The sequence below is a fragment of the Azoarcus sp. CIB genome (genome assembly GCF_001190925.1).
In the GTDB taxonomy this organism is placed as follows: domain Bacteria; phylum Pseudomonadota; class Gammaproteobacteria; order Burkholderiales; family Rhodocyclaceae; genus Aromatoleum.
Genome location: NZ_CP011072.1, coordinates 171,403 through 286,745 on the forward strand (window position 1 = coordinate 171,403; position 115,343 = coordinate 286,745).

The window sequence follows — 115,343 nt, forward strand, 5'->3', positions numbered from 1 at the left end:
TGCGGGGTGTCCTGGCCCCGGTGGGGTCAGCGGCTCGCCGGTTCCGCAGGCTTGTGCGGCTCTTCCGCCACGTCCAGCCCCCAGTCGCCGTATTCGTACCAGTCGTCGCCGAGCATCTCGGCCGGGTGCAGCGTGCGGCCGGAACCGTTGCCGCAGGCGAGGGAATCGGCCGGGCAGTACTTGTCGCAACCCCAGCAGATGCGTTCGGGGTGCTTGGGATGCAGGGGAAACTTCTTGGCCATGTCGGGGAGCCTCGTGACCGCTTGGGATGCGGGTTCTGGAAATATCCGACAAGTTTACTCGGTCATCATTGGCGGGCTTTGATGACCGTCAAGACTGTCTGCTGCCGCGGCGGCTGCATCGCAGGCGCGGGCGGCGTATAGTCGCGTCTCCGCAGATTGCCCCCGTTCGCCGCTTCCGATCCACGCGCGACGCGGGCGCCACCGCCGCCGACCCAAGATGTCACTGCCCCGCTTCGATCCCGCCGAATATTCCAGCCAGCTCGCCGACAAGGCCGCCCGTTTTGCGGGTGATTTCGCGCCGCTGGGCGTGCCCGCGCCGGAGGTGTTCGCCTCCGAGCCGCTGCACTACCGCCTGCGCGCCGAGTTCCGCATGTGGCATCACGGCGACGGTCTCGTCGACTACGCGATGTTCGCCGCCGACGACCCCAAGACGCCGGTGCTGCTCGACGACTTCCCCGTCGCCGCGGCGCCGATCTGCGCGCTGATGCCACGCCTGCGCGACGCCCTGCGGGCAAATGATGCGCTACGGAAGAAGATCTTCCAGGTCGATTTCCTCGCGACGCTGAGCGGCGAGCTGATGGTGAGCCTGGTCTACCACCGCGCGCTCGATACGGACTGGGAAGCGGCGGCGCGCGCGCTCGCGCACCAGCTCGGCGTGCAGGTCATCGGCCGCAGCCGCAAGCAGAAGATCGTGCTCGACCGCGACTGGCTGCTGGAAGAGTTCGACGTGGATGGCCGGCGCCTGCGCTACCAGCAGATCGAAGGCAGCTTCACGCAGCCCAACGGCGGCGTGAATCGCCAGATGCTGGGCTGGGCGCGGCGCCAGGTTGCGGGCGTGGGCGGCGACCTGCTGGAGCTCTACTGCGGCAACGGCAACTTCACGATGGCGCTGGCGCCGCTGTTCGAGCGCGTGCTCGCGACCGAGGTCAGCAAGTCCTCGGTGCGCGCCGCGCACTACAACATCGAGGCGAACGGCGTCGACAACATCACCATGGTGCGCATGTCGAGCGACGAGATCAGCGACGCCTTCGCCGGCGGGCGCGAATACCGCCGCATGAAGGACGTCGAGCTCGCCGGCTACCGCTTCTCGACGCTGTTCGTCGACCCGCCGCGCAGCGGCCTCGACGACGCGACCGTCAAGCTCGCGCGCGGCTTCGACCGCATCCTCTACATCTCCTGCAACCCGAACACCCTGCGCGACAACGTCGCCGCGCTCGCCGACACGCACGAAATTTCCGCTGCGGCGGTGTTTGACCAGTTCCCCTACACCCACCACCTCGAGGCCGGCCTGCTGCTGACGCGGCGCGGCCAGCACGGCTGAGGGTTCAGCGGCCTCGCGTGGTCGCCCGCGCATGCGACGGTGGATCGGGGCGATCGGCGTCCTGCAGCGGATAGGAGTCGGCAAAGTACGCCGGTCCCTTCATGATCAACACGATCACCGCCCCGATCGCGAGCACCGCGACGCTGCTGAAGGTCAGGCCCAGTATGCTGATGCCGATGATGTCGGCAGTGGTGATGCTCGCCGTGGGATCCGGGCCGATGCCGGCCCACGCCATCAGGCGCGCGAGTGCCGGTGCCAGCGCGGCGACCAGCATGCCGCCCGCCAGCACGAAGGGAAGCCGTACGAGCAGGCTGCGTTCGAACGCCGTCGACACGGCGTTCCTGTCGGGGGAAATGGGGGAGTTCATGGCGACTCCTTTCGTTCTGGTGGGGGTTTGACGCTGGGGGGCGCGGATGATTCCGCAGGGCCTTTGCGGGCCTTTGCGGGCCGTCCCGGGACGACCAGAGGCATCCACAGGGTAAGGTTAACAGCTGCTCCGGCGATCATTCATGAGCGGCGCGGATCAATTGTTTTCACAACGTTATGCTGCATCCTGCAAGGCGTCAGATGTCAGCGTCTGCAGTGCGGCGGGATTTCCTTGCTGTCCTCGGCCGATGGCTTCCTTGCGAAGCTGTAATAGCAATTACGCGTCCCATCGTCCACGTCAGGCCACTTTGTGTGAATCATGACATTGGTTATTCGCCAGCCGACTTCGGATTTTCTCAGAAAGTAGAGACTACGGCCAAGTGAAATTTCTTCGCCCTCAGTCAATACCGATACCTTGGCCAAAGAGCCGTTCACCTCCGGGCTATTTATTATCGGTTTGGGAATCGAAATATAGCGGGTCGCTGATGAAAGATTTTCTGCATCCAAGTTCGGATATCTGTAGTCCGCGCTGCACTCGGTCGTGCCAGATCGATTATTGTTTTTACTTATCGCCCCTTCTTCGAAGAAGTTACGGAGAAAAGCACAGTGTCGAGTTGGATCGAACTTCCCCCTGGATTCTGAAGTACGATTTAATAGGAAAGGACTCCCGTCTTTCTCGGAAAATCTTCCGAGGCTGAACGTGTCTGGATCATATGAATAGACTTTCTCAACAAACTTCTTGACCTCATTCTGTTCGATGGTGGTGTCGTTGCCGAGAGAAATGCTTGGTGCGATGAGCGATATGGAAAAATAAAGTAGAAATTTCGCTGCGAGTCTCATGCCTTTTCTTTTTCCATGCTCAGATATTTATCGAATTGGCGGGAAAAGTAGTTAATATTCATTTGGGTTTTTTCTGCGGTAAGACGGTGCGCGTTTTCCTTGCCTCCTGGAAGACTAGTCCACTCCGAGGTCAATCCGGAAACCGCTTCTTCGATCCTCCCGGTACGCACGAGATGTAGGACTCCGCGATCCTCAAGCTTCATTACAGCAATTCGATCTTGAATTTCTGGACTGAATTGATCTCCCTGTGATTGGATCAATCCATTGTCGAATACTTCTTTCCAAGTGCCATGAATAGTTTGATAGGCGCCAGCGGCAGTGGAGCCTTTGGCCGGCTTTGATATCCCTTCCCATGGATGGGTAGTGTAGTTGGCGAAGCGCCTGCTCCCGTTCGGAAGCGCCGCATTAAGCATTTGATAGCGCTTTTTGTCATCGGGCTCTGCTTGGCATTCGAAATCACGGATGCAGTGCAGAAAGGCCCGGATGCGCTGTGTCGGGAGTGGGTCGAATATTTTTCTGTAGACTCGAATGTTTTGATAGCTTACCCAAGCAGGATGATGGCCCGGATGTTTTGGTGGCGCGGGAATGAAATCGCTAATGTAGAATTCGTAGTCCCGAATATCGATATGCCCATAGTTCGGCGTGCTTGGATTTTTCTTCTTGCGTTTCGTCCAGGCTGAGTCCGTCCATTCGTAGACGATTACGTCACCGGCTGCTGCCCATCTCGCGTCGGGTACCTCATCGGTCACATCCTTGAAACCCTTTCCCAACAAGGCCGGTCCGGCACTACTGGCCGACTCGCCGGCGAGCATGCCATCCACAATTTTGCAGCGAGCCAGCGCAATCTTCACATAGGTGTAACAAAGTCCGGTGGCATCGTTCGTTAGCTTTTCGCCGTTGTTGTGCTTGAATGTTCCGTTATTCATCGAGGCCAAGACGGTTGCCGTTCGTTCTCCGCTCGCCTTATAGTCATATTCGGTCTGTTCCCGTGCGAACTCCAGCAGAGCTTCGACCTTCTTGGTCATTTCTGCATTGAACGCAACATTGGCGGTAGGTGTCGTGCCGCCTGCGCTTTGCGATTGCGGCCGGGAGTCGCTTGGCACGCCTGCACCCCAAAGATTGGATGTAGGCAATCGCCAACTGTTCCACCAATCCAGCACCTTTTCGGAAATGAACGCAAGAGGGTTGCCATTCCGGTCGCGCCGTGTCTCCAGGGTTGGCTTTCGTGCCTTCCTCCCGGCGATGTGCTGTGGTGGTCTATCGGTTTCCTGTCTGGGTTTTGGGCTTGAAATTGACAATTCCCGGTCGTGGTTGCGTTCACGCCCATGACTTACTTTCGGCGAGGGCTCTTGTGCGATGATGACTTTGTTTGAGGTCGTGTCCGAACTTCCGGGTGACTGTGCCCCACGGACTGGATCCTGCGGTGGTTCAGCTTCCACGGTTGCTGCGTCGGTGCCAACGGGACTCGGTGCGAGCGGTTCTTGGGCTGGGATCAAGTCTCCCAGGTCGGTTTCCGCTGGTTTGGGGATATGATCTTCCGCGCTGCCGGGGTCGCCTTCATGCTTTTCCGAGATTGTGTCGAAGAAAATGTTCGGGCTGACTGTTGTCAATACGCCGTCGCTCGATGGCATTCGGCACTCGCCTATTTTCTTGTAGGTCCCGTCGAGGCGCTGGACGGAGATGCTCAGCGTCTCCCCCGGTGGTGCTTCGACAGGCGGAATGTTGCCACCGCCATCGGTTCTGGCAATCAATTCGCCGTCGGACCAGCGGATGGCTACCCCCATCTTCGCGATCGGGTCGCCGTCCAGTGCCAGAAAGCCGATTTCGAGTCGAGGCTGGCCTGCGGGTTCGTGCTCGGTGGCGTTTGCGGCGATTAACGCGGCTTCCTCGAGAAGGTCGCCGTCGGCTTGTTGCGTGTTGCCATCGACGAGGGCATCGGTCAGTGCGTTCATGGGATGGATTTAGTCAAAGGTGGTTCACATCCAGGAAGAACTGCCAATCGCCTTGGCTAATCACGACTTTGAGTTTTTTCGGCTGCTGCGTGTAGATGATCTCGGTCGTGCCGTCCGCGTCCAGTTTGCCGGTGGCGATCAGCGCGCCTTCCTCGTCGTAGGCTTCATAAGGGAGGCAGGAATAAAGCGACCTGGTTTGCGGGTCGCTACCGATCAGTCCTGCAACGTTGACGCGTTGGCTGAAGGCTGTCGCTTCCAATGGTGGAAGATCGGATTTCGCCCGGCGCGGTAGCTCGACCGCCGCTGCCTTCGGCCCGGTCAAATTCTTCCTGCTCGCCTTCAGCGCGACCTTCCCGGGCGCATGCAGCTGGATGTTCCCGCCCTCGATCCTGAGATACGCCCCTTGTGCGGTGGCGAGGATGTGCTTGCGGGCGCTGGCGGACAGCGCGGCGGTGGTGCTGGCGACGGTCACCCGCTTGTCGGCGGCGGCGTTGAGTTTGCCGCTCTGGCTTTGCACGCTGACCTGGCCGCTGGCAGCATGCAGGTGGATGCCGGTTTCGGTGATCGGCTGCGATCCCGTGCCTGCCTTGCCGGCCGTGAACAGCGCGAGGCCGCGGGCGACGGCCATGCTGTGGTTGCCCTGGCTGACGAGCTGGGTGTCGCGGCTTGCGCTGACGAGGTTCGTGCCGGCCGCGAGGATCACGTCTTTCGGGGTGAGCTGGGCGATGCCGGCCGGGGCGCTGTACTGGATGCGGGGGGCGGACCAGGCGGCGACGGTGCCTGTGCCGCCGCCGGCTGCGAGGAAGCTGCCGGGGGCGGTGGGATGGTGGGCGGAGTCCTGGTGGTCCGCGGTGTTGCGCAGGACTTCTAGGGCGCGATCGAGCGAGGCGCTGGCGGGCAGTTTGTCGGGCGTGTCGTCCGCGCCCAGGCCGGCGTGGTGTTTGTGCGCGATTGAGGCGAGGCTGCTGACGAGGTCGTGGGCCTCCGCGCTGCGTTCGATCGCTTCGCGGCTGTCGAGGTGGTGTCCGCCGGCGTCGGGGCGGGCGTCGGCGCTGACGAGGAGGCCGCTGCCGGCGCGGGTGGCGATGGCGGCGCGGGTGGCGAGTTCGGCGCCGTGGCCGCGGCTCGCTTCGCGGGCGTTGCCGGTTTGTTGCTTGAGGTGGCCCAGTTGCAGGCGGGTGTCGTGGGCGGTGGTCGACAGTTCGATGCGCGATTCATTCGCGGTGTCGTCGAACACGAGCTGGTTGTAGCCGCCCTGGCCGCTGCGGCTGGCGGCGAGTTCCTGCGTCTTGATGCCGGAGAGGCTGGCGCGGTGGGTGTGGGTGCGGGCGGGGTCGGAGCGGCCGGCGAACCACGCGGGCGCGTTGGCGGTGGCGTGCTGGGTGCCGCCGGCGAGGCGGTTGCCGGCGCCGTCGGGGTGGCCCTCGCCGTTGTAGAGGCTGCCGATGACGACGGGGCGGTCGATGTTGCCGTGCTGGAAGGCGACGAGCACTTCCTGGCCGGGCCGCGGGACGAAGTGGCCGCCCCAGTCGGTGCCGGCCATTGGCGAGAGTACGCGCAGCCATACGCCGCGCGTGGCATTGGCGGGGGCGTTGTCGCTGCCGCTGGGGTGGGGCAGGCGGCCGGCCGAGCGTTCGCCGCGCTGCCAGTGGAATTGCACGCGGATGCGCTGGTCGCGGTCGGTGTGGGTGGGGGCGGGCTCGCCGGCGCCGGCGCAGGTGCCGACGACGATTGCGGTGGTGGGGCCGATGGCGGTGGGACGCGGGTGGATGGCGCGGCCGTGGTCGTCGCGCAGCAGCGGGCGCCACGGCGCGGCGGCAGGGACGCAGTGGATGCGGTTGCGGTAGAAGTCGGCGTTGCCGATTTCCGTCGCGGCTGCGCCTGCGGTCGTGGGCAGCAGCGTCGCGAGGTTGTTGCGGGCGCGGTGCGTGACGGTGGTGATCAGGAAGCGGTGCTGATCGGTGTCCGTGCCGGCATGCCGCGCGTGGTCGGCGAGTTCGAAGGTGGTGGCGGGCGCGGCGCTGCGCACGCTGCCTTCGCCGAGCATCTGCCGCAGGCGGGCGTCGATGGCTTCGCGCTGGCGGCGGATCATGCGTTCGCCGTCCGCCGCGGTCTGCCAGGCGTAGGGGCCAGGGTCGTCGGTGGCGACGGTGGCGGCGCCCGGTGCAGGAGTGATGGCGCTGTCGGCGGTCTGGGGGCGCGTCGCCAGGCTGCGGTAGTCCCAGCTCGCGGCGCGGGTGGTGGTGGTGTCGATGCGGGCGCAGGCGGTCCAGCGGTCGAGGCTGTCTTCGGCGAGCGTCGCGCCGGCCTGGGTGAAGCGGATGCGCGGCTGCGGGTTGTCGCGGAAGGCGGCGTTGTGGTCGCCGATAGCGAGGGTGTGGGCGCCGAGCGTGGGGCCGCTGTCGGCCTGGTGCTCGAACCAGCAGAACAGCCCCTCCTCGGCGAGCAGGCGCCTGAGGAAGGCGAGGTCGCTTTCGCGGTACTGGGTGGTCATGCCGCGCCGCGGGTAGGCGGCGGGGTCGGCGAGCTGCCAGCGCCATGCGGGGGCGAGCCGCCCCTGTGCCTGCCAGTCGCCGAGCAGTTCATCGACGATCTCGACGACGCTCATGTCCTGGAACAGGTAGCTGTCGCGCGTCCGGCCGAGGAAGCTTAGCCACGGCTCGATGGTCAGCCGGTAGCGCGCGAAGCCGCCGTCGGCGCCGAGGCGGGCGGCGTGGGTGATGTGGCCGTGGAAGGGGCGGAGGGCGGTGCGCGAGGCCGCGGTGAGCAGATCGACGCGTGCGGGCTGGCCGAGCAGGGGGGCGAGCGGCAGGTGGGCGTCGGCGCTCAGGGCGGTGAGCTCGATGCGGAAGCCGGCATGTTCGGCGAGCGGGCCGAGCGCCTCGTCGATGGTGGCCGTTTCGGCGAGCAGGACGTCGGGGCCGAGCGGCGTCGTCAGGGTGAGCAGGCGCGCGGTCTGACGCCATCCGGCGCCGCCGGCGATGAGGTCGGGAATGCTTTGCATGAGGGGTCCGGGACGCGCGCCGCGGCGAACAGGGGCTGCAGCGTCACTTGCGCTTGGTTGCCGGAAAGCCCGTTAGCATATCCTAAAAACATGTCAACGGGATTCTCTTCGAGCCGGTCGCAGGGCGAGAGTTCGTACGATTGCCTTGCGCCATGTGACGGGAATTTCACCGGCGGGCGTGCCAATTGTTACACTTCAAAGTCCTGACATCCGGAGGTGAGAGGATTGCGCGTTCCCGAGACCGTCGCGACCGACGAGCAGGAAGACGAGAAGGCGGCCCATGCAGCCGTCGTCGCCGATGAGCAGGTCGACCATGAGCGCCCGGCCAGCCTGCCGGCGATGTACCGCGCGCTGTGGCAGCACGCGGAGGGCGTGCGCCACCTGATCTTCGGCGCCTTCGCCCTGCTGCTCGCCTCCCAGCTTTTCAAGCTCGCCGTGCCGTGGTTCGCCGGCAACGCGATCAACGCGATCCAGAAGGGGGGGGTTGAGGCACTGTCCGACGCCGGGCGCTGGCTGATCCTCGTGTTCACGGCCATCGTCGCGACCTGGCTGCTGCACGGTCCCGGCCGCATCCTCGAACGCAACGTCGCGCTGCGCGTGCGCGAACGCCTGTCGGCGCTGCTCGTCGGGCGCCTGATGCGCGCGCCGCTGGCGTGGCACGAGCGCCACCACTCCGGCGAGATCACGCACCGCGTGCAGCAGAGCACCAGCGCGCTGTACGACTTCGCGCAGAGCCAGTTCATCTACCTGCAGAACACGGTTCAGCTCATCGGCCCGATCGTCGCGCTGTGGCTGATCTCCACGCTCGTCGGCAGCGTGGCCGTGATCGGTTACGGCCTTATCGCGCTGATGATCACGCGCTTCGACCGCGTGATGATGAAGATCGCCGTCGATACCAACCGCGCCGAGCGCGCGTGGTCTGCGACCATGGTCGACGTGCTCGGCAACGTGCTGTCGGTGCTCGCGCTGCGCCGTGCCGAAGGTGTCGCGCGCCTGATCGCGGCGCGGCTGGAGGCGATGGCGGGGCCGCTCAAGCGCAGCATCGTCATCAACGAGGCGAAGTGGGCCGCGGTCGACCTGCTCGCGAGCCTGCTGTGGTGCATCCTCGTCGCCGTGTATGCCGCGCAGGCGGCCGGTTTGATCGGTGCGGAGGCTGCCGCCGGGGTCGCGACCGGCATCGCGCTGGGCAAGGTGTTCATGGTGTACGAATACTCGCAGCAGGCCGGCGGCGTGATCACCGCGATCGCCTCGCACTTCCAGTCGCTGTCGCGCCAGCGCGCCGACTTCGCCTCGGCGCAGCCGGTGTTCGTGGCGCGCGAGTCCGCCGAGCCCGCGCGTTGCACCGCCGACGGCGAACCCTGGCACCGCATGACCGTCGCGGACCTGCGCTTCGCCCATGTCGGCGCCGACCGCGCCGGTGCGACGATAGCCATCCCGCATCTGGAACTCGAACGCGGCCGCCGCTACGCGCTGATCGGCCCCAGCGGCGCGGGCAAGAGCACGCTGCTGCGCCTGCTGGCCGGGCTCGACACCCCCGCCGAAGCGGTCGTGAGCTTCGACGCGATCCCCGCGCCCGAGACCGCGTCCATCCTGCGCGGCATCGCGACGCTGATCCCGCAGCAGGCCGAGATGTTCGACGGCACCGTCGCCGAGAACCTGCTGCTGGGCGGCACCGCCCACCCCGAGGCCATCATCGCCGCGCTGCGCGCCACCTGCGCGGACGCCTTCGTCGAGGGCCTGCACGGCGGCTTGGCTGCGCGCGTCGTTGAAGGCGGCGCGAACTGGTCTGGCGGTCAGCGCCAGCGCCTCGCGCTCGCCCGCGGCGTGCTCGCGGCCGAGGGCAGCTCGCTGGTGCTGCTCGACGAACCGAGCAGCGCGCTCGACCCGGAAACCGAGGCGCGCGTGTATCAGGGCCTGTTCGAGCATTTCGCCGATGCGGTCGTCGTGTCTTCGGTGCACCGCCTGCACCTGCTCGACCGCTTCGACCAGGTGATCCTGATGCAGGACGGGCGCATCGAGGCAATGGGCACGGCGTGGGAGCTCGCGCAGGCGTCGCCGCTCTTCCGCGAGATGCTTGCGGTGCAGGCGCGGCCGGAGAGGCGCAAGCAGCCGGAAGCGCCGCACCATTAACCCGGCTGCGAATGCCGTTCGTCCTGAGCCTGTCGAAGCCCGCGATTGCCCCTTCGACAGGCTCAGGACGAACGGAGGTAATTGATTGCCTTCTTAACGATTACCCACCACCCAGCGCCGCCCCTCGGCAGCGACCTTGTACAGGCGCCAGCCGTCCGCCCCGGGCGTGCCGCACAGGCCGTAGATGAAGGGCAGGTCGACGCGGCCGGGGATTTCGAAGCGCAGGTCGCGGAAGGCGGCGCACAGGCTGCCGGAGGCATCCTGCTGCGCGTGGTCCAGCACCGGGAACATCGCGAACCAGCGGTAGAAGGCGAAGTCCTCCTTGCTCCACACTTCGCGCGCGAAGCCTTGCAGGTCGCCGTTGCCGAAGCGCGGGCGCGACTCCCATTGCGCGAGCGCGACGGGGCGATAGGGGGCGGAGAAGCGGCGGATGAAGTTGTCGTCGGGACCGGCGGCGAGGAGTTCGCTGCGGCGCGTGTTGAGGTGGGCGTAGTGGTATTGCTCGCCGTCGAACACGATCGCGGTCCAGTTGAAGGGCGAGGCGGGGCGGGGCGCCGCATCGACTTCGACGACGGGCACCTTGTTCGCGGCCGCCCAGGTGCGCGCGGCGGCGATCGCCTCGCCGCGGCCGAGCGCGCCGACGCCTATCCATGCGATGACGAGAGCGAGCGCGGTGGCCGCGGGGATGCGGCTCGTGCGCCACAGGGCGCTTGCGACGAGGCCGGCGACGAGCAGGCCGGTGATCACGAGGTCGATGATGAAGGTGGTGCCCCAGCCGAAGCGCCGGTCGGAGAAGGGGGCGAGGATCATCGTGCCGAACTGGGTGATGAGGTCGCCGCCGATATGGATCAGGATGCCGGCGCAGGCGACGGCGTAGAAGCCGCGCCAGTCCGTTTCCGGGCGACTGCGCCGCGCGAGGCGGCCGAACAGCCAGGCGAGCAGCAGGCCCCACAGCGGCAGCAGGACGAGCGAGTGGGTGACGCCGCGGTGGCCGCGCAGGTAGGCGAGTTCGGAGACGTAGCCGAGGACGAAGTCGAGGTCGGGAAAGGCCGCGGCCGCCGCGCCGGCGGCGACGGTCTGCCAGACTGGCAGGGACGTCGCCGATGCGGAGGGGGTTGCGGCCGCGGTGGGGCTGGCGGCGGGACGCCGTGCGGCGAGCAGGCGGCCGACGATCGCGCCGGAGAGGGCGTGGGTGAGCGTATCCATGCGGCGTTTGAGGCGATCGGGAGGGCTTCGTTCCCCGCGGGGCGGGAGCGGCTTTGGCGACGTCCGCGCGAAAGCTACCGAAACCCATCCCCATCCTGTCCTTCCCCTTGAAGGGGAAGGTACCTGCTAAATGGCACCGCGACACATGATGTAAGGAGCCGGCCGGGACCTAAGCTGCTGCACGCAAGTTAAGTCCCTCCGAGAACGAACCACTACACTAACGCTCGCGGAAGGCGCGCATCATCGTGTCGGTGACCGGTTCGAGCAGGTACTCGAGCGCGGTGCGCGGCTTGGTGCGGATGAACACCTCCGCGGCCATGCCCGGTTGCAAGTCAGCGAGCGGCGAGCGGGCCTCTGCGCTGTCGGGGACGAGCTGGACGAGGTAGAAGGTTGCCCCGTCCTCGACCGTGAGCGCGTCGGGCGAGATGTAGCTGACCTTGCCGGCGAGCAGCGGGGTCGTGCGCTGCGGCAGCGCGGTGAGGCGGATGTCGGCGGCCTGGCCGACGTGCAGTTCCTTGATCGAGTCGACATGCACGCGGCCTTCGAGGACGAGCGGGCCGGTGTCGGGCACGATCTCCATCAGCGTCGCGCGCGGCGCGATCGTGCCGTTTGCAGTATGCACGGCGAGGTTCAGCACGCGGCCGGCGACCGGGGCGCGAATGGTCAGGCGCTGCAGGAGGTCGGAGGCGGGGCGCAGGCGGTCCTGCAGTTCCATGATGCGCGTGGTGCTGGCCTTCGCCTCCTCGGCGGCCTGGCGCACGAGATCGCTGCGCAGCGTCACCGCGCGCAGGCGCAGTTCCTCGCGCTGGCTCTGCGCATGGGCGATCTCGGAGCGGCGCTCTTCCTCGCGCGAGCGGTAGTCGGAGATCACGCGCTTCTGCGTCAGCAGGCGGGTGTTGGCGACGAACTTCTGGTCCTTCAGCGACGCGAGGCTGGCCATCTCCTCCTCGGCCGCGGCGGCACCCATGCGCTCGGCGGCCATCTGCGCCTTGAGCGCCTCGACCTCGTCGCCGACGCTCTTCGCCTGGTTCTCCAGCAGCGCGATCTGCGCGCCGAGCGCGCGCCGGCGCTCTTCGAAGAGGGCCTGCTCGCGGCGCATCATCTCGGCGGCGACGGGCTCGTCCTTGCGCTGCAGCAGCGCCTGCGGGAATTTCGGCGTGCTGCCGGTCATTTCCGCTTCGAGGCGGGCATGGCGGGCGAGTTCGGCGTCGAGCGCGGTGTGCGTGACCGAGTACAGCGCCTCGGCCTGCGCGTCGCGCAGCACGATCAGCGGCTGACCTTCGGTGACGATGTCGCCGTCGCGCACGAAAATCTCGTTCACGATGCCGCCTTCGTTGTGCTGCACGGCCTTGCGGTTGGCGTCGACCTTGGCCTGCGCCGTCATGATGACGGCGCCCTGCAGCGGCGCGAGTGCGAGCCAGATGCCCAGGCCCACGAACGCGATCGCGATGATCAGCTGGCCGACGCGGATGAGGCGTTTCGTCTGGTCGATCATCATGCCTCCTGCACGCGGCTGGGGCCCACCGGGGCCACGGGTGCGACAGGGGCCACGCGCTGCGGCGCGATGCGCGCGAGCAGTTCCTCGCGCGGCCCGTAGCCTTCGACGCGGCCTTCGCGCAGCACCAGCACGCGGTCGATGCAGTCGAGCAGGCTGGGCTTGTGCGTGACCATCACGACCGTCACGCCGTCGTGCGTGATCTGGCGGATGCAGCGCACGAGGCTGGCCTCGCCTTCGGCGTCGAGGTTGGCGTTGGGTTCGTCGAGGATCACGAGCGCGGGATCGTCGTACAGCGCGCGTGCGAGCCCGATGCGCTGCATCTGGCCGCCGGACAGGATGTAGTCGAGCTGGCCGATGCGCGTGTCGTAGCCCTCGGGCAGGCGCAGGATCAGCTCGTGCACCTGCGCGCGCTGGGCCGCGGCGATGACGCGCTCGGCGTCGACCGCGCCGAGGCGCGCGATGTTCTCGGCGATGGTGCCGGGGAAGAGCTCGACGTCCTGCGGCAGGTAGCCGATATGGCGGCCGTGGCCGCTGGCGATGAGCTGGCGCACGTCGGCGCCGTCGACGCGCACGGTGCCGTGGGTCGGCGCCCACACGCCGGCGAGCAGGCGCGCGAGGCTGGACTTGCCCGAGGCGCTGGGGCCGACGATCGCGAGCGACTGGCCGGCGGGGAGCTGGAAGCTCACCTGGCGCAGGATGGTCTGCATCGCCGTGCGCCCGGCCAGGGTGACGGCCTCGACCGACAGCTCGCCGCGCGGTTCGGGCAGGCTGGTCGGCGCCGCGGCGTCGTCCTCTTCGAGGAAGGGCTTCATGCGCGCCCACGCGGCGCGCGCGAGCACGAAGTTGTTCCAGTTGCCGATGACGCTCTCGACCGGGGCGAGCGCGCGGCCGAGCAGGATGGTCGCGGCGATCATGATGCCCGGCGTGACGTGCTGGTCGATCACGAGCCATGCGCCGGTGCCCATCACGGCGACCTGGATGAGCTGGCGCACGAAGCGCGACAGGCTGGTGACGCCGCTCATGGCGCCACTGGTGGCGAGCGAGCTGGCGATCACTTCGTCGTTGAGCGCGTGCCAGCGTTCGACGAAGGGCACGGTCATGCCCATCGAGTTGAGCACGTCGGCGTTGGCCATGCCCTTGTCGATGTACTGGCCGGCGCGGCGCGCGCGGTCCTGCACCGCTTCGACCTTCTTGCGGTTCATGCGCTCGTTGATCAGCGCGAGCACGAGCAGCGCGAGCATGCCGCCGACGGCGACGATGCCCATCAGCGGGTGGAACAGGAAGATCAGGACGACGAAGATCACGCCCCACGGCGCGTCGAACAGCGAGATGATGCCGCTGCCGGTGAGGAAGCCGCGTAGCGTCGCGACGTCGCGCAGGCCGTGGAGGTTTTCGCGGCGCTGGATGTTCGAGGCGTTGCGGATCAGCGCGACGAGCACGCGGCGGCCGAGGGTTCGGTCGAGCAGCGCGCCGGCGCGCTGCAGCAGCAGGCCGCGCAGGTAGTCGAGGGCAAGCGCCAGCAGCAGTGCGCCGGCGGTCGCGATGCTGAGCATCAGCAGGGTTTCGTCGCTGCGGCTGGCGAGCACGCGGTCGAACACCTGCAGCATGTAAAGCGAAGGGGCGAGCAGCGCGATGTTGATCGCGAGGCTGAATACGCCCGCGTTTACGAAGATCGAGCGGAAGGTGGAGATGAACTGCCGGGTTTCTGACATCACGGGACTGGCGGCTTGAAGCCGGTGCGGCGAATTAAGCATATTGGCATGAAAAAGGCTGCCCGGGGGGCAGCCTTACGCGATTGCCGGGAACTTACCGGATCAGACGAACAGCACGGCGTCGTCGATGAAGTTGTCGGCGTCCAGGCCGGTGAGCGAGCCTTTCACGACCGCGATCTGCACCGCGGCCCCGCCATTGCTGCCGTCCGCATCGTAATACAGCTTGCCGCCCTGGGTGTCGAAGATGAGGTAATCGTCTGTTTCCGTTGCGCTTGCCTGCGCGCCGACGACCACGTTCTCCGCGGTGATGCCGCCGGCGAGCGACGTGAACACGCTGGTGTCGAAGGCGAAGAAGTCCTCGGCGGCATTGAAGTCGTTGATGAGGTCCTTGCCGCCGACGGCGGGGTTGTCGAACACGAAGACGTCGCTGCCTGCGCCGCCGTTGATCTTGTCGGCACCCTCGCCGCCGTAGATCACATCGGCGCCCGCGCCGGTGCCTAGCACGTCGTTGCCCGCGCCGCCTTCCACCCAGTTGTCGCCCTCGCCCGCGACGACCTTGTCGTTGCCGCTGCCCGCGAAGATGAAGTCCGAGTTCACGCCTGACGTGATGCTGTCGTTGCCGGCGCCGGATTCGATCCAGTTCAGGCCGTCGCCGGCGACGATCTTGTCGTTGCCTGAACCGGTGTACACCTCGTCACTGCCGGCGCCCAGGGTGATCTGGGCATTACCTTCCTCGTCGACGACAATGTTGTTGCCGGCGTTGTCGCTGATCTTGTCGTTGCCGGCGCCGCCGTCGATGTAGTCGTCGCCGGCTCCGCCCGTGAGCTGGTCGTTGCCGCCGCCACCGTAGATTACGTCGTGGCCGTCGCCGCCGTTGACCTTGTCGTTGCCGGTGAAGGCATCCAGATAGTCGTTGCCCGCGGTGCCGGTGATGGTGTCGTTGCCGGAGTACAGCCCGGCGGACAGGCCTTCGAAGCCGCTGCCCGCGAGCGCGGCGCTCGTGCTGGAAGCGTCGAGTTTCAGGCCGCTGGCGCTGCCTGCAGGTATCCAGGTGAGCGCACCGTTCGCGACCACCGTTCCCCACTCGACGCCGGTGATCTTGCCCGTCAGCGACGGCGTGCCGCCAAGGACGTCGCCGCCGATGCTGACGCTGCCCTTGAGCGTGACGTAGCTCCACTCGACCCCGACCGTGTTCGGATCGTCGTCCTGCCAGCCCATCGTGAGGGCGCTCAGCTTGCCGGACACCGCACCGCTGTCGGTATTGAATTTCAGCGACCCGGTGAGGATGGTGGAGACCGCATCGTTACCCATCGACAGCGACGTGAGCGAGACGCCGGTGAGGTCGGTGATCTCGCCGAAGGTGTCGTACTGGACCTTGGCGCTGCCCGAGCCGCTCAGCCACGCCCCGTCCGGGGCGTACAGATCGAAGTCGGTGACGGTGGCCGACGTGGCGTTCCACGAGGACAGGGTGGCGTACAGCTCGGTGCCGTCCCACCACGTTCCCCACGCATTGGTGGCCGGAAACGACCAGTCGTCGGGGGAGTAGTAGTAGACGGTGTCGATCGCATAACTGACCGACCAGGCGGCGTCGAGCAGTTCGGCGGTGTAGCTCGCATAGTTGAAGCCGGCAGTGATCGTTGCCGAGGTGTCGCTGACGCTGCTGAAAGTTGCCATGGTTTCCTGTCCTGTCGGGGAATGCTGAGCGGCAATAATTTTATACAAATGAAATGGCGATAAACGATCCGGATACTGCAATTTTTCGTCCCGCCAGCGAACGGTGCTCAGGCCTGCGGGTAAACGGGAAGGGCTGCCCGCAGGCAGCCCTTCCGCAATGGCCGGGATGAGGCCGGATCAGACGAACAAGGTCGCCTCGTCGATGAAGTTGCCGGCGTCCAGGTTGGTGAGCGAGCCTTTGACGACTGCTATCTGCACCGCCGCCCCGGGGTTGCTGCCGTCCGCGTCGTAATACAGCTTGCCGCCTTGGGCATCGAATATCAGGTAGTCGTCGGCGGCGACCGCGGTCTTGCCCGCGATGAAATTGGCATCGGTGATGCCGCCCGCGAGCGACGTGAACACGGTGGTGTCGAGGGCGAAGAAGTCCTCGGCCGCATTGAAGTCGTTGATGAGGTCCTTGCCGCCGACGGCGAGGTTGTCGAACACGAAGACGTCGATGCCGCCGCCGCCGTTGATCTTGTCGGCGCCTTCGCCGCCGTAGATCACGTCGGCACCGGCGCCGGTGCGCAGCACGTCGTTGCCTGCGCCGCCTTCGACCCAGTTGGCGCCGTCGCCCGCGACAACCTTGTCGTTGCCGCTGCCGGCGAAAATGAAGTCCGCGCCGCCGCCGGTCGCGATGTTGTCGTTGCCGGCGCCGGATTCGACGTCGTTGTCGCCGTCGCCGGCGACGATCTTGTCATTGCCCGCGCCGGTGGTGATGTCGTCGTGGCCGGCGCCGGTGGTGACGTGCGCGTTGCCTTCGGTGTCGATCACGGTGTTGTTGCCGGACTCGTCGACGATCTTGTCGTTGCCGGCGCCGCCGATGATGTGGTCGTCGCCGTCGCCGCCGAAGAGCTGGTCGTTGCCCGCGCCGCCGTCGATGTGGTCGTTGCCCCCTTCGCCGAAGACCTTGTCGTTGCCGGTCGAGGCTTCGAGGAAGTCGTCACCCGCGGTGCCGTCGATCACGTCGCTGCCGGCGTACAGGCCGGCCATCAGCGAATCGAAGCCGCCGGATTCGAGGCCGTTGAGTGCCCCGGCGGCGGCCATCTTCAGGCCGCTGATCGCCTGGGTCGGGGTGAAGGCGAGCGGATTGCCGTCGGCGTCGGCGGTCATCGTGCCCCATTCGAAGCCGGTGACCCGGCCGGTCAGCGTGCCGAGGTCGGACGAGAAGGCGTCACCCGTGAGCCTGACGCTGCCCCTGAGCGTGACGTACTGCCATTCGAGCGCCGGTGTGCCGGGATTGTCGGCGAACCAGCTGAAGGTCATCGAGCTGAGCTTGCCCGACACGGCGCCGGTGTCGAGATTCATGCGTCCGGAGCCGTTCAGGATCTGGCCGACCTGGTCGTTGCCGAACATCATGCGCGTCACGCGCAGGCTGGAACTGGTGAGGTCGCCCGAGGCATTGACGGCGACGCGGCCTCCGCCCTGGAGCGAGAAGAAGGAGCCGTCCCCCGCGCCGAGATGCATGCCGTCCATCGTGAACGAACTGGTGCCGATCGCGCTGATGCCGACCTGCAGGTGCGTGCCGTCAGCCCACTGGACCTGCATCGTTCCGATGCCGGGCGGGGTTATCGAGATCGGATCGGCGAACTGCATCGTGGCGGCCGCCTGGTCGATCGACGTCATCGCCGACTGCAGCTCCCCGGCGTAGGCGGAAAACGTGAAGCCGGGATCGAGAACAGCCGCGGTGCTGTTCACATCAACAAATTTTGTCATTTTCGTTCCCCTTGCGTCTTGGAATGCCGGAAGCCCGCTATTGACCACGTCACTGCCCTTCGACAGGCTCAGGGCGAACGGATGTGTCTGATGATCGAGTCAATAATCTATTCGAGTATAGGCTGCGTAAGGCAATGCTAATTTGCAATTCGGGTAAGTTTGATCTGGCGCAAACTACCCGGCGCGGATGGGGAAAGGGCCCCGTTTACTCGGGGCGGAAGGCGTAGAAGAGGTCGGGTTCGCTGACGACGTACAGGTTGCCGCGCTCGTCGAGCGTGAGCCCTTCGGCCTGCGGGATGCTGGCGGCGAGGTCGGCGAATCCGGCGGCGAAGCCCTGGTAGCCGACGTAGCGGCCGTTGGCGTCGAGTTCGAGCGCGAGCTTCGAGGCGTCGCTGAGCAGGATCAGGTGGCCGGTGCGCGGGTCGAACTCGACCGACGAGAAATCGCGCGCGACGAGCTTGTCGCGGATCCAGTCTTCGCGGTCGATGACCTCGACGTCGAGGCGGCCGGCAAGGCTCGTGCGCAGGCCGCGGATCTCGTAGAGCTTGCGCGGCGAGTGTTCCTTGACGACGAACAGGCGGTCGCCGGTTTCGTCGTAGGCGATGCCCTCGAAGCCGGCGTTGTCGCCCGCACCGAGCGCGAGCGTGAGCGCGGGCAGGCCGGCGCGCGACAGGACGGCGTCCGGCGCGGCCGGGATGGGCGCGACGACGAGGGTCTGGCGGCGCTCCTCGGCGAGCAGCAGCCGGCCGTCGCCCAGCACCGCGATGCCTTCGACGTCGTGGAAGCCGTCGAGGGGATGGCGCGCGAGCACGTCGCCGTCGGTGTCCAGCGCGAGCAGTTGCGGCGGTTCATTGACGACGGCCCACAGGTGGCCGCGGCGGGCGTCCCACGCGAGACCCGAGAGGTTGCGTCCGACGCCGGCGACGGGGCGGGCTTCGACGTTCACGTGGTAGCCGGACAGCGTGGCGGGCGCGCCTTCGGTGCGGGCCGGCTGCAACGCGGAGACGGTTGCGGCGAAGGCGCGGTCGAGCAGTCCGCCGTCCGCCTGCAGGGCGAGCCCCAGCGCCGTGGCCGCGAGAATGGCGCCCCACCAGGCGGTCGGCCGCGTCAGCGGGAAGGGGCTGAGGAAGGGGCGGGAGAGAAGTCTTGTAGCGGAGATCATCGTGCTGCCTCGTGTGGTCACGCATGCAGCACGGAGTCTCGCAGGGCAATGTTTCAGGCGCTTGTCGACGGGCGTGGGGCGCATGCTACTGTTGCCGGCTGCGCGCGGGCGCGGCAAAGGGATGCGACGCGTCCTGTCGTACGCATGCGCTACAGTCGCGGCGCATGCGATCGGCGCGGCAAGGGTGAGGGGAGACTGGAACAGGCATGGAGCATGAGGTCGTAGGGGCGAGCGATCTGGCGGGCGGGCTGATGGTGATCCACGGCAACCACCCGGAGGCGCTGCGCGACGTGCTGGTCGCGTGGATGAAGCGCCATCCGCTGGCGCCGCTGGAAAACGAGCTGATCCTCGTGCAGAGCAACGGCATTGCGCAGTGGCTGAAGATGGCGCTGGCGGCGGACGAGGCGGCGGGCGGCTGCGGCATCGCCGCGGCGCTGGACGCCTTCCTGCCCTCGCGCTTCGTGTGGCAGGCCTACCGCGCGGTGCTGGGCGGCGAGGCGGTGCCGGAGGTGTCGCCCTTCGACAAACCCTTGCTGGTCTGGCGGTTGATGCGCCTCTTGCCGTCCTTGCTCGCGCGCGAGGCGTTCGCGCCGCTCGCGCGCTTCCTCTCGGACGACGAGGATCTGAGGAAGCGCCACCAGCTCGCCGAGCGCCTCGCCGATCTCTTCGACCAGTACCAGATGTACCGCGCCGACTGGCTCGCGGCCTGGGCGGCGGGCGAGGACGTGCTGCTCACGGCGCGCGGCGGGCGCGAAGCCTTGCCGGCCGCACAAGCCTGGCAGCCGGCGCTGTGGCGCGCGCTGCTGGCGGACGTCGGCCCGGCGCTCGCGGGCAGCGGCCGCGCGGCGGTGCATACGCGCTTCCTCGCGGCGGTTGCCGCGCTGGGGGACGCGCCGCGCCCGCCCGCGCTGCCGCGCCGCGTGATGGTGTTCGGCATCTCGTCGCTGCCGGCGCAGACGCTGGAAGTGCTGGCGGCGATCGCGCGGTGGAGCCAGGTGCTGCTGTGCGTGCATAACCCGTGCGAGCACTACTGGGCCGACATCGTCGCGGACAAGGATCTGCTGCGCGCGACCGGCTCGCGCCATGCGCGCCGAGCCGGCATGCCGGCGGTGCTGGCGGACGAGGAGCTGCACCTGCACGCCCATCCGCTGCTCGCGGCGTGGGGCAAGCAGGGACGCGACTTCATCGGCCTGCTCGACGAGCACGATGCGGGCGAGGCGCGCGACCGCTGCGCGCGCCGTTTCGCCGAGGTCGGCACGCGCATCGACCTCTTCGAGTCCCATGGCGAGGGCTGCCTGCTGCACCAACTGCAGGACGACATCCGCGACCTGCGCCCGCTCGCCGAGACGCGCGCGCGCTGGCCGGCGGTGGATCCCGCGACGGATGCGTCGATCCGCTTCCACGTCGCGCACGGTCCGCAGCGCGAGGTCGAGATCCTGCACGACCAGCTGCTCGCGGCCTTCAATGCCGACGCCAGCCTGCGCCCGCGCGATGTGATCGTGATGGTGCCGGATATCGACGCCTACGCGCCGCACATCCAGGCGGTGTTCGGGCTGCTCGACGCCGACGACCCGCGCTTCATCCCCTTCACGGTCGCCGACCAGGGGCTGCGCCACCACGATCCGCTGTTGAACGCGGTCGAGAAGCTGCTGGGCCTGCCGCAGTCGCGCGTGGCGGTGTCCGACGTGCTCGATCTCCTTGACGTGCCGGCGCTGCGCGCGCGCTTCAGTATTGCGGAGGATGACCTGCCGCTGCTGCACCGCTGGGTGCGCGGCGCGAACATCCGCTGGGGCCTGCACGCGGAGCAGCGCGCGAGTCTCGGCCTGCCCGCAGGGGCGGAGCGGAACTCGTGGCTGTTCGGGCTGCGCCGCATGCTGCTCGGCTATGCGGTGGGCGGTGCGGGCGATGCGGATGAGGCCTGGCAAGGCATCGAGCCCTACGATGAGATCGGCGGCCTCGATGCGGGCTTGGTCGGGCCGCTCGCGACGCTGCTGGAGCGCCTCGACGCGGCCTGGCGGGACCTGCGCGAGACGGCGACGGTGGAGGACTGGTGCCGGCGTCTGCGCGGCCTGCTCGCGGACTTCTTCGATCCCGCCGACGCGAGCGGGGCCTACACGCTGCAGCGGCTCGAATCGGCGCTGCAGCGGTGGCAGGACGCCTGCGCCGCGGCGGGGCTCGTCGAGGTGCTGCCGCTGTCGGTGGTACGCGAACACTGGCTCGCGCAGATGGACGACTCGGGCCTGTCGCAGCGCTTCTTCGCCGGCGCGGTGACCTTCGCGACGCTGATGCCGATGCGCGCGATCCCCTTCCGCCACGTGTGCCTTTTGGGCATGAACGACGGCGACTACCCGCGCACGCGCGTGCCGATGGATTTCGACCTGATGGGGCGCGACTACCGCCCCGGCGACCGTTCGCGCCGCGAGGACGACCGCTACCTGTTCCTGGAAGCGCTGCTGTCGGCGCGCGAGCGGCTGCACGTGAGCTGGGTCGGGCGCAGCATCCACGACAACACCGCGCGTCCGCCCTCGGTGCTGGTCGGGCAGCTGCGCGACCACCTCGCGGCCGGCTGGCGGCTCGTGGGGCACGACGGCGAGGATGCGGAGGAGGGGCTCCTCGCCGCGCTCACCGTCGAGCACCGCCTGCAGCCCTTCAGCCCGGATTACTTCCCGGTCGACGGCACCGGCTCGCCGCTGTTTACGTATGCGCGCGAGTGGCACGATGGGCCTCATCGAGGCGAGGGTCTCGCGGCCGATGCCGCGCCGCTGGCGCCGCTCGACGAGAGCGAGCCGCTGACGCTGCGCGAGCTCGCCGACTTCCTCAAGGAGCCCGCGAAGGTCTTCCTGCGCCGGCGCCTGGGGGTGTATTTCGAGCTGCCCGACCCGTCCAGCGAGGACCATGAACCCTTTGCGCTCGACGCGCTGCAGAACTGGCAGCTGCAGGACGAGCTGATCGCTGCCCAGCTGGATGCGCTGGGCCGCGGCGAGGAGCGCGAGGCGGCGCTGGAGCGGGCGCTCGCGCGCATCGAACGGCGCGGCGAGCTCGCGCCGGGGCACTTTGCGGCGCTGATGCAGGCCGAGCTCGCCGAGCCGATGGAGAGCCTCTTCGAACGCTATGCGAAGGCGCTCGCGGACTGGCCCGAGGCGGTCGAGCCGGACGAGGACGTCGCGTTCGAACACTCGGTCGGCGGCGCGCGGCTCGTCGTCGCGGACCGTCTCGGCGGCCTGCGCCGCGGCGCGGACGGCCGGCGTGGCCGCGTCGTGCTGGAACGCAGCGGGCTGGTCACGAAGGACAAGAGATACCGGCGCGACAAGCTGCTGCGCCACTGGATCGCGCACGTCGCGGGCCACCTCGCGGGGGCGCCGATGACCAGCCTCGTCGTCGGCAAGGTCGGCGATGCGCCGATCGATGCGCTCGACGTCGACGCCGCGCGCGGCTGGTTCGGCAGCCTGCTCGACGCCTGGCACGCGGGCCTCGCGCGGCCGCTGCCGCTGGCCGCGAAGACGGCCTTCGCGTGGCTCGACAAGGGCGGCCGGGCCGATACGCCGCGCGACGGCGATGCCGGTCGTGCCGCGCGGCTCGCGTACGAAGGGGATGGCTTCAAGCTGCGCGGCGAGATCGAGGACAGCCCGTACCTCGCGCGCGCCTGGCCGGACTTCGACGCGCTGTGGGCCGACGGCGAATTCGCGCGTCTCGCCGACACGCTGCTGCGGCCGGTCTATCAGGGGATCGGCACGCCCAAGGACTACAAGCTGGGCCTCGCGAAAGGGGCCGAGGCATGAACGCCGCGATGACGACCCCCCTCCCGACCGCCCCCCGCAAGCTCGACCCGCTCGCCTTCCCGCTGCACGGCAGCCGTCTCATCGAGGCGAGCGCCGGCACCGGCAAGACCTTCACGATCGCTGCGCTGTACGTGCGCCTCGTACTCGGCCACGGCGGCGAGGCTGCTTTCGCGCGCGCGCTGACGCCGCCGGAGATCCTCGTCGTGACCTTCACCGATGCCGCGACCAAGGAGCTGCGCGACCGCATCCGCGCGCGCCTCGCCGAGGCGGCCGGGTATTTCCGTGTCGACCCGGCGGATGTTGACGCAATGGCGCGCGGCAAGGACTTCCTGCACGACCTGCGCGCCGACTATCTGCCGGAAGCCTGGCCCGGCTGCGCGCGCAAGCTGCAGCTCGCCGCCGAGTGGATGGACGAGGCCGCGGTGTCGACGATCCACGGCTGGTGCAAGCGCATGCTCAACGAGCACGCCTTCGACAGCGACAGCCTGTTCACGCAGCAACTCGAAACCGACCAGCGCGAACTGCTCGCCGAGGTCGTGCGCGACTTCTGGCGCAGCTTCTTCGTGCCGCTCGACGAGGACGCAGTCGCCGCGATCGCCGGCTGGTGGGCGACGCCGGACGCGCTGCAGGGCGAGCTCGGCAAGCTCGTCGAGCATGCCGACGCGCTGGAGGATGCGCCGGAGCCGGCCGGCGCGGTCGCCGCCGCACGCGACGAGACGGCGCAGGCGCTCGCCACGCTGAAGGCGCCGTGGGCGCAGTGGGCCGACGAACTGGAGGAACTGCTCGATGCCGGCATTGCGACGAAACAGGTCGTCGGCAGCAAGATCCAGCGGCGCTATTACGAACCGTGGCTCGCTGCGCTGCGCAGCTGGGCCTGCGATCCCGCGGCCGCGTCGCCCGATCTGAAGAAGGGCTGGGAGCGCTTCACGCCCGAGGGTATGGCCGAGGCGTGGAAGGACGGCAATCCGCCCGCCCACCCCGCCTTCGCCGAGATCCCCCGCCTGAAGGCGGCGCTCGCCGACCTGCCGGACGCGCGGGCCGAGCTGCTGCGCTTCGCCGCACGCTGGGTCGCCCGGCACTTCGCCGCCGAGCAGCAGCGGCGTGCACAGATGGGATTCAACGATCTCCTCACGCGCCTCGACGCCGCGCTGCGCCAGCCCAACGGCGAACGTCTGGCGGAAGTGATCCGCCGGCAGTTTCCGGTCGCGCTGATCGACGAATTCCAGGACACCGACCCGGTTCAGTACGACATCTTCGACCGCGTCTATCGCATCGCCGCGAATCCCGCCGACAGCGGCGTGGTGCTGATCGGCGACCCCAAGCAGGCGATCTACGCCTTCCGCGGCGCGGATATCTTCACCTATCTGCGCGCGCGCCGCGACGCGGGCGGGCGGCTGTTCACGCTCGGCACGAACTACCGCTCGACCGAGGCGATGGTCGCCGCGGTGAACCGCTGCTTCGCGCAGGCCGAGGGCTGCGAGGGGGGTGAGGGCGCCTTCCTGTTCCGCAGGCAGGACGACAACCCCGTGCCCTTCCAGGTGGTCGAGGCCAATGGGCGGCGCGAGCGCCTCGTCGTGGACGGGGCGCCGGTCACCGCGCTGACATGCTGGGCGCTCGATCCCCGCGAGGCGGGCAAGGCGGTCGGCGTCATGGACTATCGCGCGCGCATGGCCGCGAGCTGCGCCGCAGAGATCATCCACCTCTTGAACCTCGGCCAGCACGGGCGGGCGGGTTTCGCACGTGAAGGAGACGCACTCGCCGCGCTGCGCCCGGCCGACGTCGCGATCCTCGTCAACAGCCGCAAGGAGGCCAATGCCGTGCGCGCCGCGCTGGCTGCGGGCGGGGTGCGCAGCGTCTATCTCTCCGACCAGGAGTCGGTGTTCGCCAGCCCGCAGGCGCAGGAGCTGCAGCGCTGGCTCGCCGCCTGCGCTGAACCGGACGACGATGGCCTGCTGCGCGCCGCGCTCGCGACCCCCTGCCTCGGCCTCGACTGGGCCGCGCTCGACCGGCTGCGCCGCGACGAGCTCGAATGGGAAGACCGCGTGCTGCAGTTCCGCGACTACCGCCAGGTGTGGCGCCGCCAGGGCGTGCTGCCGATGCTGCGCCGCCTGCTGGGGGACTTCGGCGCGCCGCGGCGGCTCCTCGGCGCGGCAGGGGACGCAACTGCGGGCGCGCCGCCCGATGGCGAGCGTGCGCTCACCGACCTGCTGCACCTCGCCGAACTGCTACAGCACGCGAGCGTCGCGCTCGACGGCGAACACGCGTTGATCCGTCACCTTGCCGAGCAGCGTGTCGACGCCGAGAACGGCGATGATGCGAGGAAACTGCGCCTCGAGAGCGATGCCGACCTCGTGCAGGTCGTCACCGTGCACAAGTCCAAGGGCCTCGAATACCCGCTCGTGTTCCTGCCCTTTGCGTGTGCCTATCGCCCCGTCGATCCCGAAGACCTGCCGATCAAGCGGCACGACGACACGGGCCGGCTCAGGCTCGTGCTGGAACCCGAGGGCGACGATGTCGCGCAAGCCGACCACGAACGCCTCGGCGAGGACCTGCGCAAGCTCTACGTCGCGCTGACGCGCGCGCGCCACGCGACCTGGATCGGCGTCGCACCGGTGGACAAGCTCGAGCGCAGCGCGCTGGGCTATCTCCTCGCCGGCGGCGCGGCGATCGCGACCGACGCCTTGCCCGACGCGCTGAATGCCCTGCGCGGCGACTGCGCCCATATCGCCGTCGAACCCGCCCCGGCGCCCGCGGGCGAGCGTTTCGTGCCGCGCGTCGCCCGTACCGAGCTCGGCGCCGCGCGCGAACCGCGCCGGCCGGTGCGCGAGTTCTGGTGGATCGCGAGCTATTCGGCGCTGCGTACCGCCGAGGCGGGCGCTGCGGAAGGGGGCGCGGGCGAGTCCGCACGCCCTGCCGGCGCCGAATCCGTGCCGCCCGCGGCACAAACGCCGGCCGAAGAGACCTTCGCCGAGACCCTGGCCGAGCCCCCCGGCGCGCCGGCCGCGCCCGGCGGCGACCAGCGCCTGCACCGCTTCGCGTGCGGCCCCGGCCCCGGCACCTTCCTGCACGAGATCCTCGAATGGGCCGCGCGCGAAGGCTTCGGCCGCGTGCTCGCGGCGCCCGAGCGCGCCCGCGACATGATCGCGCGCCGCTGCGCCGTGCGCGGCTGGAGCCACTGGACGGAGACGCTTACGCGCTGGCTGCTCGACTTCATCGCGACGCCGCTGCCGCTGCCCGACGGCGACGCGCCGCGGCTGGCCGATCTCGCGGGCGCCCGCCCGGAGATGGAGTTCTGGTTCGAGACTCACCGCGCCGACCTCGTGCGCCTCGACGCCCTCGTGCGCGCCCACACGCTTGCTGCTGCGCCGCGCCCGGAACTCGCCCCGGGCCAGCTCAACGGCATGCTGAAGGGCTTCATCGACCTCGTCTTCGAACACCGCGGGCGTTACTACGTGGCCGACTACAAATCCAACTGGCTGGGGCCCGACGACGCAGCCTACACGCCCGCCGCGATGCGCGACGCGGTGCTGGCGAAGCGCTACGAGCTGCAATACGTGCTCTACCTCTTCGCGCTGCACCGCCTGCTGAAGTCGCGCCTGCCCGACTACGACTACGACCGCCACGTCGGCGGCGCGGTGTACCTCTTCCTGCGCGGCAGCCGCGCGCCGACCCGCGGCGTGCATGCCGAGCGCCCGCCACGTGCGCTGATCGAGGCGCTGGATGCGGAGTTCGGTGGCGGGTGCGCGACCGGTGGGGCTATTTGATATCGTGATACCATTGGATCGTCTGTTGTGATCCGGAGGCATGCCATGGCACAAGTCGTTGTTCGCAATCTCGAGGAAGAGGTCAAGGCCGGTCTGAAGGCGCGCGCCGGCCGCCACGGCTGGAGCATGGAGGAAGAGGTGCGGCAGATCCTGCGGCGTGCGGTGATCGAGGAGGACGCGGCGCGCCCGCGGCTGGGCTCGCGCATTGCCGCGCGCTTTGCCGGCGCCGGACTGACGGAACCCTTGCCCGAACTGCACGGCGAAGGGATCGCGCCGATGGAGTTCGGTGAATGATCCTGCTCGACACCAATGTCCTGTCGGCGCTGATGCAGCAACAGCCGGACGAGCGCGTCGTCGTGTGGCTCGACGAGCAACCGGCCGAATCGGTGTGGATCAGCAGCGTGACGCTGTTCGAGGCGCGCTACGGCCTGGCGCTGCTCGCACCGGGGCGCCGCCGCGCAGCGCTGCAGGAGCGCTTCGACCTGCTCGTGCGCGAGGACCTCGAAAACCGCGTGCTGCTCTTCGACGCCAGTGCCGCCGCCTACGCCGCCGAGCTCGCGGCCGAGCGCCGCAATGCCGGCCGCCCGGTCGACATGCGCGACACCTTCATTGCCGGTATCGCGCTGTCGCGGCGTGCGACGATTGCGACCCGCAACACCCGGCACTTCGACGACCTGTCGGTGCCGGTCGTGAATCCCTGGGGCGAGCATGCGTGATCTGTGTGACCTGACGTCGGGCGAGGGTGCGCGATGATGCGCACGACCCGAGGCCGCCGTCCCGGCGCCGACCGCATGGATGACCTGTTCGCGGGCGCGGACGATGGTGGTGCCGCTGCGTGCGGCGACATCCCCGCGCTGCTGCGCCGTTGGGCGGAGCGCGGCTGGCTGCGTCCGCTCGACCGCGTGTTCGCGGACTTCCTGCGCGACGAGGCGCCCGACGCCGAGCCCCTGCTGCTGCTCGCCGCGGCGCTCGCGAGCCACCAGCTGGGCCGCGGTCACGTGTGCCTGGACCTCGCCGCGACGCTCGACGATCCGCGTTTCGCGCTGTCGCTGCCGCCGGAAGGCGACGACGACACGGATCTGCCGCCGCTGCCGGACGAGGTGCTGGCCGGCGTGACGCTGGCGGACTGGATTGCAGCGCTGGCGCACCCGCTGCTCGTCGCGCACCCTGACCGTAGGGCGGATGAGGCGAAGCCGTTATCCGCCGTCATGGCGGAGGGGCACGAAGCCGCGGTGCCACAGGATGCGACATCCGGCGGAAGGCGCTGCGCTTTTCCGCCCTACGAAGCGTCGTCGAACACCCCGCTCGTCCTCGTCGGCACCCGCCTCTATCTGCGGCGCTACTGGCAATACGAATGCGACGTGCGCACGGGCATCGATGCGCGCCTCGCCGCGCGGCCCGCGGCGCTCGACCCCGCGGCCTTCCGCCAGGCGCTCGATGCGCTTTTCCCGCCGCGCGCGGACGGTGCCGTCGACTGGCAGAAGCTCGCCTGCGCGCTGGTCGCACGCAGCGCCTTCGGCATCGTCACCGGCGGCCCCGGCACCGGCAAGACCACCACTGTCGTGCACCTGCTCGCGCTGCTGCAGAGCCTCGCGCTCACCGGGCCGCAGCAGCGCCCGCTGCGCATCCGCCTCGCCGCGCCCACGGGCAAGGCCGCGGCGCGGCTCAACGAATCAATCGCCGGCGCGGTCGCGAAGCTCGAACTCGACCGCCTGCCCGGCGGCGAAGCCGTGCGTGGGGCGATTCCGGTCGCCGTCGGCACGCTGCACCGCCTGCTCGGCAGTCGCCCGGACACGCGCCACTTCCGCCACGACGCGCGCAACCCGCTGGCGCTCGACGTGCTGGTCGTCGACGAGGCCTCGATGGTGGACCTCGAGATGATGGCCGCGGTGCTCGCGGCGCTGCCGGCGCACGCGCGCCTGGTGCTGCTCGGCGACAAGGACCAGCTCGCCTCGGTCGAGGCCGGCGCGGTGCTGGGCGAGCTGTGCGCCCGTGCGCATGAAGGCCGCTACACGCCCGCGACGCGCGACTGGCTCGCGGGCGTGACCGGCACGCGCATCGACGACGCGCTGGTCGACGCGCAGGGCGCGCCGCTCGACCAGGCCGTGGCGATGCTGCGCGTGAGCCACCGCTTCACCGCCGACAGCGGCATCGGCCGCCTCGCCGAAGCCGTCAATGCCGGCGAACGCGCGCCGATGCACGCGGTGCTGAACGGATCCGGATCGCAGCGCTGCGCCGATCTCGCGCGCCTGCGCCTTACCGGCGACGCGGACCTGCGCGACCTCGTGATCGCCGGCGGCGCGGAGAACTTCCCCGGCGGCGGGAAGCTCGCCGGCAGCGACGCGCCCCCGCCGCCCGCGGGCTTCGGCCATTACCTGCAGGTGATGCGCGACGGGCGACCGCCGCTGGATGCAGCGCAGGCCGATTTCGACCGCTGGGCGCGCGCGGTGCTCGCGGCGCAGGGGCGCTTCCAGCTGCTGTGCGCGCTGCGCCGCGGCCCGTGGGGCGTCGCAGGGCTCAACGAGCGCGTCGCGCGAATGCTGCACGCGGCCGGCCTGATCCAGTCTGACCACGGCTGGTATCCCGGCCGGCCCGTGCTCGTCACGCGCAACGACTACGGCCTGGGGCTCATGAACGGCGACGTCGGCGTGACGCTGGAGCTGCCGCGCCCCGCGCCGGAGGGCGGACTGGGGTGGGGTCTGCGCGTGGCCTTCCCCGCCGGCGACGGCAGCGATGGGGTGCGCTGGGTGCTGCCGAGCCGCCTGCAGGCGGTCGACACGGTGTTCGCGATGACCGTGCACAAGTCGCAGGGCTCGGAATTCACGCATGCCGCGCTGGTGCTGCCCGACACGCTGAACCCCGTGCTCACGCGCGAGCTCGTGTATACCGGCATCACCCGCGCGCGCCAGTGGCTGACGCTGGCAACGGCGGGCTCGGACCGGGTGCTGGACGAGGCGGTCGGCCGGCGCGTGCTGCGCGCGAGCGGCCTGATGGCCGCCCGTCACGCCCCCTGAGCCGGCCGGCGGTCGGGCTTGCCGGACGACTCACTGGACAATATTCACGACTCCTTCGTCGCGCCCGCCGCCGCTCGAGATCACGCGCACGATATCGCCCGCGACCGCGCGCACCGGCGAATTGCGCACGTCGATCTGCCATGCCCCGGTCGCATCCGAGGTCACCGTCGCGATCGTCTCGTTCGTGCGCACCAGCGTCGCGGTGATCTGCGCGCCGGCCTGGTTCGTCGCGCCGCGCACCTCCCAGCGACCCGAGTCTGCGCGGAAGTTGCCGCGCGTCAGATCGACCGTATCCATCGCCACCGGCTGGGCGGTGATCGTCACGGGCGTGGGCGCCGACACCAGGCCGCCGACGTCCGCGACCGTGTAGCTGAAGGTGTAGGTACCCGCCGCGGCCGCAGTGACGATCACGTCGCCGGTCTGCGGATTCTGCACGTCCAGCCCCGGCGGCAGCGGGAACTGCAGCTGCACCGTGGTGCTGTCCATGTTGCCGTTGGCGTCCGTGTCGTTGGCGAGCAGATGCACCTCCGTCGCCAGGCCGACGAACACGTTCGCGGCGTCCGCGACCGCCACGGGGGCGACGTTCGTCGGCACGGTGCCGGCCGGCGGCGGGGGCGGCGGTGCGGTCACCCCGGCGACGGTCGCGATGGCCTGGCTCAGGTTGGTCAGGTTCACCGCCTTCACCTGCGACGGGCAGGCGCCGTCGGAGTCGACCTCGCCCTCGTTGACGATCACGCTGTAGCGATAGGTGCCGAATTCGGGCGCCTCGATGTCCACCGTCGTGCTCATCGAGCCGTACAGGTAGTTGGTCTTCGGGTTGCGGAATTCGATCGTCGAGGCTGCGGGCAGGTAGGCCGAGCCCTGCACCTGCAGGCGTGAACCGGGTACGCAGCTGGTCTTCGTGATGCTGGTCTTGGGTACGGCCGGATCGATCAGGGCGCCGCCCGCCGCTTCCATCGAGAAGTGGTAGAAGTTGCCGTCGTCGCCGTAATAGCCTTCCAGCGCCGCGAAGGTGCCGACCGGGATCGACGCGGGATCCACTGCGAAGCCGAACTCGTTCTTGTAGCCCTTGGAGAGCAGGCGCGGATCGGTGCTTTCGCGCATCGGGATGTCGAGCAGGCTCATCGCGCCCGTATCGTTTTTCGTCAGCGAGCCGAGCAGCACCGTCTCGGCGGGTTCGATCGCCACGCTGGTGATCAGCGGCGTCGCGGTACCGTCGGCCGCGATCTTCACCTCGCCCAGCAGGATCGCCGTGGAGCCGACGAAACCGTCGCGCAACAGGCCGGGGAAGCGCGCGGGGTCGATCAGCTCGGCGGCGCTCAGGGTCTTGGTGGGCGTATGGATCGTCGCGCCCGGCGGCACGAGGAAAGTGCGGCCGAACACGCCGAGTTCGACGCCCGTGCCGTCGGGGCGATTGTAGATGCTCTTGACGATGCCCTCGCTTTCGAACGGGATGGGCACGACCTGGGCCGAGACCAGCGCCGGGGCGCCCAGCGCACACAGGAGCGCGAGCGTGCGGGCCAGCGGTTTGAGCGAAAGGGAGGGTGTCGGGCTGCGTCTGGACTGGAGGCTCATGACTGTTTTCCTTAAAAACTTGGGTGGGTTCGGACTACGCGCGCCCCCCGTTTTTGCAAGCCATGTGCCATACCTCGAACGTAATAAATTTGTATCGGGAAATGTGTATCAGGAGGAAAATTCCGGGGGAAAACCGGGGAAAATCGGGTGGGGCATTCCACCCATTCTGGGGAATTCGGCGCGTGCAGAATGGCATTCGAATGCCACGGTCCGGCGCACATCCAGTAACGTTAAGCCGGTCACGGTGACGTCCGCGATTTGGCGTCACACTGGTGCAACGTGTGTTTGGGGTATTTCACCCGGCACCCATTCCCTCCGGAGTTTCACGGACATGGACGGCAACCGGAAACCTTTCAACCTGCGCAGATGGTTCTCCATCGTCAGCCTGCTGGTGACGGGCGGCGCGGCTATCGTCTCCGGCGCGATTCTGTCCAACTTCTTCGTGTCGGAAGCGATCAAGCGCGACGCGATGCTCACCACCCAGTTCATCCAGTCGATCGCGGATATCGAATTGCGCCACGGCCGCTTCGGCGTCGCGCAGATCACCCTCGGCGCCATCCTCGATTCGCGCATCACGGCCGATGAACTGGGCGTCGAGGAAGTGAACCTCGCGCGTGCGCGCCAGGAGTTCTTCGACCACCTGCGCCTGATGCCCGAGGCCCTGCTCGCGACCGTGTTCGCGCCCGACGGCTTCGTCATCTGGTCAGCCAATCCGACCCTGATCGGCAAGAGCTTTCCGAACAGCCGCGATCTGGCGGAAGTCATCAAGCGCAAGGAAGGGATCGCGGGCGGCCACCTGAAAGGTTCTGCCGGGGGCAAGATCGAGCAGCAGTTCGTGCGCTACCCCGAAGACTTCTACATCGAAAACTACGTGCCGCTGCTCGACCGCGACGGCAAGGTCGCCTCCATCGTCGAGATCTACAAGGAGCCGCAGGATCTCATCTACTCGCTCAAGCGCGGCTACTTCCTGATCTGGCTCGCGGCGCTGCTCTCGGGTGCGGCGATCTACCTGTGCCTGCACTGGATCATCATCCGCGCCGCGCGCCAGATCGATGCCCAGCAGCGCGAGATCGTCGAGAACAAGACGCTCGTCGCGCTCGGCGAAATGTCCTCCGCCGTCGCGCACGGCCTGCGCAACCCGCTCGCGTCGATCCGCTCCAGTGCTGAAGTCGCGCTCGAAGTCGGCGATCCGTCGACCGCGAAGAACCTCAGCGATATCGTCACCCAGGTCGATCGGCTCTCAAAATGGGTACGGGAATTGCTTCAATTTTCACGGCCGCTCAGCGACGAACGCGAGGCGGTGAAGATCGATATGGCCCTGGACAATGCGCTGTCCACCTACGAGGTGCAGATCCGCCGCGCCGGCATCGAGGTCGACTGGACGCCCGACGTGGCGCCGGCCGTCGAGGTGCATGCGAACGGATCGCTGCTGGAGCAGGTGCTCAACAGCGTGCTGTCCAACGCCATCGAAGCCATGCCGCGTGGCGGGCGCCTCGGCGTATCCGTGGAGCCCCCCGAGCGCAAGCGCGTCACCGTCAAGATCTCCGACACAGGCTGCGGGATGTCGGAGAAGCAGCTGGAAATGGCCTTCAAGCCCTTCCACACGACGAAACGCGGCGGGTTGGGTGTCGGTCTGGTGCTGGTGAGGCGGATAATGGAGCGGTTTGGCGGGGCCGTCGCGCTGCACAGCGAGGAGCAGGCGGGAACCACCGTAAGTCTGACATTCAAGGTAGCCGAGCAGGAGTAAGGAAATGCCAAACACGATCCTGGTCGTCGAAGACGACGAGATCCTGGGCGATAACATCTGTACCAGCCTCAAGCGCAATGGCTGGGACGCGCAGCTGGCGGGCTCCTCGGAAGAGGCCCTCCAGTTGCTTGCGGTGCTGCACCCCGACGTCGTGCTCACCGACCTCAACCTGCCGGGCATCACCGGCATCGAGCTGATCGGCAAGGTGCGCGAAGCCGAGCCCGAGGCCAAGGTCATTCTCATGACCGGGGACGGCAACGTGCAGCGCGCGGTCGAAGCGATGAAGGCCGGCGCCTACGACTACCTCGCCAAGCCCCTCGTGCTGGCCGAGCTCAAGCTCCTGATCGAGCGCGCGCTCAACGCGCGGCGCATGGAAAAGACCCTGTCCTTCTACCAGGAGCGCGACACGCGCGACGCCGGCGTGACTGCGCTGATCGGCGCCTCCGCCCCGCTGCAGGCGATGAAGAACATGATCCGCCAGCTGCTCGAGGCCGAGCAGCACATGCCCGCGAACGAGCTGCCCGTCGTCCTGATCAACGGCGAAACCGGTACCGGCAAGGAACTCGTCGCGCGCGCCCTGCACGTCGACGGCACGCGCAGCAGCGGCCCCTTCGTCGAAGTGAACTGCGCCTCGATCCCGTCCCATCTTCTGGAAGCCGAGCTGTTCGGCCACGAGAAAGGCGCCTTCACCGACGCGCGCGACCGCCGCGTCGGCCTCGTCGAAGCGGCCGACGGCGGCACGCTGTTCCTCGACGAGATCGGCGAGATCGACCTCGCGCTGCAGGCCAAGCTGCTGAAGCTGCTCGAAGAGCGCACCATCCGGCGCCTCGGTTCGGTCAAGGAGATCAAGGTCAACCTGCGCATCATCAGCGCCACCAACCGCGACCTCGAACAGATGGTGCGCGAAGGCAAGTTCCGCAGCGACCTGTACTTCCGCCTGCGCATCATCACGATCAAGGTGCCGCCGCTGCGCGAGCGCGGCGAAGACATCGTCACGCTGGCGAAGCACTACCTCGAACAGCACGCCCGCCGCTACGGCAAGCCCGGCCTGTACTTCAACGACGACGCGCTCGCCGTGCTGAAGAGCTACGCGTGGCCGGGCAACGTGCGCGAGCTGCGCAACATGCTCGAACAGACGGTGCTGCTCGCCGCCGGCAAGGCCATCACGCCCAACCAGCTGGCGATCTGCCCCGGCCTGTACGGCACCTGCGACCGCGACTTCCACTCGCTCGACTCGTACTGCATGTCGGTGCCGCCCACGGGCGTCAGCGTCCCCGAAGTCGAACGCGACCTCGTCATCAAGATGCTCGACAAGACCGACTGGAACGTCACCAAGTCCGCGCGCCTGCTGGGCCTCACGCGCGACATGCTGCGCTACCGCATCGAGAAGCTCGGCCTGGAGCGTCCCGAGCGCTGACGCGACAAGGATGTAGGGAGGGAGAGGAGGGCGCGGTGAAAGCCGCGCCCTTTTTTCGCCAGGACCGGGTTACATCCGAACCGGATTAGCAGGTCCCTTCCCCTTGAAGGGGAAGGAACCTTCTAACGACGCGGCGGGCCATCTCATGGTGTCGCGCCGAGGGCCGCGTGCTCGCCCCCATTCAAAGCCCCGCCTCCGCCCCCTTGAAGGGGGTGCAGCAGGGGTTTCGCGGAGCACCGCTCCGCGCCTGCGGAACGGCGCAGCGAAGCGGAGACTCCCGGGAGCTACCGTGCAGCACTCAACCTGGTGAAGGAAACTGTGCGCGCGGGCTTATTAGCAGGTCCCTTCCCCTTCAAGGGGAAGGACAGGATGGGGATGGGTCAAACAGCCGTTACATACCCGTCGATCACTGAATACTGCTCGCCAGCTCGAAGATCGGGATGTACATCAGGATCACGATGACGCCGATCACCAGGCCGATGAAGGTCATCAGCAGGGGCTCGAACAGGCGCACGAACCACTCGATGAAGCGGCTCATCTCCTCGTCGTAGAAGTCCGCCGTGCGTTCCATCATCTCGCCGAGGTTGCCGGCGTGCTCGCCTGCGCGCAGCATGCGCAGCGATACCGGCGTCGCCATGCGGTTCTCCTCCAGCGCCCATGACAGCGCGTGGCCCTCGCGGATGCGGGCGGCGACTTCGTCGAGGCGGGTGCGCGTCGCCACGCCGAGCAGGCCGCGCACCATGCCGATCGCCGTCAGGATGGGGATGCCGCCCTGCAGCAGGATGCCCAGCGAGCGGTAGAAGCGCGCCATCTCGTAGATGAACAGGCGCTTGCGGATCGCCGGCACCGACTCCAGCAGCGTCGACAGCGCGCGTCGCACCGGCGGCTGGCGCAGCAGCAGGGCCGCGCCGGCGAGGGCCGCGAGCGCGCCGATACCCAGTTCCAGCTGGTGCGCGTGCAGGAACTGGCCGGATGCCAGCAGCACGCGCGACAGCCACGGCAGATTGGTGCCGACGTCCTCGAACACCGCCGCGAAGCGCGGCACCACGTAGCCGATCAGGAACAACAGCACGCCGCAACCGACCACGAACAGCAGCGCCGGATACACCGCCGCGCTGACGATCTTCTGCCGCACCTCGTCGACGCGGCCGCGGTAGGCCACATAGCGGCCGAGCGCGGCGCCGACGTCGCCGGTCTTCTCGCTCGACTGGATCAGCGCCACGTACAGCTCGGGGAATACCTCAGGCGCGTGCGCCAGCGCCTGCGACAGCGACTTGCCTTCGTACAGCGCGCGCACCAGGTCGTCCAGCACCTTGCGCGCGTGGCCGTCGCTCTCCTTCTCGGCGAGGCTCTCCAGCGCGTCGATCAGCGCCAGGCCGGCCTTCAGCAGCGTCGCCAGCTCCTGGCTGAACAACACCAGCGGGAAGACCTCCTTGCGCTGCCAGCGCAGCGCGGGCAGCCGCTGCGCCGTGCGCAGCGACATCACGCGCAGGCCCTGGTCCTCGGCCTGGCGGCGCGCGTCGGCGAGGCTGGTCGCATCAAGCGTCAGCGCGACGACGCCCGCATTCCGACCGACTCCCTTGATGTGGTAGCGCATGGCGGCTCCCGGCGCGGCGCGGCTGGCGCGTCACTCCCAGCTCGTGATGTCGGCGTTCTCGCCGTCGCCGCCGGGCTGGCCGTCCTTGCCCAGCGAGAACACGTCGTACTCGCCGTGCTCGCCGGGCGCCACGTAGGCATATTGGCGGCCCCACGGATCCGCCGGCACCGCCTTCTGCAGATAGGGGCCGCCCCACTTCGTCTCGTTGCCGGGGCGCGTCACCAGCGCCGCGAGGCCCTGCTCGGTCGACGGGTAGTGGCCGGTGTCGAGGCGGTACAGGTCCAGCGCCTTCACCAGGCCCTCGACCTGCGCACGCGCGGCCTTCACTTCCGACTTGCCGAGCTGGCTGAAGTACTTCGGCGCCACCAGGCCCGCGAGCAGGCCCAGCACCACCAGCACGACCAGCAGTTCCAGCAGCGTGAAACCGCGCGAGGTGACACGAGTGAGGCCAGATGTGGGGCCGCGGCGGAACATTCGACGATCATCCATGGGCTTTGTCGCTCAGTTGATTAGGTGTCCGCCAGTGTAGGAACAGGCTTCGGGCGGCGTCAATTTGGGCGAGCAGGAAACATGCCCGTGGCGTGACGTGCGTCGCGGCGCGGGAATGCAAGGCATGGCGCTTGCGTAAGCCCCGAGGTGGTGGGGAATTTTCCCCAATTGTTAACCCGGCACCCAAACATATGAGAGCTGTTCGGGCACCGTGTTCCTCCCCTTCAAGGGGGAGGTTAGGAGGGGGATGGGTTTCGGCGGCGCCGTTTAACCCATCCCCACCCCAACCCTCCCCTTGAAGGGGAGGGAGTGAACGTGCAGCACTCAATCTGACCAAGACACGATAACCGGAGACGCCACATGCCTTCGCCCGCGCCGCTGCTGCTTGCAGCCTGGCTCGCGCTGCCCTTGGCCGCGCACGCCGACGTCTATATGAAGGTCGAGCCCGACGGCTCGGTCACGCTCACCGACGAGCCGCGCCGCGGCTTCGAGCGCATCGTCGCCTCGCCCGGCCCCGCAAGCGGGGGCAAGGCCCCCATAGGCGGGACCGGTTTGCCGCTCGCCGCCGCGGCCGCCGACACCGGCAGCCTGCCGTATGCGCCGCTGGTCGCCGCGGCCGCGGTCGAGCACGACCTGCCCGAGGCGCTCATCCACGCCGTGATCCGCACCGAATCGAATTACGACCCGGGGGCCGTGTCGCCGAAGGGGGCGGTCGGGCTGATGCAGTTGATGCCCGACACGGCGCGCGAGATGGGCGTCGCGGACGCGCGCGACCCGGCCGACAATATCCGCGGCGGCGCGCGCTACCTCAAGCGCCTGCTGGGCATGTTCGGCAACGACGTGGGGCTCGCCGTCGCGGCCTACAACGCCGGTCCGGGGGCCGTGGCGCGCAGCGGCGGAACCCCGCCTTACGCCGAGACGCGCCGCTACGTGCCGCGCGTGATCGAGCATTTCGAGCGCCTCGGCGGCCGCCGCGGCGGGCGCATGTCCTGAGAAGTGGGGAATCCTGCCCGTGTTTGGGGAAATGTACCCACCGTCCCTGGGGGGCACGAAAAACCCTTTGACGACGCGGGATGTGTCGACCCCGGCGGGGTGCATAAGCCGTTCGATATATGCGGGTTACGTGATGGCGTACCCCCGAAACTGGGGGGGCGGATTGGGCGGGCTAGCCCACTGCGGAGCTGAAAGCCGCGAAATAACTGAGGAGTGGCAGGTTTGGACGGGCTGGCACGCCGGTTGCTGTATGTCCTGCGGGACTTTCCCGCAACGCATCCGCCGGGCCGAACTGCCAGCGTTTCATCGGTCGACGTGGTGTCAGGCGCGGGGTCTGCGGACCCCGAGCCAAAAATCTAACCCTTCGGAGATATTGAAATGGCCAAGAACATTCGTACCCTCGTCGCGATCGCTTCGCTTCCCCTCATGGTCGGTGTCGCCAGCGCGAGCGGACCGTATGCAGGGTCGTGCGGCGCCAGCCTGGATGCGGTCGAAACGGCGATTGTCGCAGCGACTTTCTACGATCCGAAGGCTGCGTCGAACGAGAGCAACATGATCCTCAAGCTCGATTCCGCAGCAGCGAAGCTGGGCCAGAGCAAGCCGCTCGATGCGATTGCCAACCTCGAGTCGATCTCGGACAGGGCCACCGAATTGGCTACCGCGCCGAAGCCCAAGCTCGATGATGCAGCGGGCATCAACGCCGCGGCGGCGAGTGCGATCACCTGCGTAGGGGCGAACTACTGAGCCTGGGGAAGGCTCGCACAAGCGACTTGCCTGCGGGCTCGACTGTGGCAGGCGGCATTTCATGGCCGAAAGGCGCGATTTTCCAGTCGCGCGTTTCGGCCGAGATACCTCGGAGAATTCAAATGGCCAACAAGATCCGTACCCTCGTCGCCGCTCTCGTTGTTCCCGTGGCGTTCAGCGCCGGTATTGCCACCGCGGCGCGCCCGAATCCGGTCGACTACCAATACGTCAGTGTCTGTGCGGCGGAACTGCAGGGCGTTGCAGGGGTGATCAGCGCGTCGACCTTCTCCGGAAAGAACGCAGCCGGGAACAAGGACGGGCTGCTCTCGAAAGTTTATGGCGCGGACCAGAAGGTGTCGCAGAGCAAACCGCTCGAGGCGGAAGGTCTGCTGTATCAGATCGCGGACAAGGCGAACGACCTCGCCAACCAGGGCAAGCTCTCCGGCGCCGACGCGTCGAGCATCGTCGCCGCATCGACGCTGCCGGGTGAGGCCATGACCTGCGTGATGGGTCAGCAGTAACGCGAGACTGCCGTGACGGCGCCTGGGCGCACCCGATCCTGCTTGCCGCGCCAGCGAAGCGAACGCGTCGTCGTCGCCGTGCTGGCCTTCGTGCTGTGGCTGGCGCCCATCCTCGCGCTGGGCAACACCGCGCCGCGCGCTGCGGTGCCCGGTTCGGACATCTGCCGGGCGGGCGCCAAGAACGACAAGGCGCAGGAGCAGCACCCCGCCGGCCATCGCTGCCAGGAGTGCTGCTGCTCGGCCGTGCGCCTCGCCTCCGGCCCGCCGCCCACGGCGGAGTGGTTCTTCATCCCCGCTGCCGCGCCCGTCCTCGCGGGCGCGGAGCGTGCACTGCCGCGTGCGCTGGCATGGCGCGATCTTGCGCCGCCGCCGCGTGCGCCCCCTGCTGCTGACGGAATCCCCGCGACCGCACCCGGCATCGGCTGAACGGCCGCTGCCTGTCGATTTCGTTTTCAGCTCTCCGGCCGCCCCTTGCCCGCGGCGCCCGGGGCGAGGGAGCTTTACATGTCCTGCATTCTCCGCCCGCTCGCAGCGAGCGCTCTTGCGCTATCGCTGTCCGCTCCGCTCGCCGCCGTGGCGTCCTGCGGCGCCACCTTCTGTTCCGTGAATACCAGTTCGGCCTTCATGAACGCCGGTCTGGCGGGCGATACCCGCCTCGACCTGCGCTTCGAGTTCATCGACCAGCGCCACGCCATGCATGGCGATGACAATGTCTCGGTGGGCGAGATTCGGCGCCACCACGACGAGAAGCGCACCGTTAATCGAAACCTGTTGCTCACCGTGGAGCGCGATCTCGCGCCGGACTGGACGCTGGGCCTGACCGCGCCGCTGATCGACCGCGACCACAAGCACATCCACCACCACCGGCACGACGGCGAGGTGCACCACATCCCGGAGACCTGGGATTTCCGCGAGCTCGGCGACCTGCGCATCAAGGCGCGGCACGAGCTCCTGGCGGGGCGCGAGCAGGGGGTCGGGGTGAGCTTCGGCGTGAAGCTGCCGACCGGCCGCAGCGACGTGAAGAACGGCGACGGCGAAGAGGCGGAGCGCAGCCTGCAGCCGGGCAGCGGCACCACCGACGTGCTGCTGGGGGCGCACTGGCGCATGGAACTGGCGGGCGGGTCGACCGCCTTCGCGAGCCTGGGGGCGGAGTTCGCCACCGGCGAGCATGACGACTATCGCCCCGGGCACCGCACGCACCTGGACTTCGGCTGGGTGAAGCCGGTTAGCGAGCGCCTGAGCATTCCGGTGCAGCTCAACGTCGCCTTCAAGGCGCGCGACCGCGGCGCGGAGGCCGAGCCGGAGGATACGGGCTCGACGATGGTGGCGCTGAGTCCGGGGGTGAACTGGCAGATGTCGCCGCACTGGCAGCTTTACGCGTATTACCAGCGGCCGATCTACCAGCATGTGAACGGCGTGCAGATTACGCCGCGCTGGAGTGCGGTGGTGGGGACGACGGTCGCGTTTTGAGGCGGCGGGTAGTTGGTAGCTCCCTCCCCTTCAAGGGGGAGGGTTGGGGTGGGGATGGGTGGACTCCGCAGCGCCCACAGGAAACCCATCCCCATCCTGTCCTTCCCCTTGAAGGGGAAGGGACCTGCTAATGAGCACCGCGACACACGAAACACACCGCTCCGCGCCCCCTCCGCGCCCGTCTACCGGGGACTATTCCCCAATTCCGGGGCGCTGTCCCCGCTTTTACGCGATTCCGTCTAGTCCGCGCGCCCAACATGGGCAATTGGCCGCCAAGCCCCAAGTTGTCACAAGTTGTCGCATACCGGCAGGGATGACTTTGGCGTAACCGGTAAGACTTTCGACGCAACCTGATCAGGGTAAGCGGCGTGGTTGCAGGGATTGCGTGGGGAAACCCCACCCGCGGTGCGGGGAAAAATTGGGGAATCTTCCCCGTTTTTCGCCCCGGCAAAAATCAAGTCATTGAAAAAACGTGATTTTTTGTAATGGCACGACCGTTGCAAGGACACCCACGGGATTTTCCCATTTTGGCCCGCGCCCGGTGCAGTCCGCCGACCGCGGGTCCGGGGTCTGCAGTGCACCGCGGACCGAAGCGTTGTAACCGTGGGGGGAACGACGATGAAGTACCTTTATCCGAAAGGGCGGGCGCCAGCCGCAGCCGGCTATCAAGGCCGGCTGACGCAGCTGGCCGGCCTGCTGATGCTGACCGGGGCGACACTGTTCGCGGCCGGCCAGGCTCAGGCAGCTCCGCCGAGTGGTGGTGGCGGTGGTGGTGGCGGAACGACGACGACCGCCGCCATCGCGTGTACGAAAACGCTGGTGGCCAACGTGGTCGCACTCGACCAGCCGCTGATGTACAACCGGCTCGGCGCGCAGAACATCAACGGCATGATGTATGCGCTCGAGGAAGACGTGGTGGATTCGAGCGGCAAGACGCTCGCGGCAGGCGGCACGAAGTCCGCCGGCAACGTCAAGCTGCGCGCCGACAAGCGGCCGCGTCCGCTGGTGCTGCGCATCGGGGCGGGCGAATGCCTGACCGTTAACCTGACCAACCTGTTGAGCCCGACGGCGAACCCGCGCGACGCGGTGCCGCCCGAGATGCACATCGACGACCAGGTCGCCGACCGCAACGTGGGCTTCTTCGCGCAGGGCATGCAGGCGGTGAACAGCATCGCCGACATGGGCGACAACACCGGCAAGAACCTGAGTGCGCTGGCCGCACCGGGCCAGACGAAGACCTACACGCTCTACGGCGAGCGTGAAGGCACCTTCGCAGTAACGAGTTATGGCGCGACCTTCGGCGCGGACGGCACCGCGGGCAACGTCTCCAGCGGCCTGTTCGGCCAGCTGACGGTGCTGCCCAAGGGTGGACGCGCGTACCGCAACGTCCTGTCCGAAGAGGAAATGCGCATCGCCGCGGACAAGAACGGCGACGGCGTGCTGACGGCCGCAGCGGGGGAACTGACCGCGGCAGGCCATCCGGTCATCAACTACGAGGCACGTTATCCGAACGCGCAGCCGTGGATTGCCGAGGGCAAGGCCGGCAAGCCGGTCGTGAACACGGTCGACGGCACGCGCATCGTTCATACCGAGATCGACGCGGTGGTCCTCGGACCCAACCCCGACGGCACTTTCCCCGCAACGACCTACCCGCTCGAGAGCATGGGCAAGCGCAACCCCGCCTACCCGAACCGCCTCGAGCCGTTCCGCGACTTCAGCACGGTCTTCCACGACGAAGTGGCGACCGCACAGGCCTTCCCGGGCTTCTACAACGACCCGGTGTTCGGCTACGTGCTGCAGGCGACGCGCGACGCGTTCATGATCAACTACGGTTCCGGCGGCATCGGTTCCGAGATCATTGCGAACCGCCTCGGCGTCGGCCCGATGCACGACTGCACGTCCTGCGCGTACGAGGAGTTCTTCCTCACCGCGTATGTGGTCGGCGATCCGGCGCAACTGGTCGACATTCCCGCGAACGTCGGCCTGGAAGCGCTGAAGCCGGGACAGGTGCCGCCCGCCGGAACGACCGGCATCAAGGCAACGAAGGCGCTGTATCCGCAGGATCCGGCGAACGTCCATCACAGCTACATCGGCGACTTCGTGAAGTACCGCAACATCCACGTGGGGCAGGAGCAGCATGTGTTCCACCTGCACAACCACCAGTGGCTGTTCAACCCCAACGACGACAATTCCAACTATCTTGACGCGCAGGGCGTCGGGCCGGGTTCCGGCTACACCTACGAGATGGTCAACGGGGGCTCCGGCAACCGCAACCGCTCGCCGGGCGACGCGATCTACCACTGCCACTTCTACCCGCACTTCGCGCAGGGCATGTGGTACATGTGGCGGGTCCACGACACCTTCGAGGCCGGCACGAAGCTCGCGGTGTCGAGCGGCACCAAGGGCTTCCACAGCGCGCCCTATGCGCTGAAGGACGGCACGCCCGCAGCAGGTGCGCGCGCTTATCCCGACGGCGAACTGGTGGTCGGCGCGCCGATCCCCGCGGTGGTGCCGCTGCCGGGCAAGGCGATGCCGCCGATGCCGGGCAAGGTGGAGGTCGTCACGAAGTACGTGACCAACCCTGCCACGGGTACGTCGGTCATCGCCGGTTCCAAGGCGCAGGTCGACCGCAGCGTTGCCAACAAGAACACCGACGGCACGCTGAAGAACCCCGGCTATCCGTTCTGGGTGGCAGGCATCGAGAGCACGATGGGCCAGCGTCCGCCGACCCCGCCGCTCGACATGCTGACCCAGGCCAAGGCCCAGGAGCTGAAGGCCAAGGGCGGTCTGTGGGACGGCATCGTGCCGGCGCAGGCAGGTGGCTGGGACGGCGGTCTGGCACGGCACACGCTCGAAGGTACGCTGTCCGGCACCGAGGCGATCGTGACGACCAGCCCGGTCGACTTCCTGAAGAAGATCACGTCTGCGAAGGCGGTGTTCTTCCCCGAGGAAGGGACGGACGCGGAGCAGGCGGCGATGGCCTTCCACTCGCAGAAGGAGCACGCGAGCTACAAGGTCGACCCGAGCGGCACCACGGTGGCAGCGGCAGCGTTCAAGACCAACGGCGCCAAGCCCTCGGTCGCGGCGCCGTTCGCCGAGCCTTGCATCGACGACACGCAGAAGCAGCTGACCAGCACCGCGGGAGCGGGCACCTGGCATAGCGGCTCGACGCTGACGTCGTGGTACACCGGCCAGGCCTCGCAGTTCAACGCGAGCACCCCGCGCGTGTACAAGGGCGCCAACATCCAGTTCGACGCGGTGATCAACAAGGCCGGTTACCACTTCCCGCAACAGCGCATCATCGCGCTGTGGGAGGACGTGATGCCGGTGATCAACAAGCAGCAGCCGCCCGAGCCGTTGGTCATGCGCCTGAACACGTACGACTGCGCGATGTACGACCACACCAACCTGGTACCGGAGTTCTACGAGCTGGACGACTACCAGGTGCGCACGCCGACCGACATCATCGGCCAGCACATTCACCTGCCCAAGTGGGACCTTTCCACCACGGACGGCGCGGCGAACGGCTGGAACTATGAAGACGGCACGCTGGCGCCGGGAGCAGTGGTGGAACGCATCCACGCAGTGCGCCACTTCAACCATTGCACCGAACCGACCGACCCGCGCGACGGCACCAACGTCTGCCCCGTGCCGAAGGCTCACCCCTACTTCGGACAGTTCAATCGTCCGGACTGGATGGGCGCACGCACGACCCAGCAACGCTGGTACTCCGACCCGCTGTTGAACCAGTACAACATCGACCGCGGCCTCGGCAACATCTTCACGCATGACCATTACGGTCCCTCGACCCACCAGCAGATCGGCCTGTACGGAACCGTGCTGACCGAACCGGCGGGCTCGAAGTGGTACCAGGCCGAGACCGGCGCTCCGCTGTACTCCCGTGCAGACGGCGGCCCGACCTCGTGGCAGGCGGTGATCAGCAGTGGCGACATCGATGGCGACAAGATCGATGACAGCTTCCGCGAGTTCTACCTGGAGTTCACCGACTTCCAGCATGCGTATGAAGCCGGCGTGTATGTCGGTGCAGGTCCGGACGGCATCCCCGACCCGGTCAAGTACCCGACCGGCCCGGACAGCTTCCGTTTCGCGATCAACCCGCCGGCGAAGAAGACCACGCTGCCCATCTTCCCCGACATGCAGCGCATCGTCGCTGGTGGCGAGAAGGCAGGCTGCCCGGTCCGTCCGTGCCCGCAGGCGATCTCGGCGGATGACCCCGGAATGTTCGTGGTGAACTACCGCAACGAACCGGTGGCGCTGCGCATCTACGACCCGGCCAAGATCGGCCCCGACGGCAAGCCGGGGATGCAGGCGGACGGACTCGCGGGTGACCTGGCGTATGCACTGCAGAGCCGTACCGACCGCAAGATCGCAGTGTTCAACGAAGCACCGAGCTCGATCAGGCAGGCGACCGGCCCGACCGGAGGCATCACGACCTTCCCGCCGCACATCAACAAGGCGGGCGACAAGGCCGGCGACCCCTTCACCCCGATGCTGCGCACCTACGCGGGTGACATCGTCCGCGTCCGCGTGCAGGCCGGCGGTCAGGAAGAGGCGCACAGCGTCAGCATCCACGGCATCAAGTGGCTGCAGGCGGGTTCGGCCTTCGGTGCAGCAGGCAACTCGGGCTGGCGTAACGGCCAGATGGTCGGCATCTCCGAGCAGTTCAGCCTCGGCATGCCGGTGGCGATGTATGCGGATCCCACCCGCGTCGAGGCGGACTACATGTACTCGATCAATCCGTCGATCGAGGGCTACTGGAACGGCTCGTGGGGTGTGATGCGCAACTACGCGGAGAAGCAGGCGGACCTGTTTGCCGTGCCGAACAACCCGCTGCCGGTGAGCATCACCAACGCCGCGGACTTCAACGGCATCTGCCCGAAGAACTATGTCGATCCGAAGCTCGGCGTGCTGCCGGTCAAGCAGCGCGACTTCAACGTGGTGGTGGCGCTCGCCAACGACATCCTGCCCAACCCGCTCGGCCTGACCATCGGCATGGCGGCGAGCGACGGGAAGCACGTCGGCGGCCCGCTCAAGGCCAATGGCGGCACGCTGGTGTACAACTCGCGTCCGACCAGCATCCCGGCTGCGACCATCATCGACGACGTCACGGGCCAGGCGATCACGATCGGCGGCAAGTCCGGCCCGCTGCACGACCCGACCGCAATCATGTACGTGCGCAAGGACGACCTCGATCCGACCACCGGCAAGCTGAAAGCCGGCGTCCCGGTCGAGCCCCTGGTGATGCGTGCCGCGTCCGGCGAGTGCGTGAATCTGGTGCTGGAGAACCGCCTGCCGACGGTCATGCCCGACCTGCCGTCGCCCAACCTGATGTCGCCGGTCGTGGTTCGTGACCGTTACGGCGCAGTGGGCACCACCAGCTTCAACAACAACCTGATGCGTCCGTCCGCACACGCTGGCCTCCACACCCAGCTGGTGATGTACGACGTGACCAAGTCCGACGGTACCAACGTGGGTATCAACCCGGTGCAGACGGTTGCACCGCGGGCGAGCGCCACCGACCCGTACCCGACGACGGCCTATCAATACTACGTAGGAGACCTGGGCCGCGCGTTCTCTGCGCAAACATCCACCATCAAGAAGGCAACCGACACCGTGACTGCGGTGGGCATCGAGTTCGGCGGCGTCAATATCATGCCGGCGGACAAGGTCAAGCAGACGCAGAAGGGTCTCAACGGAGCGTTCGTCGCCATGCCGCCTGAATCGACCTGGGTCGAGGACAGCAACATGCGCGCCGCCGCCACGGTGACCAAGACCACGAAGCCGGAGCTTGCGACCTACCGTGACTTCGCGCTGCAGTGGGCGAAGGGGGTCAACATGCGTTGGGCAAATGGCGAACCGGTCGAAAGCATCGCCGCGGAAGGTCCGATGGTCCACGAGGATCCGGAGGACAACTCGGCAATGACGGTGAACTACAAGTCCGAGCCGCTGTGGTACCGCTTCGCCAAGGCGCCGGATGCGCCCTTCGGCTGGGCCGGTGGTGCAGGCTTCGCTGCAGTGCCGAACGCAAGCATGGCCTACAGCAACGCGCTGACCGCCGGTGCAGACCCGGAGACCCCGGTGCTGACGGTGAATCGCGGGATGCCCTTCCGGATCCACGTGGTTCAGGCTTCGGGCGGCAGCCGCATGGGTACCTTCGGCCTCCACGGCCACGTGTGGCAGCGCGATCCGTACCGTGCGAACAACACGGATACCAACGGCTATCCGTCGCGCAAGTTCGGTGTGGGTTCGACGCGGATCCTGTTCAACCCGCTGGGGATGTTCCTGGGCGGTCAGGAGAGCATCCTGCCGGCCGCGCACTTCACCTTCAACCTGGCCAGTGCAGGCGGCGCCAACGCAATCCCGGGCGACTACCTGTATCGCGACTTCGAGTCGCTGGGCAACCTCGCCGGCCGCTGGGGGATCGTGCGGGTGCAGTAAGCAAAAGAGTAGAGCAGCACGGTTGCTCCCTCCCCTTCAAGGGGAGGGCTGGGGTGGGGATGGGTTGAACAGAGGTCGCAGAAACCCATCCCCCTCCTGACCTCCCCCTTGAAAGGGGAGGAACAAGGAACCTCAGGTATCACGCAGCAAACACGGGGCGCGGTTCTGCCTGCCGCGTCCCGGCCGGAGCAAACGGTCCGGAACGCGCCTTCGGGTGCGTTTTTTAGGGGAGTCTTCATGGCAGTGGGACTCCCCGGCTTTTATTACGGATGAGCGGGCGCTGCGAGGGCGGCGCCCCCATCCCACGGATTTCGCAGCAAGGGACGGCCTGGGGCCGGCTCTGAAAATGAGGGAGACCACCGTGAGCAAACTTCGCTTCGCAACACTTTCGCTGCTCGTTTCGTGCGCATTGTCGGGAACGACCGTCGCTGCCCCCGCCCCCGTGTCCGCTGCGGCGGACGCCAAGCCTGCAGCCAGCGGACGCCTGGTGCGCGACGGCGTGGCGATCGACTTCGAAGCGCGCCCGGCCGGCGATGCCACCGAGCTGGTCGAAGGCGGGCTCGCCGACATCCGCTTCCGCATCACCGACGCCAACACGGGCAAAGGGGTGCCGGGACTCGCACCGGGCGCGTGGCTGGACCTCGCGCACGTGATCTCGAACCCGAAGGCCAACGAGCAGAAGGAATGCAAGGACAAGATCGCGCTCTACCTGAAGGGCGTGGTCGGCGTGCGGCCGATGGTGGACCTCAACAGCTATTACCTGATGGTGCTCAACAAGGACCCGAGCATCAGCGTGATCGATCCGCTGACGTCGGTGGGCGGCGTGACCAGCACGCTGACGCGCATCATGCTCAAGCGGCCGCCGGTGGACTGGACGAAGAGCCCGGACGGCAAGTACATCTTCGTGTCGATGCCGATCGCCGACCAGGTGGCGGTGGTCGATGCGGCGAGTTTCAAGGTCGTCGGCAACGTCGATGCGGGCGACGAACCGGTGCGCGTCACCGTGCAGCCGGACGGCCGCTACGTGTGGGTCGGCAACAACTCCCGCGACCCCGGCAAGAGCGGTGTCACGGTGATCGACGCCCACAGCTTCAAGCCGGTGAAGACCTTCGCGACCGGCAAGGGGCACCACGAGATCGCCTTCAGCGACGATTCGCGCCATGCCTTCGTGACCAACCGCGACGCCGGCACCGTGAGCGTGTTCGACGTGGCGACGATGCAGAAGGTGAAGGACCTGCAGACCGGACCGCGCCCGATCTCGGTGGCGCAGTCGGGGCTGTCGAAGGCGCTGTACGTCGCCGACGGCCAGGCGGGCACGATCACCGTGATCGACGCCAAGACGCTGGCGACGCGCAAGGTCATCCAGGCCAAGCCCGGCCTCGGGCCGGTGCGCTTCACGTCCGACGGCCGTTATGGCTTCGCGCTGAACACGCTGGAGAGCGTCGCGACGGTGGTGGATGCGGGCAGCGACGAGGCTGTGCATGACATCAAGGTCGCCTCCGAGCCCTACCAGGTGACCTTCACCGCCGGCTACGCCTATGTGCGCGGCCTCGCCACCGAGCGCGTGACGATGGTGAAGCTCGACACGCTGGGCAAGGGCCGCGAGCCGGTGCTGCAGAGTTTCGCCGCGGGCGGCGAAGCGCCCAAGCTCGCGGGCGACCTGCCGCTGGCAGCGAGCCTCGCGGCGCGCAACGACGAGGGCTCGGTGTTCGTCGTGAATCCCGCCAACAACACGACGTACTTCTACATGGAAGGCATGAACGCGCCGATGACCGGCTACCTCAACCGCGGCCACACGGCGCGGGCGGTCACGGTGGTCGACCGCTCGATGAAGCAGGGCGAGCCGGGCGTGTTCTCGACCCAGGTCACGCTGCCGGCCTCGGGCAAGTTCGACGTCGCCTTCATGCTCGACCGCCCGCAGGTGCTGCATTGCTTCAGCGCCGAGGTGAAGCCGGGCGCGGTGAGCGACGCGAAACTCGCCGTGCCGCGCCTCGAGTTCCTGCCCGCGCCGGCGACGGTGCAGGCGCCGGGCAAGGCGGCGGTGCGCTTCCGCCTCGTCTCCGGCCGCAAGGACACGCCGCGCACCGGCCTCAAGGACCTGAAGGTGAGCTACTTCGTCGCCCCGGCCGGCACGCGCCAGAGCGCGGCGGCGCGCGAGGTAGGCGACGGGGTGTACGAAGCGCAGGTGCAGCTCGGCGAGACCGGCGCGTACTACGTGCATGTCGTCTCGGACGCGCTGAAGGACACCCAGAACAAGCCCTACCTGACGCTGCGCGCGGTGTCGGCGGTGGCGGGCAAGTGAGGAATTCCGCTCCCTCCCCTTCAAGGGGGCGGAGGCGGGGTTTCGCGGAGCACTGCTCCGCGCCGCCGGAGCGGCGGAGCGAAGCGGAGACTCCCGGGTTGGGGTGGGGATGGGTTTCGGCATTCGCGGCACGACCGCCGGAAACCCATCCCCCTCCTGACCTCCCCCTTGAAGGGGGAGGAACCCAGTGCCCGAACGGTGTCAGGTTGCAGAGGCAATCAGGATCAAGTGTGGAGGTTGCGATGAAGAAGGGAGCAAGGAACACGAAGCGCGATCGCAGGACCCGAATCATGCGGGCCAGCCTGATCGCGCTGGCGGTGTCGGTGGCCGCGAGCATCATCGTGCCGGGCCTGGCGCGGGCGCATTCGGAGCATGCGATGAAGCCGCAGCCCACGCAGGTCGCCGCGGCGGATGCCCACGCGGGTCATGGGGGCCACGCGAATCACGCCAACCACGCCAACTCCGACATCAAGCTGCCCGAGGACGTGACGGTGCGTTTCCCCGACGTGAAGCTGCTCGACCAGAACAGCCGCGAACGCAGCCTCAAGTCCGACGTGATCGGCGACCGCATCGTCGTGATGGACTTCGTCTACACGAGCTGCACGACGGTGTGCCCGGTGGTCTCCGCGATCATGGGCGAAGTGCAGCAGAAGCTCGGCGGGCGGGTGGGGCGCGAGGTCGCGCTGGTCTCGCTCACCGTCGATCCGGTCCGCGACACCCCCGCCCGCCTGCGCGACTACGCGCGTTCCCGCGGGGCGGGTGCGGGGTGGTCGTGGCTCACCGGCAGCACCACGGCGGTCAACGACACGCTCAAGGGCATGGGCACGTGGACGCCGAACTTCGAGGACCACCCCGTTGTGATGATGGTCGGCGACGGCCGCAGCGGCAAATGGACGCGCTTCTACGGCTTCGCGGACCCCGCGATGCTGGTCGCACAGGTCGAATCGCTCATCGCGGCGCGTGCCGCAACCCGGGAGTAAGAGCATGAACGCAGCACGCCGCACCGTCCTCCTTGCATCCCTCTCGGCCCTCGCGCAGGTCCTCACCCTCGCCGTCGCGCCGGGTGCCTTCGCGCATGGCGACAAGCACGCCGGGCATGACGCCGCCCCGGCGGTCGCCACCGCGCAACCGGCCGCACAGGTCGTGACGCCCCCGGCCACCGGCGGCGGCACCCACGACGCGCGCGCCTACTTCACCGACACCGAGCTCCTCGACCAGAACGGGCGCAAGGTGCAGTTCTACAGCGACGTGCTGAAGGACCGTGTCGTGATGCTCAACGTGGTCTACACCAACTGCAAGGACGCCTGCCCGCTGATCACGCGCAAGCTCAAGGAGGTGCGCGACGCGCTGGGCGAGGAGGCCGCGCGCAAGGTGCATTTCATCTCGATCAGCAGCGATCCGCTGAACGACACGCCGGCTTCCCTGAAGGCCTTCGCGGCGAAGAACGAGGCCGACAACCCAAACTGGACCTTCCTCACCGGCGACAAGGCCAAGGTCGACTTCGTGCTGAGCCGCCTCGGCCAGCTCGGGCAGAGCGCCGAGGAGCATTCCACGCTGCTGATCGCGGGCGACGTCGCGACCAAGCGCTGGAACAAGATCCGTCCCGACGCGCCGCCGCCGGCAATCGCCGAACGGCTGAAGGCGCTCACCGAGCCGGTCACCAAGGTGAGCGCGGGACGGTGATGATCATGGCAAGCCGCCGCCTCTCAAGGTGGTCGGGTGTGATGGCCGCGCTGATGTGCGTCGCGGGGCCTGTGGCCGCAATCGAGCTGACTGCTTCCGAACAGGCCGGAAAGCAGATCTTCCTCGAGGGCCGCAGCGCCTCCGGCAGCAGCATAGCGGCCCGCGTCGGTGGCGCGGACACGGCAATACCGGCAACGGTGGTGCCGTGTGCCAACTGCCACGGCGCTGATGGCCGCGGGCGGCGCGAGGGGGGCGTGCGCCCGCCCGACATCACCTGGCGGCGGCTTGCCCTCTCTTACGGCCAGCGTCTGGAAAGCGGACGCGAACGGCCGGCCTACGACGCCGCGAGCTTCGCGCGCGCCATCACCACCGGGGTCGATGCGGGCGGCAACCGGCTCGACCCCGCGATGCCGCGTTTCACGATGTCGGCGCGCGACGTCGAGGATCTGACGTCCTACCTGAAGCGCCTCGAGGACGACGCCGATCCGGGGCTGCAGGCGGACACCGTGCGCGTCGGTACGCTGCAGCCGGCGACGGGGCCGCTGGCGGAGCTCGGCAAGACCGTCACGGCGATCCTGCGCGGCACCTTCGATGCCGTGAATGCCGGCGGCGGCGTGCATGGCCGGCGCGTCGAGCTGGTGGTCACCGATCCCGGCGCCGACGCAGCGGGTGCCGAGGCGGCGCTGCGCCGCCTGGTGGAAGAGGAGAAAGTGTTTGCCGTCGTCGCGCCGCTGGTGCCGGCGCTCGACGGGCGGCTCGGCGAGCTCGCCGACGCCGCGCGCATGCCCGTGGTCGGTCCGCTCGCCCATCTCACGGGCAGCGGCGGCCGTTTCGTGTTCGACCCCCTGCCCGGTCTTGGCGAGCAGCTCGGCGCGCTCGGCGAATACGCCGCCACGGCGCTCAAGCTGACGAATCCGCCCGCCGCGATCGTGCATCCGGACGAAGCCCGCAGTGGCGCCATCGCCAGCGCACTCGCCGAGCGCCTCGCGCGCCGCGGCTGGTCGCAGGTGCGCGCCTATGCCTACGTGCCCGGCGCGTTCGACGCGGCCGGTGTGGGCACGGCAGTGGCCGGGCAGGGGGCGAAGGCTGTGTTTTTCATCGGCCGCGATGCGGACTTCGGCGCGCTCGCCGCGCAGGCGCCGCTGCAGAAGTCGCCGCCGTGGATGTTCGCGGCCGCCAACCAGGTCGGCGCATCCGCGCTGCAGCTTGCGCCGCCGCAGGCCGAGCGCGTGTTCATCGCCTATCCGACGCTGCCGCAGGACTGGAGCCCGCAGGGGGCGGGCGCGATGCGCGCGGTGCGCGAACGCAGCGGCGCGGGCGAGCGCCACCCCGCCTTCCAGGTCGGCGCCTATGCGGCGGCGATGGTGATGGTGGAAGGCTTCAAGCGCGCGGGGCGCGACGCCAGCCGCGACAAATTCGTCGCCGCGCTGGAGAACATGCACGGCTTCCAGACGGGCGTGACGCCCGCCATCGGTTTCGGCCCGGGGCAGCGCATCGGCGCACCCGGCGCCCACATTGTCGGCGTGGATGCGCAAAAGCGCGTCTTCCGCCCCACCGGCCGCTACGTGCGGCTGGATACGGTGCAGGAGTGAGGATGTCGGGCAGGCAATGACGCTGAGAGCAGCACCATTACCCCCTCCCCTTCAAGGGGAGGGTTGGGGTGGGGATGGGTAGATTCCAGAGCGCCCGCAAGAAACCCATCCCCATCCTGTCCTTCCCCTTGAAGGGGAAGGGACCTTCTCATCGGCACCTGCGGCACACCAGAAACTCCTGCAACAACGAACCCGTACACCAATATTCGAGGAGAGGACGAGTGAGGACAGACCAGGCACAAGGCAGGCGCGCCGCCACGGCGCAGGAGAGGAGAGGAGGGACCGCGCGCCACGCGCTGCGCGGTCTGCGGCTCGGGGCGGCGGCCCTGTGCCTGGTCTGCACCCTCGCGTTGCCGACGCCGGCCGCCGCGCAAGAGGTCGGCGTCGCCGCGCGCGTGAACGGCGCGGAGATCTCCGCATTTCGCCTCGAACGCCATTTCGAGGACTACCTCAAGCTGCAGGCGCGCAACGTCGCCACGATCCGCAATCCCGAAGTGTTCAAGCGCCTGAAGCGCGAGGCGCTCGATCAGCTGATCGACAAGGAGCTGCTGTGGCAGGAGTCGCTGCGGCGCGGTGTGAAGGTCGATGACGCCGCCGTGGAGCAGGCGCGCAAGGGCATCGAGGCGGGCTTCGCGACGCGCGAGGCCTACGAGCGCCGCGTGCGCGACGCCGGCTTCAACGACGCGACCTACGGCGAATACCTGCGCCACGAGCTGGCGGCCAGCCGCGCCCTGCAGGAGCTCGCGGGCATGCCCGAGGTGAGCGACGACGACGTCAAGCGCACGCTGGCACAGGAACCGGCACCCGAGGGCATGCCCGAGGCCGAGGCGAAGCGGCAGGTGCGCGAGTACCTCGTCGTGAGCCGGCGGGCGGAGGCCGGGCAGGGCGCGCTGCAGAAACTGCGCAGCGCGGCGAAGGTGGACGTGCTGCAGAAGTTTTGAATGGGGCGCTGGCCCCACGCTGGGGGGAGTGACCCAGGTGGCGGGTGGCTTTTCCCCACTTTCGGGGGCGGAACAGGGCGCCCGGGCGCGCCGGATTCACCGGAAACCCGCCTGTTCCGCGGGATGTGGAAGTTGGCACAAAGCATGCTGATGTACCGTCAAAGCCGCAACCGGCATTCTCGACCGGAACGGTGCGAAAGCGGAGACGGCCATGTCAGCCAGCCGAAGAGTGTTGATAGTCGAAGACGAGGACATCCTCGCCGAAAACCTGCAGGCCTACCTGCAACGCGCCCGCTGCGACGCCCGCGTGGCGTCCGACGGCGCGAGCGCGATCAGGACGCTGGATGGCTTCGTGCCCGACGTGCTGGTGCTCGACTATCGCCTCCCGGACATGTCCGGCTTCCAGGTGCTGGACGCGATCCGGATGCGCGGGGCGACCGCCAACGCCATCCTGATGACGGGGCAGCCGCGCAACGAGGTGTATGACGAGGCGGCGCGGCGGGGCATCGAACACATCCTGTTCAAGCCCTTCCCGCTCGCCGAGCTGTCGAAGGTGGTGTGCAGCTTCGGTACCGGCGTGGCGACACGCGTCGCGGGCGGGGCCGAGCCGTACGGGGATCACGGGCTGACGCACCCGGACAGGCGTCAGCACCCGAGCCATCGCTTCCCGATGCGGCTGTACGACGGGACGTGGCTGTTCGCCGACCGGCGGCATGCGGGCCTGCACCGGCCGCTGCGCGAGGGAGAGGGCGAAGGCGAACAATGACGACAGAGAGGCGCGGCAGGGTGCGACGGCAGCAGGAAGGGCGCACCGTGCGGCGATAAGAAATGAAGAAACGGCGGGCCAGGTTGCACGCGACCCGCAGGAGATCGATGCGATGGACATGCATGTCACCCCTGAAATGGTCGTGCCGGACGACGGCAACGGCGTGGTGGCGCGGCTCGATGCCGCCCTGATGCGAACGGCACGCGAGCGTGCCGCGACGCAGGGCCGCCGCGCGATCGACGAACTGGAGGAGCTGGCCGGACTCGAACCGCGCGAATTCGTGCGCCGCCTGGCCATCACGCTGCATTACCCGGTGCTGGGCAGCGAGCAGCTGTTCGCCAGCGCGCCGGACTTCTCGAAAGTGCCGCTGGCCGAGGCGATCAAGCACGAGTTCGTGCTCGTGAAGCGTCCGCCGGAAGCGGGCGGCGGCCTCGTCGGCGTGATCTCCGACCCCTTCGACGGCTCGCGGCTCGCCTGGATCGACGAGCGCCTGGCCGGCGCGGATCTGTGTCTCGCGCATCCGGCGGACCTGTCGGCCTACCTTGCGCGCCACGAGGAGGACTTCCACGCCATCGACTCCCTCGCCGGGGCGCACGAGGAGGCGGAGATCGTCGAGGACGTCGAGACGCTGTCGCTCACGCGCATCAGCGAGGACTCCAGCGTCGTTGTGAAGCTGGTCAATTCCACGCTCTACGACGCCCTCAAGGCCAAGGCCAGCGACATCCACCTGAGCGTCACCGGCGGCGGCATGGTGATCAAGTACCGCGTCGACGGCGTGCTCAACACCGCCAGCCGCGTGCAGGGCGCCGAGGTCGCGGAGCAGATGATCTCGCGCGTGAAAGTGATGGCCGAGCTCGACATCGCCGAGAAGCGCGTGCCGCAGGACGGCCGCTTCAAGGTGTCGATCAAGGGCCGCCAGATCGACTTCCGCGTCTCCATCATCCCCAGCATCTTCGGCGAGGACGCGGTGCTGCGCGTGCTCGACAAGCAGGATCTCGGCGACCAGGCGCACGGCGTGCGCCTCGACTCGCTCGGCTTCGAGGCGGACGTCATGAAGACGCTGCGCCGCCTCGCCGGCGAGCCCTACGGCATGGTGCTGGTGACCGGGCCAACCGGCAGCGGCAAGACGACGACGCTGTACGCGATGCTCACCGAGATCAACCGCGGCGTCGACAAGATCATCACCATCGAGGACCCGGTCGAGTACCAGCTCCCCGGCGTGCTGCAGATCCCGGTGAACGAGAAGAAGGGCCTCACCTTCTCGCGCGGGCTGCGCTCCATCCTGCGCCACGACCCGGACAAGATCATGGTCGGCGAGATCCGCGACCCCGACACCGCGCAGATCGCCGTGCAGTCCGCGCTCACCGGCCATCTCGTGTTCACCACCATCCACGCCAACAACGTGTTCGACGTGATCGGCCGCTTCACGCAGATGGAGGTCGATCCCTACAGCTTCGTGTCGGCGCTCAACGGCGTGCTCGCGCAGCGCCTGATCCGCCTCGCCTGTCCGCACTGTGCGGTCGATCTGCGCCCGCGCGACGACGAGCTCGTCGCCTCCGGCATCGACCCCGCGGACACCCACGGCTGGCGATTCGTGCACAGCCCCGGCTGCGGGCGCTGCCGCGGCAGCGGCTACCGCGGCCGCACCGCGATCGCCGAAGTGCTGCTGCTCGACGACGAGCTGCGCCAGACCATCATCGACCGCAAGCCCATCGCCGAACTCAAGGAACTCGCGAAGAAGCGCGGCCTGCGCCTGCTGCGCGAATCCGCACTCGATCTCGTGCGTACCGGCCAGACCACGCTCGAGGAGATCAACCGTGTCACTTTTGTCGCGTGACAACTTCATCGCCGTTCTCGCCCCGACGCGGGTGACGCTGCTGCGCGCGGGGCGGGGGGGCCCCGCGCCCTGCGGCGCCTGCAACTCCGAAGGCGGCTGGAGCGGCGCCGTCGATGCGCTGCAGGGCCTGCTGCGCGAGGCCGCCCCGCGCCGCGGCGGCCTGACGGCGGTGCTCTCCAGCCACTTCGCGCATTTCCGACTGGTGCCGTGGAGCGACGCGATCGGCTCGCCCGCCGAGCTGGAGAGCTTTGCCCGCATCGGCTTCGAGGACATCTACGGCCCCATCGCGGCCGGCTGGGCGCTGCGCATCTCGCCCGAGGCGGCGGGCCGCCCGCGCGTGGCGGCGGCGATCGAGCAGGCGCTGCTCGACCGCCTGCACACCGTCGCGCAGGGCGCCGGGCTGCGCCTCGAGTCCGTGCAGCCGCACCTGATGGCGGCCTACAACCGCCTGCAGCCGCGCCTCGCCCGCGACAACTTCGTGTTCGCCGTCGCCGAGCCGGGCCGCTGCAGCATCCTGCTCGCGCGCGCCGGGCAGTGGCTGTCGGTGCGCTCCAGCGCCAGCGCCGACAGCGAGCGCGCCGTCGCGGCGCTGCTCGAGCGCGAATGCGAGCTCAACGGCATCGGCGACCCGGCCGCGGGGCCTGCGCCGGCGGTGTATGTGCACGCCCCGGGCCATGCGGCGGGCGCGTGGCCCGCGGTCGAAGGCATCGCGCCGCAGGGGCTGGCGCTGGGCGGCGGCGATACGTGGCAGGACATGGCGCTGGCGGTCGCTTCATGAACCGGCTCGAACTCGACTTCCGCCGCTCGCCCCGGCCCCGCGCCGGCGGCTGGGTGCTGTTCGTCGCGGGCATCGCGCTGGTCGCCACGTCGATGTGGACCAGCGTCGAGATCGAAGCCGAGGCCGCCGCGCTGGAAACCTCCGTGCGCGACATCGTCGCCGGCCTGCCCGAGGCCCTGCTCGACCAGCACCCGCCGGGCGCCGGAACGAAGGGCCGCGACGGCCGCGACAGCGGCCTGGCGGACATGCAGCGCGTGCAGACGCGCATCGACAACCGGCCCTGGCAGGCGCTGTTCGCGACGCTGGAGTCGCTCGCCAGCGACGACGTCGCGCTGCTGTCGCTGACGCCGGACGCGCGCAAGCACCAGCTGCGCGTCACCGCCGAGGCGCGCGACCTCGGCGCGATGCTCGCCTACCACCGCAAGCTGGAGGACACGCCCGCGCTGCGCGACGTGTCGCTCGTCAATCACGAGTTCGCCGAGCAGGTGCAGGGCCGGCCGGTGCGCTTCAGCCTCGTCGCAAGCTGGGTGACGGACCATGCGAATCCATAAGCTCACGCTGCACGAAGCGTTGCGACGCCTCGGCCTGCCGGGCCTCGGCGGTGCCGTGCTGCTCGCTGCCGCCGCGGCGGGCACCGTGTTCGTCGTGCTGCCCGGCATCGAGTCGCGCGAACGCGCCGAACAGCACATGCTGCGCGCCCAGGCGCAGGCCTCGGCGGTGCTGCGCGGCGAGGTGCACATCGCGCAGCCGCCCGCGCGCCAGCTCGACGAGTTCTACGCCGGGCTGCCGGCCCAGCCCGCCGCGACCGGCGCGATCGACGGCCTGTACACCGCCGCCGACGCCGAGAAGATCTCGCTCGCGCGCGGCGAGTACGCGCTCGCGGTGGAGCAGGGCACCGACATGGCGCGCTACCAGATCCTGCTGCCGGTGCGCGGCAGCTACGCGCAGCTGCGCCGCTTCATCGACACCGCGATCGCCAAGGTGCCGGGCCTGAGCGTGGAAGACCTCGACCTGCAGCGCAAGGCGGTGTCCGACACCGAACTCGAAGGGCGCATCCGCATGACCCTCTACCTGTCGAGGCGCTGATGGCGAACCGGCGCCGGCTCTTCTGGGTGGGGTTCCTCGGTGCGGCCGCTGCGCTCGCGGTCATCCCCGAATTCTTCGAAAGTCCTGCCGACGACCCCGTTCAGCCGCTCGCCCGCCCGCGCGCAGCGGCGCCCGCTCCAGCTGCCCCGCCCACGCAAAACGGGCAGCTCGTCGAGCTGCGCTCCGCGCCGACCCCTGCCGCGGACGCCGCACCTGCCGGCACGCCGCCCGCCAGCACGCAGGACGGAGCGGCCGCGCCGGCCGACGCAGCTTCCCGCCCCGCGCCGGAGCTCTTCGCCGCGCACAGCTGGTACGTGCCACCGCCCCCTCCGCCGCCGCCTCCGCCCGCGGCCCCGCCGCCCCCGCCCCCTGCGCCCACCGCGCCGCCCATCCCCTACGAATATCTCGGCAAGCTCGCCGACGGCCACAGCGTGCGCGTCTTCCTCGTGCGCGGCGACCGCCCCTACACCGTCACCGAAGGCGACGTGCTCGATGGCAGCTACAAAGTGAAAAGCATCACCGACACCACCATGACATTCATCTACCTTCCTCTGAACATGACCCAGACCCTGCCAGTGGGAAGCAAACCATGATGCTGGACAAGCTGCTCCGCCGTGCCGCACCCCGCGTTGCGCTCCTGCTGCTGGCAGCGGCGCTCGCCGGCTGTGCCACCGATGCCCTGCAGCGCGAGGGCACGCAGCTGATCGACGAGGGGCGCTACGAGGAAGGCCTCGCCAAGCTCGACCAGGCCGTGCGCGAGCAGCCGCGCGATGCCGCGGCGAACATGGCGCAGACGACGCAGCGTGCACGTGTCATCGCCGCGCTGCTGGCCACCGCCGAGCGCGCGCGCCTGATGCGCGACCACAACGCCGCCGTGCGCGGCTTCGAGCGCGTGCTCGCGCTCGACCCCGCCAACGAACGCGCACGCGAGGCCCTGCGCCAGCTCGACCAGCTGCGCAACGCCGGCGAGACGGTGCGCCAGGGGCAGGCCGCGCTGCGCCGCGGCGACCCCGACGGCGCCGACCGCCTCGTGCGCCCGGTGCTCGCGATCGACCCGCGCAACGACGCCGCGCTCGCGCTCAAGCGCGAGATCGAGGACATGCGCGCGACCAACGTCACGCCCTACCCGCAGCTGCGCTCGAAGATGTCCGCGCCGGTGACGCTGGAGTTCCGCGACGGCAACCTCAAGCAGATCTTCGAGGTGCTGTCGCGCAACGCCGGCATCAACTTCCTGTTCGACAAGGACGTCAAGTCCGACCTCAAGGCGACGTTGTTCGTGCGCCAGGTGCCGGTCGAGCAGGCGGTCGAGCTGCTGCTGCTGCAGAACCAGCTGCAGCAGAAGATCATCAGCGACAACACCGTGATGATCTACCCCGACACGCCGCAGAAGCAGCGCGACTACCTCGACCTCACGATCCGCACCTTCCACCTCGCCAACACCGACGCGAAGACCGCGATGAACATGGTCAAGACCCTGCTCAAGACCAAGGACGTGTTCATCGACGAGCGCCTCAACACGCTGACGATGCGCGACACCCCCGACGCCATCCGCCTCGCCGAGAAGCTGCTCACCGCGCAGGGCCTGCCCGAGCCCGAGGTGGTGCTCGAAGTCGAGGTCATGGAAGTGTCGCGCCAGCGCATCCTCGACCTCGGCCTGCAATGGCCCAGCACCTTCGGCATCCTGCGCCCGGACCTCGGCGGCCCGCCGGGAACGCTCAGCCAGTACCGCGGCATCGACCGCGACCGCATCACCATCGGCCCCTCGCCGGAGCTGCGCATCAACGCCAACGACAGCGACGTGAACACGCTGGCGAACCCGGTGATCCGCGTCAGCAACAAGGAGAAGGCGCGCATCCACATCGGCCAGCGCGTGCCGGTGGTGAGCGCCACCTCCACGCCCTCGACGCAGGGGCCGGTGATCACCGAGAGCATCCAGTACCTCGAGGTCGGCCTGAAGCTCGAAGTCGAGCCGACCGTGCATCTCAACGACGAGGTGCTGATCAAGATCGGCCTGGAGGTCAGCAAGGCCACCGCGCAGACGCCGACCAAGAACGGCACCATCCCCGTGCAGGTCGACACGCGCAACGCCGCCACCTCGCTGCGCCTCAAGGACGGCGAGACACAGGTGCTTGCCGGCCTGATGCGCAACGACCACGACGTCTCCGGCAACCGCATCCCCGGTCTCGGCGACCTCCCTGGCCTGGGGCGGCTGTTCGGCAGCAACAAGGACTCCATCGGCAAGTCCGAGCTGGTACTGTCGATCACCCCGCGCATCGTGCGCAACCTGCCCTACATGAACCCCTACGACATCGAGTACCCGTCGGGCACCGAGGCGGTGCTGAAGGCGCGTACCGACACCATGCTGCGCATGACCACGACCGCCCCGGCGGTGGGGGCCGCGCCGGCACCCGCGAACGCCATGACGCGTGACGCGATCGCCCCGGCAGCGCCCGCGCCCGCCGCAGTGGCCGCGCTCGCGCCGTCCGCCGCCGCCAGCGACGTGCCCGCGGTGGCCGCCTCGCCCGCCGCCGCGACGCTGTCATGGACCGCGCCCGCCGGCCTGAAGCCCGGCGAGGAGACCGACGTGATCCTGCGCGCGAACGTCACCCAGCCCCTCAGCGCCGCGACCGTGCAGCTCGCCTACGACCCGGCCGCGCTGCGCATCGTCGCCGTGACCGAGGGCGACGTGATGAACGCCGACGGCGCCATCACCTCCTTCGCGCCGCGCATCGACGACAAGACCGGACGCATGTTCGTCGCGCTGTCGCGCTCGGCGCCACAGGGCGCGCGCGGCGACGGTGCGCTGATGCGCCTTGCGCGTGGTCGCGCTGCCCGGCAGCAGCGCCCCGGCCGAACTCAAGGTGACCAGCGTGTCGGCCTTCGGCGATGGCAACCGCCCGGTGTCCGTGCCGCTGCCCGCGGCGCTCGCGCTCGGCGCCAAGCCCTGAGGACGGACGATGCGGCGCGCGCGCGGCTTCTCCCTCGTCGAGGTCGTCATCACGGTGGCGATCGTCGCGCTGCTCGCCAGCATCGCCGCGCCGCTCACCGAAACCGTCGTGCGCCGCGGCAAGGAGCAGGAGCTCAAGGGCGCGCTGTACCGCATCCGCGACGCCATCGACGCCTACAAGCTCGCCGCCGACTCCGGCCAGATCGACAAGCTCGCCGACGCCAGCGGTTACCCACCGACGCTGCGCGTGCTGGTCGACGGCGTGCGCGACGTGCGCAATGCCGAAGGCAGGCGCATCTACTTCCTGCGCAGCGTTCCGCGCGACCCCTTCGCCGCCCCCGAGCTGCCGCCCGAGGAGACCTGGGGCCTGCGCGCCTACGACAGCCCGCCCGACAACCCCCGCGCCGGCGCCGACGTCTTCGACGTCTTCTCGCTCGCGACCGGCGAGGGGATGAACGGCGTTCCCTACCGCCAGTGGTGAGACCCGCGATGGATACCCCGCACCAATCACGCGCCGGCTTCACGCTGATCGAACTGCTGGTGGTTCTGTCGATCATCGCGACCCTGCTCGCGATCGCCGCGCCACGCTATTTCGGCAGCCTGGAGAAGTCGGAGGACACCGCGCTGCGCCAGACCCTCGCAGTGATGCGCGACGCGCTGGACCACTACTACGGCGACACCGGCGCCTACCCCGACTCGCTGCAGGCCCTTGCCGACAAGCGCTACCTGCGCGGCGTCCCCACGGACCCGATCACGCAACGCAACGACAGCTGGGTGATCGTGCCGCCGCAGGGCGCCGCGAGCGGCGCGGTGGGCGACGTGCGCAGCGGCGCCGAGGGCAACGCGCGCGACGGGACGCCCTACGCGGAGTGGTAGCCGTGCCGCCGGACGCACGTGAGCGCGGCTTCACCTACATCGGCGCGCTGGTGCTGGTGGTGCTGATGTCGCTGGCGCTGGTGGGCACCATGCAGCTGTGGTCCACGGCCAGCCTGCGCGCCCGCGAACGCGAGCTGCTGTGGGTCGGCTCGCAGTACGCGCGCGCGCTGCGCCTGTACTACGAGAACTCGCCGGAGGTGAAGCGCTTCCCGCAGCGCCTGGAGGACCTGCTCACCGACCAGCGCAGCCCGACGCCGCGCCACTACCTGCGCCGCCTGTACGCCGACCCCATCACGCGCAGCACCGACTGGGGGCTGATCCGCGGCACGGACGGCGGCATCGTCGGCGTCTTCAGCCAGTCGCGCGACACGCCGCTCAAGCGCGGCCGCTTTCCGCCCGAGTGGTCGGAATTCGAAGGGATGGAAAGCTATGCGGACTGGCAGTTCGTCGCCGAACGCGCCTTCAGCACCACGGCCGCGCAGGCCGGTGCGAATGTGAAACCGGGGCCGACCGGCGCCCCGGCGGTCGCCATCGACCCGCGCCAGAGCGTGATCGACGCCGCCCGCGCACCGCGCCCGGCGCCGACCGTGTCGCCCTTCCAGCTGACGCGCTGATCGGGCCGGGGCTACTGCCGCAATCGACGGGCTGAGGTGTCAGACCACGCCGTCCATCCGGAGCTGCTCGATCTCCGCGTCCCGCAAGCCGAGCGTCGTCGCAAGGATCTCGTCGGTATGCTCGCCGAGCATGGGGGGCGGAAGGCGGTAATCCGGCGGCGTCGCCGACAGCTTCATCGGATTCGCCACCAGCGGCACCGTGCCCGCGACCGGGTGCGGAATCGTCACCTTCAGGCCGCGCGCATGCACCTGCGGGTCGGCGAAGACGTCGGCCAGCGTATTGATCGGGCCGCAGGGCACGGCAAGCGACTCCAGCGCGGCGATCCACTCCGCGGTGCTGCGCAGCACCGTGAGCTGCTTCAGTAGCGGGATCAGCGTGGCGCGGTGCCTGACTCGTTCCGCATTGGTCGCAAAACGCGGGTCGCCGGCCAGTTCCGGCCGGCCTGCTTCGGCGCAGAAGCGGGCGAACTGCCCGTCGTTGCCGATCGCAAGGATCATGTAGCCGTCGGCAGTGGGGAAGTCCTGATACGGCACGATGTTCGGATGCGCATTGCCCAGCCTTGCGGGCGAGCGGCCGGTGGCGAGATAGTTGGCCGCCTGGTTGGCCAGGCAGGCGACCTGCACGTCGAGCAGGGCGAGGTCGATGTACTGCCCTTCGCCGCTCCTGTCGCGCCAGGCCAGCGCAGCGAGGATCGCGTTCGACGCGTACAGCCCGGTGAGAATGTCGGTCAGCGCCACGCCCGCCTTCATCGGCCCGCCGCCTTCCTCGCCGTCGGGGCGGCCGGTGATGCTCATCAGCCCGCCCAGGCCCTGGATCAGGAAGTCGTAACCGGCCCGCGGCGCGTAGGGGCCGTCCTGGCCGAAGCCGGTTACCGAGCAATACACGAGGCGGGGGTTGATCGCCCGGAGCGACGCGTAATCGAGCCCGTACTGTTTGAGCCCGCCGACCTTGAAGTTCTCGATCACGACGTCGGATTCGGCCGCAAGCCGCCTCACGAGGTCCTGGCCCGCGGCGCACGTGATGTCGATCGTGACCGAACGCTTGTTGCGGTTCGCGCACAGGTAGTAGGCGGCGACGTCGGTGTCCGCGCCCGACTCGTCCTTCAACCACGGCGGTCCCCAGCCGCGCGTATCGTCGCCCGTGCCGGGGCGCTCGACCTTGATCACGTCGGCGCCCAGGTCGGCGAGCATCTGGCTGCACCACGGGCCCGCCAGGATGCGCGAAAGGTCCAGTACGCGGATGTGCGAAAGAGCGCTCGGCATGTGGTGCCTCATTTGCCGCAGGGCGCGCGGCCCGACAGGGGGCGCCAGGCAGGCGCGGAGGAGAGGGCGGCCACGCCGTACGGTATTTCGTTCGCTTTCATGGATATTCGTTCCCAGGGTTGTCGCGGTCGGACTGTGTTGTGAGGCAAACGCATCCTAGGAAACAAAACAGCACGCAGCAAACGACATATTTGAGGTGATCTGTGCAATTTGCGCACTTCGAGAAAATTGCATCGAGGCGGCCGTTCGAAGTGTGCGGATTTCCGCACAGCGATGGCCGTTGATTCCGGGGATTCGCACAGTCTCGAACTAAAAATCACATAAAAACAGATAGATACGTTTGGCACGACGCTTGCCATGCTCTCTGGCGGCACTCGCCGATCAAAAACCAGGAGACAAGCATGAGTGTGAATGAACTGACCCTGCCGGCCGGAGGAGCCGGCGAGCTGCCAGGCGAAATCCGCCGCCAGACGGCCCATCTGAGCCCGTCCGAGCGCCTGCGCTCCATCTTCAGCGGTTCGGTGGGCAACCTCGTCGAATACTTCGACTGGTACGTGTATGCGGCCTTCGCGCTGTACTTCGCGCCGAAGTTCTTTCCGGCCGGCGACCAGACCGCACAGTTGATGAACACCGCCGCGGTCTTCGCGATCGGTTTCCTCGTGCGCCCGCTGGGCGGCTGGCTGCTCGGCTCCTACGCCGACCGCAAGGGCCGGCGCGACGCGCTGATGCTCTCCGTGATGCTGATGTGCGCCGGATCGCTGATGATCGCCTTCATCCCCGGCTACGACACGATCGGCTACTGGGCGCCGGCGCTGCTGCTGGTCGCGCGCCTGCTGCAGGGCATCAGCCTCGGCGGCGAGTACGGCAGCTCCGCCACCTACCTGAGCGAGATCGCGACGCCGAGCCGACGCGGTTTCTATTCGAGCTTCCAGTACGTGACCATCATCATGGGCCAACTCCTTGCGCTCGGCCTGCTGCTGGTGTTGCAGAAACTCGTGCTGACGCAGGAAGAGCTCTACGAATGGGGCTGGCGCATCCCCTTCCTGCTGGGGTCGGCCATCGCGGCGGCGGCGCTCTGGCTGCGCCGCGGCATGGTCGAGACGGACGCCTTCAATGAACACCGGCAAGGCGCGAAGCGGCACAGCAACGTGCGCGAACTCGCGAAGCATCCGCGCGCGGTGTTCACGGTCGTGGCGCTGACGGCGGGCGGCACGGTGTCCTTCTACACCTTCACGACCTACATGCAGAAGTACCTGGTCAACACGACAGGCTTCGCCAAGGACGACGCGACCCTGATCTCGTCGATCGCGCTCTTCGTGTTCATGCTCCTGCAGCCGCTCGTCGGCCTGCTGTCGGACTTCATCGGCCGCCGCGCGATGCTGATCGCCTTCGGCGCCTGCGCCACCGTCTTCACCGTGCCGCTGCTCACGGCCCTGTCGGTGCCGCAGAGCATGAGCAGCGCGCTCGGCTGGTACATCCTCGCGTTGGTGATCACTACCGGCTACACGTCGATCAACGCGATCTTCAAGGCCGAGCTCTTCCCCGTGCATATCCGCGCACTCGGGGTCGGCTTCCCGTTCGCGGTGACGGTGTCGCTGTTCGGGGGCACGGCCGAGTATCTGGCGCTGTGGCTGAAGAGCATCGGCCACGAGCCGTGGTTCTATTACTATGTCAGCGCGTGCGCGGCGCTGTCGCTGATCGTCGCAGTCACGATGAAGGACACGAAGGCGACGTCGCGGATCGACGAGGATTGAGTCTGGTTGCCGGACGGCGGGAGACGCTGCACTTTCCCGCCGTCCGCACGGGATCGGTCGCGGGGCGGGCGGAGTGCGGCGCATTCCGCCTGCCCCCTTCGACCGGCGTGTCCCCCCGTTCGCGAAGTCCGGAGGCAAGGGAGCGCACATGACTGGGCGGAATCCGACGGTCGCAGGCAGGCGGGCCAGGCGCGCGCTCGACCTCCTGCTGATTGCCGCCGCCTGCACACTGGCCGCCGGACTGGGCTATCGCGGCGCGTGGGAGTGGCAGCTCTCCCGGCTGAACGAGGCCGGGCAGCAGCGCCTCGCGCTGTTCGCGCGCAGCCTCGAGAGCGTGCTCGACAAGTACGAGCACCTGCCGTTCATGATCAGCCTGCACAAGGATGCGATCCGCCTGTTGCGCGACAGTGATCGCGCACTGGCGCCGGCGGTCGACGAACTCCTCGTGCGGGCACAGGCGGGCACCGAGGTGACGCAGTTCTACCTCCTCGACGCCGCCGGGACCGCCGTTGCGAGCAGCCAGCCGCGGCTGATCGGGAACAACTACGCCTATCGCCCCTACTTCCGCCAGGCGATGGCGGGCGGGGCGGGGCTCTTCTACAGCGTCGGCACGACGACGCTGGTGCCGGGCTGTTTCCGGTCGCGCCCGGTGCGCGACGGCGACCGCATCATCGGCGTGGCAGCGATCACCTTCAGCCTGGACGGCATCGAGCGCGGCTGGCGCGAAAGCGGCGAGCGGGTCGCCCTGGTCGACGAGAACGGCGTCGTGATCCTGAGCACCACGGAATCCTGGAAATACCGCGCCTTGCAGCCGCTGTCGGCGGAGGTGCAGGCGCGCGTCACGGCGGCGCGCCAGTACCCGCAAGGCGAGATCCGGCCGCTCGCCGCCGCGACGCTCGAAAGGCTGCCTGCAGGGGCGGTTGTGGATGGCGCGACGTTCCCGGACGGACGCGGCAAGTGGCTGGCCCAGTCCCACGTGATCGCCGGACCGGGATGGGGCCTGATGCTGTTTTCGGACCTAAGGGACGTGCGCGAGACGGCCGTGCTCGGCGGCGTCGGCGCGGGCTTCGCGTCGGCCTTTGCGGTTTCGCTCTTCGTCTACGGCCGTCTGCGCCGGAAATCCCGCAAGGAGCGCCGCGAGGCCGCCGAAGCCCTGAAGCGGGTGTCGGACGAGCTCGAGCGGCGCATCGAGGAGCGCACCGCGCAGCTTTCCAGCGCCAACCGGCAGTTGCACGAGCGCGTCGATGACCTCGAGCGCACCGAGTCGATCCTGCGCAAGACCACCGACGACGCGGTGCAGGCCGGCAAGCTTGCGGTGCTCGGACAGCTCGCGGCCGGCGTGTCGCACGAGCTCAACCAGCCGCTCTCGGCGCTGCAGATGCTTGCCGGCAATGGCGTGGCCTTGCTGGAGATGGGCGAAACGGACGAAGTGCGGGGCAACCTGCAGGCGATCGGTGAACTGGTGGACCGCATCGGACGCATCGTCGGCCCGCTCAAGTCCTTCGCGCGCAGGTCCCCGCTCGAACTCGTGCCCGTGCGCGTCGGCGCGGCGATCGACAATGCGCTGATGCTGCTCTCGGCGGCGACGGCGCGGACGCCGGCGAAGATCGTGGTGTCGATCGAGCCGCCCGACCTGCACGTGCTCGCAGACGGTGTCCGTCTCGATCAGGTTCTCGTCAACCTGATCCGCAACGGCCTGCAGGCGATGGCAGGGGACGGGGAAAGCGAGGGGAAAGGTGCGGGGAAGGGCGCCGAGGCACGTCTCGAGATCAGCGCCACGCGCGCGAACGGACAGGTGCGCCTCGTCATCCGCGACCACGGTCCGGGTTTTTCCGCGGACACGCTCGTCCACCTCTTCGAGCCCTTCTACACGACCAAGCCGGCCGGCCAGGGCCTGGGCTTGGGCCTGACGATTTCGCGTGCGATCATCGAACGCCTCGGCGGGACCTTGTGCGCAGAGAACGCCGGGCCCGGCGCCCGTTTCGAAATCCTGCTCCCGGAAGCGACGCCATGACTGCGGACCAGACCCTCTGGCTCATCGAAGACGACCCCGCCGTGCGCAACGCGAGCGGCCAGTCGCTGCGCATCGCCGGTTTCGCGGCACAACCGTTCGCCGATGCCGAGTCCGCGCTGGCGGCCCTCGCCGGCCGGGTGCCGGACGCGGTCGTGAGCGACGTGCGCCTGCCCGAGATGGACGGCATCGCCCTGATGGGGCGCTTGTTGAAAACCGACCCGGGAATTCCGGTGATCCTGATCACCGGCCATGGCGACGTGACGATGGCCGTGCAGGCGATGCGCGCGGGGGCCTACGATTTCATCGAAAAACCGTTTCCGCCCGAGCGGCTCGTCGAGGTCGTGCGGCGCGCGCTCGAGAAACGCCGTCTGACGCGGGAGGTCAGCCGCCTCACGGAAGAACTCGCCCGTCACGCGGGGGCGGCGATCGTCGGCGAGTGCCCGGCCATCCAGAACCTGCGCCGGCTCGTGGGCGCGCTCGGCCCGACGGCCGTCGATGTGCTGCTGCATGGCGAGACCGGGACCGGCAAGGAAGTGCTGGCGCATGCGCTGCACGCCGCGAGCGGCCGCACCGGCCCCTTCGTCGCGATCAACTGTGGCGGCCTGCCCGAGAGCGTGTTCGAGTCCGAGATGTTCGGCTACGAGGCAGGCGCCTTCACCGGCGCGACCAAGCGACGCATCGGCAAGATCGAGTATGCGCACGGCGGGACGCTGTTCCTCGACGAGATCGAGAGCATGCCCCTCGCGCTGCAGGCGAAGCTCCTGCGCGTGCTGCAGGACCATCGCGTCGAACGGCTCGGCGGCAACGTGCCGGTCGAGGTGGACTGCCGCATCGTGGCGGCGACGAAGGAAGACCTGAAGGCGCTCTCGGACCAGGGGCGGTTCCGCGCGGACCTCTACTACCGCCTGAACGTGGCCGTGCTGCAACTGCCGCCGCTGCGCGACCGCAAGGAAGACATTCCGCTGCTGATGGCCCACTTCCTGGCCCAGGCCGCGCAGCGCTTCAAGCTTCCGGTGCCGCCGTGGGGCGCCGCCGACGTGCTGCACTGGCAGGCGCATGACTGGCCCGGCAACGTGCGCGAGTTGAAGAACGCTGCCGAGCGCATCTGTCTGGGCCTCTCGGACGGCCTCCCCGTGCCGCAAGGTGAGCACGGCGGCGCCACCGGGCTGGTCGCCCAGATTGAACAGGCCGAGCGAGGCTTCATCCGCAATGCGCTGAAGGTCGCGCAGGGTCAGGTCGTGCGCGCCGCGGAGCTGCTGAAGATTCCGCGCAAGACCCTCTACGACAAGCTCGCGCGCTACGGCATCCGCGCGGACGATTTCCGTGAGCCGCCGCGGGCGGGCTGAGGCTTCGGGGGCGGAACGGTCTGCGCCATAAGGGTGTTACTACGCAGCTGACCCAGGAAATGCTTCTCGGCCAAGGGGACATGCAGAACAATGGAGTCGCAGGTTCCATTTACGGGATTGGGATGCTTACGCCTGGATGACAGACTCCATGCGCTGCACTTCGACCGAGGGCAGCTGTAGTTTTCGGGCCACCGTGCGCCAGTCTTCAATGGCGTCGCGCACCTCATCGAGCATGCTCTTGGCGGCCTCCTGGTTCAAACGGTACAGCTCCGCTTGTTCCATCGCTACGCGAATATCAGGCTCCGCGTTCTTGCTATCGATGGCAAGCGCATGCGTCTGCTTCGCCGTGTTCGGATTGATGTCGAACGCGGGAGACAGCCGCCAGCCAGAGGGCTCCCGGATAAACCCGTGATTGCGCAGATGGTCATCACGATTGCCAACCAGGATGTTGAAGAGCACCCGACGAAAGAGCTGCGCGAGGTCCTCATCAATGTGGCCCTGCGCGCCGTGGTCAGAGATGAATTCCGCCAGGTCCAGGTAACTGGCGCCCGCCTCACCATCCTGCCGTTCGAGCAGTGTCATGGCAGAAGCGTACATGCGCCGACCGTCATCGGTACGGTCAAATCGGGCCGAGCAGAAGGTACCGTACTGGTCGGAGAGGTACTCGAGCCGCGCCTCAGGCACGATGATGCCTGCCTTCCGAGCCAGTACGTGCATCAGATACTCCCAACCGCCGACGTTGTAGCGGTCATCCTTCGCGGGGAACTTGGCTATCCAGAGGCGCTTGTCGTCGTCGGTGAAGTTCGCCTTCGGCCGCGCGCCGCCGAGAGACGTTCCGGGTGCGATGAGCAGGGCAAGCCAGCGCTCGTATTCGGGCAGCCTTTCGACGCCTGGCTCCTCTATGCGTTGGCAGATGTACGCCAGCTCCTTAAGGTCCGTCACCGGCGGAGCGGCGTTGTCGCTGGTGTCGAGGAACGGGCCTCCGGGTTCACAGAAGCGCAGGCCACCCATGCGCGTATGGTCGTAGACGCCCAGCAGGAAATCTATCTCATGGAAGGCGCGCATCTTCCTGGAATTCCTGGCCGCTTCGGCCGCTTCGCGGCGCTCCATCAACACACGGCCCCACCGGTCTGGTGCGGAGTCCATGAAGACCCCGAATGCCCGCGCATCGGCGGGCGGATGCTGCTCGCCGCGCCAGAGTTCGAGCCGCGGGTCCAGTGCAAATGCCTGGTCGCGCTTGAGCCATTCCTTGTCGTATTCAAAGGCCGCCGGGGCGTCGGTGCGAACTTTGTGGCGGTAGAGCGTGCCCACCCGCTGGCGCACGCCTAGTTCCGGCGCGTCCAGATGGACTTCATACGTGAGGCGGTTTGCTTGGGCCATTGTTCGGTTTTGTGGCGCGTTTGCGCGTGCGCGGTTGCGGCAGCGAGAGGTCCTGTAGCTTGCGACCAAGCTCATCGTCGCGTGCGAGTTCGTCAATGTCGTCATCGAGTCCGAGCACGCGCAGTGCTCGCATGTACGTCCCCATGGCGATTGTTGGGTCGCCGTTCTCCAGTCGTCGCAAGGTCTCGCGCGAGACGCCCATGCGCTCGGAGAAGAGTTCCGTCGTTATCCTGCGTCGCAGGCGCGCGAGCCGCATGCGCTCGCCGAGCGCCACAAGCTGCCGGAGCACGGAAGGAAAGGTGGGGAGCGTCGTTTTAGCCATGACGACACATATATTAGGCAAACAAGCGCATTTCGGCAAAGTTATGTGTTATTTGCCAACCTTGCCGTTCGGCGGATAACACATATATTAGGCAATTGCGGTAAGACCGCCTAATATATGTGGCAGAGCTCTGGGCGTAGCGCGCCCCAAGGCCTCGGTACGCGTCGACGCCGGAGCGCAATGGCTGGCCAAGTTCGCCAGTCGGCACGATGCCTTCGGCGTGCCCGGCCACCGTGCGCATTCGATGTAAGAGCTGCTCTAACACTTTGAGCTTTCTACGTATGGGTCAGCTGCGTAGTAACACCCCGCCACAAAGAAAAAGGCCCGGCAGAGCCGGGCCTTCATCATTCGAATCCTGCCGCGAGGCGGATTACATCGGGCGGATGTTGCCCGCCTGCTTGCCCTTCGGGCCGGAGGTCTCGTCGTACTGAACCTTCTGGCCTTCGGTCAGGCTCTTGAAACCCGAGCCCTGAATCGCGGAGAAGTGCGCGAAGAGGTCCTCGCCACCGTTGTCCGGGGTGATGAAGCCGAAGCCCTTGGCGTCGTTGAACCACTTGACGGTACCAGTTGCCATGTCTGAAGTTCCCAAATCAAAGTTTACATAAGGGGCGTTTGCCCAAAGTTGCGACAATCGCGATCGGGGAATGACGGACTGAGTACCAAAGGACTTCAAGCTCGAAACGCCACGCGATGACTGATGCGCGCTGAGCAGTCTGGTGAAAAACTGCGGCGCGGTCAACTACCTCGCGCTCCGCTTTGCGCGTAAACGCGTGTCATCGTGCACATTCGCAACCTTCAACGACCCCGCATCCCGCGCAGCGCAACGGAAACGACCTCGCCGTCGCCCGGGCGCGCCAGCGATTCCTGCACGGCGCGCAGGCGTTGGCGCAGCCGCTCATACAGCCAGCCGCCCTTCTGCTGCTGCGTCAGGCGCTGGAGTTCGATGGCGGCGCGCGCGTGGCTGATGCGCTGCGTGACGAGATCCTTGTAGATGCGGTTGGCGACGCGCCGCCGGCGCACCGCGTCGCCCGCATCGACAAAGCCTTCGACCGCGAGCACGAGGCGTTCGAGCAGGCCCTGTTCGCGCGTGGCGCCGAGCTGGGCGCGCACGTCGGCCATGGCGTGCTCGAGGTTCGCGGCGATCTGCGCAATCTGCGCCTGGGCGAGCGCGGCCTGGCCGTGCGGGGCGTGGCGGGCGGCGGCGAGCGTGGCGCGCACGTGCGCCTCGCACAGCAGTCCGTAGTCCTGGAAGGCGGCGAGCGCGGCGAGCCCGCGGCGAAAGCGGGTGGCGTCGGGCGCGTGCAGGTCGGCGCAGGCGTCGTGGCACTGTCCCCAGGCCTGCCAGCGGTACACGAAGTCCAGCCCGGTGCCCTTGATGTTCTGGATGCCCATGATGCGGTTGTGCAGGCCGGGCGGGGTGTGCTGCGCGATGAGCTCGACGATGCGGTTGCCGCCGGCGTGGTAGTCGGCGACGGTGACGAGCTTGCGCTCGAACCAGCGCCACAGCAGCGCGCGGAAGTCCGCGTCGAGCGCGGCTGCGAGGGTGGGGTCGGGCGTGGCCGGCAAGCCTTCGAGGCGCTGCGCGAAGGCGCGGTATTCGTCGTGCGCGGCGAGGTCGGCGCGCGCGCAGGCGAGGATCTCGTCGGCGTGCGCGACGCCGGCGGCGGCGAGCGCCTCGGCGAGCGCGTCGGGGCGCTTCCATAGCGCCGCGAGCGTCGCCGCGTCGTCGGGCAGCTGCGGACGCAGCATCGCCGCGAGCCGCGCGTGCAGGCGTGCCGCGGTCCAGGGCTGGCGCAGCCGGCGCGCCTCGCCTTCGAGCACGGCGAGCGGGTTGGCGCCGCGTTCGGGCCACAGCGTGAGCGCGGCGGCGTGCTCGTCCCAGGCTTCGCGGATGTAGCCGTGCAGGCCCTCGAGGTTGGAGCCGATGAGGAAGTGCCGATCGGCGGCGATGTCCGCGACGAGGATGCTGGCGAACACGCGCGAGCGCGCGATGCGGTCGGCGCGGTTGTTGACGACGGTGCTGACGAGCGTGCCGGGTTCGGCATCCATGTCGATGCGGTCGAAGCCCAGCCGCGTCCAGTTGCCGAGGCAGCCGAAGCGCTCGTTCGCGGACATGCCGTTGGCGAAGGACAGCGTGCGTCCCGCGACCGGCGCGGGCGGATACACTTTGAGTACGCCGAGGTCGGGCACGACGCGGTCGGCCATCTCCTTGAGCGCGTAGTCGGCGGCGATGCCGAACTCGCCCGCCATGCGTGCGACCAGCGCGATGTTGTCGGGGTGCTCCTGGTAGGGGAAGCGCGCGAGCACGTCGGGCGCGAGCAGGCCGGATTCGAGCCAGCCGGTGGTCTCGACGCGCGTGCCGAGCATCTGCGCAGCGTGCGCGAGGATGGGGCGCATCTGCTCCTCGCTGGTGACGAGGGTCGCGCCCGGCGGGATGAAGTGCGTCATCACCTGCGGGATGTCGATGCCGGCCGGGCCCTGCAGGTCCTCGTGGTCGGGGAAGGTGTTGGTGATGGTCGCGAGGTCGTCGCGCATCCAGCGTCGCTGCAGCAGCTCGACGAAGGAGGGTGTGAGCGCCATGCATTCCCACAGGAACACGTCGGCCTTGAGATCGCTGGCGATGCGCGTGACGGCGTGCTGCTCCCAGATCGTCGCCTTGTCGTAGGGGCGGAACAGGAACATCTCGCGCAGCGGCTGGTGCGGGTGGGCGTGCAGGAACATCGCCTCGCAGCCGGTGGTCTTGCTGACGACGCCGTAGCCGAGGCTGTTGAAGAGGGCCGCCTTGAGGCGCTCGGTGCCGGACTTGCCGCGCGTGCCCCAGCCGCCGACGACCAGCGGAATGTCGCGCCGCGCGCGCCGCTGGCGGTGGTTCACGACGAGATGGCGGGCGGTGAAGGCGGCCAGCGCGGCGCCGAGGAAGAGCGCGAGTTCGGCGAGCGAGTTGCCGTAGACGGAGAAGAAGTAGTTCTGGAAGCGCTGCCACAGCTCGTCGTTGCCGGCGCCCAAGGCGAAGCCGGCGGGGAAGAAGCGCGTCACGGCGGGGTCGGCGGCGGCGTCGCGGTGCGGCGTGAAGCGCAGCTCGAAGCCCAGCTCGCGCAGCCGGCGCGCGTAGTGGTCGGGCGCCTGCTGCGAGCCTTCGTGCCAGTTGCGTGCATGCGCGAAGTCGGCGAAGCGCCACACCAGGCGGGCGCGCATCGCGAGGCGGCGCAGGAGCGAGGTGGGCGGGGCGAGTTCGGTGACGCCTTCCGGCGCGAACAGGCGCAGCGGCTGCTGCGTGCGTGGCAGGTCGAGCGCGGAGAGCAGTTCGTCGGGCAGCGGCAGCCACGGGCGCGAGCCGGCCTCGCTGGCGTGATGCAGCGGTTCGCCCGGCACCTTGGTCTGCGCGAGCTCGGCGAGGATGCGCGAGGGCGCGCGCAGGCTGCCGCGGAAGATACGGCCGGTGGTGTGGCGGAAGGCCTGGCGCTTGTCGGGCGAGGGGTGGCGCAGCTCGTGCAGCCAGCGCCACAGGCGGAACGCGAAGCGGTGGCCGCGGTAGAGGTGCCAGCCGCCGCGGCGGCGTTCGAAGTCGAGCGGGAAGCCGTCGCGCGCGAGCAGCATCGCGGCGAGGCCCAGACGCTCGCCCGGCACGGCGTCGAAATCGTCGGGCAGGCGGCGGTCGCGCCCGGGCGGGCAGGCCTGTGCTTCGGTGCCGAGGCGGGCGACGAGCTCGCGCAGTTCGACGTCGTCCACCAGCATGAAGCGCGCGAGGGTCTCGGCGGCCCAGCGGCGCACGCGCAGGTCCGCTGCGCGCTGGTGCAGGCGGCGCACGGCGTCCTTGATGCGCGCGAGCTCCATGGAGCGTCCGCCCACCCCGGCGAAGCGTGCGCCGCGCGGGCAGGTGCCGGTCGCCGCGGCGATCAGGCGCTCGCTGACGTGCAGTGCGGTGCGCAGCACGAAGGTGTCGTATTCGCGTTCCAGCCGTTCGAGCAGCCACGCGAGCAGCGGCAGGCGGTCCTCGCCGTGGTGTTCGGCGATCGCCAGCAGCGCCTGGGCGCGCACCTGCGGCACGTCGTGGCGAGCAGCGGCGGCAGGCACTGTTCGACGATCTTCGCGGTGCCGCATGCAGGGCTTGTGCGAGACCCTGGCGCACATAGGGGCTGACGTCGGCCAGCGCGGCGGGCAGCAGCGCGGCGGCGGCCGGCAGGGTCGCGATCGCATCTGCGGCGAGTTGCACGGCGCGCCGGCGCACGAACAGGTCGTCACCGCCGTGCGGGCGCGCGAGGCGCAGGCGCACGACTTCGAGGAAGGCGGCGGGGGCGAGTTCGCGCAGCAGTTCGATGGCCTCGACCTGCTGCCACACGTAGAGGCGCGCGTCCTGCGCGCAGCGGTAGATGAACTGCACGCTGCCGGGCTGCACTGCGCCCTCGTGCCGCCCCGGCGGTAGGCCCATGAGGGCGTCGGCGAGGCAGCGGAAGGCGGCGAGGCGCACGCGCGCATGGCCGTCGAAGGCGAACAGCGCGCGCGCCGTGCCTTCGACGTCGAAGCGCTGCCACAGCCACGGGCGGGTCTGGTCGTCGGCGGCGGCGAAGGTGGCGCGGGCGTGGCGGCCGAGCAGCTCGAGCGCGACGACGATGCGCCGCTCCAGCGCGGCGATGCGGGTGTCGAGGCGGTCGGCGAGCGCGTCGGCGCCGAACCAGCGGGCCAGCGCGGCGCGGTCGCCGGCGAGCTGCGCCCGGTCGGCGCCGAGCGCGCGGGCGTGGGCGAGCAGCAGGCGGCGGCGTTCGTCGTCGCCGGTGGCGAGGCCGAGGTCGCGCACGAAGCGGGCGTGGCCCTGGCGCAGCTCGTCGATGCCGCTCTGGCCTGCGGCGATCGTCTCGGCGAGGAAGTCGGCCAGCGGCAGGGCGTCGTCGCCGTCGGGCGCGAGGCTGCCCTGGCGGCGGCCGGCGGCGAGCCAGCGCAGGTGCTCGGCGGCGAAGGCGTCGAGTACGCGCCGTTCGAGCTTGCGCTGGTGCGGCGGCAGGGCGGCGATCAGGCTTTGCCAGGCGATCACGGTTCGTCTCGCATGCGGTTGTTGTGCGCCTGCGGCGCGCGGCGCTCGCGCAGGTCGCGGAAGTCGATCTCGCCGGGGCGGAAGTCGCGGTAGCCGCGGCCGTTGCCGAAGTGCCAGGTCAGTTCGAGGCCGAACAGGTTGCGGTCGCGCGCGAGGTCGCGGCGCAGCGTGAGGCCCAGTTCCAGGCGTTCGCGGCGCGGCAGCCAGTGTTCCCAGCCGACTTCGAGGTTGAGCGCGCCGCCGGTCGAATCGTCGGCGCGGTGGCTGTCCTCGAAGTACTGGCGGCCGTCCCAGTTGGCGTCGAAGCGCAGCGGGCCGAGCAGCTGGCGCCAGCCGAGGCGGCCCGAGAGATGGTCGGGCGACTTCAGCGGGTTCATGTCGGGGTTGGTCGTGACGCCCGCGCCGGCGTACAGCTCGGTGTCCAGCCACGGGCGCCAGGTGAGGGTCTTGGCCACTTCCAGCCCGCGCGGGTGGTGGTCGCGGTAGGGGCTGTAGATGTCCTGGTCGATGCGCCCGGCGGCGAAGAAGCGGTTGGCTCCGAGGCTCTGGCCGCGCCAGAACAGCGAGATGCGCGGCTGCATGGTGAGGCGCGGGGTGAAGGCGAAGAGGTGCGTCGCGCTCGCGCGCAGGCCCCACGAGGATTCGAGGTAGTCGTTGTTGGCGGGGCTCTGCGCGAAGGCGCTGCCTTCGACGTGGAAGTTCCAGTGGGTCCAGGCCGGCGCGGTGCTCGCCGCGCCGCGCAGTCCCAGCGTCGGGCCGCCGCCTTCGCGCTCGCGCACGAGCAGGTCGCTGCGGTAATGGGTGTTCCAGCTCTCGGCGAAGTAGCGGTGCGTGGCGGCGAATTCGGTGAAGCGTTCGTGCTCCTCGGCGTCTTCCGCGGCGGCGCGTCGAATGCCGAGGCGACGCGCGATGCGTTCGAGGCTGGGCGCGAACGGACCCGTCTGTGCGGCGGTCAGGCGCCCGAGCACGAAGCGGTCGAGGACGCGCTTGAGCGCGGGGCTGCGCGGATCCCCGCCGAGGGCGGCATTGACCCAGTCGAAATAGCGGTCGATGCGGACGCGTGCGCGTGGCCCGGCCGGCAGGCGGTTCGTCGCGGAGGAGGTGCTGTCCTCGAAGCCGTACAGACGCTCGCGCCGCGCGAGGCTCAGGCTCCTGGTGCCGTCTTCCTGGCCGCCCAGCGGGAAGTGGTCGTCGAACGCGATGCCCGTACCGGTCGGACGGTCGGCGATCGTCACCGCAGGCGGCGCCACCGGTTGCGGTGCGGCGTTGTAGGTGCGCGGTTCGCTGCGCGGGCGGCCGGGGTCGAGGCTGCGCAGGTGCAGGCGGTACAGCGATTCGGTGCGGCCCGCGGCGGGCGGCAGGATGATCTCCTGCCAGCCCGCCTCGATGCGTTGGTAGCGGCTCTCGCTGCGGCCATCCACCCATTCGTCGATGCGCAGCCAGGCGGGGCCGTCGATCGCGACGCGCAGCGGCTCGGCGCGCGTCGCGACGTGGTAGAAGCGCTCGGTGCGGTCGGCGAAGGCGGGCCGGCCCGGTTCGGTGAGGCGCACGCGCAGGAACTGGTCGGCGAGCGGTTGCGCGATCCACACGCGCAGCGTGTGGGCGCCGGCCGGCAGCGCAATCCGGCGCGCGGTCGTGCGGCCGGGTTCGAGCACGAAGGGCACGGGCGCGGCCTCGTCGATCTGCAGCAGCGCGGTCATCGCCTGCGGCGGCAGCGCGCCGGCATCTTCGGCCTTGAGCGTGACCTCGATGCGGGTCGGCGTCGTGTCCTGGGTCGACACGACGAGGCGGTTGGCGCCCGAGAGCAGGCGCTCGTCGGTGCTGGCCGGCGCGAGCAGGGCGCGGCGCACGCGCAGCGCGGGCGATTCGGGGTCCCAGCCGGCGACTTCGCGCGAGCGCAGCCCGGCGCTCGCCTGGACGCTGTCGAGCGGCGTCCACACCGCGTCGCGCGCGATGCGGGCGACCAGCGCGGACAGCCCCGGCACGGTCGGGTGCGCGTGCAGGATGTCCTCGGCGAGCGCGAGGGCGGCGTGTTGCCGCTCGGGCTGGTGTTCGGCGAGCCACGCGAGGCTCGCGACGCGTTCGCGCAGTGCGGCGTCGGAGCGTTCGGCGGGCCAGGCGAGGAGCGTCTGCCAGTCGCCGGCGGCACGCAGGGCGGCCTCGTTGGCGCTGTCGGTCGGCCCGGTCGCGGCGGGCAGGGGCGGCGGGGTAGTGTCGGCGAGGGTGGCCGGGTTCGCGTCGATCAGGTTGCGCGCGAGGCGCAGGCGGCGCGGTGGCTCGCCAGGATGCACGTCGAGCAGCAGCGAACAGTCGATGCAGGGGGCCGGCCAGCGCAGCGGGTCCTGCAGGTCCACCCCGGCGCCCGCGGCGCGTGCAACGGCGGTGTCGGGCGTCAGGCGTGGCAGCAGGGGCAGCGGCAGGGCGGCCTCGTCGATCGCGACGCGCACGAGCAGCGGGCGGTCGCCGCCGTCGGCGGCGAAGTCGTGCCAGCCCGGCCCGACTTCGATCTCCTGCACCACCGCACGTCCGGCGGCGGTCTGCGGGCGGCCGACGAGCTGCAGCGCGGGTGCGGCGGCATTCGACGTGATCGGCGCGAGCCATTCGCGCCCGGCCCCGCGCACCCGCAGCCAGCCGTCGATGCGGTCTGCGCTGTCGGCCCGATGCAGCGGGCGGGCCTCGATGCGCAGCTTCGCCGGACCGGCGACGCGCAGGCGCAGCGGCCGTTCGGGCTCGGCGCGGAAGGCGGTGAAGCCGACGTCGCGGTCGATCGAATGGAGCGCCTGCGCGCCGGCGAAATCGGTCGCGAGGTGGGCGGCGTCCTGCCAGCGGTGCGGGCCGGGATGGCTCGCTTGCCAGTCCGCCCAGTCGGGCAGCGCCCGTTCGGCGGCGGTCGCATCCGCGCGCAGCGCCGCGTGGATGTCACGCGCTCGGGCGAGGTGCGCCGCGAAGGCCGCGCCCTCGCTGCCGGCGCGGGCGAACTGCGCTTCCGCGTCGGTGAGACGGCCTTCGCCCAGCGCGCGCTGGGCGCGCCAGAAGGCCTGACGCGCCGGATCGGACAGGTCGCCGACGAGTTCGTCGAACACCGCCCACCACTGTTGGGCGTGCGCAGCGTGCAGCATCGTTTCGAGCGGGCGTTCGCGGCGCGGCAGCAGCAGGCCGGCCATCAGCGCGAGATCGGGTTCGCCGTTGTCGAGGAGGTTGGATACGAGCGCGGCGACGAGTTCCGTGGCCTCGCGTTCGCCACCCTCATGTACGTTCCCGCGCAGCAGCGCGGCGGCGCGGGTCGCCTGTTCGGCGTCGAGGTCGCCCCCCTCGCGGTACAGCGCGATCAGCATGTCGCGCGCGCCGCGCCGTGCCGCGGGGTCGGCGTCGTGCAGCATGCGCTGGCGCAGCAGGCGTTCGGCGATGTAGTCCTCGCCCAGCCGGCGCAGCGCCGTGATGCGTCCCGCGAAGGCCTGCTCGCGCTCGGTCGCGACGGGGCTCGCGAGCGCGGCGGACCACGCTTCGAGGGCGCCCAGCCATTGCCCGCGGGCGGCGAGGCTTTCGGCTTCGCGCAGGGTTTGCGTCGCGGGGGCGGCGCGGCGGCGGTCAGCGGCGATGTCGATGGGCGCGATGCCGGCGGCGAACTGGGCCGCCTGCGCGCGCAGCCGGCGTGCGAGCGGCTGCCAATGGCTGTCCGCTTCGGCATCGGATGGGCTGGGCAAGTCGGCTGGGGGACCGAGTGCCGCGAGGAAGGAGGCGATCGCGCCCGTTTCGTCCTCCGGTCCGCCGCGCAGCGTGCGCACCGCTTCCAGCCAGGCGCGTTCAGTGAGCTGGAAGGGCTTCGACGCGCGGTAGGCGAGGGCGACCCACAGCGGTTGTCCGTGCGCGCCGCCGCGCCACACGCGCACTTGCCGCACGCCGCTTGGTAGTGGCAGCTCGGCGAGGCGTGCGGCAACCAGCGGGCCGGGCAGGTGGCGACGGCTGAAGGCGCCGGAGAGCGTTCCGGTGCCGTAGCCTGGAGCGTCGTCGCGGTGCTCGCCGTGTTCGTCGCGGAAGCGCTCCTGTTGCAGGCGCAGCGCGGCCTCGCCGCCCGATGGGACGAAGGCCGCGCCCGGCAGTTCGGGGTAGGGTGCGAGCGTCAACGGCACCGGCGGCGCGTCGTCGTACTGCACGAAGACCGTCGCGTCGCTTGCCACGTCGTCGGCATGCACGGCAATGCGCAGGCTGGACGGTGCGAAGCGTTCGGGCAGATCGTAGGCGTGGGCGTCGGTCTCTCCGCCGCCCAAGGGCAGGAAGCGGCCCGACGCGAGGCTGCCGGGGAGCTCGTCGGCATGTTGGCCGGCGAGCACCGTGCCGCGGCCGTCCTCCCCGTCGGCGAGCAGGCGCGGGGCGAGGAACCAGGCATGGCGCAGCGGGCCGGGCTGGCGCTTGTCGCGCGGCAGCAGGTCGCGGTAGAAGGTGTGCAGCGCGTATTCGCCGGCTTCGCTGCGCAGCGTCGGGTCGTCGCGGCGCAGCGCGGCGACTTCGCGCATCGCCGCTGCGCCGACCGAACCGCCCTCGCGGTGACGGTTGTCGCGGACGAGCTGCAGCGCCGCGGCCTGCACGGCGGCGGGGGAGACGCGTTCGCGCGCGGCGACGATCGCCGCTCCATCCTTGCCCGCGTCGCCCCAGGCGGAAAGCCGCAGCGCCAGCGGTGCTTCGTTTGCGATCTCCGCGCGCGCCTCGGCCGCGGTGGTGTCGGGGGCGTTGAGTGCCGGCACGAGGTAGTCGGGGTCGGCCTGCGACAGCAGGCGCGCGATCACCGGCGCGCTGCTCGCCAGCGTCAGCCGGTGCCGTCCCGCCGGGACTTCGAAATAGCCTTCCTTCTCGCGGCTGACGACGCTCGCGCGCCCGTCGATCTCCACCGCCCACGTGCTTTCGGCACCGGTGGCGAATTCCAGCGTGGCGAGCGGCTGCTTGTCGAGCGTCGCGGCCACGCGCCAGTGCTGCGCGCTCGCGGCCTCGCTCGCGGGGTAACGCAGCCGCAGGCGCAGCGCGAAGCGCGCAGGGCCTTCGACCTCGACCGAGGCGGGCGTTTGCGCTTCGATTGCCCAGTAGTGCAGCGGGCGGCTGTCCTTCTGCTGATGCACGTCCAGCGCTTTGCCCGGCAGGTCGTGCAGCCTGCGGTAGGGCGCGATGCGGCCGAGCGGTTCGCGGCGCGACACGAAGAGCGCCAGTTCGACCGCCTCGCCGTGCCCCGCGGCGAGCGACACGCGCGCGAGCTGCGGGCCGGCCTGCGGCGCGGCATCGGGGGCGTCCACCAGCCAGTCGAGCCCATCGGTGCTGTGGCGCGGGCCGCGGCCGGCATACAGGCCGGTGCCGTTCGAGAACGCGACCGTCAGCGCCTCCACTGCGGTCAGCGCCAGCTTCGCCGCGTCGTCGAGCGCGCGCACGCGCAGGCTCTCGCCCGCCGGGACGCGCACCGTCACGGACTCGCCCGGTGCGAGGCGCACTGCGTGCAGGCCTTCCGTGCCGCGCCATGCCGGCTGCACGCCGCGCGTCCAGTAGGGCCGCCCCGCCTCGACGTTGTCCCAGCGCAGCGGCAGCTCGAACTGCGTCAGCAGGCGCAGCTGCACCTCGTCGACCTGCGCGGCGCTGCCGCCGGCGAGCAGCGCGAGGCTCGCGGCGATGGCGCAGGCGAGCGGTTTGCGGCGTGGTCGGAGTGCGGAGGGGCGGATCATGGCTGGAGGCAGGTGAGGAGGTTCGCGCGCGCGCCGGCGTCGTCGCGCAGGGTGGTTCTCAGGCTGCGGCTGAGTTCGATATGCACGAATCCGCCGTAGCCGAGGCCGCGCAATGTGCGGCCCTGCACGTTGGTCGTCCCGCCGAGTTCGCCCACGTCGTCCGGGAACAGGGCGACGTCGCGCCCCAGTCGGGACGCGAGACAGTCGCGCTGGCGCCGCAGGGCGTCATCCGGCACGGCGGTACCGTCGGCGAGGATCAGCGCGGCCTCGGCCCCGGCCTCGCTGCGGCGCTTGCCGGGGTCGAAGCCGTGGATCTGCAGGCTGCGCCCCTGCGGCCAGGCGCGTGCGGTGGCGCGCACGAAGGCGTTGAACCAGGTGCCCGGCAGGTGGGCGACGTCCGCATCGACCTGTGCGCCGTCGCGTTCGTAGCGGCGCGGCACGGTGTTCCACGCGGCGGCGGCGAAGTTGCCCTCGACGAACAGCGCCAATCCGATGTCGCGCGTCATCTCGTCCTTGAAGCCGTGCGGCACGTGCAGCACGTCCGGGCGCGCGCCGTCGCGGAAGACGTAGAAGCCGCGCCCGCGCCGTGCGTCCTCGCGTTCGCGCACGATCACGAGCGGGCCGTCGCGTTCGATGACGAGACCCAGCGCGCGCATCTCGGCGCGCAGCGCATCGGGCGGCGAGCCGGCTGCGAGGCGGTCGAAGAGGCGCTCGGCGCGTGCGAGGTCGTCGCCGCTCGGCGCAACGTAGTGCCCGCCGCGCAGCGCCTCCGTCAGGCGCGGCTCGATTGCGGCCGCCAGCGCCGCGCTGGCGGTGGTCGCGACGGACTGTGCCGCGGCCGGCAGCGTGCACGCCACCACGCAGGCGGCGGCGAGGCTCGTGCACCGGGACTTACTCGACCGCCACATGGCGCACCTCCGCTTCCTCGAAGATCCGTCGCCGCGTCTCGACCCCCGGCCTGATGCGCGACAGCGCGAGATAGCCGGGCGGCCCCTCCTCGAGGCGGAACACCACGCGGTAACGTCCGGGCGGCGCGCCGGCGGGGATCAGGATCTGGACCGGTTGGCCGGCGTCGCTGCGCTCGCCCCGGGTGTCGAACACCGGTGCGGCCCAACTCGGATCCGGGCGCACGTCGAAGCGCCGCTCGTCGAACAGCCAGCCCGGCAGCGGCGTCAGCGCGGCGGGCGCAGGCCCTTCGATGCGCGCGGCGAGCCGGCTGCGCCCCTGCCAGCCGGCGGGCTGGAACAGGCGCGCGCTGAGGACTTCCTCGTCGCGGGTGCTGCGTTCGACGTCGAAGGCGAGCTCGCCGTCGAGGCGCGCCGCGAGACGCAGCGAATAGGCGTCGGCGCGCGGGGTGGCGTGGTTGATGAAGAGCCGCGGCCGTCCGGCGCTGCTCCGCCTGCCGTCCGCAGTGACATCCACCTTCAGCGTGTGCGCGCCGGCGGGCAGCGGCGGCAGGCGCGCCTCGCCATAGCGGCTGCGGCCGGAGAAGCTGTGATGCGCGAGGCCGTCGACGGTCACGGTTGCGGTGAAGGGCGTATCGTCCGGGGCGACCCACCGCAGCGTCGGCGCAACCTGGCGCAGCCCCATCCACGCGGGGAAATCGAGTTTCTGCGCGCGACCCGCGGCCAGCGGCGAGTAGGTCGAAGGCAGCGCCTCCTCGCGCATCACGCTGCCGGTTTCGCGCGGCGTCAGCAGCTCGCGCGCGAGCCAGCGTCCGCCGGGGCGGAAATCGTCGTAGATGAAGCGACCGGTGAGCAACTCGGGACGCTCCTTCGGCGGCCGCGGCTGCAGGGCGACGAGCTGGCTGCGGTTACCGGCGATCAGGCGTTCGTAGTCCTGCGGCAGGATCGGGAACCACGCCGGCACGCGCAGGCCCTTGGCGCCGAAATCGTAACGGTCTTCGGGGGCGCGGATCTGACGCGCGAGTTGCGCGGGCCGGGTCGACACGCCGACCAGCACGGGCGAACGCGAGGCGCTTCCCGGCGCCGCGCCGAGACGCAGGCCGGTCGCCTGCGGCGGCACCGAGAAGAAGATCTCGGTCGGCTCCGACACCACGGTGCCCGGCAGCGCGCCGAGCGGTTCGTCGTAGCGCGAGGCGTCGGCGCTCAGCGGCACGTCGCCTTCGCGCAGCACCGCGCCGTCGGCGGCGGTGAAGGCATAGCGCAGCACCGGCGCCGCGGCCGGGTTCGCGGCGGTCTGCAGGAAGCGCGCCTCGACGCGGACCGGTGTCGCGGCGCCATCGGCATGGGCGATCGCGAAGCTCACCGGCTGTGCCGCGTCGGCGACGAACAGGCGCTGGAACAGCCGGTCGGGCGTGATCTCGGTGCGCGTGCCGGCGATGTCCATGAAGGCGCGCAGCGCGAGCGGGCGGGTCGCTTCCAGCTCGACCAGCCCGCCGCCGAGGCGGCGTTCGCCGCGCAGCGGCCCGGAGCCGGCCGCTTGGGCGAGCGGGATCGCGACGTCCTCGCGCAGCACGCTGTCGCCGGCATACCAGCGGCCCGCGAGCCGCGCTGCGGGGGCGGCGGCCTCCGTGGGCGGGGCGTCGGCGGCCAGCGGCATCGCCTCGAAGTGCACCGTGCCGCCGCCCTCGGGCAGCGGCAGCACCGCGGGGCGCCCCGGCGCGGCGACGAGCCCGGCCGGTGCGACCGGATCGTCCACCGGCTCGCCCTCGATGTCGCGCAGCACGTACAGGTCGCGCCCGCGGAAATCCACGCCGCGCGCACCCTGCGGTCCCGCCGGCTGCCACGGGTTGTGCAACAGGTTATGGCGTTCCGCGTCGGTCAGCAGTTCGTGCGCATACACGCTGCCCTTTGCCAACGAAGCCTTCTGCCGTTCCGACAGGCGCTGCCACAGGTAGTCGAGCTGGCGATCGCTCGCGGGCTCGGGGAAGTAGGCGCGTACCGCGACGTCGGCGATGTCGGCGTCGCCTTCGGCGAGGCGGATGCGCAGCCGCGCGGCCTGCGGCAGGCCGCCGAGGTTCAGCATCACGACCACGCCGGTGACCGGGCTCAGCGTCTCGTTCAGATAGAAGGCCGGCGTGACGACGTGCCCGTCGGGCAGGCGCAGCTCGGCGAGGTCGGTGCGGTGGTGGTGGCGCCGGCGCAGCAGCACGGCACCCTCGCCGTCGGTGATCTCGATGTCAAGCGCGTAGCGCCAGCGCCGCCGCGGGTCGGCGGTGCGCGCGTCGCGGGCCTTGGCGAGGTCGAACAGGTTGGCGTTGCTGACGATGCGCACGCGGTTCGCGCCCGCCGGCACCGGGAAGCTGAGCCAGCGTTCGCGTTCCGCGAGATAGGTCGCGGCGAGGGTCGCCTGCGGCACCATCTCCAGCTTCCAGCCATCGCGGTCGCGCCCGAGCAGGGCCGAGGTGTCGACGGCCGCGAAGCGCGGCATCAGCCACCACGCGGCGAGCGCCAGCAGCGCGACGGCGAGAAGGCGTGCCAGCCACTTCATCGCGCATCCTCCATGAGCAGCCAGCCCGCTCGCCCTTCGACGAAGGCGTCGAGGCTTGCGCGCAGCGCCTCGCGCTTCAGCGCGACATCGCGTTCGGGTTCGCGTGCGGTGAGGTTGGCGAGCGCCAGCAGTCCGCCGTCGCGGTCGAGCACCGCGAGGAAGCCCTGGCGCGAGCCGACATCCACGACGCGCTCGAAGCGCAGCTGCGGATGCGCCGTGAGCGCGCCGTGCAGCACGACGATGTCCTGGCTCGCGGAATAGCGTGCGAGCATCGCGCGCAGCGCGGACGGCAGCGTCCGGGCCGAACGCTCATGGCGCGCGACATAGGCCGCGATGTCCTCCTCGACGCTCGCCAGCCCCAGCGCCATCGCCTGTGCCTGCTGCGCGGTCGCGCCGGTCTGCTGGCGGAAGCCCGCACGCGCCAGCGGCGAGGCCCAGAAGGTCACGAATTCCTTGCCCTGCGTCGCGTTCAGGTAGAACACCTGCGGCATCGCCCCCACCTCGTAGCCCGCGCTCGCCAGTTCGCCGCCGGCGAAGGCGACGCTCAGGCCGTAGCGCCCGAAAACGTCCACCAGCCGGCGGCCGCGTTCGCCGAGCTGCGACACGTCGAGCGCGCCGTTGCCGGCCGCGAGCAGCACGTCGGCGCCGGGCAGCGGCGCGTCCGTGCGTTCGCTCATCGCGCGGCTCTGCACCGTCAGCAGCGGGGCGTCGCCGGCCTGGCGCAGGATGGACTGGCCGACCACGTTGAACAGGTTCTCCTTGTTCGCGAGGCGCACGATGTCGGCGCTGCCATCGCGGTTCGCCGCCGGGCTGGCGCCGCCGACCAGCAGCGCGCGGGCGCGCAGCGATTCGAACAGCGCCACCGCCATCTCGAAGGAATTGTGCTCGAACAGCGGCCGCGGCGCGCCGACGACGAAGGGCTCCGCCGGCCCGAGGCGGAACACGTAAGTGCCCCAGTAGCGGCGGGCGGCCGCCGCGTCGGCCGGGCGGTCGGCTTCGGCGAGGATCAGGTAGTCCGTGCCGCTGCCGCTGCCGCGGTGGCGGTAGCGCAGCAGCTCGTAGCCCAGCGCCGTCGCCGCGCCCTGGATCATGCGCAGCTCCTCGAGCCCGTCCGCCGCCCAGGCCCCGTCGCGGTAATGTTCGGCCGCGGCCGCTTGCAGCGGCGTGACGACCTCGTCGTCGAAGAACAGCAGGTCCTCGACGCCCGGCTTCACGTACAGGTCGGTGCCCGAGGCCGCGATGCGGGTCGGATCCGACAGCAGCCAGTCCTGCAGGTAGCCCTCGATGCTGCGTTCCGACACCGTCTCGGCCACGCCGCGTTCGCCGGCGAGGGCGCGGCCGAGCAGGCGGCGCACGTCGTCGCGGTGCAGCTGCAGCTCGGCGAAGCGCGCGTACAGCGTGTCGCGTTGCAGGTTGGGCAGCGGCAGTTCGCCCCAGCGCAGCGCGACGCTGCCGGCAAGCTCGCGCAGGCGCGCCAGGTCCAGGCCGTCGGGCAGCGTGCCCTTGACCCACAGCAACGAGGCCGGCTCGCCTTCCGGCGGACGCTGCAGCTCGCTGCGCCAGCCGTGCGCGATGCGCGCCGACTCGGCCGTGTAGCCGCGCACCTGCAGCACCTCGCGCGCGCCGAAGACCTGGTGGAACATCTGGAACGCCGTGTTGGGCGCGCGCAGCACGTCGGCGCTGCCATCCTTGTTCGCCGTGCGCGTCGAGCCGGCGATCGCCAGCGACTGCGCGCGCATCGAGCGGAACAGCCACGCGCCGGACTCCGCGCTGCCGCGCTCGTCGAGCGGCGCCGGCACTTCCACCGCGAGCTCGGTGTCGGCGTCGAGGTCGATCACGTACAGGCCCCAGAAGCGCCCCGGGTCGCTGTCGCGCAGCAGCAGGTAGCGTCCCTCGATGCGTTCGATGCGGAAATCGATGCCTTCCAGCACCTTCATCGCCGCGGCGAGCCGGGCCGGTTCGCGCTCGCGCCGGTAGTCCGCCAGCAGCATGAGCCCCTCGCGCAGGCGGTCGAGCTCGAAGGCGTTGGGCGTCGGCACCGACACCTGCAGCCGCGTGCGATAAGCGGCGATGCGCGCTTCACGCACGACTTCGACGAGCTTCCCGGCGTGTGCCTGCACGGCCGGCGGCGGCGTGCCGTCGGCGCTCGCGATGCCCGTCGGGTCGGGCAGGAAGGACAGCGCGAAGCCCGCCAGCGTCGCGCCGAACACGGCCACCAGCGAGGTCTGCAGCGTCGCGCGGGTCATGCGCGCGTAAATCCCCTTGTCGTGCATCTTGAGCGCGATGAGGGTCGGCAGCAGATAGCCGAAGCCGTACAGGTCGGTGATCTTCTGCTCCGGCACCAGCCACAGCACGAGCCAGGCGAGCACGAACTTGTAGGCGAAGCTGATGTTGAAGAACAGCATCAGTTTGCGCCCTCCCTCCACCGTCACGCCGCGGAACGCCGGCAGCTTCAGCACCGCGTGCGCCAGCAGCAGGATCACGGTCGCCTCGACGAAGGACGCGAGGATCTTGCCCGGCTGGTACCACTGCAGCGCCAGCAGCGACGGCACCAGGATGCCGGCAAAGTCCCAGCCGTACAGCAAGTTCATGCGCGAGGCGAGGAAGGCCGTCGCGATCAGGATGATGTAGGCCTTGGGGCTGGCGAGGATCGACGCGGCGATGTCCTCGTACATGTAGGACAGCGAGCTGATGTTGAAATTGGTCGCCGTCATCAGCCCGTAGCGCACGATCAGCAGCGTCACCCCGGTCGTCACGACCAGCGGCAGCAGGCCGCGCAGCAGCCCGGTCTTCCAGAAGTTGTTGGCGATCAGGGCGACGATGATGAGGCCGAAACTGTGCAGGTTGTTGCGGTAGTCGAGCTGCACCTGGAAGCTCTGGTTCACCCACTCGCCCAGCGCCGGCAGCGCGAAGCCGTCCGCCGCGATGCGCACCAGCACGCTGCACAGCACCAGCGCGAAGAAGCGGTCGCGGCCGAAGAAGTTGCTCCAGCCGGTGCGGCGCGACAGGAACTCGGAGTAAAACCACACCAGCGCGTAGGTGAGGATGCCTTCGCCCACGACCACCGCGGCGGCGGCGGGCTTCGTCAGCAGCAGCGGCACGAGGTAACCCGGCACCACCAGGCCGGACAGCACCCAGCCTAGGCGCAGGTTGAAGAACACCACCACCGCAACGCCGATCCACACGGTCGTCACGACCGAGCCGGCGAGCCCCCCTTCCGGGAAGATCGGCAGCGGGAACCACTCAGGCATCGCCACCCGCCAGGTCCACCGCCCGCTGCAGGAAGTCGTCCATGTCGAGCGGCTTGTGCAGGATCGCGCTCACGCCCAGGGCCTCGAGGCGCTCGCGCTGGCGGGCATCGCGGATCGCCGAGAGCACGATCACCGGCGTGTCGAGCGCAGCCTCCTCGCGCATCCAGCGCACCAGCTGCTCGCCGTCGAGCACCGGCATCATGAGGTCGGTGACGACCAGCCGGTAGCGGGTGCTGCCGAGCTTCTCGATCGCCTCGCCACCGTGGCCCGCGACATCGACGGCCAGCCCGCGGCTCGTCAGCAGGCGTTCGACGACGCGCGCGAGCAGCTCCTCGTCCTCGACCACCAGCGCGCGGGGAAGGGAAGTCGTGCTCATTGGAAACTCCTCAGTGTCAGGGCGATCCGGAAGCCTTCGCCCAGTCCGGTGGACACCCGTGCCTGGCCACCCCAGTGGCCGATGCGCTGCAGTGCGCGGCGCAGGCGGGCGAAGGGGTCGTCGCCGGCGCTCGCCGCGGCCGCGAGGCTCGCGTCCAGGCGCGCCTGCGGCATGCCGAAGCCGCTGTTCGTCAGCACCAACTCGACATGGTCGGCGCGATCGATCAGGCTCACGCCGATGCGCGAGCCCTCGACCGCGTCCTCGAGCAGGAAGTCCAGCAGCGTCGCCAGCGTTGCCGGAAGCTCGCGCGGGTTCGCGTACGCGAGCACGGGCGTCGTCGGCATGTGCACATCGAAGCCGATGCGGCGCTCGTCCGCGCTGGGGCGCAGCGCGTCGACCGCGTGCGTGGTCGGCTCGCGCGGATCCACCGGATAGCTGCCGCCGAAGTCGACCTGCAGCTCGTGCGTGAGCAGGTCCTGCACCCGCGCCAGCGTCGCCGTGGCCTTGCGGCACTGCGCGTCGATCAGTGGGTTCATCTCGTCCAGCGCCGCGGGCTCGATCTGCAGCAGCTTCGTCGCGCCCAGCACCGCCGCGAGATGGTTGTTCAGCTGGTGGCACAGGTAGCCCATGAGTTCGCCCTTCACGCCATACAGGCGGTGGATCTCGGCGACGTCGATCATCTCCAGCAACAGGCCGTGGCTGCGGAACGGCGTCGTGTCGCCCGTCGCTTCGGGATCCTGCTCCAGCGAGCGCAGGCTCAGGATGTAGTGGCCCGGCGCGTCGCCCGGCAGCTGCGCCGGCAGCACCGTCGGCGCGCTGGCCGACAGCAGCGCCTGCACCGTCTGGCGCACGCGGCCGGCGTCCTGGCCCGACAGCGTCGCGATCAGGTCCGCGGCCGTCATGCCGTAGGGCGCGAGGCCGGCGCCGGCGAGCAGCGTGCTCATGCGCTCGTTCGCCAGCACCACGCGGCCGAACAGGTCGAACACGATCGCCGCCGTCGACAGGCCCGCGAACAGGTGCTCGAAGCTCGACACGCGCCGCTCCAGCGCGACGATCGCCTGCGACAGGCGGCGGTGCTGCGTGATCGCATCGTCGCTCAGGTAACGGCGCCACGCCGCTCCCTCGTTCGCCTGCCGCGCCTGCCACAGCTGGCGCTGATACAGCAGCTCGCCGATCTGCCCGGCGATGTTGTCCACCATCGCGCGGAAGTGCGCGATGTCGCCGACGCGCTCTTCCTCGACGCCGAAGGCCCAGAAGCCCAGCACCTCGGCGCCGAAGATCAGCGGCGCGAGGAACTGCCGCTCGCGGCCCGGCTGCACCGTCAGGTAGGGCCGCCGCACGACGTCGATCTCGACCACCCCGCGCTGCTCGATCGCCAGCGTGTAGGGCACGCGCTGGTAGTCGCGACGCAGCTCGTCGATGTCGCCCATCGAGCAGCGCAGCGCATGGATCTCGCGCACGCGGTGGTCGTCCGGTACGCGCTCGAGGAAGATCGTGCGGTTCGACTGCAGGATCTGGTCGACCAGATTCGTCACGTAGATCCAGTGCTCGTCGCTCTCGGCGAAGCCCGGCGGCAGGTAGCGGTTCTGCAGCTTGGTCGACGTCTCGCCGATCAGCTTGCGCAGGCGGCGGTCCTCGGTGCGCGCCTTGGCGCGGTACACCAACGGGAAGGCCAGCGCGGTCATCAGCGACAGCTCCAGCACCGGCGGCCACAGGTCGAAGAGACGCATCGTCAGCCACGCGAACGGTACGCTGCCGGCGATCAGCGCGAGGCTCACCCAGAAGGCCGAAAACAGGCGCAGCGGCTGGAAGGCCACCACCAGCGCGACGCCACTGAGGATCAGCGCCAGCACGCTCGCCACCGGCCCGAACTCGCGCACCGCCTTGTCCTGCAGCAGGCTGTCGAGCGCGAGGCCGTGCACCTCCAGCTGCGTCAGGCGCTTGCCGCGCGGCATGCCCGGCGCGTCGTAGTGTGCCAGCCACGGCTGCGCCGCGTGCCCGACCATCACCGTGCGGTCCTGCACCAACTCCGGCACGGGCGCCTCGCGCTCCAGCCGATCGGCGCCGATGCGCGGCAGCGTCGTGCCGCGGTGGTAGTTGATGCCGAACATGGCCGGCACCGGCGTGCGTCCCGCCGCCGTCGCCGCGGCCTTCTCGATGCCCGGCAGCAGCCGCGGCCCGATGCGGAAGTCGCCGGACTGGCCGCGCTGCGATCCGCCCTCGCCGAGCGGCAGCGCGACGAGCGCCGTGCGCACGCGCTGCGCGAGGTCGTCGGGGAGCGCCTCGGGGGCACGCAGCTGCGGCGGATTGCCGGACTCGAGTGGCGCGCGGCCGACCAGCACGCGCTCGTCGCCCCATGCGGCCAGCGCGCGCAGCTCCGTTGCGGTCAGCGGCGCGACGAACACGAGCTGTCGCGCACCGGCGGCGAACAGGCGCTCGCCGAGTTGCGGCCAGTCGTGCGTCTCGCCGGGCCGCGTCTCGACCAGCAGCACCTCGTAGCGCGCGCTCGAAGGCTCGCCCATCGCCCCGACGATGAAGTCGTAATAGACGTGGTCGAGGGCGCGCAGTCCCCCGAGCATCGAAATCAGCCACACCGCAACCACCGCGGTGGCGCCTGCGACGAAGCCCGGAAGCTCGCGCAGGCGTTGCCACAGGATTGCAGGTCGCATCCTCCGGCTTCCCCTTTTCAGACGAAAAGTGCTGCGGCCTCCTTCACGGGGGCGCTTGCACGCGTGTCGCCCACTGAAGGGAGCGACGTGAATTGGACTTGTTCGTGTCGCCCGTCACGGCAGACATACGGGATTATAGGTACGAGACTCGGCCTTACACTGATCCAGGTCAATCGTGCTCGTTTGTATAAGAATCTTTCAATTTCATTATGGATACTGTCCCGCGGACAGCTTGATGACATCCCGCTACAATCGGCGGCGAGGAGGATGCTATGAATATCGAATGGTGGCACTGGACCGTCGTCGGCATCGCGCTGATCCTGGCCGAGCTGGCGCTGCCGTCCTTCTTCCTGATCTGGTTCGGCATCGCGGGGTTGGCGATGGCGCTCGTGCTGCTCGTCGCGCCCGAACTGTCGCTCACCGCCCAGATCGCCACCTGGACCGCCCTGTCGCTGGTCATGGTCGTGCTGTGGTTCCGCGTGTTCAAGCCCAGCTTCCACAAGACCCGCATCGGCACCTCCGCGGGCGAGGTCATCGGCGAAGTCGGCCTGCTGGTCGGCGCGGTCGCGCCCTTCCAGCGCGGCAAGGTGCGCTTTCAGCGACCGCTGCTGGGTGCGGAGGAATGGGTGTGCCTCGCCGAAAGTCCGATTGCAGCCGGCGAACGCGTGCGCGTCGTCGCCGTCGAGGGCAGTTTCCTGAAAGTCGTCAAAGCCTGAGGAGGTTTCATGAGCGGTAGTTTCGTCTTCGTCGTCGCGGTACTCATCTTTGTCGTCGTCACCCTCGCCAAGGGCGTGCGCATCCTGCCGCAGGGCGAGGAATGGATCGTCGAGCGTCTCGGCAAGTACAACGGGACGCTCAAGCCCGGCCTCAACATCATCATTCCCTACCTCGACCGCGTCGCCTACAAGCTCGTCACCAAGGACATCATCCTCGACGTGCAGGAACAGGAAGTCATCACGCGCGACAACGCCGTGATCCTTACCAACGCCATCGCCTTCATCAAGGTCACCGACCCGGTGAAGGCCGTGTATGGCGTCACCGACTTCGCCGAGGCGATCCGCAACCTGATCATGACCACGCTACGCTCCATCGTCGGCGAGATGGAACTCGACGAGGCGCTGTCCTCGCGCGACAAGATCAAGGCACGCCTGCGCGAGAGCATCGCCGACGAGGCCGTCGACTGGGGCCTCACGGTGAAGTCCGTCGAGATCCAGGACATCAAGCCCTCGCAGTCGATGCAGCGCGCGATGGAAATGCAGGCCGCCGCCGAGCGCGAACGCAAGGCCGCCGTCACCAAGGCCGAAGGCGCCAAGCAGGCCGCCATCCTCGAGGCCGAAGCGCGTCTCGAATCCGCCAAGCGCGACGCCAACGCCCAGGTCATGCTCGCCGAAGCCTCCGCCGAAGCGATCCGCCGCGTCGCCGCCGCGGTCGGCGACCAGACCGGCCCGATGATGTACCTGCTGGGCGAGAAGTACATCGCGTCGATGGAACGCATGGGCTCGTCCGAGAGCGCCAAGGTCGTCGTGCTGCCGGCCGACCTGCAGGAGACGGTCCGCGGCCTGCTTGCCCGTGGCAGGGCGGCGATGTAGGCGGCGGTCGCTGCGTCAGCGGGATGCCGTAAGGGTGCCGAAGCGTCGTCACGAAACAGACTGTTACCGCTGTCCAGCGCCGGCGGGGATCCGCCGCAAGCGGGAGACCGGTCCGCCACTCCAGGTTGCATGAAGTGCAATCCGATCAATGATTTACGTGTCAGGCGCCCCCGCCTGACAGCGGCCGCCGGACGGCGACCGGGTCCGGCGCAATCGCCTCGGTCGCGATGGGCGCCTTCCCCTGCGGAACTCTGAAACCATGGGGGGTCCAATACTTCTGTCGATCGGCCCGCTGCAACCGAATCCTTCCTCAAGAGGGCATGCATGCGGCTGCCGGGGGTGCGGAATCGATCCAAGCGCTCGTTCTACGCGGACGAGACGCGCAGACAGACCCCAACAGGCAGGAGGATGCTATGAGTTCCATGAAACGGAAGTCGTTGCTGGCCATCGCCGTCACAACGCTCGTTGCGGTCCCGCTAGGGGCTGCGGCGGCGGACCAGTACTCGGAGGGCCAGAGCCAGCAGCAGCACTCGCGGATGAGTACTTCGGGGCAACTGAAGACGATGACGCCGAGCCAGCTGCGAGGAACCCAGGTCGTCGGGACCAACGGCGAGCATATCGGTTCGGTGAAGACGGTCGTCCAAAGCCGTCAGGACAAGAACATCCAGGCTGTGATCGCCACCAGCAGCGCCATGGGTGGCGACGGCAGGGATGTCACCGTGCCGCTCGACCGCATGCGCTACGAGGACGGCAAGCTGCGCTTGAGCGCGAGCGCCGACGACCTGAGAACATGGCCCACATACCGTGGCGATCAGTACGTCGAACTGCGGCCGATGGACCAGCCGCTGAGCGAATTCTCGGCGTTCGAGACCGTACCGGACCGGTCGGCGACGCACAGCCAGATGAGAAGCGGCGAACGGGGCCCGATGTGGCGTCAGGGCAGCCAAACGGGTGCCGAGAGCCGCACGAACGCGTTCTATCCCGAGACGCAGCAGTTCACGCCGTAGACGTACCGGAACGGAGCGAAGCGGGACAGCACCTGTTCCTTGTCGCGCGAAGGCCGGCGCGCCGGAGGGCGTGCCGGCCTTCGATCATTTGTCGAAGGCCGCGAGGTCGGCGATGTCGCCCGACGGGCCTGTCGCCGCCGTCAGGCAGTTGCTGAGGACGAGGCGCGGCGGCTCGAACGAGAAAATGAAGGGCGCCGCACGCTGGAGCGCGCTGAGTCCCAGGATCGGGCGCGTTGCCCCGGGGAAGACCGCGGCCTCGACGTCCTTGAGCCAGCATCCACCGCCGATGCTGACGGCCTCGATCAGGTACACCGGCACGGTCAGCTCGTTGCCGTTCGCGAGCCTGCCGCGCAAGTCCTTCACGTAGCGCGCCCGGCCCGCCGCCTCGAGCTGCGCCAGCATCTCCTCGTTGATCGTCATGTAGCCGGAGCCGGTATCCACCATCAGGTCGACCGTCCCGAGGCCCTCGATGCGGCCCTCGACTGAGAATGTCGTCGCGCTGGTCGCGCGCATATCGACGGTCGTGTCGAACTCCCCGGCAGATGCGAAGCTGAAGGTGCCCGCGAGCACTGCGGTCAAGAGGCACGGAATTTTCTTCATGCAACGATCCCCGGAAAAGCGGTTTGACGGTGAGTCCGGCGGTCCGGACATCGTGATGGTAAATCAAGCAACAGCCGTGCCGTCTGCACGCGACCGCACTTGAGCTAACGGCCTGATTTGCAATTTCTTTAGCGGATCGCGAAGAACCGCTCGTGGCGCGGCTCTCCGCTTCAGGCACGCCGTCCGCGCGCGGTCCGTCGCACCGCGGCGTGGTCCGCTTTCCCGAGCATCGATCCCGAAACGGGGAATGCCGCGGGCTGCCCACCCCATCCCGGTGCACGTCCGCCCGGCAGCGCGAGGCGATATCGGGTACGGTGGCGGTGCGCCGGAGGTATCGCCATGCGATACTTGATGACATGCGCTCGCACCGCTCACGCCATGCGGATAATCTGGGCGCCACTTCCCCGACGGACCGCCGACCATGAGCACCACCGCCGACCTCGTCGCCACGCTGAAAACCGAGCTGAAAGCCGCCGGCCTGACCTATGCCGCGCTGGCCGAACGCCTCGGCATGGCCGAATCCAGCGTCAAGCGCATGTTCTCCGCCAGCGGCGACATGCCGCTGTCGCGCATCGACGCGATCTGCCGCGCGCTGAACCTGGACTTCGCCGACCTCGCGCGCCGCGTCGCCGAGAATGAGCCGCTGCTCGACGAGTTGTCGCTCGCGCAGGAGAAGGCCGTCGTCGGCGACCGCAAGCTGCTGCTGGTCGCGATCTGCTGCCTGAGCCACTGGACGGCGGAACAGATCGTCGCGACCTACCAGCTCGGCGAGGCCGAGGTCGTCAAGCACCTCGCCCAGCTCGACCGCCTGGGCATCATTGACCTGCGACCGGGCAACCGCTATCACCTCAAGGTCGCGAAGGGCTTCCGCTGGCGGCCGCAGGGACCGGTGATGCAGTACTTTCGCAATGACGTCATCGACGACTACTTCGCCGGCGGCTTCGACGGCGAATCCGAGATGCTGATGGTCGTGCACGGCCAGATCGGGCGCGGGCTGGCGCATTCCTTCCGCGAGCGCCTCGCGCGCGTCGGCCAGGACTTCGTGCAGCAACACATCGCCGACCAGAAGCTCGCGCCCGCCGATCGCCGCCCCTACACCATCGTCATCGGCATGCGCTCGTGGCTGATGGCGGCTTTCCGCGACATGAAGCGCCCCGACGTGCCGTGGCCCGACGCGTCCGCGCGCTGACGATTCCGGCCCGACACCTCCCACTCCACGAACGACGAGATCCGACCATGCGCCGAGCGCTCCTGAAACCCCTGCTGCGCGCCATCGCCCGCCTGTTGTTCCGCGTGCGCGTGAGCGGCCATGCCCCGGCCGACGCCTCGCGCCTGCTGGTGATCGCGAACCACGAGTCCTTCCTCGACGGCCTGCTGCTCGGGCTCTTCCTGCCGCTCGACCCGGTGTTCGTCGTGCATACCTCGGTCGCGAACAACCGCTGGTTTCGTCTGATGCTGTCGCTGGTCGACTACCTCGCGGTCGATCCGACGAGTCCGATGGCGATGAAGAAGGTCGTGCGCCTGCTCGAATCCGGCCGCCCGGTCGTGATCTTCCCCGAAGGGCGCATCACGACCACCGGCAGCCTGATGAAGACCTACGACGGTCCCGCCTTCGTCGCCGCGCGCACCGGCGCGACGATCCTGCCGGTGAAGATCGACGGCGCCGCGCGCACCTACTTCTCGCGCATGGGCGGACGCTTCCCGCGCCGGCTCCTGCCGCAGCTCACGCTGACGATCCACCCCGTGACGCGCATCGACGTACCCGTCGCGCCGACCGCGCGCGAGCGCCGCCGCAAGGCCGGCGAGGCGATGCGCCGCATCATGCAGGAGATGATCTTCGCGAGCCGCCCGCAGCAGACGCTGTTCGAGGCGCTGCTCGACGCCGCGTCCATCCACGGCCGTTCGCGTCGCCTCGTCGAGGACCTGAAGCAGGAGGAGTACTCCTACGGCGACCTCATCAAGATGGCGCTCGCGCTGGGCCGCCTTGTCGCGAAGGAATCCGCGCCCGGCGAGCACGTCGGCATCCTGCTGCCCAACCTCGCGCCGACGCTGGCCCTCGTCTTCGGCCTCACCGCCTGCCGCCGCATCCCCGCGATGCTCAACTACACCGCCGGGGCCGACGGCATGCAGGCCGCGTGCACGGCCGCGCGGATCCGCACCATCCTCACCTCGCGCGCCTTCGTCGAGCAGGCGAAGCTCGGCGACAAGCTCGCGGCGCTCGTCGATTGGGGCGCCGACGTGCGTGTCGTGTATCTCGAAGACCTGCGCGCGAAGATGGGCCTCGCCGACAAGCTGTGGCTCGTGCTGTGGGCGACCCGCTTCCCGCACGCGGCGACGCATATCGGCTCGCCCGAGGATACGGCGGTGGTGCTGTTCACTTCCGGTTCCGAGGGCAAGCCCAAGGGCGTCGTGCTGTCGCACCGCGCGCTCCTCGCCAACATCGCGCAGATCCGCGCGGTGGTCGATTTCTCGGTCGACGACAAGATCCTCAACGCGCTGCCGCTGTTCCACTCCTTCGGCCTCACCGCGGGCGGGCTGCTGCCGGTGCTCTCGGGCGCGAACGTGTTCCTCTACCCCAGCCCGCTGCACTACCGCGTGATCCCCGAACTCGCCTACGACCGCGGCTGCAGCGTGCTGCTGGGCACCAGCACCTTCCTCGCGAACTACGCGCGTTTCGCCCACCCCTACGACTTCTACCGCCTGCGCTACGTCATCGCCGGCGCCGAGAAACTCGCCGAGCCGGTGCGCCAGCTGTGGTTCGAGCGCTTCGGCATCCGCATCTTCGAAGGCTACGGCGCCACCGAGACGGCGCCGGTGATGGCGGTGAACACGCCGATGGCCTACCGCAGCGGCACCGTCGGCCAGTTCCTGCCCGGCCTGCAGGCGCGCCTGGTGCCGGTGCCGGGGATCGAGCAGGGCGGCATGCTGCACGTGTCCGGTCCCAACCTGATGAGCGGTTACCTCAAGGTCGAGGCGCCGGGTGTGCTGCAGCCACCGGCATCGCATGCGGGTGACGGCTGGTACGAGACCGGCGACGTCGTCGATATCGACGACGACGGCTTCGTGCGCATCGTCGGCCGGGTCAAGCGCTTCGCGAAGATCGCCGGCGAGATGGTGAGCCTGGAGGCGGTCGAGAAGCTCGCCGCGGCAACCGTGCCGGCCGCCCAGCACGCCGCGTCCACCCAGGCCGACGCCGCGAAGGGCGAGGCGCTGGTGCTGTTCACGAGCGACCGCGGCCTCACCCGCGAGCGCCTGCTCGCGGCGGCGCGCGACTTTGGCGTGCCCGAGCTCGCGGTGCCGCGCAAGATCGTGCCGGTCGAGGCACTACCGCTGCTGGGCACCGGCAAGATCGATTATGTGACGCTCAAACGTTGGGCGCAGGCCGCCTGAGCCTGGCCCCCTATACTTGCAGCCAATTTCCGCATCGGACCCGACATGAGTTCGCAATTCAAGCTGATGGGCGAACGGCGCTTCCTGCCCTTCTTCCTCACGCAGTTCCTCGGCGCCTTCAACGACAACCTGTACAAGAACGCGCTCGTGGTGCTGATCACCTTCCAGGCGGCGCGCTACACGACGCTCGCGCCGGGCGTGCTGGTGAATCTCGCTGCGGGCATCTTCATCCTGCCCTTCTTCCTGTTCTCCGCGACCTCCGGCCAGCTCGCGGACAAGTTCGAGAAGACGCGCCTGATCCGCTTCGTGAAGCTCTTCGAGATCGGCGTGATGGCGCTCGCGACGGTCGCTTTCGCGCTCGACTCGCTGGCGCTGCTGTTTGCCGCGCTGTTCTTGATGGGCCTGCATTCGACGCTCTTCGGGCCGGTGAAGTACGCGGTGCTGCCGGTGTATCTGCGCGAGGAGGAACTCGTCGGCGGCAATGCGCTGGTCGAGGCCGGCACCTTCATCGCGATCCTGATCGGCACCATCGCCGGCGGCGTGACGATCGCGCTGCCCGGCGGCGCGGCGTGGCTGTCGGCGGCGGTGCTGGCGGTCGCGGTGGCGGGCTACCTGACGAGCCGCGCGATTCCCCCCGCGCCGGCGGCCGATCCGACGCTGCGAATCAACTGGAACCCGCTCACCGAAACCTGGCGCAACATCGCCTTCACGCGCGGCAACCGCACCGTGTTCCTGTCCATCCTCGGCATCTCGTGGTTCTGGTTCTACGGCGCGCTGTTCCTGTCGCAGTTTCCCGGCTACGCGAAGGATGTGTTCGGCGGCGACGAGCATGCGGTGACGCTGCTGCTCGCGCTGTTCTCGGTTGGCATCGGCGTCGGCTCCCTGCTGTGCGAGAAGCTTTCCGGCAAGCACGTCGAGATCGGCCTCGTGCCTTTCGGTTCGATCGGCCTGTCCGTCTTCGCGTTCGACCTGTGGTGGGCGAGCCCGGCCGCCGCGCACGCGGGCGCGGCCCTGCCGCTCGCGACGGTGCTGGCGGAACCGGCGACCTGGCGCGCGCTCTTCGACCTCGTGATGATCGGCGTGTTCGGCGGCTTCTTCATCGTGCCGCTGTACGCGCTGGTGCAGTCGCGCTCGGAACCGGCACACCGCTCGCGCATCATCGCCGGCAACAACATCCTCAATGCTGCCTTCATGGTCGTCGCCGCGGGCCTCGGCGCGGGCCTGCTCGCCGCCGGCTTCACGATCCCGCAGCTGATCCTGATCACCGCGGTGCTCAATGCGGCGGTCGCGCTCTACATCTACACGCTGGTGCCGGAGTTCCTCGTGCGCTTCATCGTGTGGCTGTTGGTGCACACGGTCTATCGCCTGCGCGTGAAGGGCGTCGAGCACATCCCGGAAGAGGGGCCGGCGCTGATCGTCGCGAACCATGTCAGCTTCGTCGATGCGCTGGTGATCACGGCCGCGTCGCGCCGCCCGATCCGCTTCGTCATGGACCACCACATCTTCCGCTGGCCGATCCTGTCCTTCGTGTTCCGCTCCAGCCGGGCGATCCCGATCGCATCGGCGAAGGAGGATGCAGCGATGATGGAGCGTGCCTTCGACGAGGTCGCTCGGGCGCTCGAAGCCGGCGAACTGGTCGGCATCTTCCCGGAAGGACGCATCACCGACGACGGCGAGCTGAAGCCGTTCCGCCCCGGCATTCGCCGCATCGTCGAGCGCACCCCGGTGCCGGTGGTGCCGCTCGCGCTGCGCGGCCTGTGGGGCAGCAGCTTCAGCCGCAAGGACGGCCCCGCGATGAGCCGCCCCCTGCGCCGCGGGCTCTTCAGCCGCATCGAGCTGGTCGGCGGTACGCCCTTCGCACCGGATGCGGCCACGCCCGAAAGCCTGCAGGCGGCGATCGCCGGGCTGCGCGGCGAGATGCGCTAATCAGTCGCGCGCGAGGAAGGCCTCGATCGCCGCCGCCACCTGCTCCGGCTGGTCGTGCTGCAGGTTGTGGCCGGATTCGGTGATTGTCACGCTCCGCATATCCGCGAAGCACGCGAGGCGGCGCTCGATCTCCGCCGGATCGCCGGCGAAGCGCTCGGCCACGTAGCCCTTGTCGGCCAGCAGCATCAGCACCGGCGCCCGGATGCCGCGCCAGGACGCCATCACGTCGCCGGCCTGGTAGCGCACCGGCGCCGGCACCTTGTGCCACGGGTCGCCCGCCATCGTCACCCGGCCGTCGGGCAGCGTGCGCGACACGTTGCGCGCGAGGTAGGCGGCGCGCGCGTCGCTCAAGCGCGGATTGGCGAGCTGCAGCCGGCGTGCGAAGCCGTCGTGATCGGGATAGCTGCGGAGCGGCTGTTCCTTGCGCAGGTTGTCGAGCCAGCCGGCGAGCTGCCTGGGCGCGTCCGTGTCGCTCGTCGCGCTGAGGCCGAGGAAGTCCATCATCACGAGCTGCGCGACGCGTTCGGGGCGCACGCCCGCGTACGTGGACGAGATTGCCGCGCCCATGCTGTGCCCGACGATGCGCGCCGGGCGGTCCGGGGAATAATGCGCGAGCAACGCGTCGAGGTCGCCGTAGTAGTCGGGGAACCAGTACGGGCGGCCGAGCCACTCGCTCGCGCCGTAGCCGCGCCAGTCGGGCGCGATCACATGCCAGTCGTGCGCGAGCGCATCGACGAGGAACTGGAAGGTCGCGGAGCTATCCATCCAGCCGTGCAGGAAGAGCACGGCCGGGGCGTCCGCGGCGCCCCAGTGGCGGACGTTGTAGCGCAGCCCGCGGATGTCGAGCTGCTCGCAGGTAGATGGTTTCATGCGTCCGATGATAGCAGGCCCCGGCGTCCGCCCCGCCCGGCAGGGCCATCGGACGGGGCATCGTAGGGCGGGAGCAGCGCAGCGTATCCCGCCACAGGGCGTGTGCTCACCTGGCTTTCGTCGGCGGGATGCGCCTTCGTTTCGTGCGGCCCTGCGAATGCGGCTCGCGATCTCAGGCGCCGGTGATTTCGCGCGACGTCAGCGTGTAGCGGAAGTTGGCCGGGTCCAGGCTGTCGAAGCGGCCGTCGCGGTTCTCGCCCTGCGGATACATCAGGAAGGGGGCCTCGGGGCCTTCGCTGCCGGGCAGGCGGATGTCGTGGCCGAAGTTGTACGCCAGCCAGTTCATCTCCCACGCGCCGAACAGCGTGTTGCGCGCGGCGAGGACCTTCGGGTCCGCCAGCAGCAGGCTCCCGGGTGGCTCTTCGAGGGCGACCTTGCGCACGTCGGCGGGATCGACCGGCACCCAGCCGGCGTGTTCCAGCCATACCTCGGCGCGGCAGTGCTGCGCCTTCGACACGTCGCCGCTCTTGCCCAGGCTCTTGTAGCCGTAGCGCGAGTCGGCGACGCGGACGCCGTACACGTCGCGCGCCGGCAGGCCCAGCGAGCGCGCGAGGCCGACGTAGAGCGCGTTGAGGTCGGCGCACTTGCCGGAGAGGTCGCCCGTCTCCAGCATCGCGCGAATGTCGCCCAGCCCGCAGCCGCGGGTCTTCGGATTGCGGAAGGTGTTCGTGACGATCCAGTCGTAGATCGCGCGCGCCTTGTCCTCGTCGCTCTTCGCGCCGCGCGTGATCTCGCGTGCGGTGTCGAGCACGATGCCGTCGGTCGGCAGCATCGCGGTCGCGCGGGTGTACAGCGCGCGTTCGGCAGCAGCCAGCCTGGGCATGCGGCCGCCGTGGGCGAGGTCGACGGCGCGGTCGCGCGTCGCGCAGCGGCTGACGATCTCGATCGCCGGTGCCTTGGTGGCTTCGGGCCAGGTCGCGTGCAGCATCGTTGCGCCGTACACCGGGTCGGCCGCGATGTACATGCCGGTCGCGTTGCCGCTCCACAGGTTGCCCATCGGCCGGCTCCAGTCCGTCTGCGCCACGGCCGGCAGCGGGATCCATACCTGGGTCGGGCCGTCCGTCGCGACGGGTTCGACGCGCGTCACGAGTTCGAACACCCGCCAGCCGTTCTCCGGGCGGGGCGTGAAGGCGGGTGCGACCGGGGCAGCCGCGCGGCTCCAGGCCGGCAGGGCGAGGCCGGCGGCAATCGCCGAGGTCTTGAGAAAGTTTCTGCGGTTCATGGTCGATCGTCTCTTTGCTTCAGGTTCTGGTCGGGCGGGTGGCGGTTGCAGCTCTGCGGATGCGCGCACGCACGCTGTCGTGATGCCAGTCGACCTCGCCGCGCACGCGCAGCAGGGGCTGGTGGGCAGCGTCGAGCAACACCGTTGTGGGCAGGTAGCGGATGTCCCAGGCGCGCGAGATGACCTGTTCCGGGTCGTTCACGAGCGGGGGATCGACGAGGTGATCGTCGAAGAAGCGGCGCACTTCGTCCGCGCGGTCGGCGACCGCGACCGTCACCAGCGCAAGGCCGGGCTCCGATTCGGCGAGGCTGACGAGCGCCGGCATCTCGGTGCGGCAGGGCTCGCACCAGGTCGCCCAGAAATTGACCAGCACGGCCTTGCCGCGCAGAGGCTCCAGCGCCCTACGCAGGGCCGGCGGGGTAGGCGGAAGCTGTGCCACCGTTTCCAGACGCTCGCCCGGCAGCGGCGTGCGCGAATTGCCCGGCAGCGACAGGGCCGGCGGCGCGAAGGCGGCCGCGACCAGCCCCCCGATGGAGGCGAGCACGCGCCGGCGTCCGGCGCAATGCGGATCGAACATGAATCCTCTCCCGATTCTCTCGTGACCGCGTGCGTGCACGCGAAGCCACATCCATCCCGGTGCGGAAGCCGCCGGGATTTGAAAGACGCGAACGCCGTGGCGCTCCGTCGAACGAACGATGCGGTACCCAGACCGCAACTGCCTGCGGGCGACCGATACACTGATCGGTCCGTGTTGCCCGAATGTGAATTATCGCACGGTAAAGTGTCGAAGACAGCTGCAGCAGCAACTGAGCGAGCCGCTCCCACTGGGAAAACGCCCCCGCACGTGTCGGAGGCGAGCGTTCGTGCGATTACCCTGCGTGGCCTCAGGAGTCCTCGGGTGGACTGTTTTTTGCGTGCTAAAATTCAGAGTTTCGCGGCCAGTCGGTCGTGACATTTACGGAGAGAATCCTGTGAAGTCCTGGTTGTTGGTCGCTGTAGCCGCCTCGGTCGGCCTTGCCGCGTGTTCGAAGAAAGAAGAGGCTGCCGCGCCCGCCAGTCCGGCGCCTCAGGCCGCCGCCCCGGCTGCTCCCGCTGCCGTGTCCGCCGCGGCCCCGAATTCCGGCAAGATCCTGCAGCTGCTGCAGGGCGGCGGCTACTCCTATGCCGAAGTCGAGCAGGGTAACGGCGAGAAGGTGTGGATCGCCGGAGGCCAGATCCCGGTGCAGGTCGGCGATACCGTGCAGTGGGGCGATTCGGCCGTGATGACCAATTTCGCGTCGAAGTCGCTGGGTCGCACCTTCGATCGCATCCTGTTCGTGAACGCCTGGGGTCCCGCCGGCGCCGCGCCGACCGGCGTCGCACCGCACGGCACCCAGCCGATGGCCGGCCCGGCGGGCGGGGCGCATCCCCCGATGGGCGCCGCCGACCCTGCAGCCCAGGCCGCTGCTCCCGCCGGCAGCAGCGGCGAGGTCAAGAGCGTTCTGACCGGGGGTGGCTACACCTACCTGGAAGTGCTGCAGAACGGCACCACGGTGTGGGTTGCCGCGCCGGTCACGCAGGCGCAGGCGGGCGACAAGGTGAGCTGGGGCGACGGCATGGTGATGACGAACTTTACCAGCACCTCGCTGAACCGCAAGTTCGACCAGATTGTGTTCGCGAGTGCCGTGCGCGTGAGCAAGTAAGCCGGATCCGCGGCCTGCCCACGCAGGCCGCAGCATGCGACAAGGGCCGCGCGCAAGCGCGGCCCTTGTCGTTTCAGCGTAGCGGAATCGGCGTGCCGCGATCGACCGCGACCGCCGTGACGCTGTTCTGCGGGCTGCCTTCGATGATCTTGTCCGAGTAGGTCAGATACACGAGTACGTTGCGCTTCGCATCGACCATGCGCACGACCTGCAGACGCTTGAACAGGATGGACTGGCGCTCCGAGAACACCTCCTCCTTGGCCGGAAGCGGTTTCGTGACGCGCACCGGGCCCACCTGGCGGCAGGCGATGGAGGCCTCGGCGACGTCCTCGGCGAGTCCGAAAGCGCCCGACAGGCCGCCGGTCTTTGCGCGTGATACGTAGCAGGTGATGCCTTCGACGATCGGATCGTCGTAGGCTTCGACGACGATCTTGTGGTTCGGGCCGATCAGCTTCCAGACGGTCGACACCTCGGCCAGCGGTTCGGCCCGCACGCCGCCCGCAGCGAGGCCGGCGGCGAGCAGCGTGGTCGTGAAGATGCGGTGCAGGGCGGTTCTCATGCGTGGTGGTTTCCCTTGCGGTTCAGCGATCGGAGCGTCATCCGGATGCGCCATCGCAGCATCCGGGAAATGCATCGAGTATAGAGCGGACGGCCGTCAGGCGCTCTGCATTCCCGATTTCGGGAATGTGCCGGTCCGTGTCGCCGACTCTGGGAACACGCCGCCCCGCACCGCACCGTGGCGCACAATCAGGTGCGGCGGGCCGTATGCTGGCGGCAGGGCCGTGGACGAGGCAGAATGCGCTCCGCGCGGCCGGGTGCCGAACTTGCATGCATCGCCCGTAGTCGGGTGGGGAAGTTGAGCTGATGGGAAAAAAATTCTTGCGTTGGCTGGGTGGCCTGTTGGTCGCGGCCGTCCTGTACGCGGGGGCCCCGCATGCCGGCGCGGCCCTGAAAACGGTGGAGGTGCCGCCTGCGGAGGAAGCGATGCCGGCCGCGACGGCCGCACCCGCAGCGGCTCCGCGCGCGGTCGGCCAGCAGCGCACGACCGACGAGTTCTACGATCCCACCAGTCCGGCCTACGAGCGCCTGCAGCGCGCCGACGAGGCCCTGGGCGACCTGCCGCGCGACCGCGACGGCAAGATTGACTGGATGAACGCGCTGCGCCAGGGGCTGATCAAGCCGCGCCAGCGCATCGACGGCAAGGACCGCGAACCGCCGCTCGATCTCGACGTGATCCTGCGCAACACCAAGCAGATGCCCAACGTGCGCTTCCCGCATCGCGCGCACACCGAGTGGCTGGACTGCAAGAACTGCCACCCCGACCCGTTCGCCGAAAAGGCCGGCAGCACGCAGATCCGCATGGAGGACATCTTTCGCGGCCAGTTCTGCGGCAAGTGCCACGACCGCGTCGCCTTCATCACGCACCGCAACTGCTACCGCTGCCACAGCGTGAATCCGGACGGCACGCCCGCGTTGCCGCCGCAGGTGCTGCCGGTGCACCCCGCGGCTGCGCCGCCGACGCCTGCGCACTGAGCGGGGCGCGCCGCGGCTCAGGCGTTCTGGATCGACTGCAGCACCGCCGCGCCCAGCGCCGCGGGCGTCTGCGCGCCCGAGACCGCGAGACGGCGGTTGAAGATGAAGAAGGGCACGCCGTTGACCCCCTGCTTCTGCAATTGCGCCGCCATGCGTTTGACCGTTGCGGCGTCCTCGTCGCTCTCCAGGTAGGCCTCGACATCCTCGCGCTTGTCGCCCGCCGTTTCCACGGCGATGTCGACCAGCGTCGCGATGTCGCCGATGTCGCGCCCCTGCTGGAAGTGCGCGGCGAACAGCGCCTCGCCGAGGGCGTTGATCTGTGCCGCCGTGTGGCCCTGCGACTGTGCGCGGTAAGTCAGGCGGTGGGCGAGCAGCGTGTCGGGGCGCGTCGCGATGCGATCGAAGGCGAACTGCAGGCCGTCCGGAGCGGCCGCCTCGGCGATGCGTGCGAGCATTTCGTCGGCGCCGCGGCGTCCGCCGAACTTCGCCTCGAGGAAGGGACGGTACGGCTCCCCCGCGGCGGGCGTATCCGGATTGAGGAAGAAGGGTAGCCAGTTCACGCGCACTTCGAGGTCGGGATGGTTGTCGCGGACCTGTTCGAGCGCACGGGTGAGACGCGTCTTGCCGAGGAAGCACCAGGGGCAGACGAAGTCGGAAACGAAATCGATATCGAGAATCATGGATCAGGGGTCAGGTGAGGGGCCGGGTGGGTCATCCGGCCGGAGGTGGTGCGGGCGCCGCGGGCGCGGGAGTTTCAGGACTCTTCTGCCTGGTCGCCGAGCCAGCGTGCTTCCCAGAGTGCCACATCCGGCAGGTGGCGGGAATGATTCGCCGCAGCGAGGGCGTCGAGCTGTTCGAGCAGGCTGCGCATCGCGTCGTCCGGGGCCTCGGGGAGCCGCGGCTGCAGATGCACGATCAGGTCCCCCGCGGTCTTTCCCTTGCGCCCCGGGAAGCCCGCACCGGCGACGCGCAGCGTCCGCATCGTCGCCGGGCCCGGCTCCAGCTTGAGGGTGCGCGTGCCGCCGGGCAAGGGAATCGCCAGCTCGCCGCCGCTCAGCAGGCGCAGCGCGCTGACCGGGCGCTCCAGCACCAGATTGCGGCCTTCGAGGCGGTACAGGTCGTGGGGCGCGAGCCGGATATGCAGCACGAGGTCGCCGGGAGGCAGTTCGGGCGAGGGGTCGCCGGCGCCGTCGACGCGCACTTCCTCGCCGTCGAGCATGCCCGCGGGCAGGTGCACGATCACGGGCCGCAGTGTGCGCTGGCGGCCGCTGCCGTGGCAGCTCGGGCAGGCCTGCTTGCTCAGATAGCCGCGTCCGGCGCAGTGCCGGCATGGGGCCAGCCCGTGGCGGCCGTGCGTGCGGCCGGTGCCGTGGCAGCTCGCGCACAGCCGCGTGTGGCGCAAGACTTCCTCGCCGCTGCCGGCGCAGGCGCCGCATTCGCCGTCGCCTTCGAGCTCGACCGTGCGTTCGCCGCCGAAAAAAGCGGCTTCGATCGTCAGCGTGAGGTCCTGGCTGCGGTCCGCGCCGCGCGCTTCCGCCGCATCCCCGGCGTCTTCGTCCGCATCCGGCGCTTCGTCGTCCGGTGTCGCGGACGTCAGGTCGGCGAGCAGGCTTTCGTAGGCGGCGCGAAGGGCCTTGAAGTGCTCCTGCGCGTGCGGGTCGGGGTTGCGGTCGGGGTGCCACAGCATCGCCAGGCGGCGGAAGGACCGCTTGATGTCATGCGCGCTGGCGCCCGGCGCGAGGCCGAGCAGATCGTGGGCATCCATGTCGTTCAGCGCTCCGGTCGGGGCGGCAGCGGGGCGACGAGGCGCTCGAGCATCGCGCGCACCGCCCGGATCTGTCCGCCGTTACGAGTCGCGTAATCCGGGTCCGCGTAACCCCACCAGTCCCAGCAGCCCTTCGGGTTGTACACCCAGCGCAGCGATCCCCAGGCGAAGCCGCTGCGCGGCCGGACCTGCGGATACAGCACGATCAGCCGGTTGCTGTCGGCCCATTCATTGTAGCCGGCGCCCTCGACGAAGCGACGGCCGACCTGCGCCTCGCCCTGGCGGCAGCCGTGGAAGGCGACATGCACGCGGCAGCCGCCTTCGCGGCAGGCGGTCGGCACGTACGCATAGCCGCGGTCGGCGAGGCTCAGCTCGATCGGCGCGGCGCCCGTGAAGGGGCGCTGGTCGAAGGCGAGCAGCTCGCCGGCAGGCGGCGTGCTGCGCGGCGCGAGCGGCCCGATGAGATGGGCGAGCAGCTCGCCCGCGGCGTCGAGGTCGCCGCAGCGGTTGATGAAGGGCGGTTCCGAGGTCGCACAGGCGTTCGGCTGCGGGTCTGCGACCGACATCATCGCGTGACCGGCTTCGCCGACCTCGACGAAGCGGACCGCGTCGCCGGGCAGCACGCGCCGGTAGAAATCGAGCAGCGCGTCCACCACCGGGCGCTCGACGGTGCGGTCCGCGCCGCCGCTGAACACCCACACCCGGTCGTCGCGCAGGCCCGCGGGCGGGTCGATGCTGCCCGCGTCGGCCTCCTCGCGTACACGGGCGAGCGTCTGTTCGGCGCCCGGGGTATGCGCGCCGGTGCCGGGATTCATGCAGTTGTTGAGCGCGCGCCACATGCTGCCGGTCGCGCACTCGTAGGGGCCGGCGGCGAGGATGCCGGCACCCGTCACCAGCGCGGAATGGGCGACCTGGAACTGCACGGCCATGTAGCCGCCCGAGGAGACGCCCGAGACCGTGAGCTGCGCGAGGCTGGCCCCGAGCGCAGGCAGCGGCGGTGGCGTGTCGGCAGCCGGCGTGGCGCCCGCGAGCGAGGCGAGGGCGAGGCCGGCGAGCAGGCGCGCGATGGAGCGGATGGACCGTGTCATGCCGTGCACGATAGCGGATGCGGCCGCTCAGCGGCGGTTCTCTCCGAGCCGCACGAGGTCTTCGCCGCGCAGGTGCGTGAGCAGCGCCTTGCCGCTCGCATCGACGCGGAACTCGCCCCACTGCGCGCCGCTGAAGTCGTCGGCACGGCCTTCCTGGAAGAAGAAGGCGTTCGGTCCGACCGTTTCGCGCCCGTCGCGCGAACGCAGCTTCATCGCGACCAGCGCCGGATCGTCCGGCAGGCGGTCGCCAAGCCCGACCAGGCTCGCGCGCCCTTCCGGATCGACGGCGAGGTGGGCATAGCGGCCTTCGCCTTCGCTGCGCAGGATCTCGTTGTCGACCGCGTAGCGCAGCGCCATGTAGTCGCCCTGCATCAGCGAGCGCGGATCGACCGGCGCGAGGTGCACCAGCACGACGCGCCCTTCGGCGAGGATGCGCTCGTTGTCGCGCACGGCGTACAGCGCCGCGCCCGTCACCAGCACGAAGGGCCGCGGCCAGCGCGGCGCGCAGGGTTTTCGGGTTCATGCAGTCCTCCGCGTGCGGGCGCGCAGCAGCGTGCGCAATACGAGCAGCACCGCGCCGCTGGCGATCAGTGCGAGGGATTTCATCAGCAGCGTGTCCTGCAGGCTGTAGTAGAGCTCGCCGAGGTAGAGCGTCGCGAACACCAGCGTCATCGCGATCCACGGGCGGTGGCTGGCGTGGAAGGCCGCGAGCAGCACGGCGACCGCCACCAGCAGGCCGGGCGCGGGGTGGGCGGCGAGGGTGAAGAGCAGCGCGCCGGCGAGTGCCGGCAGGCGCAGCGCGGCGGCGTCGCGGCACAGCCACGCCGTGGTGGCGAGGAGCACGAGCGCGGCGCCGATGCGATACACCGGCAGCACGAAGCCGGTCTGGTAGCCGGTGAGCGCCTCTTCGAGCAGCGTCAGCGCCGAATGCGCATGGCCGTAGGGGGCGAGGATCAACGCGGCGAGGGTCAGCGCATGGGCGGTCGCCTTGATCAGCGGCGCCTGCGGGTGGGCGGACCACGCCGGACGGGCGAGCCACAGCGCCACGGCGCCGCCGGCGAGCGCGATGCCGAAGAGCGCGAGCCCGGTGCCGGGGCCGATCAGCCACGCCAGGCTGGACAGCGCGATCAGCGCGCACGCGCTGCGGTGCAGGTTGGACGAGGGCATGGCGGCCATCGCGAGGCTGGCGGCCAGCGCTGCGAGCGCGAGCAAGTCGGAGCCCTCGGCCAGGTCGAAGAAGCGGTCGGCGAAGGCGGAGACGACCAGGGCCTGGCCTGCGAGCGAGAACGCCAGGCCCATCTGGTCGGTGAAGGGCTTGCGCCGGCGGAGCAGGAAGATGCTCGCCGCGGCAAGCAGGATGCCGCCGAAGGCGCGTGCCACGGGGCCGTCGCCGAAGGCGAGGAGGGGGACGAAGAAGGACGACATGATCATCAGCGCCGCGATCCACGCCGCGAAGCCGAGCAGCAGTGCGAGCCACCACGGCGGTCGCGTTGCCCCCCGCAGGGCGGCGAGCTGCGCTGCGTCGGCGATACCGGCAGCGCCGAGGCGTTCGAGGAGCGGGGGGGAAGGTGTGGCGCTCATGAGTTGCGTCCTTCGCGGTAGAGGCGGGTCAGCCACACGCCGGCGACGCCGGTGCTCGCGATCACGAACACCGCGACGAGGTTGATCGTGAAGAAGCCGACGTCGTGCGGCATCACGCGGATCAGCGCGGACGTGGCGACTGCGATCGTCGCGAACGCCGTCTGCGCGAGCATCGGCACATCGTGTCGGTGCGCGAGGTAGGCATGCGCGAAGGCGACCGCGACGACGGCGAAGGCGAGCCCCGCGGCGCGGAAATCGGCGTCCCACCAGCTCAGGCAGGCGCCGAACGCGAGCGGCGCGAGCACGCCCAGGCCGGCGACGCGCTGGATGTGGCGGCGCGCTGTGGCGAGGAGCCGATGGCCGCCGAGTTCGAAGGCGAGCAACACGACGGCGTTGAACGCGGCAATCGCGAGCAGCGACTCGGCGTCGCCGAGCGCGCCGATGAAGCGCGACCACCAGGATTCCGACAGGTAGCGCAGCAGCCCGGCGTTGGCGACGACGAGCCACAGCAGCCAGTTCGCCGACGAGCGCGCGAGCAGCACGAAAGGCGCGATCAGTGCGGCCCACGCGACGAAGAGTTCCCAGATGTCCGCGCCGGTCTGGTAGGTCTGCCCGATCAGCGCAAGCAGCGCGCCGGTGGCAAGGCTGGCCGCGAGCAGCGCAGCACGCCAGACGGTGCCAAAGGGCGGGGCCGCGAGAGCGGTAGCGGTGCATGCGCCGAGCGCGGCGATGGCGATGCCCAGTTTCGCGAAGCGGTGCAGCGCGTCCCAATTGTAGGCGAAGAAGAAAATCAGGCCGGCCGCGAGCAGGATGACGCCGGCGACCGCGAGCACGCGGTCGGCACCGGCCAGCCATTCGTCGCGTGCGGGCACGAGGGGCGCGACGGCCGCGGCCTGTTCGAGCTGTCGCGGCGTCAGGGCGCCGTCTTCGGCGAGCGCAAGCAGCGCGCCGCGATCGGGGAGTGTCCAGGACATTTGCGTATCCGGAGTGGCGGGATATGCATTTTAACCAGGCGCGGCGATCGCGCGCGTGCATTGCGCAACGCCCGGCCGCCTTGGCGGCGCTTTGCCGGGTTTGGCGTCGCCGCGTGCCGGCTGGCACAATCGGAGTTCCGCCCGAGTGCGGGCCGGCGCATGCCGGCAACGGATCAACCTGCGAACCACGGAGGCGCCGCACGCACGGAATGCGGCGCGTACATATGCCCGGTACCCTGATCATCATCACTGCGCCCTCCGGCGCCGGCAAGACGACCCTCGTGCGCGGACTGCTCGAACGCGATCCGCAGATGCACCTGTCGGTGTCCTACACCACGCGCGCGCCGCGCCCCGGCGAGCAGGACGGGCGCGAATACCATTTCGTGGACGTCGAGACCTTCCGCACCCTGCGCGATCGCGGCGAATTCCTCGAATGGGCCGAGGTGCACGGAAACTACTACGCGACTTCCAGGGTCTGGTTGAAGGAGCAGATCGTCGCAGGGCGCGACATCCTGCTCGAGATCGACTGGCAGGGCGCGCAGCAGGTGCGCCGCAGCTTTCCCGACGCGGTCGGCGTGTTCGTGCTCCCGCCCTCGGTGGAGGCGCTGGAGTCGCGCCTGCGCGGCCGCGGTACCGATAGCGAGGATGTGATCGCCCGTCGCCTGCTGGGCGCGCGCGGCGAGATGCGGCATGTGGGGGAATTCGACTACGTTATACTGAACGACGATCTGCAAAACGCCATCGACGACCTCGTCGCGGTGGTGCGCGCGTCGCGGCTGCGCTACGGCCGGCAGCGTCTGCGGCACCAGCAGTATTTCGATTTTCTTGAACAGGACTGAAAAATGGCTCGTGTCACCATCGAGGATTGCCTCAAACGAATCCCCAACCGCTTCCAGCTGACCCTGGCCGCGACCTATCGCGCGCGCCAGATCACCATCGGCTCGACCCCGCAGGTCGAAATCGACAAGAGCGACAAGGACAAGCCGACCGTGATCGCCCTGCGCGAAATCGCCGCCGGCAAGGTCGGTCTGGAAATCCTCAATCGCGGGCAGGCCTGATCTCCCCACACGGGGAGCCGGGAGTCGTGCCGTCATGGAAGCCGCCGCTGCGATTCCCGCCCCCGAGCCGTTCCGTCCTCCCTCGTCGAGCGTGCTGTCGCTCGACTTCGCCGAGCTCAAGGCGAAGCTCGCGACCTACCTGAAGCCGGAGGACGTCGGCCGCGTCGAGACGGCCTACCATTTCGCCGCGAGCGCCCACGAGGGGCAGTTCCGCATCAGCGGCGATCCCTACATCTCGCATCCGGTCGCGGTCGCGGACATCGTCGCCGACTGGCACCTCGACCCGCAGGCCCTGATGGCCGCGCTCCTCCATGACGTCATGGAGGACACGCACATCTCCAAGCAGGAGATCGCCGAGCGCTTCGGCAAGACCACGGCCGAGCTGGTCGATGGCCTCTCCAAGCTCGACAAGATCGAATTCCGCTCGCAGGAAGAGGCGCAGGCGGAGAATTTCCGCAAGATGCTGCTGGCGATGGCGAGCGACCTGCGCGTGATCCTGGTCAAACTTGCCGACCGCATGCACAACATGCGTACGCTGCACTGCGTGCGCCCGGCCAAGCGGCGCCGCATCGCCAGCGAGACGCTCGAGATCTACGCGCCGATCGCCAATCGCCTGGGTCTCAACAACCTCTACCGCGAACTGCAGGAACTGTCGTTCGAACACAAGTTCCCGATGCGCTACCGCGTGCTGTCGCGCGCGATCAAGGCGGCGCGCGGCAACCGGCGCGAGGTCGTCGGCAAGGTGCTGCAGTCGATCGAGGAGCGCCTGCCGCAGTGGAATCTCGCTGCCGAAGTGCGCGGGCGCGAGAAGCATCTGTTCTCGATCTACCGCAAGATGGCCGAGAAGCACCTGTCCTTCTCGCAGGTCCTCGATATCTACGGCTTCCGCGTCATCGTGCGCGACGTGCCGAGCTGCTACCTCGCGATCGGCGCGCTGCACTCGATGTTCAAGCCGGTGCCGGGCAAGTTCAAGGACTACATCGCCATTCCCAAGGCGAACGGCTACCAGTCGCTGCACACGACCCTGATCGGCCCCTTCGGCACGCCGGTCGAGGTGCAGATCCGCACCGCCGAGATGCACCACATCGCCGAGAGCGGCGTCGCCTCGCACTGGCTGTACAAGGAAGACGAGAAGACGCTCACCGAGCTGCAGCAGAAGACGCATTCGTGGCTGCAGTCGCTGCTGGAGCTGCAGTCGACCTCGGGCGAGGCGACCGAATTCCTCGAGCACGTGAAGATCGACCTCTTTCCGGGCGAGGTGTACGTGTTCACGCCCAAGGGCCGCATCCTGTCGCTGCTCAAGGGCTCCACGCCGGTCGACTTCGCCTATGCGGTGCATACCGACATCGGCAACCGCTGCGTCGCCTGCCGCATCAACGGCGACCTGATGCCGCTGCGCACCGAACTGCGCAACGGCGACCAGATCGAGATCATCACCGCGGCGCACGCGAACCCCAACCCGGCGTGGCTCGCGTACGTGCGCACCGGCAAGGCGCGCGCGCAGATCCGCCACTTCCTCAAGGGCGCGCAGCAAGAGGAGTCGGTGACGCTGGGCGAGCGCCTGCTCAACCAGGCCCTGCGTCCCCACGGCCTCACGCTGGGCCAGATCAGCACCTTTGCGTGGGAACGCTTCCTGCGCGACCGCAGCATGCGCTCGAAGAAGGAAGTCTTCGCCGACATCGGACTGGGCCGGCGCCTGCCGGTCATCGTCGCGCGCCGCCTCGCGCAGGCGCAGGACCTCGAATCCGGCCGTCCGGACGTCATCAAGCCCAAACCCGCCGGCGCGATCCTGATCCGCGGCAGCGAGGGCATCGCGGTGCAACTCGCGCGCTGCTGCCAGCCGATCCCGGGCGACCCGATCATCGGCGTGATCCGCAAGGGCCAGGGGCTGGAAGTGCACCTGCACGACTGCCAGGTGGTGGCTAAGGTGCGCGGCGACCGCGGGCGCTGGGTGGATGTCGAGTGGGAAGCGGGCGAGGAACGCCTGTTCGACGTCACCATCCGCGTCCTGACCAAGAACGTGCGCGGCGTGCTCGCGCGCGTCGCCAGTGCGATCGCCGACGAGGACTGCAACATCCAGAACGTGTCGATGGACAACGAGCAGGGCGGCCTGTATACGGCGATGAGCCTCACCGTGCAGGTGCGCGACCGCATGCACCTCGCGCACGTGATGCGCGGCGTGCGCCGCGTGCCGGAAGTGGTGCGCATCGGCCGCATGAAGAGCGACACACGCGCCTGAGACCGACATGGCCGAGCTGCAGTCCGACGCCGCGCACGACGGCGACCGCCGCATCCCCGTCACGCTGCTGACCGGCTTCCTCGGCGCCGGCAAGACGACGCTGCTCAACCACCTGCTGCGCGACCCCGCGATGGCGCGCGCCGCGGTGCTGATCAATGAATTCGGCGAAGTCGCGGTCGACCACCACCTCGTCGACAAGGTCGACGAGACGCTGATCGTGCTCGACTCCGGCTGCGTGTGCTGCAGCGTGCAGGGCGACCTCGTCAAGGCGCTGAAGAACCTCTTCATGCGCGCGCTGCGGCGCGAGATCCCCGGCCTCGAGCGCGTGCTGGTCGAGACGACCGGACTGGCCGACCCGGCGCCGGTGATCTACACGCTGATGCAGGAGCCCTTCATCGCCGAGCGCTACCGCTGCGACGGCGTGATCACCGCGGTCGACGCGACGCACGGGCAGGGCCAGCTCGACCACCACCGCGAGGCCGTGCGCCAGGTCGCGATGGCCGACCGCCTGCTGCTGACCAAATGCGACCTCGCCGGCGCGGACGAGCGGGCGGCGCTGGCGGCGCGGCTGGCGACGCTGAACCCGGGCGCGCAGCAGATCGAGGTGTTCCGCGGCGAAGTCCCGGCCGAGGCGGTGTCGGGCTGCGGCCTGTACGACCCGGCGGGCAAGATCCCCGACGTTGCGCGCTGGCTCGGCGACGAGCGCGGCCGCGTGCGCGCGCAGGCGGCCGCGGCGCCCGGCATGGCGCCGGCCGGGGGCGACGCCCGCCGCCGTGCCGGGGCACGAGGCGCGCCACGACGAGCACGTCACGAGCTACGTGCTGCGCTTCGACGAACCGCTCGACTGGCTGGGTTTCTCCGACGGCCTCGGCCTGATCCTGCAGGTGTACGGCGCGCGCATCCTGCGCATCAAGGGTCTGCTCAACGTCGCCGGCGATCCGCTGCCGCGCGTCGTGCAGTGCGTGCAGCACGTCGCCTACCCGACCAGCAGCCTGCCCGCGTGGCCCGCAGGTCCGCCCTACGACGACCGTCGAAGCCGCCTTGTCTTCATCGTGCGCGACCTGCCGCGCGACGAGGTTGTGAACATTCTCGCGAGCTTCTGCGGCCAGATGCCTGGGTAGCGGCGCGGCCGCTCACCGCTGCTGCGCCGCAAGCTCCCCCAGCGTCATCAGCGCGTGCACGTGCCTGTCCGAGAACGGATAACAGCCCGACAGCCGGAGGTGCCGCGTGTAGCGCCCGCCGGGCGAGAACAGCTGCCCCGGCGTGATGCTGATGCCGCGTGCGAGCGCAGTGTCGAACAGGCGGTTCGAGTCGCAGCCCGCGGGCAACTGCACCCACAGCAGGAAGCCGCCGGTCGGGCGCGTCGCCTGTGTGCCGTCAGGGAAGGCGCTGTCGATCAGGCCGCGCAGGCGCTCGACCTGCCCGGCGTAGGTGCGCCGCAGCCGGCGCAGGTGCTGCGCGTAGCCGCCGTTTTCCAGGAACACCCCTAGCGCCTCGCACAGCAGCGCGGGCTGCGCGACCGAGCTGCAGAACTTGAGGTCGTTGAGTTCGCGCCGGAAGCGCCCGCCTTCCATCCAGCCGATGCGGAAGCCCGGCGCCAGCGTCTTCGTGTAGGACGCGCACACGATCACCCAACCGTCGCGGTCGAAGGCCTTGGCGGCCGGCTGCAGCGGGGTGGCGTACTGCAGTTCGGCGTACAGCGCGTCCTCGATCACCGGCACGCGATACTCGTTCGCGAGCTCGGCCAGCCGCCGCTTGCCTTCGATCGGCATGCTGGTGCCCAGCGGGTTGTGCACGTTGGGCATGGCCACGACCGCCTGCACGCGTTTTTCCGACAGTAGCAGCTCCAGCGCGTCGAGGGACATGCCGGTGTCGGGATGCGTCGGCACCTCGATGGTCTTCAGACCCAGGCGCTCGGCGAGCGGGATCAGGTTGAAGTAGGTCGGCGACTCCAGCGCGATCGTGTCGCCGGGGCGCGTCACCGTGCGCAGCGCGAACTGCAGCGCCTCCATGCAGCCGTTGGTGAGGATGATGTCCTCGGGCGCCAGCGTCATCGCCAGATCCTGCGCGTGGCGGCAGATCTCGCGTCGCAGCAGCAGCGATCCGGGCGGCAGGCTGTAGTCGGACAGCAGCTCCGGCCGTCGCCGCGCGAGGTCCGACACCAGCCGGCCCAGGCGCTCGCCGGGATAGAAGGTGCTGCCCTTGGGGCAGGCGAGCGAAAGATCGATCGTGTCGGGATCCGCCTGCGCTGCGACGACGCGGCTGATCTGGTCGAGGACTTCTGCCTCCGCGGATTTCGCCATCGTGCTCGCGGGCGCGAAGCGCGGGGCTGCGGGCGTCGGCAGGC

The 115,343-nt window shown here is 69.3% G+C and carries 82 protein-coding genes and 4 pseudogenes (1 of these 86 running past the window's edge); 48 read left to right on the plus strand and 38 right to left on the minus strand.

Features of this window, described 5'->3' with window-relative positions; all coding sequences use genetic code 11:
- Positions 1-26 precede the first annotated feature (26 nt).
- Positions 27-242 (minus strand): DUF3079 domain-containing protein, encoded by a 216-nt coding sequence (locus tag AzCIB_RS00705; RefSeq protein WP_050414128.1) that lies wholly within the window; start codon positions 240-242, stop codon positions 27-29.
- A gap of 217 nt (positions 243-459) precedes the next feature.
- Here AzCIB_RS00705 and trmA point away from each other — a divergent pair, with 217 nt between their 5' ends.
- Positions 460-1,563, plus strand: a complete 1,104-nt coding sequence (gene trmA, locus AzCIB_RS00710) for a tRNA (uridine(54)-C5)-methyltransferase TrmA (protein ID WP_050414129.1) — start codon at positions 460-462, stop codon at positions 1,561-1,563.
- Positions 1,564-1,567: 4 nt separating this feature from the next.
- Here the strand turns inward: trmA and AzCIB_RS00715 are convergent, their stop codons facing one another.
- The 4 genes from AzCIB_RS00715 to AzCIB_RS00720 form a co-directional block, all read right to left on the minus strand.
- Positions 1,568-1,930, minus strand: a complete 363-nt coding sequence (locus AzCIB_RS00715; RefSeq protein WP_050414130.1) for a hypothetical protein — start codon at positions 1,928-1,930, stop codon at positions 1,568-1,570.
- Positions 1,931-2,133: 203 nt separating this feature from the next.
- Positions 2,134-2,769 carry a hypothetical protein gene (locus AzCIB_RS24010; protein WP_157058393.1) on the minus strand — a complete coding sequence of 212 codons (636 nt, stop codon included), beginning with the start codon at positions 2,767-2,769 and terminating at the stop codon, positions 2,134-2,136.
- Complete coding sequence (locus AzCIB_RS24015; RefSeq protein WP_157058394.1) at positions 2,766-4,721, minus strand: lysozyme family protein; 1,956 nt, start codon at positions 4,719-4,721, stop codon at positions 2,766-2,768. Before AzCIB_RS24015 ends, AzCIB_RS24010 begins: the two co-directional genes overlap by 4 nt.
- A 13-nt stretch (positions 4,722-4,734) precedes the next feature.
- A complete protein-coding gene (locus AzCIB_RS00720; RefSeq protein ID WP_050414131.1) occupies positions 4,735-7,725 on the minus strand; it encodes a type VI secretion system Vgr family protein in 2,991 nt (996 codons plus the stop codon).
- 225 nt (positions 7,726-7,950) lie between these two features.
- On the opposite strand from AzCIB_RS00720, the gene AzCIB_RS00725 reads away from it, so the two are divergent.
- On the plus strand, positions 7,951-9,855 hold the full coding sequence (locus AzCIB_RS00725; protein ID WP_050414132.1) for an ABC transporter ATP-binding protein: 1,905 nt from the start codon (positions 7,951-7,953) through the stop codon (positions 9,853-9,855).
- A gap of 93 nt (positions 9,856-9,948) precedes the next feature.
- On the opposite strand, the gene AzCIB_RS00730 is transcribed toward AzCIB_RS00725, so the two are convergent.
- From AzCIB_RS00730 to AzCIB_RS00755, 7 genes and pseudogenes are all read right to left on the minus strand, one after another.
- Positions 9,949-11,061, minus strand: coding sequence for a metal-dependent hydrolase (locus tag AzCIB_RS00730; protein ID WP_050414133.1), 1,113 nt, complete (start codon positions 11,059-11,061; stop codon positions 9,949-9,951).
- A 217-nt stretch (positions 11,062-11,278) separates the two neighbouring features.
- Complete coding sequence (locus AzCIB_RS00735) at positions 11,279-12,556, minus strand: HlyD family type I secretion periplasmic adaptor subunit (RefSeq protein ID WP_050414134.1); 1,278 nt, start codon at positions 12,554-12,556, stop codon at positions 11,279-11,281.
- Positions 12,556-14,271, minus strand: coding sequence for a type I secretion system permease/ATPase (locus AzCIB_RS00740; RefSeq protein WP_050414135.1), 1,716 nt, complete (start codon positions 14,269-14,271; stop codon positions 12,556-12,558). The genes AzCIB_RS00735 and AzCIB_RS00740 overlap by 1 nt, the downstream gene beginning before the upstream one ends.
- Before the next feature lie 102 nt (positions 14,272-14,373).
- Positions 14,374-15,945 carry a calcium-binding protein gene (locus tag AzCIB_RS00745; protein WP_050414136.1) on the minus strand — a complete coding sequence of 524 codons (1,572 nt, stop codon included), beginning with the start codon at positions 15,943-15,945 and terminating at the stop codon, positions 14,374-14,376.
- Positions 15,946-16,122: 177 nt separating this feature from the next.
- A pseudogene (locus tag AzCIB_RS25035) lies at positions 16,123-16,629 on the minus strand (calcium-binding protein); the annotation flags it as partial.
- A gap of 3 nt (positions 16,630-16,632) precedes the next feature.
- Positions 16,633-17,700, minus strand: a pseudogene (locus AzCIB_RS00750) (calcium-binding protein); the annotation flags it as partial.
- A 205-nt stretch (positions 17,701-17,905) separates the two neighbouring features.
- Positions 17,906-18,862, minus strand: coding sequence for an SdiA-regulated domain-containing protein (locus AzCIB_RS00755; protein ID WP_050414138.1), 957 nt, complete (start codon positions 18,860-18,862; stop codon positions 17,906-17,908).
- Between the two features lie 206 nt (positions 18,863-19,068).
- Here AzCIB_RS00755 and recC point away from each other — a divergent pair, with 206 nt between their 5' ends.
- Genes recC through recD form a run of 5 tightly spaced genes read left to right on the plus strand, consistent with a single transcriptional unit; the run spans position 19,069 to position 29,419 of the window.
- The gene (gene recC / locus AzCIB_RS00760; RefSeq protein WP_050414139.1) at positions 19,069-22,641 is read left to right on the plus strand and encodes an exodeoxyribonuclease V subunit gamma; all 3,573 of its coding nucleotides are present in this window, start codon (positions 19,069-19,071) and stop codon (positions 22,639-22,641) included.
- 8 nt (positions 22,642-22,649) lie between these two features.
- Complete coding sequence (gene recB / locus AzCIB_RS00765; RefSeq protein WP_083447116.1) at positions 22,650-26,405, plus strand: exodeoxyribonuclease V subunit beta; 3,756 nt, start codon at positions 22,650-22,652, stop codon at positions 26,403-26,405.
- 45 nt (positions 26,406-26,450) lie between these two features.
- Entirely contained in the window at positions 26,451-26,699 is a 249-nt protein-coding gene (locus tag AzCIB_RS00770; protein WP_050414141.1) for a FitA-like ribbon-helix-helix domain-containing protein, read from the plus strand.
- The gene (locus AzCIB_RS00775) at positions 26,696-27,121 is read left to right on the plus strand and encodes a type II toxin-antitoxin system VapC family toxin (RefSeq protein ID WP_050414142.1); all 426 of its coding nucleotides are present in this window, start codon (positions 26,696-26,698) and stop codon (positions 27,119-27,121) included. Before AzCIB_RS00770 ends, AzCIB_RS00775 begins: the two co-directional genes overlap by 4 nt.
- A 33-nt stretch (positions 27,122-27,154) precedes the next feature.
- Complete coding sequence (gene recD / locus AzCIB_RS00780; protein WP_050414143.1) at positions 27,155-29,419, plus strand: exodeoxyribonuclease V subunit alpha; 2,265 nt, start codon at positions 27,155-27,157, stop codon at positions 29,417-29,419.
- A 30-nt stretch (positions 29,420-29,449) separates the two neighbouring features.
- Here recD and AzCIB_RS00785 read toward each other — a convergent pair whose 3' ends face one another.
- The gene (locus tag AzCIB_RS00785) at positions 29,450-30,994 is read right to left on the minus strand and encodes an Ig-like domain-containing protein (protein WP_050414144.1); all 1,545 of its coding nucleotides are present in this window, start codon (positions 30,992-30,994) and stop codon (positions 29,450-29,452) included.
- A gap of 331 nt (positions 30,995-31,325) precedes the next feature.
- Between AzCIB_RS00785 and AzCIB_RS00790 the strand changes: the two genes are divergently transcribed.
- Positions 31,326-32,741 (plus strand): sensor histidine kinase, encoded by a 1,416-nt coding sequence (locus tag AzCIB_RS00790; protein WP_050414145.1) that lies wholly within the window; start codon positions 31,326-31,328, stop codon positions 32,739-32,741.
- Between the two features lie 4 nt (positions 32,742-32,745).
- Positions 32,746-34,158 carry a sigma-54-dependent transcriptional regulator gene (locus AzCIB_RS00795; protein ID WP_050414146.1) on the plus strand — a complete coding sequence of 471 codons (1,413 nt, stop codon included), beginning with the start codon at positions 32,746-32,748 and terminating at the stop codon, positions 34,156-34,158.
- A gap of 406 nt (positions 34,159-34,564) precedes the next feature.
- On the opposite strand, the gene AzCIB_RS00800 is transcribed toward AzCIB_RS00795, so the two are convergent.
- Together AzCIB_RS00800 and gspG are read right to left on the minus strand one after the other, a co-directional pair.
- Positions 34,565-35,755 carry a type II secretion system F family protein gene (locus tag AzCIB_RS00800; protein WP_050414147.1) on the minus strand — a complete coding sequence of 397 codons (1,191 nt, stop codon included), beginning with the start codon at positions 35,753-35,755 and terminating at the stop codon, positions 34,565-34,567.
- Between the two features lie 30 nt (positions 35,756-35,785).
- A complete protein-coding gene (gene gspG / locus AzCIB_RS00805) occupies positions 35,786-36,244 on the minus strand; it encodes a type II secretion system major pseudopilin GspG (RefSeq protein WP_198149593.1) in 459 nt (152 codons plus the stop codon).
- A gap of 360 nt (positions 36,245-36,604) precedes the next feature.
- On the opposite strand from gspG, the gene AzCIB_RS00810 reads away from it, so the two are divergent.
- From AzCIB_RS00810 to AzCIB_RS00900, 21 genes and pseudogenes are all read left to right on the plus strand, one after another.
- Positions 36,605-37,237: a lytic transglycosylase domain-containing protein gene (locus tag AzCIB_RS00810; RefSeq protein WP_050414149.1), complete on the plus strand. Its 633-nt coding sequence runs from the start codon at positions 36,605-36,607 to the stop codon at positions 37,235-37,237.
- A 378-nt stretch (positions 37,238-37,615) separates the two neighbouring features.
- Positions 37,616-37,981, plus strand: a complete 366-nt coding sequence (locus AzCIB_RS00815) for a hypothetical protein (protein ID WP_050414150.1) — start codon at positions 37,616-37,618, stop codon at positions 37,979-37,981.
- A 122-nt stretch (positions 37,982-38,103) separates the two neighbouring features.
- Positions 38,104-38,502: a hypothetical protein gene (locus tag AzCIB_RS00820; protein WP_050414151.1), complete on the plus strand. Its 399-nt coding sequence runs from the start codon at positions 38,104-38,106 to the stop codon at positions 38,500-38,502.
- Positions 38,503-38,544: 42 nt separating this feature from the next.
- A complete protein-coding gene (locus tag AzCIB_RS00825) occupies positions 38,545-38,928 on the plus strand; it encodes a DUF2946 family protein (RefSeq protein WP_050414152.1) in 384 nt (127 codons plus the stop codon).
- A 78-nt stretch (positions 38,929-39,006) separates the two neighbouring features.
- Positions 39,007-39,972: a transporter gene (locus tag AzCIB_RS00830; protein ID WP_050414153.1), complete on the plus strand. Its 966-nt coding sequence runs from the start codon at positions 39,007-39,009 to the stop codon at positions 39,970-39,972.
- A gap of 618 nt (positions 39,973-40,590) precedes the next feature.
- On the plus strand, positions 40,591-46,431 hold the full coding sequence (gene mnxG / locus AzCIB_RS00835) for a manganese-oxidizing multicopper oxidase MnxG (protein ID WP_050414154.1): 5,841 nt from the start codon (positions 40,591-40,593) through the stop codon (positions 46,429-46,431).
- Between the two features lie 361 nt (positions 46,432-46,792).
- Complete coding sequence (locus AzCIB_RS00840; RefSeq protein WP_232299313.1) at positions 46,793-48,733, plus strand: cytochrome D1 domain-containing protein; 1,941 nt, start codon at positions 46,793-46,795, stop codon at positions 48,731-48,733.
- 290 nt (positions 48,734-49,023) lie between these two features.
- The gene (locus AzCIB_RS00845; protein WP_232299314.1) at positions 49,024-49,713 is read left to right on the plus strand and encodes an SCO family protein; all 690 of its coding nucleotides are present in this window, start codon (positions 49,024-49,026) and stop codon (positions 49,711-49,713) included.
- A 4-nt stretch (positions 49,714-49,717) separates the two neighbouring features.
- Positions 49,718-50,416 (plus strand): SCO family protein, encoded by a 699-nt coding sequence (locus tag AzCIB_RS00850; protein WP_050414156.1) that lies wholly within the window; start codon positions 49,718-49,720, stop codon positions 50,414-50,416.
- 5 nt (positions 50,417-50,421) lie between these two features.
- On the plus strand, positions 50,422-52,008 hold the full coding sequence (locus AzCIB_RS00855; protein WP_232299315.1) for an ABC transporter substrate-binding protein: 1,587 nt from the start codon (positions 50,422-50,424) through the stop codon (positions 52,006-52,008).
- A gap of 221 nt (positions 52,009-52,229) precedes the next feature.
- Positions 52,230-52,949 (plus strand): SurA N-terminal domain-containing protein, encoded by a 720-nt coding sequence (locus AzCIB_RS00860; RefSeq protein ID WP_198149594.1) that lies wholly within the window; start codon positions 52,230-52,232, stop codon positions 52,947-52,949.
- Positions 52,950-53,160: 211 nt separating this feature from the next.
- Positions 53,161-53,715, plus strand: coding sequence for a response regulator (locus tag AzCIB_RS00865; protein ID WP_050414158.1), 555 nt, complete (start codon positions 53,161-53,163; stop codon positions 53,713-53,715).
- A gap of 112 nt (positions 53,716-53,827) precedes the next feature.
- Complete coding sequence (locus tag AzCIB_RS00870) at positions 53,828-55,552, plus strand: GspE/PulE family protein (RefSeq protein ID WP_050414159.1); 1,725 nt, start codon at positions 53,828-53,830, stop codon at positions 55,550-55,552.
- Positions 55,533-56,330 carry a hypothetical protein gene (locus tag AzCIB_RS00875; RefSeq protein ID WP_157058395.1) on the plus strand — a complete coding sequence of 266 codons (798 nt, stop codon included), beginning with the start codon at positions 55,533-55,535 and terminating at the stop codon, positions 56,328-56,330. Before AzCIB_RS00870 ends, AzCIB_RS00875 begins: the two co-directional genes overlap by 20 nt.
- The gene (locus AzCIB_RS00880) at positions 56,327-56,881 is read left to right on the plus strand and encodes a PilN domain-containing protein (protein WP_050414161.1); all 555 of its coding nucleotides are present in this window, start codon (positions 56,327-56,329) and stop codon (positions 56,879-56,881) included. The genes AzCIB_RS00875 and AzCIB_RS00880 overlap by 4 nt, the downstream gene beginning before the upstream one ends.
- Complete coding sequence (locus AzCIB_RS00885; protein ID WP_050414162.1) at positions 56,868-57,416, plus strand: GspMb/PilO family protein; 549 nt, start codon at positions 56,868-56,870, stop codon at positions 57,414-57,416. Before AzCIB_RS00880 ends, AzCIB_RS00885 begins: the two co-directional genes overlap by 14 nt.
- A complete protein-coding gene (locus tag AzCIB_RS00890; RefSeq protein ID WP_050414163.1) occupies positions 57,416-58,009 on the plus strand; it encodes a secretion system X translation initiation factor in 594 nt (197 codons plus the stop codon). The genes AzCIB_RS00885 and AzCIB_RS00890 overlap by 1 nt, the downstream gene beginning before the upstream one ends.
- A gap of 551 nt (positions 58,010-58,560) precedes the next feature.
- Positions 58,561-59,685 (plus strand): annotated as a pseudogene (locus AzCIB_RS24375) (type II secretion system protein GspD); the annotation flags it as partial.
- Positions 59,686-60,373: 688 nt separating this feature from the next.
- Positions 60,374-60,844: a type II secretion system protein gene (locus AzCIB_RS23575; protein WP_083447118.1), complete on the plus strand. Its 471-nt coding sequence runs from the start codon at positions 60,374-60,376 to the stop codon at positions 60,842-60,844.
- A gap of 8 nt (positions 60,845-60,852) precedes the next feature.
- On the plus strand, positions 60,853-61,239 hold the full coding sequence (locus AzCIB_RS24380) for a type II secretion system protein (RefSeq protein ID WP_083447119.1): 387 nt from the start codon (positions 60,853-60,855) through the stop codon (positions 61,237-61,239).
- Positions 61,240-61,241: 2 nt separating this feature from the next.
- Positions 61,242-61,853 carry a type II secretion system protein gene (locus AzCIB_RS00900; protein ID WP_198149595.1) on the plus strand — a complete coding sequence of 204 codons (612 nt, stop codon included), beginning with the start codon at positions 61,242-61,244 and terminating at the stop codon, positions 61,851-61,853.
- Positions 61,854-61,892: 39 nt separating this feature from the next.
- Here the strand turns inward: AzCIB_RS00900 and AzCIB_RS00905 are convergent, their stop codons facing one another.
- Entirely contained in the window at positions 61,893-63,116 is a 1,224-nt protein-coding gene (locus AzCIB_RS00905; protein ID WP_050414164.1) for a CaiB/BaiF CoA transferase family protein, read from the minus strand.
- Positions 63,117-63,517: 401 nt separating this feature from the next.
- On the opposite strand from AzCIB_RS00905, the gene AzCIB_RS00910 reads away from it, so the two are divergent.
- From AzCIB_RS00910 to AzCIB_RS00920, 3 genes are all read left to right on the plus strand, one after another.
- On the plus strand, positions 63,518-64,870 hold the full coding sequence (locus AzCIB_RS00910; RefSeq protein ID WP_232299316.1) for an MFS transporter: 1,353 nt from the start codon (positions 63,518-63,520) through the stop codon (positions 64,868-64,870).
- Positions 64,871-65,018: 148 nt separating this feature from the next.
- A complete protein-coding gene (locus tag AzCIB_RS00915) occupies positions 65,019-66,884 on the plus strand; it encodes a sensor histidine kinase (RefSeq protein ID WP_050414165.1) in 1,866 nt (621 codons plus the stop codon).
- Positions 66,881-68,230, plus strand: coding sequence for a sigma-54-dependent transcriptional regulator (locus AzCIB_RS00920; RefSeq protein WP_050414166.1), 1,350 nt, complete (start codon positions 66,881-66,883; stop codon positions 68,228-68,230). Before AzCIB_RS00915 ends, AzCIB_RS00920 begins: the two co-directional genes overlap by 4 nt.
- Before the next feature lie 126 nt (positions 68,231-68,356).
- Here AzCIB_RS00920 and AzCIB_RS00925 read toward each other — a convergent pair whose 3' ends face one another.
- From AzCIB_RS00925 to AzCIB_RS00940, 4 genes are all read right to left on the minus strand, one after another.
- The gene (locus tag AzCIB_RS00925; RefSeq protein ID WP_050414167.1) at positions 68,357-69,610 is read right to left on the minus strand and encodes a type II toxin-antitoxin system HipA family toxin; all 1,254 of its coding nucleotides are present in this window, start codon (positions 69,608-69,610) and stop codon (positions 68,357-68,359) included.
- The gene (locus AzCIB_RS00930) at positions 69,582-69,932 is read right to left on the minus strand and encodes a helix-turn-helix domain-containing protein (protein WP_050414168.1); all 351 of its coding nucleotides are present in this window, start codon (positions 69,930-69,932) and stop codon (positions 69,582-69,584) included. Before AzCIB_RS00930 ends, AzCIB_RS00925 begins: the two co-directional genes overlap by 29 nt.
- 370 nt (positions 69,933-70,302) lie before the next feature.
- Positions 70,303-70,506, minus strand: a complete 204-nt coding sequence (locus AzCIB_RS00935) for a cold-shock protein (protein WP_050414169.1) — start codon at positions 70,504-70,506, stop codon at positions 70,303-70,305.
- Positions 70,507-70,727: 221 nt separating this feature from the next.
- Positions 70,728-74,006, minus strand: a complete 3,279-nt coding sequence (locus AzCIB_RS00940; protein ID WP_157058396.1) for a hypothetical protein — start codon at positions 74,004-74,006, stop codon at positions 70,728-70,730.
- A gap of 25 nt (positions 74,007-74,031) precedes the next feature.
- On the opposite strand from AzCIB_RS00940, the gene AzCIB_RS00945 reads away from it, so the two are divergent.
- Both AzCIB_RS00945 and AzCIB_RS00950 read left to right on the plus strand, forming a co-directional pair.
- Positions 74,032-74,355 (plus strand): hypothetical protein, encoded by a 324-nt coding sequence (locus AzCIB_RS00945; RefSeq protein ID WP_050414171.1) that lies wholly within the window; start codon positions 74,032-74,034, stop codon positions 74,353-74,355.
- A 51-nt stretch (positions 74,356-74,406) separates the two neighbouring features.
- On the plus strand, positions 74,407-75,054 hold the full coding sequence (locus AzCIB_RS00950) for a hypothetical protein (protein ID WP_050414172.1): 648 nt from the start codon (positions 74,407-74,409) through the stop codon (positions 75,052-75,054).
- Here AzCIB_RS00950 and AzCIB_RS00955 read toward each other — a convergent pair.
- The 6 genes from AzCIB_RS00955 to AzCIB_RS00980 are packed head-to-tail and all read right to left on the minus strand — an operon-like array spanning position 74,958 to position 90,412.
- Complete coding sequence (locus tag AzCIB_RS00955) at positions 74,958-80,663, minus strand: hypothetical protein (protein WP_050414173.1); 5,706 nt, start codon at positions 80,661-80,663, stop codon at positions 74,958-74,960. The two genes, AzCIB_RS00950 and AzCIB_RS00955, sit on opposite strands and share 97 nt — an antisense overlap.
- Entirely contained in the window at positions 80,660-81,571 is a 912-nt protein-coding gene (locus AzCIB_RS00960; protein WP_157058397.1) for a hypothetical protein, read from the minus strand. The genes AzCIB_RS00955 and AzCIB_RS00960 overlap by 4 nt, the downstream gene beginning before the upstream one ends.
- Entirely contained in the window at positions 81,555-84,116 is a 2,562-nt protein-coding gene (locus AzCIB_RS00965) for a hypothetical protein (RefSeq protein WP_050414175.1), read from the minus strand. The genes AzCIB_RS00960 and AzCIB_RS00965 overlap by 17 nt, the downstream gene beginning before the upstream one ends.
- Positions 84,113-87,367 (minus strand): poly-gamma-glutamate biosynthesis protein PgsC/CapC, encoded by a 3,255-nt coding sequence (locus tag AzCIB_RS00970; protein ID WP_050414176.1) that lies wholly within the window; start codon positions 87,365-87,367, stop codon positions 84,113-84,115. The genes AzCIB_RS00965 and AzCIB_RS00970 overlap by 4 nt, the downstream gene beginning before the upstream one ends.
- Positions 87,360-87,743, minus strand: a complete 384-nt coding sequence (locus AzCIB_RS00975; protein WP_050414177.1) for a response regulator — start codon at positions 87,741-87,743, stop codon at positions 87,360-87,362. Before AzCIB_RS00975 ends, AzCIB_RS00970 begins: the two co-directional genes overlap by 8 nt.
- On the minus strand, positions 87,740-90,412 hold the full coding sequence (locus AzCIB_RS00980) for a hypothetical protein (RefSeq protein ID WP_050414178.1): 2,673 nt from the start codon (positions 90,410-90,412) through the stop codon (positions 87,740-87,742). Before AzCIB_RS00980 ends, AzCIB_RS00975 begins: the two co-directional genes overlap by 4 nt.
- A gap of 272 nt (positions 90,413-90,684) precedes the next feature.
- Between AzCIB_RS00980 and AzCIB_RS00985 the strand changes: the two genes are divergently transcribed.
- The 3 genes from AzCIB_RS00985 (at position 90,685) to AzCIB_RS00995 (ending at position 93,008) form a co-directional block, all read left to right on the plus strand.
- A complete protein-coding gene (locus AzCIB_RS00985; RefSeq protein WP_050414179.1) occupies positions 90,685-91,128 on the plus strand; it encodes an NfeD family protein in 444 nt (147 codons plus the stop codon).
- A 9-nt stretch (positions 91,129-91,137) separates the two neighbouring features.
- Positions 91,138-92,001 carry an SPFH domain-containing protein gene (locus AzCIB_RS00990; RefSeq protein ID WP_050414180.1) on the plus strand — a complete coding sequence of 288 codons (864 nt, stop codon included), beginning with the start codon at positions 91,138-91,140 and terminating at the stop codon, positions 91,999-92,001.
- A 413-nt stretch (positions 92,002-92,414) separates the two neighbouring features.
- Positions 92,415-93,008 carry a PRC-barrel domain-containing protein gene (locus AzCIB_RS00995; protein ID WP_050414181.1) on the plus strand — a complete coding sequence of 198 codons (594 nt, stop codon included), beginning with the start codon at positions 92,415-92,417 and terminating at the stop codon, positions 93,006-93,008.
- An 84-nt stretch (positions 93,009-93,092) separates the two neighbouring features.
- Here the strand turns inward: AzCIB_RS00995 and AzCIB_RS01000 are convergent, their stop codons facing one another.
- Positions 93,093-93,608 carry a retropepsin-like aspartic protease gene (locus AzCIB_RS01000; RefSeq protein WP_050414182.1) on the minus strand — a complete coding sequence of 172 codons (516 nt, stop codon included), beginning with the start codon at positions 93,606-93,608 and terminating at the stop codon, positions 93,093-93,095.
- A gap of 421 nt (positions 93,609-94,029) precedes the next feature.
- On the opposite strand from AzCIB_RS01000, the gene AzCIB_RS01005 reads away from it, so the two are divergent.
- Genes AzCIB_RS01005 through AzCIB_RS01015 form a run of 3 tightly spaced genes read left to right on the plus strand, consistent with a single transcriptional unit; the run spans position 94,030 to position 98,924 of the window.
- Entirely contained in the window at positions 94,030-94,797 is a 768-nt protein-coding gene (locus AzCIB_RS01005) for a helix-turn-helix domain-containing protein (protein WP_050414183.1), read from the plus strand.
- A 47-nt stretch (positions 94,798-94,844) separates the two neighbouring features.
- Entirely contained in the window at positions 94,845-96,998 is a 2,154-nt protein-coding gene (gene aas / locus AzCIB_RS01010; protein ID WP_050414184.1) for a bifunctional acyl-ACP--phospholipid O-acyltransferase/long-chain-fatty-acid--ACP ligase, read from the plus strand.
- A 45-nt stretch (positions 96,999-97,043) separates the two neighbouring features.
- Positions 97,044-98,924 (plus strand): MFS transporter, encoded by a 1,881-nt coding sequence (locus tag AzCIB_RS01015; RefSeq protein ID WP_050414185.1) that lies wholly within the window; start codon positions 97,044-97,046, stop codon positions 98,922-98,924.
- Here the strand turns inward: AzCIB_RS01015 and AzCIB_RS01020 are convergent, their stop codons facing one another.
- From AzCIB_RS01020 to AzCIB_RS01030, 3 genes are all read right to left on the minus strand, one after another.
- Positions 98,925-99,794 (minus strand): alpha/beta fold hydrolase, encoded by an 870-nt coding sequence (locus AzCIB_RS01020; protein ID WP_050414186.1) that lies wholly within the window; start codon positions 99,792-99,794, stop codon positions 98,925-98,927. It abuts the gene before it with no gap.
- 172 nt (positions 99,795-99,966) lie between these two features.
- Positions 99,967-101,076: a transglutaminase-like domain-containing protein gene (locus AzCIB_RS01025; protein WP_050414187.1), complete on the minus strand. Its 1,110-nt coding sequence runs from the start codon at positions 101,074-101,076 to the stop codon at positions 99,967-99,969.
- A gap of 19 nt (positions 101,077-101,095) precedes the next feature.
- Positions 101,096-101,653, minus strand: a complete 558-nt coding sequence (locus tag AzCIB_RS01030; RefSeq protein ID WP_050414188.1) for a TlpA family protein disulfide reductase — start codon at positions 101,651-101,653, stop codon at positions 101,096-101,098.
- 394 nt (positions 101,654-102,047) lie between these two features.
- Between AzCIB_RS01030 and AzCIB_RS01035 the strand changes: the two genes are divergently transcribed.
- Positions 102,048-102,758: a hypothetical protein gene (locus AzCIB_RS01035; protein ID WP_232299317.1), complete on the plus strand. Its 711-nt coding sequence runs from the start codon at positions 102,048-102,050 to the stop codon at positions 102,756-102,758.
- Positions 102,759-102,831: 73 nt separating this feature from the next.
- On the opposite strand, the gene AzCIB_RS01040 is transcribed toward AzCIB_RS01035, so the two are convergent.
- Positions 102,832-103,317 (minus strand): CreA family protein, encoded by a 486-nt coding sequence (locus AzCIB_RS01040; protein WP_050414189.1) that lies wholly within the window; start codon positions 103,315-103,317, stop codon positions 102,832-102,834.
- Between the two features lie 305 nt (positions 103,318-103,622).
- Here AzCIB_RS01040 and AzCIB_RS01045 point away from each other — a divergent pair, with 305 nt between their 5' ends.
- Entirely contained in the window at positions 103,623-104,291 is a 669-nt protein-coding gene (locus AzCIB_RS01045; protein WP_232299318.1) for a c(7)-type cytochrome triheme domain-containing protein, read from the plus strand.
- Between the two features lie 17 nt (positions 104,292-104,308).
- Here the strand turns inward: AzCIB_RS01045 and AzCIB_RS01050 are convergent, their stop codons facing one another.
- From AzCIB_RS01050 to AzCIB_RS01075, 6 genes are all read right to left on the minus strand, one after another.
- Complete coding sequence (locus tag AzCIB_RS01050; protein ID WP_050414190.1) at positions 104,309-104,971, minus strand: DsbA family oxidoreductase; 663 nt, start codon at positions 104,969-104,971, stop codon at positions 104,309-104,311.
- 74 nt (positions 104,972-105,045) lie between these two features.
- Complete coding sequence (locus AzCIB_RS01055) at positions 105,046-106,056, minus strand: DnaJ C-terminal domain-containing protein (protein ID WP_050414191.1); 1,011 nt, start codon at positions 106,054-106,056, stop codon at positions 105,046-105,048.
- A 5-nt stretch (positions 106,057-106,061) separates the two neighbouring features.
- A complete protein-coding gene (locus tag AzCIB_RS01060; RefSeq protein WP_050418141.1) occupies positions 106,062-107,144 on the minus strand; it encodes an extracellular catalytic domain type 2 short-chain-length polyhydroxyalkanoate depolymerase in 1,083 nt (360 codons plus the stop codon).
- Between the two features lie 27 nt (positions 107,145-107,171).
- On the minus strand, positions 107,172-107,624 hold the full coding sequence (locus AzCIB_RS01065) for a GDYXXLXY domain-containing protein (RefSeq protein ID WP_232299319.1): 453 nt from the start codon (positions 107,622-107,624) through the stop codon (positions 107,172-107,174).
- A 39-nt stretch (positions 107,625-107,663) separates the two neighbouring features.
- Complete coding sequence (locus AzCIB_RS01070) at positions 107,664-108,725, minus strand: DUF4401 domain-containing protein (RefSeq protein ID WP_050414192.1); 1,062 nt, start codon at positions 108,723-108,725, stop codon at positions 107,664-107,666.
- The gene (locus tag AzCIB_RS01075; protein WP_050414193.1) at positions 108,722-109,699 is read right to left on the minus strand and encodes a DUF2157 domain-containing protein; all 978 of its coding nucleotides are present in this window, start codon (positions 109,697-109,699) and stop codon (positions 108,722-108,724) included. The genes AzCIB_RS01070 and AzCIB_RS01075 overlap by 4 nt, the downstream gene beginning before the upstream one ends.
- 224 nt (positions 109,700-109,923) lie before the next feature.
- On the opposite strand from AzCIB_RS01075, the gene gmk reads away from it, so the two are divergent.
- The 5 genes and pseudogenes from gmk to AzCIB_RS25045 all read left to right on the plus strand — a co-directional run bounded on the left by gmk (position 109,924) and on the right by AzCIB_RS25045 (position 114,117).
- Positions 109,924-110,538 carry a guanylate kinase gene (gene gmk / locus AzCIB_RS01080; protein WP_050414194.1) on the plus strand — a complete coding sequence of 205 codons (615 nt, stop codon included), beginning with the start codon at positions 109,924-109,926 and terminating at the stop codon, positions 110,536-110,538.
- A 3-nt stretch (positions 110,539-110,541) separates the two neighbouring features.
- Positions 110,542-110,757 carry a DNA-directed RNA polymerase subunit omega gene (gene rpoZ / locus AzCIB_RS01085; RefSeq protein ID WP_050414195.1) on the plus strand — a complete coding sequence of 72 codons (216 nt, stop codon included), beginning with the start codon at positions 110,542-110,544 and terminating at the stop codon, positions 110,755-110,757.
- Between the two features lie 34 nt (positions 110,758-110,791).
- A complete protein-coding gene (locus tag AzCIB_RS01090) occupies positions 110,792-112,996 on the plus strand; it encodes a RelA/SpoT family protein (protein ID WP_050414196.1) in 2,205 nt (734 codons plus the stop codon).
- 7 nt (positions 112,997-113,003) lie between these two features.
- Positions 113,004-113,537: pseudogene (locus tag AzCIB_RS25040) on the plus strand (CobW family GTP-binding protein); the annotation flags it as partial.
- Between the two features lie 232 nt (positions 113,538-113,769).
- A complete protein-coding gene (locus AzCIB_RS25045; RefSeq protein WP_502685644.1) occupies positions 113,770-114,117 on the plus strand; it encodes a GTP-binding protein in 348 nt (115 codons plus the stop codon).
- A gap of 12 nt (positions 114,118-114,129) precedes the next feature.
- Here AzCIB_RS25045 and AzCIB_RS01100 read toward each other — a convergent pair whose 3' ends face one another.
- On the minus strand, positions 114,130-115,343 hold the 3' portion of the coding sequence (locus AzCIB_RS01100; protein WP_050414197.1) for an aminotransferase-like domain-containing protein. 220 nt of this gene lie beyond the right edge of the window; only the last 1,214 of its 1,434 coding nucleotides appear in the window; the start codon falls outside the window, past its right edge; it ends in the stop codon at positions 114,130-114,132.

What these genes read in the sequence shown, in the direction of transcription:
- AzCIB_RS00705 (WP_050414128.1), bottom strand. Translation starts at nt 242, where the DNA reads ATGGCCAAGAAGTTTCCCCTGCATCCCAAGCACCCCGAACGCATCTGC.
- trmA (WP_050414129.1), top strand. Translation starts at nt 460, where the DNA reads ATGTCACTGCCCCGCTTCGATCCCGCCGAATATTCCAGCCAGCTCGCC.
- AzCIB_RS00715 (WP_050414130.1), bottom strand. Translation starts at nt 1,930, where the DNA reads ATGAACTCCCCCATTTCCCCCGACAGGAACGCCGTGTCGACGGCGTTC.
- AzCIB_RS24010 (WP_157058393.1), bottom strand. Translation starts at nt 2,769, where the DNA reads ATGAGACTCGCAGCGAAATTTCTACTTTATTTTTCCATATCGCTCATC.
- AzCIB_RS24015 (WP_157058394.1), bottom strand. Translation starts at nt 4,721, where the DNA reads ATGAACGCACTGACCGATGCCCTCGTCGATGGCAACACGCAACAAGCC.
- AzCIB_RS00720 (WP_050414131.1), bottom strand. Translation starts at nt 7,725, where the DNA reads ATGCAAAGCATTCCCGACCTCATCGCCGGCGGCGCCGGATGGCGTCAG.
- AzCIB_RS00730 (WP_050414133.1), bottom strand. Translation starts at nt 11,061, where the DNA reads ATGGATACGCTCACCCACGCCCTCTCCGGCGCGATCGTCGGCCGCCTG.
- AzCIB_RS00735 (WP_050414134.1), bottom strand. Translation starts at nt 12,556, where the DNA reads ATGATCGACCAGACGAAACGCCTCATCCGCGTCGGCCAGCTGATCATC.
- AzCIB_RS00740 (WP_050414135.1), bottom strand. Translation starts at nt 14,271, where the DNA reads ATGTCAGAAACCCGGCAGTTCATCTCCACCTTCCGCTCGATCTTCGTA.
- AzCIB_RS00745 (WP_050414136.1), bottom strand. Translation starts at nt 15,945, where the DNA reads ATGGCAACTTTCAGCAGCGTCAGCGACACCTCGGCAACGATCACTGCC.
- AzCIB_RS00755 (WP_050414138.1), bottom strand. Translation starts at nt 18,862, where the DNA reads ATGATCTCCGCTACAAGACTTCTCTCCCGCCCCTTCCTCAGCCCCTTC.
- recC (WP_050414139.1), top strand. Translation starts at nt 19,069, where the DNA reads ATGGAGCATGAGGTCGTAGGGGCGAGCGATCTGGCGGGCGGGCTGATG.
- recB (WP_083447116.1), top strand. Translation starts at nt 22,650, where the DNA reads ATGACGACCCCCCTCCCGACCGCCCCCCGCAAGCTCGACCCGCTCGCC.
- AzCIB_RS00770 (WP_050414141.1), top strand. Translation starts at nt 26,451, where the DNA reads ATGGCACAAGTCGTTGTTCGCAATCTCGAGGAAGAGGTCAAGGCCGGT.
- AzCIB_RS00775 (WP_050414142.1), top strand. Translation starts at nt 26,696, where the DNA reads ATGATCCTGCTCGACACCAATGTCCTGTCGGCGCTGATGCAGCAACAG.
- recD (WP_050414143.1), top strand. Translation starts at nt 27,155, where the DNA reads ATGATGCGCACGACCCGAGGCCGCCGTCCCGGCGCCGACCGCATGGAT.
- AzCIB_RS00785 (WP_050414144.1), bottom strand. Translation starts at nt 30,994, where the DNA reads ATGAGCCTCCAGTCCAGACGCAGCCCGACACCCTCCCTTTCGCTCAAA.
- AzCIB_RS00790 (WP_050414145.1), top strand. Translation starts at nt 31,326, where the DNA reads ATGGACGGCAACCGGAAACCTTTCAACCTGCGCAGATGGTTCTCCATC.
- AzCIB_RS00795 (WP_050414146.1), top strand. Translation starts at nt 32,746, where the DNA reads ATGCCAAACACGATCCTGGTCGTCGAAGACGACGAGATCCTGGGCGAT.
- AzCIB_RS00800 (WP_050414147.1), bottom strand. Translation starts at nt 35,755, where the DNA reads ATGCGCTACCACATCAAGGGAGTCGGTCGGAATGCGGGCGTCGTCGCG.
- gspG (WP_198149593.1), bottom strand. Translation starts at nt 36,244, where the DNA reads ATGGATGATCGTCGAATGTTCCGCCGCGGCCCCACATCTGGCCTCACT.
- AzCIB_RS00810 (WP_050414149.1), top strand. Translation starts at nt 36,605, where the DNA reads ATGCCTTCGCCCGCGCCGCTGCTGCTTGCAGCCTGGCTCGCGCTGCCC.
- AzCIB_RS00815 (WP_050414150.1), top strand. Translation starts at nt 37,616, where the DNA reads ATGGCCAAGAACATTCGTACCCTCGTCGCGATCGCTTCGCTTCCCCTC.
- AzCIB_RS00820 (WP_050414151.1), top strand. Translation starts at nt 38,104, where the DNA reads ATGGCCAACAAGATCCGTACCCTCGTCGCCGCTCTCGTTGTTCCCGTG.
- AzCIB_RS00830 (WP_050414153.1), top strand. Translation starts at nt 39,007, where the DNA reads ATGTCCTGCATTCTCCGCCCGCTCGCAGCGAGCGCTCTTGCGCTATCG.
- mnxG (WP_050414154.1), top strand. Translation starts at nt 40,591, where the DNA reads ATGAAGTACCTTTATCCGAAAGGGCGGGCGCCAGCCGCAGCCGGCTAT.
- AzCIB_RS00845 (WP_232299314.1), top strand. Translation starts at nt 49,024, where the DNA reads ATGCGGGCCAGCCTGATCGCGCTGGCGGTGTCGGTGGCCGCGAGCATC.
- AzCIB_RS00850 (WP_050414156.1), top strand. Translation starts at nt 49,718, where the DNA reads ATGAACGCAGCACGCCGCACCGTCCTCCTTGCATCCCTCTCGGCCCTC.
- AzCIB_RS00855 (WP_232299315.1), top strand. Translation starts at nt 50,422, where the DNA reads ATGGCAAGCCGCCGCCTCTCAAGGTGGTCGGGTGTGATGGCCGCGCTG.
- AzCIB_RS00865 (WP_050414158.1), top strand. Translation starts at nt 53,161, where the DNA reads ATGTCAGCCAGCCGAAGAGTGTTGATAGTCGAAGACGAGGACATCCTC.
- AzCIB_RS00870 (WP_050414159.1), top strand. Translation starts at nt 53,828, where the DNA reads ATGGACATGCATGTCACCCCTGAAATGGTCGTGCCGGACGACGGCAAC.
- AzCIB_RS00880 (WP_050414161.1), top strand. Translation starts at nt 56,327, where the DNA reads ATGAACCGGCTCGAACTCGACTTCCGCCGCTCGCCCCGGCCCCGCGCC.
- AzCIB_RS00885 (WP_050414162.1), top strand. Translation starts at nt 56,868, where the DNA reads ATGCGAATCCATAAGCTCACGCTGCACGAAGCGTTGCGACGCCTCGGC.
- AzCIB_RS00890 (WP_050414163.1), top strand. Translation starts at nt 57,416, where the DNA reads ATGGCGAACCGGCGCCGGCTCTTCTGGGTGGGGTTCCTCGGTGCGGCC.
- AzCIB_RS23575 (WP_083447118.1), top strand. Translation starts at nt 60,374, where the DNA reads ATGCGGCGCGCGCGCGGCTTCTCCCTCGTCGAGGTCGTCATCACGGTG.
- AzCIB_RS24380 (WP_083447119.1), top strand. Translation starts at nt 60,853, where the DNA reads ATGGATACCCCGCACCAATCACGCGCCGGCTTCACGCTGATCGAACTG.
- AzCIB_RS00905 (WP_050414164.1), bottom strand. Translation starts at nt 63,116, where the DNA reads ATGCCGAGCGCTCTTTCGCACATCCGCGTACTGGACCTTTCGCGCATC.
- AzCIB_RS00910 (WP_232299316.1), top strand. Translation starts at nt 63,518, where the DNA reads ATGAGTGTGAATGAACTGACCCTGCCGGCCGGAGGAGCCGGCGAGCTG.
- AzCIB_RS00915 (WP_050414165.1), top strand. Translation starts at nt 65,019, where the DNA reads ATGACTGGGCGGAATCCGACGGTCGCAGGCAGGCGGGCCAGGCGCGCG.
- AzCIB_RS00920 (WP_050414166.1), top strand. Translation starts at nt 66,881, where the DNA reads ATGACTGCGGACCAGACCCTCTGGCTCATCGAAGACGACCCCGCCGTG.
- AzCIB_RS00925 (WP_050414167.1), bottom strand. Translation starts at nt 69,610, where the DNA reads ATGGCCCAAGCAAACCGCCTCACGTATGAAGTCCATCTGGACGCGCCG.
- AzCIB_RS00930 (WP_050414168.1), bottom strand. Translation starts at nt 69,932, where the DNA reads ATGGCTAAAACGACGCTCCCCACCTTTCCTTCCGTGCTCCGGCAGCTT.
- AzCIB_RS00935 (WP_050414169.1), bottom strand. Translation starts at nt 70,506, where the DNA reads ATGGCAACTGGTACCGTCAAGTGGTTCAACGACGCCAAGGGCTTCGGC.
- AzCIB_RS00945 (WP_050414171.1), top strand. Translation starts at nt 74,032, where the DNA reads ATGCAGGGCTTGTGCGAGACCCTGGCGCACATAGGGGCTGACGTCGGC.
- AzCIB_RS00950 (WP_050414172.1), top strand. Translation starts at nt 74,407, where the DNA reads ATGGCCGTCGAAGGCGAACAGCGCGCGCGCCGTGCCTTCGACGTCGAA.
- AzCIB_RS00955 (WP_050414173.1), bottom strand. Translation starts at nt 80,663, where the DNA reads ATGATCCGCCCCTCCGCACTCCGACCACGCCGCAAACCGCTCGCCTGC.
- AzCIB_RS00960 (WP_157058397.1), bottom strand. Translation starts at nt 81,571, where the DNA reads ATGTGGCGGTCGAGTAAGTCCCGGTGCACGAGCCTCGCCGCCGCCTGC.
- AzCIB_RS00965 (WP_050414175.1), bottom strand. Translation starts at nt 84,116, where the DNA reads ATGAAGTGGCTGGCACGCCTTCTCGCCGTCGCGCTGCTGGCGCTCGCC.
- AzCIB_RS00970 (WP_050414176.1), bottom strand. Translation starts at nt 87,367, where the DNA reads ATGCCTGAGTGGTTCCCGCTGCCGATCTTCCCGGAAGGGGGGCTCGCC.
- AzCIB_RS00975 (WP_050414177.1), bottom strand. Translation starts at nt 87,743, where the DNA reads ATGAGCACGACTTCCCTTCCCCGCGCGCTGGTGGTCGAGGACGAGGAG.
- AzCIB_RS00980 (WP_050414178.1), bottom strand. Translation starts at nt 90,412, where the DNA reads ATGCGACCTGCAATCCTGTGGCAACGCCTGCGCGAGCTTCCGGGCTTC.
- AzCIB_RS00985 (WP_050414179.1), top strand. Translation starts at nt 90,685, where the DNA reads ATGAATATCGAATGGTGGCACTGGACCGTCGTCGGCATCGCGCTGATC.
- AzCIB_RS00990 (WP_050414180.1), top strand. Translation starts at nt 91,138, where the DNA reads ATGAGCGGTAGTTTCGTCTTCGTCGTCGCGGTACTCATCTTTGTCGTC.
- AzCIB_RS00995 (WP_050414181.1), top strand. Translation starts at nt 92,415, where the DNA reads ATGAGTTCCATGAAACGGAAGTCGTTGCTGGCCATCGCCGTCACAACG.
- AzCIB_RS01000 (WP_050414182.1), bottom strand. Translation starts at nt 93,608, where the DNA reads ATGAAGAAAATTCCGTGCCTCTTGACCGCAGTGCTCGCGGGCACCTTC.
- AzCIB_RS01005 (WP_050414183.1), top strand. Translation starts at nt 94,030, where the DNA reads ATGAGCACCACCGCCGACCTCGTCGCCACGCTGAAAACCGAGCTGAAA.
- aas (WP_050414184.1), top strand. Translation starts at nt 94,845, where the DNA reads ATGCGCCGAGCGCTCCTGAAACCCCTGCTGCGCGCCATCGCCCGCCTG.
- AzCIB_RS01015 (WP_050414185.1), top strand. Translation starts at nt 97,044, where the DNA reads ATGAGTTCGCAATTCAAGCTGATGGGCGAACGGCGCTTCCTGCCCTTC.
- AzCIB_RS01020 (WP_050414186.1), bottom strand. Translation starts at nt 99,794, where the DNA reads ATGAAACCATCTACCTGCGAGCAGCTCGACATCCGCGGGCTGCGCTAC.
- AzCIB_RS01025 (WP_050414187.1), bottom strand. Translation starts at nt 101,076, where the DNA reads ATGAACCGCAGAAACTTTCTCAAGACCTCGGCGATTGCCGCCGGCCTC.
- AzCIB_RS01030 (WP_050414188.1), bottom strand. Translation starts at nt 101,653, where the DNA reads ATGTTCGATCCGCATTGCGCCGGACGCCGGCGCGTGCTCGCCTCCATC.
- AzCIB_RS01040 (WP_050414189.1), bottom strand. Translation starts at nt 103,317, where the DNA reads ATGAGAACCGCCCTGCACCGCATCTTCACGACCACGCTGCTCGCCGCC.
- AzCIB_RS01045 (WP_232299318.1), top strand. Translation starts at nt 103,623, where the DNA reads ATGGGAAAAAAATTCTTGCGTTGGCTGGGTGGCCTGTTGGTCGCGGCC.
- AzCIB_RS01050 (WP_050414190.1), bottom strand. Translation starts at nt 104,971, where the DNA reads ATGATTCTCGATATCGATTTCGTTTCCGACTTCGTCTGCCCCTGGTGC.
- AzCIB_RS01055 (WP_050414191.1), bottom strand. Translation starts at nt 106,056, where the DNA reads ATGGATGCCCACGATCTGCTCGGCCTCGCGCCGGGCGCCAGCGCGCAT.
- AzCIB_RS01060 (WP_050418141.1), bottom strand. Translation starts at nt 107,144, where the DNA reads ATGACACGGTCCATCCGCTCCATCGCGCGCCTGCTCGCCGGCCTCGCC.
- AzCIB_RS01070 (WP_050414192.1), bottom strand. Translation starts at nt 108,725, where the DNA reads ATGAGCGCCACACCTTCCCCCCCGCTCCTCGAACGCCTCGGCGCTGCC.
- AzCIB_RS01075 (WP_050414193.1), bottom strand. Translation starts at nt 109,699, where the DNA reads ATGTCCTGGACACTCCCCGATCGCGGCGCGCTGCTTGCGCTCGCCGAA.
- gmk (WP_050414194.1), top strand. Translation starts at nt 109,924, where the DNA reads ATGCCCGGTACCCTGATCATCATCACTGCGCCCTCCGGCGCCGGCAAG.
- rpoZ (WP_050414195.1), top strand. Translation starts at nt 110,542, where the DNA reads ATGGCTCGTGTCACCATCGAGGATTGCCTCAAACGAATCCCCAACCGC.
- AzCIB_RS01090 (WP_050414196.1), top strand. Translation starts at nt 110,792, where the DNA reads ATGGAAGCCGCCGCTGCGATTCCCGCCCCCGAGCCGTTCCGTCCTCCC.